Source organism: Streptomyces sp. NPDC101151, assembly GCF_044768335.1.
GTDB lineage: Bacteria > Actinomycetota > Actinomycetes > Streptomycetales > Streptomycetaceae > Streptomyces.
Genome location: NZ_JBIWPP010000021.1, coordinates 1 through 115,343, shown reverse-complemented (window position 1 = coordinate 115,343; position 115,343 = coordinate 1). Strand labels below are relative to the sequence as shown.

Here is a 115,343-nt window from a genome sequence, read left to right as displayed (position 1 = left end):
CGCATGCGCGACGGCGGCGGGCATCCTGTCGTCCCTGGCGTGACCTCGCACCGTCGGCAGAGGGCATGGCATGACTCCGTGGTCAGCCGGTGACCGGGTGGCTGTCCGCCGCTTTGCTCAGTGCCGCCGAAGCCCTGCCCACCACCGGGTCACCGTGCCCGAAGCAGGCCACGTCCGCGTCGAGCTGCGCCAAGCGGTGGAAGGAGTCCAGGAGCCGGGCCCGGTCGACGTTGAACACGCCCGGTATCACCGCCCCGTCGACCGGCGAGGCCGCCACGGTGTCGCCCGTGAACAGCACGCCCTGGTCCGGCAGGAACACCGCGATGCTGCCGTCGGTGTGCCCGGGGACGTGGACCACCCGCGCACCGCCGCCGAAGTCCAGCACATCACTGTCGGACACCGGTGTGACGCTCCGCGGGAGCACCGGCTCGCCCTGGGGAAGGTGCCGTGACACCTCCGCGTGGATCGGCACTTCCCAGTCCTCGAACCGCGGGGGCGGTCCCGGGCGTTCACCCCGGACGAACGGCGCGTCCAGGTGGTGGGCCAGCACCTCGGCCCCGCTGAGCGCGGCGAACTCGCCCGCTCCGCCCACGTGGTCCTCGTGGAAGTGCGTCAGCACGATCCGCCGTACGTCCCCGGGCGCGCGGCCCAGTGCCGTGATCGCGTCGGCGATCGCGCGGCCCGAGCCGATCGTCCCCGCGTCGATCAGCGTCGACTCCTCGCCGTCGTGCCAGAGGTAGGCCTGTCCGATGGAGAAGCGCAGGAGGTGGAGGCGGGGGAGCAGTTCGATGACGTCCATGCGCCGAACGTAGGCAGCGCCCCCGCCCGGGGGCGAGGGCGCTCTGCCGTCGGCAGAAGGGTTCAGCCCGCCGCGTAGTTGCGCAGGAACAGCGCCTCGGCGACCGAAAGACGCTCCAGTTCCTCGGGGGACACGCTCTCGTTGACCGCGTGGATCTGCGCCTCTGGCTCGCTCAGGCCGATCAGCAGGATCTCCGCCTGCGGGTAGAGACCGGCGAGGGTGTTGCACAGCGGGATGGAGCCGCCCTGGCCGGCGTACTGCATGGTCTCGCCCGGGTAGGCGACCGCCATCGCGTCGGCCATCGCCTGGTAGGCCGGGCTTGAGGTGTCGGCGCGGAACGCCTGGCCCTGGCCGATCTGCTCGGTGCTCACCCGGGCGCCCCACGGGGTGTGGGCCTCGACGTGGGCCTGGAGCAGCTTGGTGGCCTCGGCCGCGTCCACGCCCGGCGGCACCCGCAGGCTGATCAGGGCGCGTGCGCTCGACTGCACCGACGGGGTGGCGCCCACCACCGGCGGGCAGTCGATGCCGATCACGGTGACGGCCGGGCGGGCCCAGATCCGGTCGGCCACCGAGCCGTTGCCGATGAGACGGGCGCCGTCCAGCACCTTGGCGTCCTTGCGGAACTGCTCCTCGGTGTATTCGAGACCGTCCCACTGTGCCGTGGCGTCGAGCCCGTCGACCGAGGTCGAGCCGTCCTCGGTGCGCAGCGAGTCCAGGACGCGGATCAGCGCGGCCAGCGCGTCCGGGGCGGCACCGCCGAACTGGCCCGAGTGCAGGTTTCCGCCGAGGGTGTCGATCTGGACCCGGAGCAGGGTCATCCCGCGCAGCGTGGTGGTCACCGTCGGCAGGCCGACGCGGAAGTTGCCCGCGTCGCCGATGACGATCGTGTCCGCCTTCAGCAGCTCGGGGTGCTGCTCGGCGTACCGTTCCAGGCCGCCCGTGCCCTGTTCCTCGGAGCCCTCGACGATCACCTTGATGTGCACGGGGACGCCGCCGTTCGCCTTCAGCGCGCGCAGCGCGAGCAGGTGCATGATCGCACCGCCCTTGCAGTCGGCGGTCCCGCGGCCGTACCAGCGGCCGTCCCGCTCGGTCAGCTCGAACGGCGGGGTCGTCCAGCCGGCCTCGTCCAGCGGCGGCTGCACATCGTAGTGCGCATAGAGCAGAACCGTTTTGGCACCTTCGGGACCCGGCAGGTAGCCGTACACCGACTGCGTACCGTCAGGGGTGTCGAGGAGGGTCACGTCCACGAAGCCCTCGGCGCGCAGCGCGTCCGCGATCCAGTTCGCGGCGCCCTCGCTCTCGCTCTTCGGGAACTGTGCGAAGTCCGCCACCGACTTGAAGGCGACCAGTTCGGTCAGCTCCGCCTTCGCCCGGGGCAGCAGCGAGGCGATGGTCTCGGCGACCGGATTCGACGACATGGGCACGCTCCTCGTAGGTGCGACGTTGTACAGCTGGGTACACCGATCCTCCCACAGTGGCCTGCGACGATCGTCGCCGTAGGATGCGGGGGACAGGTAGCGGCAGCGGCTTGATCGGAGCAGTAGACCATCGTGAGCGGCGAGAACTCTTCGGCGGACGACGTGCAGCGGGTGTGGGACGTCGTCGTGGTGGGCGCGGGACCCGCGGGGGCCTCGGCGGCCTACGCGGCGGCGGTCGCGGGGCGGCGTGTGCTGTTGCTGGAGAAAGCCGAGCTGCCCCGCTACAAGACGTGCGGCGGCGGCATCATCGGCCCCTCGCGCGACGCGCTGCCGCCCGGTTTCGAACTGCCCTTCAAGGACCGCGTGCACGCGCTCACCTTCTCGAACAACGGGCGCTTCGCCCGTACCCGCCGCTCCCGGCAGATGCTGTTCGGGCTGATCAACCGGCCCGAGTTCGACCAGCAGCTGGTCGAGCACGCCCAGAAGGCGGGCGCCGAACTGCGCACGGGCGTCACGGTGCAGCGCGTCGAGCAGCACGGCTCGGCGGTGCCGGACCGGCGCACGGTCGCCGTGGTGCTCCAGGGCGGGGAGACGGTGCTGGCCCGCGCGGTCGTCGGCGCCGACGGCAGCGCGAGCCGCATAGGGGCGCACGTCGGAGTGAAGCTGGACCAGGTCGACCTCGGCCTGGAGGCGGAGATCCCGGTCCCGGAGACCGTTGCCGAGGACTGGAAGGGGCGGGTGCTCATCGACTGGGGCCCCCTGCCGGGCAGTTACGGCTGGGTCTTCCCGAAGGGCGACACGCTGACGGTCGGCGTGATCTCGGCGCGAGGCGAAGGCGCCGCCACCAAGCGGTACTTGGAGGACTTCGTCGCCCGGCTCGGGCTGGCCGGATTTGAACCGAGCATCTCCTCCGGGCACCTGACGCGCTGCCGCGCCGACGACTCGCCGCTCTCCCGCGGCCGGGTGCTGGTCTGCGGTGACGCGGCGGGGCTGCTGGAGCCGTGGACCCGCGAGGGCATCTCCTTCGCGCTGCGTTCGGGCCGGCTCGCGGGGGAGTGGGCGGTCCGGATCGCGGAGGCGCACGACGCCGTCGACGCCCGTCGCCAGGCCCTGAACTACGCGTTCGCGATCAAGGCGGGGCTCGGAGTGGAGATGAGTGTCGGCAAGCGGATGCTGGCCGCGTTCGAGCGCCGTCCCGGCATCTTCCACGCGGTCCTCACCGGGTTCCGCCCCGCCTGGAAGGCCTTCAAGGACATCACGCGGGGCTCGACGTCCCTGGGAGAGCTGGTCCGGTCCCACCCGTTCGCCCAGCGTGCCCTCCTCGCGCTGGACCGAGGTCCGGCCACGCCGGCCACGCCGGCCGAGGACGCCGTCACTTCGTGACGGTGATCCGGAAGACCGGGTGGTCGCCGGCCGCCGCGACGATCTCCTCGTCGGAGGACTTGGCCGTCACTCCCTGGAAGTACTGGTTGACCTCCCAGCCCCACTTCTCCAGGTAGGTCCGCAGGATCGGGAGCTTCTCCGCGTCGGGAAGCTCCACTGCGCGGAACGCGCGCACCTTCCGGCCCACGCGCAGCTCACCACCGCCCGCGGCGCGCATGTTGCGCACCCACTGCGAGTGGCCGCGCGCCGAGACGAGGTACTGCTCGCCCTCGTGGACGTGCGGGTTGACCGGGATGCGCTGCATCGCGCCGCTCTTGCGGCCGCGCACGGACATCTCGGCGGTGCCCGCGATGCTCAGTCCGTGCCGGGCGAGCCAGCCGATGACCGCGTTCATCCGGACGGTCAGCGGGCTGCCCTTGAGGTAGTAGGGCGAAGACGACGACATGGTGACCCCCACGATTTGGGAGAGCGGTGCTCTCGCTTGCCATCAGTGTGGGGGAGGCGGGCACTCCAGAGCAAGAGCGGTGCTCTCTTTTTTGTGCACCGCTTCGGTTTGTGTGCACCGCTCCGCCTCCGTGGCACACTGCTGGCATGAGCACCGCACAGGGCGCCCGCGCGCGGGCCAGGATCGAAGTGACCGCCGCCATCAAGGACGAGGCGCGCAGACAACTTGCGGCGGAGGGTGCGGCCAAGCTCTCGCTGCGGGCCGTCGCCCGCGAGCTCGGCATGGTCTCCTCGGCGCTCTACCGCTACTTCCCCAGCCGCGACGAGTTGCTGACCGCCCTGATCATCGACGCCTACGACTCCCTCGGCGAAGCGGCGGAGACCGCCCATGCGGCGGTGACCGAAGCGGACTTCGTGGCGCGCTGGGCAGCCGTGTGCGAGGCGGTGCGTGCGTGGGCCCTCGCCCATCCGCACGAGTACGCCCTGATCTACGGCTCGCCGGTGCCCGGCTATTCCGCCCCCGAGACCACCGTCCCGCCCGCCGCGCGCGTCGGTCTGCTCCTCATCGGTATCGTCCGCGACGCCCATCAGGGGCCCGGCCTCAGCGATCTCCCCCTGCCCGACGCGCTGCGCCCCGAGGCCCAGCGCATGGCGGCGGACTTCGCGCCCGACCTGCCTGCCGAGGCGGCGGTGGCGCTGGTGGCGGCCTGGTCCCAGCTGTTCGGGCTGGTCGGGTTCGAGCTGTTCGGGCAGTTCCACCGGATCGTGGAGGACCGGGAGGAGTTCTTTCGGCACGCGGCTGCCCGGCTCGCCCAGGGCGTGGGACTGGTCCGCTCCTGAGGCCCGGAGGGCGGGACCGGCTAGGGAGCGGGCGAAGACGCTGACGCAGTCGTATGAGCGGCAGGCGGGCACCACACCGGTGACGGGGATCAGGCCGCGGGTGGGTTTGATGCCGGTGATGCCGTGCAGTGCGGCAGGCAGACGCCCCGAGCCGGCGGTGTCTGTACCGAGGGCCGCGTCACGATGCCCAGGGCGACGGCCACCCCGGAGCCGGAGCTGGAGCCGCCGGAGATCCGGTCCGGCCGGGTGGCGTGCCGGACCGCCCCGTACGGGCTGCGCGTCCCCACCGGTCCGGTGGCGAACTGGTCCATGTTGGTCTTCCCGATGACGAGTGCGCCGGCGTCGGTGAGCCGCTGCACGGCAGTCGCGGACTCGGCGGGGGTGTAGGCGAAGGAAGGGCACGCGGCTGTGGTCGGCATGCCGGCGACGTCGATGTTGTCCTTGACGGCAACGATCAGGCCGGCCAGCGGCAGCCCGGCGGCGCTCGGGCGCTGGCACGCCTTGTCGATGGCAGCGGCGTGGGCCAGGGCCTCGTCCCGCCCGAGCAGAGTGACCCGTACTCTCCGGGCGGTCGGCGTCCTCGATGCACCGGTAGACGGCTTCGACTCGGTCGGTGACCGGCTTCGGGGCGGGAAGCCCGTCTTCGGCTGCGGTCGTGGTCGCGTTCCTGCAGCTGGTCCGATGGTTCCGAGGGTGGGGGTGGCCCTCAGACCGGGTCGACGGCGACGAGCGCCCGCAGCAGCTGGTCTGACGACGTAACTGCTCCAAAGACTCCGCCCTGCATGGTCACCATGGCAAGCGCCGCCTCGTGGTGCCCGCGGTCGGTGGCGCCCGTGCAGTCGGAGAGCACGAGGCACTCGTAGCCGCGGTCGTTCGCCTCGCGCATGGTCGTGTGGACGCACACATCGGTGGTGATGCCGGTCAGGACGAGGTGGTCGATACCTCGGGTGCGCAGGACGAGGTCGAGGTCGGTGGCGTAGAAGGCGCCCTTGCCCGGCTTGTCGATAACGGGTTCGCCCTTGAGCGGCGAGACCTCGGGGACGATCTCCCAGCCGGGTTCCCCACGTACCAGGATGCGGCCGCACGGGCCCAGGCTGCCGATTTCTGCACCCGCGCGCCGGGAGCGCCACCGCTTGTTCTCCGGCAGGTCGGACAGGTCTGGGCGGTGGCCCTCCCGGGTGTGCACGACCAGCATGCCCAGTTCGCGGGCCCGCGCCAGCAGGCGGGCGGTCGGGGCGAGCCCCGCGCGGGTCAGAGAGAGGTCGTAGCCCATGCGGTCGACGTATCCGCCGCAGCCGCAGAAGTCGACCTGCCAGTCGATGCACAGCACCGCGGTCCTGCGGAGGTCGATGTGCCCGCCATAGGGCCAGTCGTACGGGGTGGCCGCGACGGCGTCGGCGGTCGTGGCCACCGGCGGGTGCGTGGGAGGAGTCACTGCGGTGCTCATGTCGAGGTTCCTTGGGATCCGTGGGGAAGGGCCCGGGGGCGGGTGGGTGGGATCCGTCGCGGCGGCCGCGCCTCGCTGAGGAGGAGGACAAGGGCGGCGACGGCTATGCCGATGACCGCGGTGGACAGCCAGTCGGCGACGTCATGGGCCACGAGCGCACCGGCCGCTCCGGCGGCCCAGGCAGCGAAGGCTGCTGGCCGCCACGCGGCACTCCGTGCCGACGCGTCCACGTTCCGTGGCGTGATCCAGAGGGTCGACCGGAGCTGATCGACGATGAGGATCGTGCCGATGGGCGGGACGATGACGCCCAACAAGTTGAGCCACTCCTCAAAGTGGCTCCAGACACCGGCGACCGCCAGGAGCGCGCCGACGGTTCCGAGCAGCAGGGCGGTGGGGCGCATTCGGGTACCCGCCAGCTGGCTCCATGCGACGGCGCCGTTGTAGAGGCAGTGCGCGCAGACCGAGCCGAGGTTGATGAGGACGAAGGCGATGGCCAAAGGAACGAGCGCACCACCGTGGGAAGCGAGGATGCCGAGGAAGTCGCCCCCGGAGGAGGCCGGATCGTCGGCTCCGCCCATGGCGACGATCAGGCCGCCGATCACCAGGGCGACGGAGTTGCCCAAGGGGAAGGCAGACAGTGAGGCCAGGACGGCCGCCCGCCCGCTTCTCGACCAGCGGGTGAAATCAGCGGTCATCGTCCCAGAGTCGGCAAAGAGCGCCACCACGAGGGTGACCGCCGCGGCGAAGCCCATCGTCCCTGCCCCGTCACCCGGGTAGGTGGCAAACTTCGAGGCGCCGGGGCGGGATGTCACGAAGCAGACGGCGGTGATGCCGAGCACCAGGTAAAGCGGCGCGGCGATCACCCCGATCCAGGTCAGGGCGCGGATGCCCAGCAGGGTGACCGCAACGTACCCGGCGCCTGCGGCCAGTGACGTCCACATCGGGCTCCAGCCCGCGCTGTTCTTCAGCGTCTCTCCGGTCAGACCGGTCTGGAAGGCGAACCACCCGGTGACGATCGTGGCGAGGAACGCGGCGGGCACGACGTAGCCGCGCGAGCCGAAAGTGCGCCTGGCCATGAGCGCGAAGTTCTTGCCGCTACATCCGGCCAGGTAGCTCAGGAAGCCCACGTACAACGTGAGGATCAGGTTGCCGACAGCGATGGCGGCCATCCCGGACCAGAAGCCGAGCGAGCGGACGACCAGGCCGCCGAACACGGCACAGGTCAGGATCATCGGGAGGCCGAGCCACGCCGCGGACACCGACGCCAGGCTACGCCGCGCCGAGCGGGGCACTGGTTCGTTCTCGTACTCGCAGAAGTCGTTCCTGACGCCTGGCGTCTGTGGCGGAGCGGATGACTGGGACACAGCGACTCTCCCGGAAGACGGGCGACGGGTGCTTGAGGTCGCGTCCACGGAGCAGTGGAAAAGGGCTCGACGTGGAAGTTCCGTGGGTTCATGCTACGCGGCTTCCTGAAGGGTCGCGGCGATCTCACGTCACCTCCGAGCGCCGCGTGATCGTCTCCCGCGGGCACGGCGGTCGGGAACGGTCCACTCTCCTGAGCGGGGCGGCACATCCCCCTCGTTGTGGCAGAACCAACACGCGATGTTGCAGTGAGGAGTGAAGGAGATGCGGAGTTGCCCGCGTAGAGCGGCGAAGTTCTGCATAGCCGTGAAGTCGACGGCATCGGCTTCTACGGGCCTGGTCAGCCGCGCAGGGCCTCGTGGTGACGCGCGGACGCCGTGCCGATCACCTTCAGGCCGGCCGCGCGGGCGAGCTGGACCAGGACCGTGCCGACACCGCCGTTGGCGCCGTGGACGAGGACCGTTCCGCCGCTGCGCACCCGGGCCTTGCGGTGGAGCATCTGCCACGCGGTGATCCCGTTGACCATCAGGGTCTCCGCCTCCGCCGCGCCGATCCCGGCCGGCACCTCCACCGCGTCGGCCGCGTCGAGCACCACGTGACTGGCCCAGCCGCCGACCTTGACCAGCGCCCCCACCCGCTTGCCGGCGACGCCCGGCGCGACGCCGGTGCCGGTCGTGAGAACCGTGCCGACCAGGTCGTAGCCGCGCACGAACGGGAACGGCGGCTGGTCGTAGTAACGACCCCGGCGCATCTGCTGCTCCGCGAAGGACACGCCGGTGGCCTCCACCCGCACCACGATCTGCCCGGCACCGGGAAGCGGGATGCTCCCGTGCCGGAGCTGCAGCTCCTCCGGCTCGACCGTGCCCGGCCGGACGACCTCGACGAGTTCCTTGCTTTCCATGACGACCTCCGGGTACTTCGGCGGTCGGGACGACCTGATTCACCGAGCTGGTACGGGACGCCTACCGCAGCCTGGCGGACACCTTCCGCGCCACGGCCGACGCGGGCTCGGGGCCGCCCGGCCCGGCCCGGGCGCTGCGCCTCTGGGCACTGGAGGATCCCCAGCGGTACTTCCTCGTCCACGGCACACCGGTCCCCGGCTACCGGGCGCCGGACGACATCACCGCGATCGCCCAGGAGATCATGGCGGCCCTGCTCGACGTCTGCGAGGCCGAGGAACCCGGGACCGCGCAGCCCGACCAGTTCGAGACCCACCTGGCGGACCACCGCCGATGGGCGGGCGACCACCCCGCCCCCACGCCCGTCCTGCGCCGTGCCCTGGCCTTCTGGACCCGTCGGCACGGAGCCCTCTCCCTGGCCCTCGCCGGCCACTTGACGGACATGGGCTTCGACCCGGAGCTGCTGTTCACCGCCGAGGTGGACGGACTGACCGGCGGGCGCTGAGCACACGGGCGGTCGTACTCCCCGGGGAGTATCCGTGATCACCTCGCCCGGCTGACGTTCTCGCCTGCCGTCGGCGTCTAGCGTGGCGGGCATGGAAGAGCAGCGCCGACGCGGTCCCTCGCACTGGTGGCGGTACGGGCCTCCGTGGTGGCACCGCCCCGACGACCCGGAACCGCGCCCCGCCCGCCGGCCATGGCGCTCCACCGCGCTGGTCACCGTGTTCGTCCTCGTCGGCTCGAACTTCGCCGCGCACGCACAGCCCCATCGGGAGCAGCTCGACGGGTACGCGCGCGTGCTGCTGCTCGTGGCCTCGGTCCTGCTGCTGTGGCGGGACCGCCATCCGGTGGCCGTCGCCTTCGGCACGGCGACGGCGGCCCTGGTCTACCTGGGCGCGGGCTACCCCTACGGCCCGGTCTTCCTGACCGTCGCGGTCAGTTGCTTCAGTGCCGTCGTCGCCGGGCACCGCCGGGCCGCCTGGTCGGCCTTCGGCCTGCTCTGGGCGGGACACGCCCTGATCGCGCTGTGGCTCTACCGCTGGCTGCCGCCCCACGACGACAAGGCGGCGAGCGTGGGGCAGGAGATCGTCGTCGCCACCTGGGTGCTGGCCATCGTCGCGGTCTGCGAACTCGCCCGGGCGCGACGCGAACAGTGGGTACGGGAGCGCGCGGATCGCGCTGCGGCCGCCAAGCGCCGCGCCGACGAGGAGCGGCTGCGGATCGCCCGCGAGCTGCACGACGTGCTCGCGCACAGCATCTCCGTCATCAACGTCCAGGCGGGCGTGGGCCTCGCGCTGCTGGACAGCGACCCCGAGCAGGCGCGCGCGGCGCTCACGACCATCAAGGCCGCCAGCAAGGAGGCGCTCGGTGAGGTGCGCCAGGTCCTCGACACCCTGCGCGCACCCGGCGCCGCGCCGCGCGCCCCCGCGCCCGGCCTTGACCGGTTGCCGGAACTGGTCGAGCAGGCGGCGGCCGCCGGCCTGACCGTCGACGTCCAGGGCGAGGCTCCGCACCTGCCGCCCGGTGCCGGCCTCGCGGCCTTCCGCATCGTGCAGGAGGCGCTGACCAACGTCGTACGGCACTCCGGATCGCGGCACGCGCGCGTGCGGTTCGAGGACGACGGAGGTGAACTCCGGCTGCGGATCGACGACGACGGGCCCGCGACCGGAGCCGAGGCCGGCGGCAGCGGGAACGGGCTGGCCGGGATGCGTGAGCGGGCGGCCGCGCTGGGTGGCACCATCGAGGCGGGCCCGCGCCCCGACGGCGGCTTTCGGGTGCTCGCCGTACTGCCCTTGCACACCAGGGAGGACCAGTGATCCGCGTACTGCTCGCCGACGACCAGTCACTCGTGCGGGCCGGCTTCAAGGCGCTGCTCGACGCGCAGTCGGACATCGAGGTGGCCGGGGAGGCCGCGGACGGCGAGGAGGCCGTGCGCAGGGTGCGCGAACTACGGCCGGACGTTGTCCTGATGGACATCCGCATGCCCCACCTGGACGGCCTCGCCGCGACCCGGCGCATCACCGGGGACACGCAGCTGAGGGACGTGAAGGTGGTCATGCTCACCACCTTCGAACTCGACGAGTACGTCTTTGAAGCGATCCGCTCGGGCGCCTCCGGGTTCCTGGTGAAGGACACCGAGCCGGACGAACTCGTGCGGGCCGTACGGGCGGTGGTCGAGGGGGATGCGCTGCTGTCCCCGGGCGTCACCCGCCGTCTCATCGCAGAGTTCGCGGCCCGCTCCAAGGAGCCCGCGGCCGCCGGCTCCCTCGCCGGGCTCACCGAGCGGGAGCGGGAGGTGATGGCACTGGTCGGTATCGGCCTGTCCAACGAGGAGATCGCCCGCCGCCTGGTGGTCAGCCCCCTCACGGCCAAGACGCATGTGAGCCGGACGATGGTGAAGCTGGGCGCCCGGGACCGCGCCCAACTCGTCGTCCTCGCCTACGAGTCGGGATTGGTGCGACCTGGCTGGCTCGGCTGATTCTCCCGCCGGAAGCGGACCAGCACACTCACCACCCGGGCCAGGAAGAGCACCGGGGCGATCGTCAGGCCGAGCCGCAGCAGGGTGGTGTGGAGCAGATGCGGCAGATCGAAGAGCAGCGCGGGGCCGACGACGGCCCCGAACACCACGGCCGCCGCGAAGGCGGCGCTGACCAGTGCGTACCCGATCTCCACCGTGGCCGCGTCCCGCTCGGCCCTGGTGCGCCGTCCCCCGTATGCGTACATACCGCCAGTGTCACAGACGTGCGCCCGGCGGGGCAACCAACTCCCGCCGGGCGCACAGGTGGAGGCGTTCCCCCTAGTCACGGACCGCGACGCGCTCCGCTTCCGCCTCCTCCACGGTGGACTGTGCGACCACGAGCGACGGCTGGCTCCGACGGCTGCGCAGGCCGGTGAGGGTGATCAGCAGGCCGGCCGCAGCGATGCCCGTGACGACCATGAAGCCGGTCCGGTAGCTGTCCAGGACGCCCTGCGGGGTGGCGTGCGCCGGCGCCGCCGCGGTCACCACGGCCGTCACCACGGCCAGGAAGATCGCGCCGCCCACCTGCACCGACGTGTTGAGCAGCCCGGAGACCATGCCCTGCTCGTGGTCCTCCACCCCGTTGGTGGCCTGGATGTTGAGCGAGGGGAAGACCAGTGCGCAGGCCGCGCCGATCAGCAGCATCGACGGCAGGATGACGGCCGCGTACACCGGGTCCAGGTCGACGCGGAGGAACAGCGCGTACCCGACGACCATCAGGGCGAAGCCGGTCGCGATCAGTCGGGGGGTGCCGAACCGGTCGACGATCGCGCCGACCTTCGTCGAGGACACCGCCACCAGCGCACCCGCCGGCAGGAAGGCGAGCGCCGTGTGCAGTGCCGACCAGCCGAGCAGCGACTGCATGTACAGGGTCGTCAGGAACTGGAAGCCGACATACGAACCGAAGAAGGCCACCGCGCCGAGCTGGGCGCGGACCTGGCTGCCCGAGCGCAGCACCCCGAGCCGGACCAGCGGGCTCGGCGAGCGTCGCTCGACCAGGACGAACGCGGTCAGGAGGACGGCGGCGGCCAGGAAGGACAGCAGCGTACGGGCCGAGGCCCAGCCGGCCTCGGGCGCCTGGACGACGGTGAAGACCAGCAGCAGCATCGATGCGGTCCCTATGACGGCGCCCGGGATGTCGTAGCCCTCGTGGTTCTCCTCGCGATCGCTGCGCGGCAGCAGCTTGAGGCCGGCCGCGAGAGCGATCAGCGCGATGGGCGCCGGCAGCAGCATGGTGAAGCGCCAGCTGACTTCGGTGAGCAGACCCGACAGGACCAGGCCCATGGAGAATCCGGTGGCGGCGCAGGTGGTGTAGATGGAGAGCGCGCGGTTGCGCAACGGGCCCTCGGGGAACGTGGTCGTGATGATCGACAGGCCGGCCGGGGCCGTGAAGGCCGCGCTCAGGCCCTTGATGAAGCGGCTGGCGATCAGCAGCGGGCCCGAGTCGACGAGTCCGCCCAGCAGCGAGGCGAGCGCGAAGATGCCAAGGGCCACCAGGAACACCTGCCGCCGGCCGAGCAGGTCGGCGGTGCGGCCGCCGAGGAGGAGCAGCCCCCCGTATCCCAGGATGTAGCCGCTGACGATCCATTGCAGCGTCGACGTGGACAGATGGAGATCGGAGCCGATGGACGGCAGCGCGACGCCGACCATCGACACGTCGAGCGCGTCCAGGAACATCGCGGCGCACAGCACCAGCAGGGTGCCCCACAACCGGGGAGTCCAGCGACCCGCCGAGGACGGGGCCGCGGGGGTGGTGAGCGGAGAGGTCATGGAGAGGACACTACATGCACATACATTGAATGCAAACGCATTTAATTACGATGCAATAATCTAGTTTCTCTGCTACGGTGCGGCCATGGCGGCGAACAAGGCCGAGCAGGCGCTCGTGGAGCAGTGGCGGGGCATCCTCGCGCTGCATGCCCGCACCCAGTGCGAGCTGGACCGGGTCCTGCACGGACACGGCCTGTGCGCCAGCGACTTCGAGGTCCTCGACCTGCTCGCCGAGGGCGTGGCTGCGGACGGCGGTTGCGCCTACCGCGTCCAGGAGATCTCGGAGCGGGTCCACCTCAGCCAGAGCGCCCTGTCCCGGCTGATCGGCCGCCTGGAGAAGGACGGACTCGTCGAGCGGGCCATGTGCCCGGAGGACCGGCGCGGTGTCCGGGTGGTGCTCACCGACAGGGGGCGCGCGCTGCACGGCGAGGTGCGGCCGGTGCAACGCGCGGTGCTGTCCCGGATGCTGGCGGACTGACCGTCTGTCAGATGGCGGACCTCTCCCGCCACAGCGCCGCCAGTGTGCGGTCGCCGGTCACGTTCGGCACCGGCCCGCGGTTCCACAGGGCCAGGTACAACTGATCCGCGGGCCCAAACAGTTCGGCGTCCGCCTCGCCGGACGAGTCCCGCGAGGTCGCCGGCGGTTCCGCAGACAGCCGCACGGTCCACACCCCGTCCGCACCCGCGTCCGACGCCCGCACCCGCAGCACCTGCGGCTGCTCGGTGCGGACCCGGCTGCGGGACCGGGCGTGGAACCCGCGCAGCAGCTCGTCGATCCCGTCGGCCGCGAAGTCCGTGGCGACCGCGGACGTCGTGCCGCCCCGCGCCGCCTCGGCGTCGTAGCGGTGGACGGCCGTCTCGTGCGCCTGCCGCCGGGTCCAGAACGCCAGCGGCGACGGGCACGGCGCCGGGTGGAACGTCCAGCACTCCAGGTCGGCCGGCGCGGCCGCCAGGGTGTCCGTCAGCCGGCGGTGGCTCTCCCGGTACCAGGCCACCAGCTCGGCGCCGTCCAGGTCCGGGCCGTCGTCGAGGGGCCGCGGAACGGTGTGCCCGTCGGCGACGAGCGCGGTGGCCCACCGATGCACCGCGCCCGTGTGCCGCAGCAGGTCTTTGACCTGCCACTCCGGACAGGTGGGCACCTTGGCGTCGGTGCCCGCCCGCTCGGCGGCCGCGGCCAGCAACCGGCCCTCCCGGTCCAGGGTCTGAAGGAAGTCGGCAGTCTCCATGGGGCCGAGTCTGCCGGATGGAGCGGGCTCGAGGGCACTGCATTTCCACGCGAGTGGAAATGGTCCGCCCGGCGTGTCATGGTCGGCGCGTCCTGCCCGGCGCGTCATGGCCGGTGCGGGCTGGGCCTCCTGTCGCACGGCTGGTCTCTGGAGCGGTCGCCTGGAGCGGTCGTCCGGAGCAGTCACCTGGGGTGGTCGTCCGGAGCAGTCACCTCGGGTGGTTGTCCGCAGCGGTCGTCCGGAGCATCTGAAGGCCGCACCGGCGCGCCGGCCGGAACCGTCGTACACCGCGGGCTCGGGCTCTGGACCGCTCGCCCGCCCGCTGGTTGCACGGGTCCTGCGCAGTGTGGTTCCGCCCCGCGCGGCCCGACGCGGCGGCCCGCGAAGCCCTCGGTGATCTCCTCGCGGACGAGTCGGGCGGTCGGCGTGACGGCTCCACGGGAGATGCCGCCCCTCGCATCCTCCTGGGCGTGGATCAGGCGCTCATCACCCGCCGAGTCGTCACGCCGATGAGGGCGGCGACGGCGGCCAGTGCGGCAACGCTGGTGAGTGCGGTGGGCAGAGAGAACCAGTCGGCCATGAAACCGATCGCGGGCGGCCCGAGCAGCATGCCGCCGTACCCCAGGGTGGAGGCCACGGCGACCCCGGACGGCCCGGCCAGCGCGCCGGCCCGCTCCACGGCGACCGGAAACAGATTGGCCAGTCCGATCCCGGTGACGGCGAAGCCGATCAGTGCCGCCCACACGGACGGAGCGAGCGAGCCGAGCAGCATGCCGGCCGCCGCGACGGTGCCGCCGGCGATCACGGTCCGGGTGCGCCCGAGGCGCTCCAGCAGGGCCGTCCCGGTCAGTCGGCCGACGGTCATGGCGAGCGCGAAACACGCGTACCCGGCGGCGGCCGCCCCCGACGAGGCGGCCAGGTCCTGCTGCAGGTGCAGGGCGCCCCAGTCGGCCATGGCGCCTTCGCCGTAGGCGGTGCACAGGGCGATGAGCCCGAAGACGGCGACGAGCCCACGGACCCGGGCGTCCCGGCGGCGCGGGCCGTCCGCTTCCGGGCGGGGGCGGTCCGGCGGGACCGGCGGTTCGTGCCGCAGCAGAGCGCGTCCCGCGACAGCGGTGACCAACAGCCCGACGAGCGTCAGGCCGAGCAGGTGCCGGGTGGGGGAGAGGGTGCCCGCGACGAGTCCGCCCAGCCCCGCGCCGATCATCCCGCCGAGGCTGAATGCCGCGTGGAAACTGGGCATGACGGGCCTGCCCAACGCGGCCACCAGATCGACGGCGGCGCTGTTGAAGGCCACGTTGATACCGCCGTAGGCCGCCCCGAACAGGAGCAGTACGGCGCCCAGGGTCACGGCGGAGTGGGTGAGCGGGGGCAGGACGACGCTGAGGGAGAGCAGCACCGCGCACACCACGGTCACCTGATGGCTGCCGAAGCGGCGGCACAGGCGCCCGGTGAGCGTCATGGTCACGACGGCCCCGGCGGAGACCCCGAGCAGCGCGAGCCCCAGGGTGCTCGCGGAGGCGTGTGTCTGCTCCTTGATGTCGGGGATGCGGACCACCCAGCCGGCGAAGACGAAGCCGTCCAGGGCGAAGAATGCGGTGATCGCGATCCGGAGGCGAGTAAGGCTGTTGCCCGGCACGACGCTGTGCGTTCGGGTTTTGTTTATTTGCGGCACAAACTCAGGCTAGGGCGGGTCGGGGACGTGGAGCAAGGGAATTCCGGGAGGTGTCGACGGGCCGCGCCGGGGCTCACGCAGGGTGCCGCCGTGGGCGGGCGGCGTGGGCGGGCGGCGCCAGGAGCCGGCGTGCGTGGCGCGGGCGTCGGCAGGGCTCAGCGCACTCGCGCCGCACGTCGGCGCGTGTCCCGCAGCAGCACCGCCACCAATGCCCCCAGATCCGCAGCCCCCTCCGCGTCATCCGCGTACCGCGTCGTCTGCAAGGGCCCCACCTCGTCCAGCCGTACCCCCTCCCGCTCCAGTACATGGGCCAGGGCGAGCAGGGACAGGCGGGCGTTGCCGTCCGGGAACGGGTGGAAGAAGGCCACGTCCAAGTAGGCCCTGGCCGCGCGGGACGGCAGGGGCAGGGTGGGGTCGGTGGCCTGCCGGAGGCAGGTGGCGAAGTCCTGCCAGGTGTGCGGGGTGAGGCCGTAGCGCTCCCGGCCCCGCTTGGCGAAGGCGTCGCCGTCGCGGAAGGGCACCTCGGGTGACTCGAGCACGAGGCACTGCCAGGCGGCCAGCAGGGACGGGGTGAGCGGTGTGCGCCGGGCGGCGTCCGCGCGGGTGCGGGCGAGCGCGGTCAGCAGACGGTCCGCACGCTCGGGATCCCGGTGCCGGACCGGGCCGTCGTACCAGGCCCGGAGACCGTCGACGGACGGCCGGACCGGGCCCTCACCGTACGGCCGCCCGGCCACCGCCGCCGCCCAGTTCACCTGCTTCCTGACCCGGCACCACACCGCGAGTGCGTCAGTGGTCACGGTACGGCCGCTCCCCGGTGAGCCCCACGGCCAAGTCCTCGGCGACCGAGTCCACCAGGGTCTGTGCGGGACTGGTCCAGCTGGCGAACCGGCCGCCGATCGCCTCGTCCACCGCACGCGCGGCCTCCTGGGGTGACAGGCCGGCGGAGGAGAGGAACCACGTCAGTACGTGTGCGCACATGCCGTACCAGGCGCATTCGGTACTCGTGCGGTCCATCACGAGGGTGACAAGGCGTGTCGCCGCCCGCTCCAGATGCCAACTGCGGTCCTCGGGGCTCGCGTCGGGCGGCGGCGCGAGCCGGGTGAACCTCTCCGCCAGCTCCTCCAGCCAGGCGCGCCACTCCAGCAGGGAGGCCACGACCCGCTCGGCCGTGGGGCGAGGCTCGCTCACCGAATGGCTCACGCAGCACCAACTGGTGACCACTCCACCGCCGCCGCCCTCGCCGATCGACTTGTGCCAGCCGCAGGCCCACAGCCCGTAGCGGTCCGCCAGCAGGGCGGTGGCCTCGTCGACGAATCGGTATCCGGCCATGCCGTCGGCCTCCGCGGTCTCGGCGGTCGGCACTATCGGCACGATCAGTTCGGTGAGCCGGGCCTGTTCGTCCTCGTCCCAGGTGAAGGGGTGGTGTGCGGGGTCGGCGGCGGACCAGGAGAGCTGGTACCAGGAGAGCCTGGGGTTGCGGGACGTGAGGAGCCTCCGGCAGTGGACGAATGAGAACAGCCGCGCGAGTTTGTCACACGTGAGGTTGTTTGTCATACGGAATTCGGTACGTGAAAAATGCCCCTTGAAGCGCCTTTGACCAGCGCAGGCTTCCTGCTGTCGACCAGGCCCGACGGGGTCAACCAGACGTCGGGCGAAGCCTGTTCGTGGCGTGCTACTGCCCGAGTGCGTCCGATCCCGCTCCGGATACAGGCTGGTTAATGCTTGCTCACGAGCTGGTTGCGAGCGGGTGAGCAGGCCATGATGGGCCCATGACGTTGGCCTCGCGCGCACTCGCGCAACTGGCGACCTGGCCGGACCTGAGACAGGCTGTCCCGAGCTGCGGCCTGGGGCAGGCCGTACGTTCCGCCCAGGGCGAGATCGCCCACTTCCACTCCGACCGGGACGTGGATCTACGGCTGACCGACCGGGCCATCCGGCGGTTGGCCAAGGACCTGAAGCACACAGGCGCCATCCGGATCGTGCCGGGCTCGCAGTGGGTGACCCTCAGGCTCGACGCCACGAGCGACGTCGATCTGCTGCTGACCCTGGTGAGCGTGGCACTCCAGGCCCAGCAGTCCTGGTCCGACCCGGTCGACCGGGTGGTGTCCGGTTGCAACGACCAGCGTGGAGCGGGGTTCGTGAAGGCCGACCTCAGCGGTATCTGACGCCGCCCGCCGGGACGTCACACCGCCAGGACCCGGATGCCCGCCTCCTCGAAGCGGTGCACGGTGTCCTGCCCCACCGCCGTGTCGGTGACGAGCGTGTCCACCAGCTCCGCCGCACAGATACGGGCGAAGGCCCGCTGGCCGAGCTTGCTGGAGTCCGCGGCCACGACCACCCGTTCGGCGCGCTCGCACAGCAGGCGGTTGATCGCCGCCTCCGCCTCGTCGTGCGCCGCCGCGCCGTGCGTGACGTCGAACGCGACCACGCCGAGGACGGCCACATCGAGGGTGATCTGGCCGAGTACACCGTCGGCGAGCGGACCGATGAGTTCGTACGACTGCGGGCGCGCGACCCCGCCGGTCACCACGATCTTGAACTGGGGCCGTACCGCCAGCTCGTTGGCGATGTTGAGCGCGTTCGTGACGATGGTCAGGGCCGGCGAGCCGGAACCGAGGTCGCCGCGCACCGCGAGCGCGCGGGCCACCTCCGTGGTGGTCGTACCGCCGGTCAGTCCGACCGCCTCGCCCGGCGCCACGAGATCGGCCACCGCCTTGGCGATCCGCTGCTTCTCGGAGGCGCGGCGGGCCGTCTTGTAGCGCAGGGGCAGTTCGTACGACACCCCGTGCACCACCGCTCCGCCCCGGGTGCGCACCAGCATCTGCTGCTCGGCGAGCTGGTCGAAGTCCCGGCGGATGGTCGCCGCCGACACCTCCAGTTGGGCCGCCGCCTCCTCGACGTCCAGCCGACCGCGCTCGACGAGCAGTTCCAGCAGCGCCTTCCAGCGGGCGTCCCGGGACATCCGCAGCCTCCGTTCTCCGTCTTCCCGGCGACCCTAGCGCACCTCACTCTCAGCCAAATGCTTGATTGTGCTCGAAAACTCGCTATATCTTGCAGGAACAATCAGCAAGGGGAGGGTGTGGCATGAGCCATGTCGAGGACGAGCTGAACAGCCAGCCCGAGTGCTGGATACGGGCGGCCGAAGAGGCGGGGCGCCATGCCGACGCTCTGCCGGGGGCGGGGGAGCGGGTCGCGATCGTCGGGTGCGGAACGTCGTACTTCATGGCGCAGGCGGTGGCCGCCCTGCGCGAGGCGGCCGGGCAGGGGGAGACGGACGCCTTCGCCGCGTCCGAGTTCCCGCGCGGACGGTCGTACGACCGGGTCGTCGCCCTCACCCGCTCCGGCACCACCACCGAAGTGCTGGACCTGCTGGGGCAGTTGCGCGGGACCGCGCGGACCACGGCGGTCACCGCCGACCCCGCCACCCCTGTGGCGACGGCCGCGGACCATCTCGTCGTACTGGACTTCGCCGACGAACGCTCCGTCGTCCAGACCCGGTTCGCCACCACCGCACTCACCCTCCTGCGCGCCCACCTCGGCCTGCACGGCGACGCGGTCGTCGCCGACGCCCGCACCGCCCTCGCGACTGCCCTGCCCGAAGGGCTCGTGGACTGCACACAGTTCACCTTCCTGGGCCGCGGCTGGACCGTCGGTCTCGCCAACGAGGCCGGACTGAAGATGAGGGAGGCCTCACTGTCCTGGACCGAGGCCTACCCGGCGATGGAGTACCGACACGGGCCGATCAGCATCACCACCGAGGGCACCGCGACCTGGATGCTCGGCGAAGCGCCCGCCGGCCTCGCCGAACAGGTGGACGCCACCGGCGGACTGTGGATCGAGGGCACCCTCGACCCGCTCGCCGAACTCGTCCGCGTCCAGCGCCTCGCGGTCGCCGTCGCCGCCCGCCGCGCCCTCGACCCCGACCGGCCGCGCCATCTCACCCGCTCGGTGATCCTCGCCTCCTGACCCGCCGCCCCGGAAGGGAGACACGCCGTGCCCCTCGCGACCACCGGCGAGCTGATCACCCGTGCCGCCGAAGCACGCTTCGCCGTCGCCGCCTTCAACGTCATCACCCTGGAACACGTCGAGGCCGTCATCGCCGGCGCCGAGTCCACCGGCACGCCCGTGATCCTCCAAGTCAGCGAGAACGTCGTGAAGTTCCGCTACGGACGGCTCCTGCCGCTCGCCCGGGCGGCCGCCGCCGCCGCCGAACGCGCCGACGTGCCCGTCGCGTTGCACCTCGACCATGTGCAGAGCGACGACCTGCTGCGGCAGGCGCCCGATGCCGGGTTCAGCTCGGTGATGTACGACGCCGCCCGCCTGCCCTACGCCGAGAACCTGGCCTCGACGCGGGCCGCGGCCGACTGGGCCCACGCCCATGGCCTGTGGATCGAGGCCGAGTTGGGGCAGATCGGAGGCAAGGACGGCCGGCCCCCGCTGGACGCCCACGCACTCGGTGCCCGTACCGACCCCGACCAGGCGCGCGCCTTCGTCGACGGCACCGAGGTCGACGCACTCGCCGTGGCCATCGGCAGTGTCCACGCCATGACGACCCGCACCGCCGCCCTCGACCACGGTCTCCTCAAGCGGCTGTCCGCCGCACTCACCGTCCCGCTGGTCCTGCACGGCTCCTCCGGCGTGCCGGACGACGGCCTGGTCGCGGCGGTCGGGGGCGGCATCACCAAGGTCAACGTCGGCACCGCCCTCAACGCGGCCATGACCAGGGCGATCCGGGACTTCCTCGCCGCCCGTCCGGAGGCCGTCGACTCACGCAAGTACCTCAGCGTGGGCAGGGAGGCGATGGCCCGGGAGGTCGCGCGCCTCATCGGTGTCCTCGGCCCGTCGCCGACAGCGGCCCGCACATCGTGAGGCCGGATCGGGGCAGACCAGGGTGCGGTACCCGCTAGCTCTTCTTGACGGCCTTCAGCACCACGAACTTCGGGTCGCTCGCGACCAGTTGACTGTTGCCGAACAGCCGCCTGAGTTTGAGGTGGTACCCCAGGTGCCGGTTGCCGATCACCCACAGCTCACCGCCGGGGCGCAGCGCGCGCTTCGCCCCGGTGAACATCCGCCACGCCGTCGAGTCGGTGGTCGCCTGGTGGGAGTGGAAGGGCGGGTTGTTCAGTACGAGGTCCACACTGCCGGGCGCCACACCGGCCAGCCCGTCCCCGACACGGAACTCGGCGTGCCCGGGCACCCCGTTGGCCTTGTACGTCGCCTCCGCCGAGGCCACGGCCTGGAACGACTCGTCCACGAACAGCACTTCGGCCTGCGGGTCGGCCAGCGCCATCGCCGTACCGACGACGCCGTTGCCACAGCCGAGGTCCACCACACGCCCGGCGCCCGGGCCGGCCGGCAGGTGGTCCAGGAAGAACCGCGTGCCGATGTCGAGCCGGTCGGCGCAGAAGACACCCGCGTGGTTGACGACCGTACGCCCGGAGACCGCGCCGACGCCGTCCGGGAGGGCGTAGCTGTACGGCCACGGATTCACGGGCCGCTCCAGGGACGGGTCCGGGGTGCAGAAGATCAGCCGGGCCTTCTGCCGCGCCAGCGAGGTCCGGGTCGGCCCGAGGATCCGCTCGAACAGCTGCAGCGTGGAGGTGTGGATCTCCTTCACCATCCCGGTGCCGACGACCACCGTCCCCGCGTGCACGGCGGGAGCGAGCCTGAGCAGCTGGTCCTCCAGCAGCGCCAGGCTCTTCGGCACGCGTACGAGCAGCACGTCCACCCGCTCCGGCGGCGGGTCCTGGGTGGTCAGGAGGCGTACGGCACCGGGCTCGACCCCGGCCCGCGCCAGGTTCGCCCGCGTCGCCTCCTGGCTCAGGAAGGAGTCGGTGATCTGCATCGGCCGGTGTTGCGCGAGCGCCGTCACCAGCGCGCCCCAGCGGTCGCCGACCACCACGACCGCACCCGTGAGCGGCACCCCCTCCTCGGCCAGGTGCCGCAGCAGGTACGCGTCGGAGGCGTCCCAGGCACGCAGCCGGTCGCGGGGGTCCTCGGGGAAACGGGACAGCTCGAACTCGTCCCACGGCGTCGTCATACGGTCGTTCATCGTGCTCCAGGCTAGCCGAGCCGCAGCTCAGGGCGGGTCGGACGGGGCTCGGGCAGGATGGAGCGCATGGACGTGGAGCTGTTTCCGCGGGAGCGGACCGAGGTCGCGCCGGGCGCCGTGCACGTCCCGCACTGGCTGAACACCGAGCGGCAGCGCGCGCTGCTCAGCGCCTGCCGGCAGTGGGCGCGCCCCCCTGCCGGGCTGCGCACGGTCCGCACCCCCGGCGGTGGCACGATGACCGCCCGGCAGGTCTGCCTGGGCTGGCACTGGTATCCGTACGCCTACGCCCGCACGGTCGTCGACGGCGACGGCACCCCCGTGAAACCGTTCCCGGCCTGGCTGGGCGAGCTGGGCCGCGGCGCGGTGGCCGCCGCGCTCGGCCCCGAGACGGTCCCGGCCGAGCCGTACGACATCGCACTGATCAACTTCTACGACGGCGACGCCCGCATGGGGATGCACCGCGACGGCGACGAGAAGTCGCACGCGCCGGTGGTGTCGCTGAGCCTCGGCGACACGTGCGTCTTCCGCTTCGGCAACACGGAGAGCCGCACGAAGCCGTACACCGACCTGGAACTGCGCAGCGGGGACCTGTTCGTCTTCGGCGGGCCGTCCCGGCTCGCGTACCACGGCGTGCCGCGCGTGCACCCCGGTACGGCACCCCCGGAGCTGGGACTGGCCGGGCGGCTGAACATCACCCTGCGGGTGAGCGGGTGGTAGATCGCTGTGCAGGCCACGGCGACTGCGGATCATGGGAGACTCGCCCTCATGAGCGGCAAGGCGGACCCCCGGACGGCGGGGGAAGGGACCACCTCGAGGGCGCGGCTGGACCGGGGGCGCGGTGCGCTCGGGCCCGCGCTGGAGCTCGTGCACACCGGACGGGCGCCGACCCGGGCCGTGCTCACCGCCGAACTCGGGGTCACCCGGGCGACGGCCGGTGCGGTGGCCGCCGAGCTGGAGGCACTCGGGTTGATCCGGGTCGACGCCCGGCCGGGCGCGGCGGCCGGTTCCCAGGGGCGCCCTTCGCATCGGCTGGAGGTCGCCGAGGACGGTCCCGTGGCGCTGGCAGCGCAGGTCCACGCCGACGGCTTCCGGGCCGCGCTGGTGGGCCTCGGCGGGCGGATCGTCGCGACCGCGCCCGGCTGCGAGACCGTGGACGCCGACCCGGCGAAGGTACTGGGCTCCGTGGTCGAGGCCGGCGCCGACCTCCTCCGCACGACGGGCCGCCGCTGCGTGGGTGCGGGGCTGGCCGTCCCGTCGGCCGTCGCCGAACCCGAGGGACTGGCCCTCAACCCGCTCCATCTCGCCTGGCCGGTGGGCGCACCGGTCCGCCGGATCTTCGCGGAGTGCGTGCGCGCCGCGGGCATCACCGGCCCCGCCTTCGCGGGCAACGACGTGAACCTCGCGGCTCTCGCCGAACACCGGCACGGCGCCGGGCGGGGCGCGCGGGACCTGCTGTGCGTGGCCACCGGACACCGCGGCGTCGGCGGTGCGCTGGTCCTCGACGGCCGTCTGCACACGGGCAGTTCGGGCCTGGCCCTGGAGGTCGGTCACCTCACCGTCAACCCGGAGGGCCGCCCCTGCCACTGCGGCAGCCGGGGCTGCCTGGACGTCGAGGCCGACCCGCTCGCGCTGCTCATCGAGGCGGGCCGTGAACCCGGCCCCGAGGTCTCCCTGCTCCAGCAGGCCGACGACCTGTTGCGCACCCAGTACACCGACCCGGCCGTGCGCACCGCCGCCGAGGCCCTGATCGACCGCCTCGGCCTGGGCCTGGCCGGACTGGTCAACATCCTCAACCCCGACCGCATCATCCTCGGCGGCCTGCACCGCACCCTCCTCGACACCGACCCCGTGCGCCTGCGCGCGGTCGTCGCCGACCGCAGCCTGTGGGGCCAGAGCGGCGGCGTCCCCATCCTGCCCTGCACCCTGGACCACAACAGCCTGGTGGGCGCGGCGGAGTTGGCGTGGCAGCCGGTGCTCGACGATCCCCTGGGGGCGCTGGCCGGGGACGCCTGACGGGCAGACGTTGCCTGCCGCGGCACCAGATCTGTCGTCGAACTCCCGCCGTCCGCCCAGAGGGTGGGCCGCGCGCGGTGTCGGGCGGGAGGTCGACGACACGGTCCGGTCCGGCTCAGCGACGGATCCGCAGCTCCGGTGGAAGTGTCCTGGCAGCGGTGCGCGGCCGGGCCGGCACGAATCGGCGGGCAGGGGCTCCACCGTCAGGCGGTGACCCTGACCGGACCGGTCCGGACACGGGGCCTCAAGCAGACACCGGGGCGACGCGGCGGGGCCGGGCGACCAGTTCGCCACCGCAGTTGGGACAGATCTGCCCCATGGCCGCGCCGCACGCCACGCAGAACGTGCACTCGTACGAGCAGATGAGAGCGGCACCCTCCGGCGGCAGCTTCGCGGTCTCGCAGCGCTCGCAGCGCTCGCGCATCTCCAGGGCCATGGGCTTCGCGTCTCCTCGGGTCGGGTCGGTGACGTACGTCTCCCATCCTCCGGACGGCGACCCGTACCGGAACCGCTTCCAGGGACAGAGATCCACGGGATCGGGCCACGGCCCCGGCCACAGTGTCAGGGCCGCCGTTCCCGAGGCCCGGCCATGGTCTCAGGCCCGCCGTTCCCGATCACGGGCTCCGACCACGCACTACGGGCAACCCGTGCCTGGCCCTGGGTTCCGCGCCGCGGGTTCCGGGCCATTGCTCCGGCCGCCCGGGGCGACAGCCGGGTCACCGTTCGGGCAGGCGCCCCGCTCACGGCCAGTCCACCGCGAACGCCCTCCCCGGATGCTCCGTGAGGATACGGTCCACCAGCTCCGCACCCACCGCCTCCGCCAGCCGCGGCCGCACCCGGCGCAGCAGGTACGGCATCCCGGGCCCGCCGTCCACCGACCGTGCCCCGGCGACCACCGTGTCCCCGCCGAGCAGCAGCCGGTCCCCGTACCCGGCCTCCGCCAGGGCCCGCACAGCCTCCGGCATCCGCCAGTCGGTGGCGTGGTGCGCCCGGGACGGCCCGTCGAAGGCCAGCCAGCAGCCCGACGCGCCGGCCTGTCGCTGCACCACCGGGTCGGGGGAGCGGTTGAGGTGCCCGAGGATCACCCGGTGCCCGGGCACGCCCAACTCGCCGCACAGCAGGTCGAGTACGTCCAGCGCGCCGGTCCCCAGTTCCAGATGGACGGCGATCGGCGCGCCGGTGGCGTGGTGGGCCTCGGCCGCCGCGGTCATCGTCCAGCGGGTGTGCGCGTCGAGGGCGTGGAAACCTCCGGCCACCTTGATCAGACCGGCGCGTACCCCCGAGGTGCCGATGCCCTCGGTCAGCTCGGAGACGAACACCTCGGCGAGCCTGCCGCGCAGCCTGTCGAGCAACTCCGGTTCGTAGTGCGCCACTTGGTGCAGACCCGTCGCACAGACGAGGCGCACGCCGGTGGTCCGGGACAGTTCCGGAAGGTCCGCCGTCCGCCGGCCCATGCCGTGGGGCGTCCACTGCACGACGGCCCTTCCACCGGCCGCCCGGAATGCCGTCAGCTCGGCCCGCGCGGCGGACACGTCGTCCAGTTCCAGGCCCGGCAACTGCGGGCTGCGCAGGAAGAGATGGTCGTGCGCGTCGCAGACGCCCAGCTCCTCGGGGCGGATGTCGCCGAGGACCGTACGGACACGGCTCACCACTGCCGGCCACGAGGGAAGCGGGCCCGGCCGGGCGCGGACAGGTGCAGCACCTGGAAGAGGTCCCCGTCGGCCTTGGGCGCATCGTGCTCCCAGAGCGAGAAGTGCACCAGCTCCCAGCGGTGCGGGTCCACGGCCGCCGCCGCGAGCACGGCACCGTCCTCGGCCGCCAGCCGCTCCGTCTCGGCGACCGCCTCCCGCATCAGCGCCGCCAGTTCGGCCCCGTCCGGGACCGGCTGCCGCCGCCGTACCGCGAACGCGGCCGGGGAGTCCGCGACGGCGCCCTCCTCGAAGGCGAGCCCGGTCCACTGTCGCACCGCGGGCCGCCCGAAGTCGTCGACCAGACCCTGGAAGGCGCCGCCCCACAGGAACCGGTTCATGCCCTCGACCGTGTTCCACAGGTAGAACGGCGCGTACTGGCTGACCGGGGAGCCGTGGACGCCGCGCTCGCGCACCAGGTAGGCCTTGAGCCCGAGCCCGTCCCAGTCGTCGAGCAGGTGCCCGATGCGGGCGACCCGGGCGCGGATGATGCCCGTGTCGTAGTCGGCGGGGAGGGTCAGCTCGTACTGCATGGCGTGCATGGAACGGTCCCTTCACAGAAGCAGGCGCGAAAAGCCATGTCAGGTTGGGTAGTCGGCTGTGGACACGGGGGCGTCCCACTCGGTGGTGGTGCCGTCCTCGGAAGCCTCCACGACCGCGAGGTGGGTCATGAAGGTGCGCGGAGCGGCACCGTGCCAGTGCCACTCGCCCGGCTCGATCCACACCGTGTCGCCCGCGCGGATCTCCTCCAGGTCACCGCCCCTGCGCTGCACGAGCCCCTCGCCCTGCAGGACGTGCAGCACCTGGCCGTGCGGATGCCGGTGCCAGGCCGTGTGCGCGCCCGGCGCGAAGTGGACGTTGAAGAGTCGCAGCCGGGACGGGGCGGCGGGGGCGGCTATCTCGTCCAGCCACACCGCGCCGGTGAAGTTCTCCGCCGGCCCCCGCAGGCTTTCGGGACGCTGGCTGGTGATGTGCACGGAAATCGGTCCTCCAGTCAGGGAGTTCGGGGTGCGAGAAGGGAGAGCAGCCCGCGGACGCCGGTATCGAAGGCGGCGGGGGAGCCGGAGGCGCGCGCGAGGACGTAGCCGCCCTGCACGGTCGCGAGGACGGCCGCGCCGATCTCCTCGCCGTCCAGACCGGGCGCGAACTGCCCCTGCTGCTTGCCCTCTTCGACGATCCCGGCGATCCGCCCGCGGATCCACTCGATCGTCTCGTCCACCGGGGCGCGCAGCTCGTCGCTCGCGATCACGTCCGGATCCATGGTCAGCCGGCCGATGGGGCAGCCGCGCAGCACGTCGCGCTCGCGCAGCAGATACGCCTCGATGCGCTCGTACGGCGTGCCCGGTCCGCCGAGTGCCCGCTCGGCGGTGGCCCGCAGCTCCTCGGCGGTCCGCCCGATCGCCGCCAGGGCCAGATCCGGCTTGCCCTTGAAGTGGTGGTACATGCTGCCCTGGCCGGCTCCCGCACGCTCCAGGATCGCCTTGGGACTCGTACCCACGTAGCCGCGCTCCCACAGCAGCTCACGGGTGGACTCGATCAGTCGTTCCGAGGTGCTCATGAGATCACTGTACATACTAGTAGTTACAATCTGCCAGTCCACCAGCCCGGTCGACCGGCCCAGTTCGCCGGCACACTTCACCAGCCCGGTCCGCCGGCCCGATCCGCCGGGTCCGCAGGGAGCAGCCGAGCCTCCCCGGCCTACTCCCGGGGAGGTACACGCACTGCCGCCGGCCGCACGACGACCCGGACCCCCTGTCGGAGGGAGTCTCGTGACATCACCCGAAGACCCTGCCGACAAGGGAGATGAACCCGAGATGCAGACCCTCGCGAACTGGGACGGCGGACCCGGCCCATGGATCCTGTTCTTCCCGCTGATCTGGGCGGTCGTCGTGATCGGCACCGTCACCTTCCTGCGCCGCACCGTCTGGCGCGGACGCGGCGGACCCTGGCGGGCCATGGACGGCGGACGCCCGGCGGGCGACTCCCCGCTGGCCGTCCTCGGCCGCCGCTTCGCCTCCGGCGAGATCGACGAGGACGAGTACTGGCGCCGGCAGTCCGTCCTGGACGAGCAGTTCGGCCGTACCGGCAAGGGCGGTGCGGCATGACCACGGCGACGACCGCACTGCGCACGGCGGCCCGCGTGGTGGGCGCGGTGAAGGTGTACGGCGGTGGCGACACCGCCGTACACGCTCTCGACGGCGTGGACGTCGGCTTCCCGGCCGGCCGCTTCAGCGCGATCATGGGCCCCTCGGGCTCGGGCAAGTCCACCCTGATGCACTGCGCGGCCGGCCTCGACACCCTCACCTCGGGCACCGCCTACATCGGCGACACCGAGCTGGGCGCGCTGGACGACCGCCGTCTGACCCTGCTGCGCCGCGACCGCGTCGGCTTCGTCTTCCAGGCGTTCAACCTGGTGCCGACGCTGACCGTCGCGGAGAACATCACCCTGCCCCTGGACCTCGCCGGACGGCGCGGCGACCAGGAGTGGATCGACGCGCTCGTGGACGTCGTCGGACTGCGCGACCGGCTGCACCACCGGCCCTCCGAGCTGTCCGGCGGACAGCAGCAACGCGTCGCCGTGGCACGGGCGTTCGCCGGGCGCCCGGACGTCGTCTTCGCCGACGAACCGACCGGCAACCTCGACTCACGCTCGGGCGGCGAGGTCCTCGGACTCCTCGGCCGCGCCGTACGGCAGATGGGCCGAACGGTCGTCATGGTCACCCACGACCCGGTGGCCGCCGCCCATGCCGACGAGGTCCTCTTCCTCGCCGACGGGCGGCTGGTCGACCGGATGGAGTCCCCGACCGCCGACAAGGTCCTGGACCGTATGAAGGCCTTCGAGGTGCGGTCATGAACGCTTCGCTGCGGCTCAGTCTCACCTCGCTGCGCGCACACCGGCGGCGCTTCGCCGGCACCTTCCTCGCGGTGTTCCTCGGTGTCGCCTTCCTGGCCGGCACCCTGGTCATGGGCGACACGCTGCGCGCCAGCTTCGGCAGTATGTTCGGCGAGGCCACCAGCGGCACGGACGCCGTCGTACGCGGCGCCGACGCCATCACCACACCCGGGGAGGCCCAGGGCGTACGTCGGCCGGTCGACACCTCGCTGGTCGGGGTCGTCGAGCGGGTACCCGGCGTGGCGGCCGCCGCCCCCGACATCCAGGGCGCCGGTCAACTCGTGGGCACCGACGGCAAGCCCGTCGGCGGCCAGGGTCCGCCCACTCTCGCCGGCAACTGGATCACCGACCCGGAGCTCAACCCGTACCGGCTCGCCGAGGGCCGCGTCCCCGCGAAGTCCGGCGAGGTCGTGGTCAACCGGGGAGCCGCGAAGAAGGGCGGCCTGAAGATCGGTGACACCACCACCCTGCGCACCCCGGACCCGGTCAGGGTGACCATCGTCGGCCTCGCCACCTTCGGTGGCCAGGACGGCATGGCCCAGGTGACCTTCACCGGAATGACCCAGGCCGACGCCGAGAAGTACCTCACCGCGCGGCCCGGCCAGGCGGCGAGCATCCAGGTGCGGGCCGGCCCCGGGGTGAGCCAGCAGGAACTGGTCCGCCGGCTGACTCCCGTGCTTCCCACGGGGGTCGAAGCCATCACCGGCCAGCGGTCGGCGCAGGAGAACAACGACATGATCTCCAGCCAGTTCCTGACCCTCTTCACCACGTTCCTGCTCGTCTTCTCCGGCGTGGCCCTGCTGGTCGCCACCTTCTCCATCCACAACACCTTCGCGATCGTCATCGCCCAGCGCACCCGTGAGAACGCCCTGCTGCGCGCCCTCGGGGCCTCCCGTCGCCAGGTGACCGCCGCTGCCCTCGCCGAGGCCTGCGTCGTCGCCGTCATGGCCTCCGGCGCCGGGCTCGCGGGCGGCATCGGTATCGCCGCCGGGCTCCAGGCGCTCTTCCCGGCGATCGGATTCCCCTTCCCGGACGGCGACTTGGTGATCAAGACACTGTCGATGGCCCTGCCCCTCGCCGTGGGCATCGTGGTCTGCCTGGGCTCCGCACTGCTGCCCGCCGTACGCGCCGGCCGCACCGCCCCGCTGGCCGCGCTGCGCGAGACGGCCGTCGATGCCTCCGGCGCCTCCCGTTTCCGCGCGCTCGCCGGAACGGTTCTCGGCGTGGTGGCCCTCGCGGCGACCCTCATCGGAGTTCTCGTCTCACCGTCCCTCTGGTCGGCCGGACTCGGCGCGCTGCTCGCCCTGGTGTCCTTCGTGGTCCTGGGTCCCGTCGCCGCCACCACGGCCGTACGGCTCCTCGGCGGCCCTCTCGACCGGCTGCGCGGTGTCACGGGTGGCCTCGCCCGGCGCAACGCCCTGCGCAGCCCGAAGCGGACCGCCGCCACCGCGAGCGCGTTGATGATCGGCGTGGCCGTCGTGTCGCTGTTCACCGTGTTCGGTGCCTCCCTGAAAGCCACCATGGACCAGACGGTGTCCCGTTCGTTCGCGGGTGACGTCGCCGTAAGCACACCCTCGTTCGGGGCGGGCGGCAGCGGGCTCAGCCCTCGGCTCGCCCCGGCCCTGCAGCGGCTGCCCGAGGTGGACACCGCCGTGGGACTCGGCCGCGGGGTCGCCGAAGTGGACGGGGAGGGACGGGCGTTGACCGTGACGGACCCAATCGCGCTCGCCCGTACCTTCGACCTCGGCACGGTCGACGGATCCCTGCGCGACCTCGGCTCCGACGGCATCGCGTTGACCCGGGCGGAAGCCGAGCGCCGGGGCCTGCACACCGGCGACAGCACTCGGCTCACCTTCACCGACGGCAAGTCGGAGAACTTCACCGTCCGTGCCGTCTACGGACAGTCCGAACTCGCCGGTGACTACGTCATCACCCGCGCGGCCTGGGCACCGCACCGCACCCAGGACACCGACACGCTGATCGCCGTCTCGTTCGCGCGGGGCGTGAACGCCGACGCGGGCAAGGCGGCGGTGAAGAACCTGGCCGCCCGTTACGGCAACCCCGAGGTGCAGACCCGGGAGGAGTACGCGCAGTCCTCGGCCGGCGGGATCGACATGATGCTCACGCTCGTCTACGCCCTCCTCGCCCTCGCGGTGGTCATCGCCCTGCTGGGCATCGCCAACACGCTGACCCTCGCGCTCCACGAACGCACCAGGGAACTGGGCCTGCTCCGGGCCGTCGGCCAGACCCGGGCCCAACTGCGGGCGATGGTCCGCTGGGAGTCGGTCCTGGTCGCCGCCTTCGGCACGGTCGGTGGACTCGCCCTCGGCGCCTTCCTGGGCTGGGTGCTGGTCAAGGCCTCCGACGGCGCGAGCGACACCGCGTTCGCCTTCGCGCTCCCGCCGGCCCGGCTCGCCGTGGTCGTCCTGGTCGGCCTGACAGCAGGCGCTCTCGCGGGCCTGCGCCCGGCCCGCCGAGCGGCCCGCCTGGACGTGCTGCGGGCGATCGCCACCGAGTGAGGTGGCGGACGGGGCGCGGCGGACACGGCACCCGCGACCACCGGACCTGAGCGGGAAGCCGGCCGCCGCCTTCCCGCTCCACCGTCCCGCCCGGCTGCCGGACCTGAGTGTGCGACATCCCGCGAGTTCGCCCGAGCCCACGAGTCTCTTTGCCCGTGGCCAGGGGGTTGTTCCCTTCGGGTGCGGTGCTCTGCGATCTCGTGACGCAACTTCGGGATCATCGAGTGATTCTCACCTCGTCCGACCCCTGCGGGACCGGGTCCGGAGCGCGCTGGAGGACCTGTACCCGGGGCTGCGGCTGGTGACGATGCTGGGCTACGTCAGCGAGGTCACGTCCTACGAGGACATCGCGGCGCTGTGTGCCACGCCGGTCGGCACCGTGCGCAGCCGGCTCCACCAGGCGACGCGCGAAATGATCCGCGCCCCGAGTCGCCCTCACCGCAGAAGAGCCGGCGCGCAGCGCGGCCGGCGGGGTGCTCGGGCGGTGCCGCTGTCGAACGTCCGCTGCCGGGCCCGTCCGTCCGGGCTCGGCTCCGCTACGCCGCACGGGCTGCAGGTCATCGCGACACGCAGCCCGTACGTCGTACCGGCGAGGTCACCGCCCGGTCAGCCGGGAACGGCCGACCGGGCGGGAGCGGGCGTAGCGGCCGGGGCCCGGGCCACCACGGGGGCCGGAGCGGCCGCGACCGGTGCCGGTGCCGGCCGTACCTCGGTGAGCCGCGGGGCCGGCTGCTGCTCGGCCATACGGCGGGGCGTGCGGGCCGGCTGCCGGCGTGCCGTCGACGGTGCGGGCAGCGTGAACCACACGATCTTGCCGTTGTCGCCGTCCGGGCGCGCCCCCCAGCTCTCGCTCACCGCGGCCACCATCGCGAGGCCACGCCCGCAGGTGGCCAGCGGGGCGACGTCCGTCGCGTCCGCGACTTCGGCCACCACCGGAAGGCGGGGATCGTGGTCACGCACGGAGACCGTGAGCCGGTCGACCAGCAGTTCCAGTTCGACGATGCACGACTTGTCGGGCCGGGCGTGCCGGTGGACGTTGCTGAGCAACTCGGTCACACCGAGCGCGGCCCGGTCTATCAACGGGTCCAAATGCCAGTAGCGCAATTGTGCAGATACGATTCTGCGGACCTGGCCGATCCGCGACGGCAGGGCTTGGAGCTCCACCGTGCAGTGCCTGCTTGGGTGACTGATCACGGCTGCGACTCCCCGATGTGAGGTCCGGAGGGGACCGGAGGAACACGGAGAACAACGGATCCAGCAGGGTGCTTGCGTCCAAACGTCCGCCTGCTGTCGTGGCCGGCGGGCTGGTTCGCAGCGTTATCGCCGGTAAACCCAGAGTGACGTGAGACCAGCGTGACGCAGCGGATGCGCTCCCGCAACTCGCCGCGACCAGGCCCAGGTCAGCCGCCGCGTCCGGCCGCCCGCCGTACCGCCTCTATGAATCGCCGCGCCGCGGGCGGTCCCGGCTCGCCCGGAGCGGGGTCCTGCTCGCCCAGTGTCAGCAGGTACCGGTTGCCGTTGAGGTCCGCCAGCGCCCGGTCCTCAGCGGCGTACCACGGCTTGGAGGCCCGCACCGCCTGCACCGGCGCGCTGTCGATCTCGCTGCCGTAGCTGGTGAGCAACTCCAGCCTGCCGTCGTTGATCCGGACCTGTCCGGCCCGGGTGAGCGAGCGCAGCCGCTTGCCGATCCGCACGCCCGTGGCCGTGAACTCCGGCTCCGCCATCCTTCGCGCCCCCTTGTGCGTCGCTCGCCGGATCCGGCCCGTGCCCGGTCGTACCGCCGGGGCCGAACCGGCTCTGGCGATCCAGTGTGCGCCCCTGATCCAGTGTGCGCCCCTGTTCGGGACGATCGTCCCGTCCGGTGCAGTCTGCCCCGATGCCGCCTGGAGCACCAGTACGCACGGGGCGCGTGCGACGGGCGCCCGGAGCACTCGCGTCAATGCGCCCCCGAGCGCGTCGCACGGGTGTGCCCCAGCCCGTCTTTGGGTGGCTCAAAGATGCGTTTATGCAGGTGAGAAGCGGTGCGGAAGGTGCTTATGATCGAGGTGCCGGCCGCGCGAGGCGCCGTCGGTGCCCAGCGTAAGGAGCCCCGCCGTGAGCACCACCCCACAGACCCGGACCGGCACCACCCTCGACGTCGACCGCAGCGACTCCGCCTACCGCGACTGGCTGAAAGACGCCGTCCGCAAGGTGCAGGCCGACGCCAACCGCTCCGCGGACACGCACCTGCTGCGCTTCCCGCTGCCCGAGCAGTGGGGCATCGACCTGTACCTGAAGGACGAGTCGACACACCCCACCGGCAGCCTCAAGCACCGGCTCGCCCGATCCCTGTTCCTCTACGGCCTGTGCAATGGCTGGATCCGCCCGGGCCGCCCGGTGATCGAGGCGTCCAGCGGCTCGACGGCCGTCTCCGAGGCCTACTTCGCCAAGCTGATCGGCGTGCCCTTCATCGCGGTGATGCCCCGCACGACCAGCGCCGAGAAGTGCCGACTGATCGAGTTCCACGGCGGTCGGTGTCACTTCGTGGACGACTCCCGGAAGATGTACGAGGAGTCCGCCCGCCTCGCGGTGGAGACCGGCGGCCACTACATGGACCAGTTCACCTACGCCGAGCGGGCCACCGACTGGCGGGGCAACAACAACATCGCCGAATCCATCTTCCGTCAGCTGGAGTTGGAGCGGTTCCCGGAGCCCGCCTGGATCGTCGCCACGGCCGGCACCGGCGGCACCTCGGCGACCCTCGCGCGTTACGTCCACTACATGCAGTACGACACCCGCATCTGCGTCGCCGACCCGGACAACTCCTGCTTCTTCGAGGGCTGGACCACCGGCGATCCGGACGTCACCTGTGACTGTGGCTCCCGCATCGAGGGCATCGGCCGGCCGCGCATGGAGCCGAGCTTCGTGCCCGGCGCCGTCGACCGGATGATGAAGGTCCCGGACGCGGCGAGCGTGGCCGCCGTACGCGCCCTGGAGCGTGCCATCGGCCGCAAGGCGGGCGGCTCGACGGGCACCGGCCTGTGGAGCGCCCTGAAGATCATCTCCGAGATGGTGGCCGCGGGCCGCACGGGCAGCGTGGTCACCCTGCTGTGCGACCCCGGGGACCGCTACCTCGACAAGTACTACTCGGACACCTGGCTCGAGGAACAGGGCCTGGACATCGCCCCGTACGCGGCGGCGATCGACTCCCTGCTGGCTACGGGCGTGTGGCCGGACTGAGGCGTGACATGGGCCGGCGGTTCACGGGAGGAGCCCCAGCCGTCGGTCCAGCGCGCCGACCGCCTGCCGGAAGGCGTGCCCCGTCCCCGGGCGGGCGAGGCGGCACACCAGGCGGAACGCGGCCGTACCGTCGAGGGCGAAGATCATCCGGATCCGGGTCCCGGTGCCGGCCGGGGTGAGCTGCCACTCCTCGATCCAGGCGCGGGCCCCCGGAACGTTCGTCACGTCGACGCGGTAGGCGTACACCTCGGGTGCCTTCGCCACCAGAACCGACTCCTCGAAACGGGTGCCGCCCCGGAGCCGTACCTCGCGCCCGCCCTCGGTCGGCCGGACCGACGACACCGCCGAGAACCACTCCGGCCAGCCGGACACGTCGTCCGCGAGCGCGCGGAAGACCGCGTCCGGAGCGGCCGAGACGTCCCGGGTGAAGACGAGCCGTACGGGGGCGGTCTCGACGAAGTCGATCCCCACCGGGCGCAGACGGTGTGCCATGGCGACGAACCTCCTCATGAAGCCCCTTGGGAATGCAGGACGCTGCACCGGCAGACTAGCTGACGCTTCGTCAGATGTCCCCGTCGTCCTCCAGGTCTTCCGGTTCGCCCGCCACCACCAGCCGCCGCAGATGCTCCGAGATCTCCGTCCGCGCCTCCGTGGGCAGGCCCGCGTCCGTGACCAGCGTGTCCACCTGGTCCAGTGCGGCGAACGAACTGAGGCCCACCGTGCCCCACTTGGTGTGGTCGGCGACCACCACGACCCGGCGCGCCGACTGCACGAGGCGCCGGTTGGTCTCGGCCTCCGCGAGGTTCGGTGTGGACAGGCCCGCCTCGACCGATATCCCGTGCACGCCGAGGAAGAGCAGGTCGAAGTGGAGGGCGGCGATGGCCTGATCGGCCACCGGGCCCACCAGCGAGTCGGACGGGGTGCGCACCCCGCCGGTCAGCACCACCGTGGCCGCGCCCGGCCGCTGCCCCGAGGTGCGCTGCGCCGCGTGGAAGACATCGGCCACCCGCACCGAGTTCGTGACCACAGTCAGGTCGGACACCTCCAGCAGGTGCTGCGCGAGTGCGTAGGTCGTCGTACCGCCGGACAGGGCGATCGCCGTACCCGGAGTGACCAGCCGCGCGGCGGCACGCGCGATGTCCTCCTTGGCGGTCAGCTCCAGACCCGACTTGGCCTCGAAGCCCGGCTCGTGCGTGCTCGCCTCGACCACCGGGACCGCGCCGCCGTGCACCTTCTCCAGCACGCCCTGGCGGGCCAGCGCGTCGAGATCGCGGCGCACGGTCATGTCGGACACCCCGAGCTTGCGGGTCAGTTCGTTGACGCGAACACCGCCCCGGCGCCGGACCTCGTCCACGATCAGGGCGCGACGCTGCTCCGCGAGGAGGTTCTGATTCTCACTCACGTACGCTCCGGTCCTTTCGCCGCAATCCGTCCGACACGCCCGCCGCACCCGCTCCGACCTGGACGTTCCACCCGTGGTCGGTGTGCGGCCGTCCCATCTTTTCACGGGACGGCACCGGTTGCGCCACCACCTGTCACGACGCGCGCATGCCATTTTGGGCACATCCGGCATCACCTCTCGCGCCCGTCGTCACACGGATCGGGGAGATTCCGTGACGAGAGGTGTACGCCGCCCCGGAAAGGGAGAGCCTGTTGCGCGCACGGACACAGGCCTTGAGGCGCGTCACGGGGGAAGTGCGAGAACAGTGGAACGTGCACACGAACGCATCGCCGCGCGGGCGGCGGACGAACCCGCCGCGCAGGTCACACGGGCGGAGCCCGAGCTGGAACTCCTGGTGCACGGTGTCGGCGGCACCACCCCGGAGAAGATGCTCGGCGACCCGCGAACCGTCCGGATCACCGGCGACGACACGGCCGCCGTCTTCCGGCGGGCCGATCATGCCGAGGACGCTGCGGCCGGACCGGGGCAGGGGCCCGGGAACGAGCCGGTGCAGGAGGCGTACGTCTGGTGCAACCTCACCTCCGGCGACGCCAGCCGCGCGTTATGGCTCTTCCTGCTGCCCTTCATGGTGGTCAACCTCGCCCACTGGATGCGCCCCGCCGCCCGCGGCCGCACCCGCACCGTCCGCCTCTACGGCCTCCTCGTGCGGCTGGCCGCCCTCACCCTCACGGTGCTGCTGGTGTCCGCGGCCTGCGAGGTCGCCCTCGACCTGGTGGCCTGGCAGTGCGCGGGCGTCGCCGCCTGCGCCGACCGCCACTCCTGGCTGGGCTTCCTCTCACCCGCCGCCTCCGGTGACGCCTGGTGGAGCCTGCCCGGACGCCGGCTCGCCCTCGCCGCCCTGGTCCCGACCGCGCTCACCGCCCTGCTCTGGTACCTCTCGCACCGCACCTGGAGCGCGTACGAGTCCCACCGGCCGATGTCCCGGGACCCCGAGCCGGAGACCGACGACCGTGCCCTGGCCCGGCCCGGCTTCTGGTACGGCCGGCGCCTGGTCGCCCGGCTGCGCGCGGCCCACACCGCGGCGGGCCTGCTCACCGTCGCCGCGGCCGTCGTCACCCCCGCGGCCCGCTACGACCGCCGCCCCGGCGGCCCCGCGGCCCTGGACGCCCTCGGCTGGCTCCTGGCCGCGGCCCTGCTCGGATGCGCGGCCGCCGTGGTGGGCGTGGTCTGCCGCCGGGGCCGCAGCGAGAACAGCCTCGACCAGAAACTCGACCGCCACCTCGTACACCGCCTGCCGCTCGGTGCCCTCGGCCTGCTGCTGCTCACCCAGCTGTACGCCGGCTGGTCCCGGCCCGGCTGGCGCTCCGCCGGGCGGCTGCCGGGGGACGCGACCTTCGGCGCCCTCATGCTGGCCCAGGGGGCGCTCGTCGTCGTCCTCGCCGTCGTCGCCCACGACCTGTACCGCAGGCACCCGGACCCGCGCGCCGGCATGCGCGGGCTCGGCGGTCCGGCGGTCGCGCTGCTCGCCTGCGCGCTGGGCGGTGTGATGTCCGGCGGGGTCGCACAACGTGTCGCGGACTGGCTGGACGGCACCCGGGCCCTGCTCGACGGACCGCCGGTGCTGCTGACCTGGCAGGCCTCCGCGATCCCGCCCCTCGTCACGGTGCTGCTCGCCGTAGCCGCCCACCTGGCCCGGCGCACCGCGCGCCTCACCCGCACCGAACGCGCACACGTACGCCACGAGCACCCCGGCGAGCCCGAGGACCCCTCCCGTACCCACAGCATCGCCCAGGCGCGGGCCATGGCCACCCTCACCGACCGAACACCTCTGGTCGTCGCCGTGCTCTCCGCCACCACCCTGCTGCTGGGCTCCGCCGCGCTGGCCGGCGCCCTCGCCACCGGTCAGCCGCCCGAGGGAGCGGCCCGGCGGACGTACGACCTCGTCCAGGCCGTGGCCGAGACCTCGCAGGCGCTCGGCTCCTGGCTGGTCGGAGTCGGCTTCCTGCTGTTCGTCACCTGGGGCCGGCGCGCCTACAAGGACGCCTCCGCCCGGCGCACCATCGGCATCCTGTGGGACGTCGGCACCTTCTGGCCGCGCGCCGCCCACCCCTTCGCCCCGCCCTGCTACGCCGAGCGCGCGGTGCCGGACCTGACCTGGCGGATGGCGACCTGGACCCGCGGCACCGGCGGCCGGCTGGTCCTCTCCGGCCACTCCCAGGGCAGCGTCCTGGCCGCGGCCGCGGCCTGGCAGCTGACCCCGTCCGTACGCAAACGGGTCGCCCTGCTCACCTACGGCTCCCCGCTTGAACGCCTGTACGGCCGCTGGTTCCCGGCACACTTCGGCCCCCCGGCCCTGGCCGCCCTGCACGGCGACGTCGCCTGCTGGCGCAACCTGCACCGCCGCACCGACCCCATCGGCGGCCCCGTCCGCCTTCCCGGAGACTGCGGCCCGGAAGTCGACCATGAGCCTCTTCGCGACCCGCTCGCCTACGGCCGCACCCCCCAGCACCCCCTGCCGGCCCCGATCCTCGGCCACTCCGACTACCAGGCGGACCCGGCCTTCGCACAGGAGAGAGCCCGTCTGCTGGCCCGGCTGCACCCGGACCTCCCGGTGCAGCGCCCGGAACCGGGGGCGCCGATGGCGTGATCCCGCGCGCGCCGGGAGCCGGGTCCTCAGGTCAGTTCCGGCAGGTCCTCCGCGTACAGCAGGGTCAGGTCGTCGGTGCTCGGGTCCTCCAGCTGGGCGACGCGGCTCGCATGCCGTTCCACCATCGCCTCGAAGGTCTGACGCGCCGTACGGCCGTTTCCGAACGCGGGCCCCTTCGGGATCGCCGTGAAGTACTTCAGCAGCGCCTCCGCGGCGCCCGCCGCCAGCCGGTACTCGTGCTCGTCGGCCTGCTGCTCCACGATCCTGAGCAGCTCCTCGGGGCCGTAGTCGCTGAAGGTGATGGTCCGGGAGAAGCGGGACGCCACACCGGGGTTGACGGAAAGGAAGCGCTCCATCTCCGCGGTGTAGCCGGCGACGATCACCACCACCGCGTCACGGTGGTCCTCCATCAGCTTCACCAGTGTGTCGATGGCCTCCTTGCCGAAGTCCCGTCCGGCGTCCTCCGGGGACAGGGCGTAGGCCTCGTCGATGAACAGCACACCGCCGCGCGCCCGGTCGAACGCCTCCTGGGTGCGGATCGCGGTGGAACCGATGTGCTCGCCGACCAGGTCGACCCTGGACACCTCGACCAGGTGGCCCTGCTCCAGCACCCCGAGGGAGGCGAGGATCTCGCCGTACAGCCGGGCCACCGTCGTCTTGCCGGTGCCGGGGGAGCCGGTGAAGACCAGGTGCCGTTTGACCGAGGCCGCCTTCAGGCCCGCCTGCTGGCGGCGCCGGCCCACCTCGATCATGTCGGTCAGCGCCCGCACCTCGCGCTTGACGCTCTCCAGGCCCACCAGTGCGTCCAGCTCACCGAGCACGGCCTTCGACGTCCGGGACGGCTTCTCCGGCTCGGCCGCGGTGATGAGCGGCTCCTGTTCCGTGGTGCGCTGTCCGGGAATCGCACCGAGCAGCCCGGGGGAGGAGGACCCGGTCTGTGCGACCGTCTCGCGGACCGCCGGCGGCCGGAGGCTGCCGCTCTCGTCGCTGGTGCAGTCCTCCACGACGGGGCCCGTCCCGGCCCCCGCGTCCGGGCTCGCATCGGCGAACTCGTAACCGCCGCGCGCACACCGCTCCGTACGGCACTTCCTCAGCGTCGTGCGGCAGCCGTCGATGACATGGAAGCCGTAGCCGCCGCTGCCACTGACCCGGCAGTTCAGGAAGGTGCCCCGGCCGCCGGCGGACACGTAGAAACCGGCTTCGGCGGGAGAGTCGACCGTGCAGCGCTCGATGGTCGGGTCGGCGCCCTTGGTGACGATCACACCGGTCTGGGTGCCGTCCACGGTGCAGTTGCTGAGCGTCCCGCCGCTGCCGTGGTCGCGGAACCAGGCGCCGGTGGCCGCCTCCCGGATGCGGCAGTCGTCGAGCTGTGCGGTGGCGCCGTCGCTCACCGAGACGGCCGTGTTGCGCACCTGGGTCAGGTCGCTGTCCACGACGTCCGCGCGCGAGCCGCGGTCCAGTACGAACAGCGCGTCGGGCACGTCGTGCACCCGGCAGGAGTCGAGGACCACGGTGGCGCCGTCGCTCACCCACACCGCCGGGTAGTCGCCCGTGCTGTCGAAGATCTCGCACTGGTTGGCGTCCACCCGGGTGCCCGGGTCCCACACCGACAGGCCGTTGCGGCCGAACTGACGGACCGTGGTCCGGGTCAGGGTGAGCACCGAGCGGGAGCGCAGGTCGACCGCGTTCTCCGGGATGTCGTGGATCCGGCAGTCGGCGAGCGTGAGCACCGCGTCCGTGTCGAGCGTGACTCCGTCGGCCGTGGTGCGGTGCACATCGCAGTCGGTCAGGTGCGCCGTGGCCCGCTGGGTGACCTGCACCCCGGAGCCCCGGACCTCGTACACCTCGCAACCGACGGCCTCCAGCGCGGAGTTCTCGCCGGTCGCGGTGAGTCCGGTGCCGGAGACATGGTGCACCCGGCACCGCTCCAGGCGTGGGTGGCCGCCACCGCGGACCGCCACGCCCGCCTGCCCGGCCGCGATGACCTCGCACTCCTCGAACACCCCGCCGCCACCGTCGAGCACGGCGATGCCGATGCCGGCCGGGTTGTCGACGGTGCAGCGCCGTACGGTCGGGCGCGCCCCGCCCCGCACCTCGATGCCCGCGGCGGACCGCGTGACGATCCGCACGTCCGTCAGCTCGGGCGTGCCCTCCTCCACCAACAGGGCGGGCGCCGCCGCGTCCTGACCTTCCACATGCAGGTCCTGCACCGCGGCGGAGGCCCGCAGGGTCAGCGGCACACCGTCCACGGGCGCGATCCGCACCGAGCCCGGTGAGCCCTCCGGGCCGCGCAGTGTCACCGCCCGCTGGACGACGAGGTTCTCCCGGTAGGTGCCGGGGGCGATGGTGAGGACGTCACCGTCGGCGGCGGCCTCCAGGGCGGCGGCGAGCGAAGCGTACTCACCCGTGCGGCGCCGCCACCGCGATGTACCGGTGTGCGTCACCTGGACCGTGCCCTGTGCCATGGCGCTGCTGTGCCCCCACCTCGTCGTACTGATAGCTCGTTCGCCTTCGGGGCGCTCCAGCCGGTCGCGGGATCGTGACCGGCACGCCCCTGCGGTTCACTCGCGTGCGGGTTGATGCCGAATGCGAGTCGGCCGCTCCACCGTAGCGTGCGCGCGGGTGGTGGGTTGACCAGAGCCGGAAGGCCGTCAGCTGCCGGTGCCTGCCTTGCCCCAGTCCGGGCCCGCCCGGTCCCAGGCCTGGTCCCAACGCGTGTACCGGCGGCGGACCATGCGCCAGACGATCAGGCGCCTGCCCGTCTCGCCCAGGCCCGCGGTCAGCAGGGCCGCGCCGAAGCCGGCGAGCACGGCGTGCGTCGTCGCCGTGGGGGAGTCCAGCGGGCGGGTCGATATTCGGCCGTGCGGATCCGTCCAGAGCCTGAAGTGGTCGCCGTGGCGCGGCGACTTGAGGTTCGCCAGCGCCGGACCGTGCTGCCGGGTGCCGTCCGGGGCCGTCCACTCGGCGAGGACGCGGCTGCGGGCGTCGTGTGCGGCGCTGGTGTCGGGGTCGGTCTCCAGCGGGGCGCCGCCCAGCACGCGGACCACGGTGGCCGTGACGAGGTGACGGCTGTGCGCCTGCTCCCGCACGGAGCGCTGCAGGGAGTCCTGGGCCGCCGCCCCGACCAGGGAGCCGATCACGGGCGCGGCCACGGTGACCAGCACCACCGTCACGAGGGCCACCCAAGCCTCGGCCAGATCGGTCGTACGGCGCAGCGGATTGCGCCGCCAGCGCCACAGACCGCTGATTGCACGCACGTCCCCCACCCCCTTCCGCTCCGTCATAGCCCCCGGCGGAGTCGCTCACCCCGGGACAGGGCCAAGAGAGAGCGACATCACTCCTGGCCGTGACCCCTCACACTTTTCTCACGACGTCCCAACGACCGGGCGCCGCCACCGGGTTCCCCGGCCGCCGGGCCGATTCCCGGGCCGCCCGCGTGCCTTGAACCCGGCACGGCGTACCGGCCGGCGGACCGTGCCGGTCGGCGGGTCACTCCAGCAACCGCACCGGGTCCCCGACCCGGATCGTGCCGGCTGAGAGGGGCACGAGGTTCTGGCCGAAGAGCAGCTGCCCGCCGACCCTGCGGTGCCGCGCAAGGGTACGCAGGGGTTCACGGCCGCGTACGGCGGTGCCCTGGTCGGTCGTGGTGACCACGCAGCGTCCGCAGGCCCTGGCGACCCGGAAGACGACCTCGCCGATGGAGAGCCGCGACCAGGTGTCCTCGGCCCAGGCCTCGGTGCCCGCGACGACCACGTTCGGCCGGAAACGGTTCATGGGCAGTGGGCCCTCGGCGGCGCGATCGCCCTGGGCGATGAGGGAGTTCAGGGCGTCGAGCGAGGCGATGGTGGTGACCAGCAGGGGGTAGCCGTCGGCGAAGCTCACCGTCTCGCCCGGCAGCGCGTAATCGGGGTCCACGGGACGGCGGGTGGCCGGGTCGTCCATGTGCACCAGGCGTGTCTCGGCACCCAGATACGTGGAGCACCAGTCATGAGCGGCGTCGCAGGCCGCGACTGCCTCCACCTTCGTCCCGAAGACGTGTGCCGGGACCGTGGCCACCGGCTCCGGGACCGGGACGGTCAGTGGCTCCAGTCCGGGCGCGGACAGCCGAATGCCGCCACCGGCCATGGGCTCGGCGGCGGCCAGCGCGAGCCGCGGCTGCTCGCGCTGCGTGACGACCTTTCCCCCGTCGTCGATCAGTGCCCAGCGTCGGTCCCCGGCCAGGCCCCAGGGCTCCACCCCGGCTTCCCGGGGCGCTACACCCCGGAACGCCTTGACCGGATGGATGTGGATCGACTGCAGTTCCGCGTTCCCCATGACGCCATCGTGCCAGGTGGCACCGACAGCCGGGGGCGCCGGTCAGTAGCCGCGGTACTGCTGGTTGTTGTACGGGTCCTGGTAGGGAGCCGGCGCAGGACGCGGCGCGGCGGGGCGCATGGCCTCGTACCCCGTGCCGGCCCCCATCGGACGCTGCTGCGGGGCCTGCTGGCCGGGATAGCCGCGCGGGGCGCTCGCCTGCTGCGGGATGTACGCCGTGGGCGCCTGCTGCAGTGGGGCGGGCTGCTGGGCATGCGGATAGCCGTAGGCGGGGGCATGCGGGGAGGGTCCCGCCGGGAGGGCGGGCAGTGCCGACGGCAGCGCGGGCAGGCTGCTGCCCATGTCGTACGCGGCGGGGACCCGGATCGGGGCGATCTGCGGGGTGCCCCGCTCGGCCACGAGCGAGTCGTAGATCGGGGTGTCCGGGAAGGAGGCGGAGTAGTAGCCGCCGCCATAGGTGGAGCGGGGGGAGGTCATGGCACATAAGTTAAGCCCACGATGTGCTGGTTGGGGAGACCGATAAGAGGGTTGTTTTCTGTGCCGGCAGTGACTCGGGATCCCCAATCCGAGCGAACTTGGCAAAAATGGACGCGGTTCAACGTTCGGATCCTGTAAAGGGCAAGGTCCTGGCAGGTTACCGGCGGTTGACCGGGGATCTTTCTGTGCTGCTCGTGGGAGTTCGCTGCCCCCGGGAATAGGTTGGGCGGGTAGGGATGATCCCGGAGCCCGGGCACGTCCGGGACGCCGACACACGATGGGGGCGGACATGACAATGCCGAAAGGATCGAATGCGCCGGTGCCGACCACGGCCCTGCGCGTCGAATTGGGCTGGCGTTCCGGACCCGGCGTGCCCGACGCGGACGCCTCGGCGCTGCTGCTCGCAGCCGGGAAGGTCCGCTCGGACGGGGACTTCGTCTTCTACAACCAGCCCGCGCACCCCTCGGGCGCGGTCCGTCACGAGGGCAAGCGGACCGCCGGTGAGCGGGTCACCGACACCCTCCTGGTGGACCTCGCGCGCGTGGAGAGCGGGATCGAGCGGATCGTCCTCGCGGCCTCCGCCGACGGCGGGTCGTTCGGACAGGTCCCGGACCTCTACATCGAGGTGACCGACACCGCCGGCGGCGGTGGTCCGGTAGCCCGCTTCGACAGCCCCGGCGCGACCGTGGAAACCGCCTTCGTGCTCGGTGAGTTCTACCGCCGCCAGGGCAGCTGGAAGTTCCGCGCCGTCGGCCAGGGCTACAGCAGCGGACTCGAAGGTCTGGCGACGGACTTCGGTATCACCGTCGACGAACCGCAGCACGCCGCACCGCCGCTCACGCCCGCCGCACCGGCTGCCACGCCCGCCGCGCCGCCGGTCCCGCCTCCGGTGACCATGCCGCCGCCGACCACCGCTCCCGTTCCCCTGCCGCCGCCCCCGGCTGCCTCCGCGGCCGCACCGGTCCGCCTCTCCAAGGTCACCCTCACCAAGGCGGCTCCCTCCGTCTCCCTGGCCAAGCAGGGCGGAACCTCCGGAGCCATGCGGGTCAACCTCAACTGGCAGGTGCGCAAGCAGTTCCCCGGCTGGGGCGGCCGATGGGGCGCCGGCCAGGGCGACCTCGACCTCGACCTGTGTGCCCTGTACGAACTCGCCGACGGCCGCAAGGGCGTCGTCCAGGCACTCGGCAACGCCTTCGGGTCCCTGAACCGACCGCCGTACATCCATCTGGACGGCGACGACCGTACGGGCGCCGTGGCGAGCGGTGAGAACCTCACCGTCAACCTCGACCACAAACAGGACTTCCGGCGCATCCTGGTCTTCGTCACCATCTACGAAGGCGCCGGCTCCTTCGCCGACCTGCATGCCACGGTCACCCTCCAGCCCCAGCACGGCGCCCCGATCGACTTCTCACTGGACGAGTGCACGATCCCCTCCACGGTGTGCGCGCTCGCCCTGATCACCAACACGGGCAGTGACCTCGTCGTCCAGCGCGAGGCGCGGTACCTGGTCCCGGAGCGCGGTGTGAGCCCGCAGCGGACCATAGACCGTGCCTACGGGTGGGGCATGAACTGGACGCCCGGACGCAAGTAGCCGGGTCAGCCCTCGTCGGGCACGGCGTCGGGACGCGCGTACGTGCGGCCTTTCCAGGCCGCCCCGCGCCCCCGGTAGTGCTGCACGGCGGAGTCCACCGTCATGAGGAGGTAGAGGAACGCGGTGAAGGGCAGCAGCGGAGCGAGCCACGGCGGCTGCCCGTAGTAACGGAGCATCGGCAGGTACGTCCCGGTCATCACCGCCCACGCCGCCGCACCGGCGAGGGTCGTCGCCGTACTGCCCGTGACCGCGCCCGCCACCACGGCCGCGGGCGGCACCAGGTACACCAGGGCGAGCCCGGCCACGGTGCCGGTCAGCAGCAGCGGGTTGTGCCGCAGCTGGGCGTACGCGCTGCGCGAGACCATCCGCCACAGGTCGTGCAGCCGCGGATAGGGACGCACGCTGTCCACCCGGTCGGCCAGCCCCAGCCAGATGTGACCGCCGGTGCCCTTCACCGCGCGCGCGAGGGCGACGTCGTCGATGACGGCGTGCCGGATGCCGTCCGGGATCCGTGCCCGCTCGGCCGCGTCCGCGCGCAGCAGGACACAGCCGCCCGCCGCTGCCGCGGTCCGCGACCCCTGCCGGCCGATCCGGCGGAAGGGATACAGCTGCGCGAAGAAGTAGACGAACGCCGGGACCACGAGCCGCTCCCACAGGCTCTCCACCCTCAGCCGCGCCATCTGCGACACCACGTCGAAGCCCCCGCTGCCGGCCGCCGCCACCAGCTCACGCAGGCTGTCCGGCGCGTGTGCGATGTCGGCGTCCGTCAGGAGCAGATATTCGGGGGCACGCGCGCGGGCGAGACCGATACCGTGCCGCACCGCCCACAGCTTGCCCGTCCAGCCCGCGGGCGGTTCGCCGGGGGAGTCCACCGTGAGCGGCAGCCCGCCGTGCCGCCGCGACAGCTCGCGGGCCAGCTCTCCGGTGCCGTCCGTGCTGCCGTCGTCCACGAGGAAGATCTCCGCCCGCCCCGGATAGTCCTGCGCGAGCAGCGGCGGCAGGCTCGCGGACAGCACCGCGGCCTCGTCACGAGCGGGGACCACCACGCAGACCGACGGCCACGCGGCAGGTTCCCGGCGCGGGGGAAGCCGGACGTCCGTGCGCCAGAAGAAGCCCTGGCACAGCAGCAGCCAGCACCAGGCGGCGAGGGATACGACGGTGGTCCACACGATCGCGCTCACGGGCGCAGTCTGCCCCACCGGACCGGCCCGCAAGGTCGCATCGTCTATCGTGGCCGGGTGAAGATCGCGCTCATGGACTCCGGAATCGGCCTCCTGGCGGCCACCGCCGCGGTACGGCACCTGCGGCCCGACGCGGATCTCGTCCTTTCCCTGGACCCCGACGGTATGCCCTGGGGGCCGCGCACGACCGAGGACCTCACCCGCCGTGCCCTGGCCGTCGCCGAGGCCGCCGCGGCCCGCCGGCCCGACGTGCTGATCGTCGGCTGCAACACGGCCACCGTGCACGCGCTGCCCGCCCTGCGCGCCCTCCTGGAACCGGGCATCCCGGTGATCGGTACGGTCCCGGCGATCAAGCCGGCCGCCGCCGGTGGCGGCCCCGTCGCCATCTGGGCGACGCCCGCCACCACCGGCAGCCCCTACCAGCGCGGTCTCATCGACAACTTCGCCGGCGGCGTCCGGGTCACCGAGGTGCCCTGCTGGGGACTCGCCGAGGCCGTGGAACACGCGGACGAGGCGGCCATCGACGCGGCGGTCGCCGCCGCGGCCGCGCTGACCCCGGAAGACGTAACGACCGTCGTCCTGGGCTGCACCCATTACGAGCTGGTGGCGGAACGTATCCGCGCCGCCGTCCAGCGGCCCGGTGAAGCGCCGCTCGTGCTGCACGGCTCCGCCGGAGCCGTGGCCGCCCAGGCTCTGCGCCGCCTCGGCGAGCAGCCCGCCACCGAGGCCCCGGCCGAGGGCGCGCTGACGGTATTGCTGAGCGGACGCGAAGGTGCGCTGCCGCCCGCCGCGCTGCACTACGCCGAAGGACGGCTGCTGCCGGCCACCGAGCCGCTCGCCGACAGTCGCTGACCCGGAGCGCCTGCCGCCTCCGCTGTGCCACCTGGAGCAGTTACGCTCCGCGAGCCGGTACCCGCGCAGCGAAACCTGAGTAATCTCATAGGCATGAGGGAGCACCGCGACGCCGAGGACACCTCGCACCCCGACGTCTGGACCGGGCGTGCCACCAACCGGGTGCAGTGGCTGCTGGCGCTGGTCGGCGCCGCCTGCATGGCGCTCGGTATCGAGCTGGCCGTGGACTCGGCCTGGACCTCCGGCGTCGCCCCGCTGGTGATGTCCGTCGTGGGCTGCATCGCCGCCGGCCTGCTGGTCCTCTTCGGCACGCTCGCCTTCGTGCATGTCGACCTCAAGCTCGACAAGGAGTGCGTCGAGGTGCGCTGCGGTCACATCGGCGTGCCGCGCCGCCGCATCCCGCTCTCAGAGGTCGCGGGCGCCGACTTCACCGCGCATGTCACCCCGCGTCACTGGGGCGGCTGGGGCTACCGCTGGCGCCCCGAGAAAGGCACCGCGGTCGTCGTCCGCCGCGGCGAGGGCATCGTGCTGCGCCTCTGGGACGGCCACACCTTCACGATCACCGTGGACAACGCGGAGTCGGCGGTGCAGGCCATCAGGGCACGGCTGCGGACGATCACACCGGGCACCATGCTCTGAGACGGGCGAACCGGCAGATTCTTCCGGGACGGCAGCCTGTTCCAAGTCGGCCGCTGTTCTTGCGCTGTGCCGCGCGCCCCGGTCCCGGCCGGCGCCGGAACCCCGCGTCGCCATGTCCTACGGCTCGGTGCTGTCGCCGGTCCACGGTCGTGCCGTCGCCCATCCCGCCAGGAGTCCCGCCCCTGCTGTCACCGTGGTGAAGCTGAGCGCGTTGCCGACGGCGGCGATGGTGGCAAGTGCGGTCAGGGCGGCGCCTGCCGTGAGGGCGATCGGCGTGGAGCGCGGCGTGCGCCACAGGGCGTGCAGGGCCCAGCCGAACGCGGCCGCCAACAGGAGCACGCCGACCAGGCCCTGCTCGGCCGCCTGCTGGAGCGGGGCCGAGTGCGGTCTGTCGTCGGACAGCACGGCCGGGGACGAGGTGCCGCTCAGCTCGCCGAAGCGGCCGGGGCCGACGCCGACGCCCGCCTCCCGGCGGGCCAGCCGCAGCGCGTCCTGCCACAGCTGGACCCGGTGCGGTGTCAACCGGCTCTCCAGCGCCTCGGCCGGACCGCCGGGCAGCACGCCCGCCGCAATCGCCCAGATCGTGCCCGCCACCAGGGCGGCCCCGAGGGCCAGGCCGACGATGCCGGTGCCCCGGTGGGGCATCGAGTCCGCGGCGAGCGAGCACAGCAGTACGGCGGCGCTCGCCGCGCAGCCGGTGGCCGAGCCCATGGCGGCCCCGGTCAGCGCGATCCCGGCGGCCAGCAGCCGCAGCCCGAGGCGCAGCGCGACCGAGCGCGTGGCCCAGGCGGCGCAGCACGCCGCGCCGGTGGCCAGCGCCAGCAGGGCGGCGGTGGCCCCGGCGTGCCCGAGCGGAGCGGTGTACCGCGGGCCGGTCGAGAGATCGGGCATGACCACGGCCAGTACGAGCCCGGTCGCCGCTCCGGCGCAGGGCGCGGCCACCGGAAGCAGCGACCCGGAGATCCGGCCCGCGGCATAGCCGGCGACCACGGCGAGCACCGCGAGCAGCACGCCCTCCGGCCGCCCGTCATGGGCCGCCGCCGTGATCAGTGACCATGCGGCGCATGCTCCGAGCAGGGCCATGCCCGCCCCGTCAGAAACGTTTCGTCTGGTGCTGTAAGAGTCCGCACCGGCCGCGGACCTCGTCCCCGTCGACCCCACCCGTCGCCCCTCGTACCCCGGTCCCCCGACCTGTGGCAGGCCCCGGCCGCACGCACCGGGGTGTCCGGCCGCACCGCTGAGGCTGGGCACACCGTAACGGGTGAATGCCGATTTGGGGACGAGTTGCGCAGGAGCGCCGTGATTCCGGTGCCACGCAGGTGGGGCGACCACCCAGACAGCCCGTGCTGTCGGCATCAAGGTCAACCGCCGTACACTCCCCGGGTGACCGTCACCGCAACTTCCGTGGGCCAGTCCGGCCAGCTCCAGCCGTCCCCCGCGCCGACCGCGCGCCGCCGGCTGCTGCGTCTGGTCCCGGCCGCCGCCTCCGCGCTCTGTGGAGTGCTGCTCTACGTCAGCTTCCCGCCGCGCACCGTGTGGTGGCTGGCCCTGCCCGCCTTCGCCGGCTTCGCCTGGCTGATGCGCGGCCGCAGCTGGAAGGCGGCCTTCGGTCTCGGCTACCTCTTCGGGCTCGGTTTCCTGCTCCCGCTGCTGGTGTGGACCGGCGTGGAGGTCGGTCCCGGCCCCTGGCTCGCGCTCGTCGCCATCGAGGCGGTGTTCGTCGCCCTCGCCGGCGTCGGTGTCGCCGCGGTGGCCAAACTGCCGGCCTGGCCGGTGTGGGCGGCCGCCGTCTGGATCGCCGGAGAAGCGGCACGCGCGCGTATGCCGTTCCGCGGCTTCCCCTGGGGCAAGATCGCGTTCGGACAGGCGGACGGCGTCTTCCTGCCGCTCGCCGCCGTGGGGGGCACTCCGGTGCTCGGCTTCGCGGTCGTCCTGTGCGGGTTCGGCCTGTACGAGGTGGGGCGCCTGATCGCCGACGGGCGCCGCACCCGGACCCTCCGGCGCGGGGCCGCGGCCGCCGCGTTGCTGAGCGTGGCCGTCCCGGTGGCGGGAGCGGTGGCCGCCAGGCCCCTCGTCAGCGACAAGGCGGAGGACGGCACCGCGACCGTCGCGGTCATCCAGGGCAATGTGCCCCGTTCGGGGCTGGAGTTCAGCGCCCAGCGGCGGGCCGTCCTCGACTACCACGCGCGGGAGACCCTCAAGCTCGCCGCCGACATCAAGGCGGGCAAGGCCGCCAAGCCCGACTACGTGCTGTGGCCGGAGAACTCCTCCGACATCGACCCCTTCACCAACCCCGACGCGGCCGCCGTCATCAACGGCGCCGCCAAGGCGCTCGGGGTGCCCATCTCGGTCGGCGGAGTCGTCGAGAAGGACGGCCGGCTGCTCAACGAGCAGATCCTGTGGGACCCGGTCAAGGGACCGACCCAGATCTACGACAAGCGGCAGGTCCAGCCGTTCGGCGAGTACCTCCCGCTGCGCGGGCTCGTCGGTGCCATCAACAAGGACTGGACCAGCATGGTCCGCCAGGACTTCAGCAGGGGCAGCAAGCCGGGCGTGTTCGACTTCGACGGCGCCAAGGTCGGCCTCGCCACCTGCTACGAGGCCGCCTTCGACTGGGCCGTGCGGGACACCGTCACACACGGCGCGGAGATGATCTCCGTGCCGAGCAACAACGCCACCTTCGACCGCAGCGAGATGACCTACCAGCAGCTCGCCATGTCCCGCATCCGGGCCGTCGAGCACAGCCGGACCGTGACCGTCCCGGTGACCAGCGGCGTCAGCGCGATCATCATGCCCGACGGGAAGATCACCAAGAAGACCGGCATGTTCGTGCCCGCCTACCTCGTCCAGAAGGTCCCGCTGCGCACATCCGAGACGCCCGCGACCCGGCTCGGCATCCTGCCGGAGATGGCCTTGCTGCTGGTCGCCGCGGGCGGGCTCGGCTGGGCGATCGGTTCCGGGGTACGGGCGCGGCGCACGGGCGACGCCCAGCCGCACGCCCGGCGACGCCCGAGCAATCCGCAGGACTGATGGAACCGGCCCGTTAGGGTCGGTTCCATGGCTACTCCTGACTTCATCCGCACCATCAGGGCCTCCGCGGGCCATCAACTGCTGTGGCTCCCCGGGGTCAGTGCCGTTGTCTTCGACGACCACGGCAGAGTCCTGCTGGGGCAGCGCGCGGACAACCACAAGTGGACGGTGGTCTCCGGTATCCCGGATCCCGGTGAGCAGCCGGCCGACGCCGCCGTGCGTGAGGTCCAGGAAGAGACCGCCGTACGGTGCGTGGCCGAGCGGGTCGTCATGGTGAAGGCCGGGGACCGGGTGACGTTCGACAACGGCGACATCTGCCAGTTCATGGACATCACCTTCCGCTGCCGGGCCATCGGCGGCGAGGCGCGCGTCAACGACGACGAGTCGCTGGACGTCGGCTGGTTCGACGTGGACGGACTGCCGACGATGGACGAACGCCAGGTGTTCCGGATCAAGCAGGCCCTGTCCGATGAACCCACATGGTTCCAGCCCACGAGTCTTGAATGAAGTATGGGGCGTGACCACATGTGGCTGGGAGGAGGCGCTGCTTAGGGTCGATGCATGACCCAGTCCAGCGGCCTGCCCGGCCCCCATGCCCCCTCGCTCGACCTCGGCGGCCGTACCGCCCTCGTCACCGGCGCCGCCGGCGGCATCGGCGGCGCCTGTGCGCTGCGGCTGGCGGCCGCTGGAGCCAAGGTGAGAGCCGTCGACCGGGACGCTGCGGGCCTGGACGCGCTGGCCGAGCGGGCCCGGGACCTGGCGGGCACGGTCGAACCGCAGGTCCTGGACCTCACCGACCTGGACGCCGCCGAACACACCGCGGCCGGCACCGACGTCCTGGTCAACAATGCCGGGCTGCAGCTGGTGCGCCCGATCGAGGAGTTTCCGCCCGACGTCTTCCACACGGTACTGACCGTGATGCTGGAGGCGCCGTTCCGGCTCATCAGAGGCGCCCTCCCCCATATGTACGCGCAGGGCTGGGGCCGGATCGTCAATGTGTCCTCCGTCCATGGACTGCGCGCCTCGGCCTACAAGTCCGCCTATGTGGCCGCCAAACACGGTCTCGAAGGCCTGTCCAAGACCGCCGCCCTGGAGGGCGCACCCCATGGCGTCACCTCGAACTGTGTGAACCCTGCCTATGTGCGCACCCCACTGGTCGAGCAGCAGATCGCCGATCAGGCTCAGGCGCACGGCATCCCCGAGGAGCGCGTGCTGTCCGAGGTGCTGCTGAAGGACAGCGCCGTACGCCGGCTCATCGAACCCGAGGAGGTCGCCGAGGCCGTGGCCTACCTGTGCAGCCCGCAGGCATCCTTCGTCACCGGCACCTCACTGGTGCTCGACGGCGGATGGACGGCCCACTGAGCGGGCCGGCGGCGTCGGGCCCCGGAGTTTTCCAGGCCTGACGGGCCGGGCGGCGGGCGGCGGCGGCCGATACGGAATCCTTTGACTCCTCCCCCTCGTGAATGGAACGAGAGGGATTCCTGGCTCACTCAGCCTGACCCCCAGCAGGGGAAAGGCTTACAAGATCGGCACCAGCCGGGTCGAGACCAGCCCGGACGAGCATCACGCGGGCGGAGTTCTTGTCTCGTGGCGAGACGGCTCCGCAAGCAGTGCACATACAGGTTCTCGCGGAGAGGGGGAGCGCGTGCTTGGCTCTCGCTCCCCAGTGCGCGCAGTCCATCGCGGTGTGCGCGGGGTGAACACGGTGCACGGTGCGCCCATGCTTGCGGGCCATGTCGAGCAGCGCCGTCCTGGTCATGCCGATCGCGGCAGCGGCGGCCTTACGGGCCATGGCGGACTTCGAGAGGAACTTCGGCCGGAAGTCCCCTACCGCGATGCGGCCGAAGTCCCGAACCACACGCTTGGGCCACGTGCGGCCGGTGTCCTGACGCTGCCGGGCGATCTTCATCGATCCCTTCGCCGCCTTGCGGGCCTTGCGGTATCCGGCCGATACGTCTGCCGGGCGAGCCCGGCCACGTCAGTGGCTATCGCAGATGCCGTCATGGTCAGCAAACTGACAACCCGCACTGACAACGGAGGAAGCACGGGCCACAGCAGATGCGCGGCGGACTCCGCCGCTACGTGGTGGCCGCCCTGGGGGCCTGTTCCTCCCGGGGCCGAAGCCCGGGCACTCCTCAGAGAAATCCGGTGACCATGTCTCGCGATTCCGTCCAAGCCGGGCGCCCCGTCATCGGGCATTCCGCCGGCACGCCCTCCGGCAGCGCGGAGGCGGCGTACCTCGACCTGCTGGCCCGTGGTGCCTCCGTGGAGGCGTACGAGGAGCCAGTGCTGCTCGCCCGCGCCCAGGGAGCGCCGGCCGACCGGATCGCCGCGCTGGAGCGCGCCAAGCTCCTCGCCCTGCGGGTGCGCTCGGAGCTGGAAGGGCGCCGACGGCGCGAGGCGGAACTGTCGGCGCTCTTCGAGACCGCCCACGACCTGGCCGGCCTCAGGGATGTCGACGCCGTCCTCCAGGCCATCGTGCAGCGCGCCCGCTCCCTGCTCGGCACGGACATCGCCTACCTCAGCCTGAACGACCCGGCGCGCGGCGACACCTACATGCGCGTGACGGAGGGCTCGGTCTCCGCCCGTTTCCAGCAGCTGCGCCTCGGGATGGGCGAGGGGCTCGGCGGACTGGTCGCCCAGACCGCACGGCCGTACGTCACCGACGACTACTTCAAGGACGGCCGCTTCCAGCACACCCTCACCATCGACGCCGGTGTCCGCGACGAGGGCCTGGTCGCCATCCTCGGCGTCCCGCTGATGCTCGGCCCGCACGTCATCGGCGTCCTCTTCGCCGCCGACCGGCGGGCCCGTGTCTTCGAACGCGAGCAGATCGCCCTGCTCGGCTCCTTCGCCGCGCTCGCCGCGGCCGCCATCGACACCGCCAACATGCTCACCGAGACACGCTCGGCCCTGGCTGGACTGGAGCGGGCCAACGAGATCATCCGGGACCGCAGCGGCGTCATCGAGCGCGCCTCCGACGTGCACGACCGGCTCGCCGAACTCGTCCTGCGCGGCGGCGGAGTCCACGACGTGGCCGCGGCCGTCTCCCAAGTCCTCGCCGGAACCGTCGAGTTCACCGAAGCCCGTACGGCGCCGGCCGGGGCGCTGGAGGCGTCCCGCGCCGAGGGACACGCGGTACGGCACGGAAGCCACTGGATCGCCGCGGTGGCCGCCGGCGGCGAACTCCTCGGCGCGCTGGTACTGCGCGGCCACCCCGACCTGGACCCGGTCGACCAGCGCACCCTGGAACGCGCGGCCATGGTCACCTCGCTCCTTCTGCTGGCCCGCCGCTCCGCCGCCGAGGCCGAACAGCGCGTACGGGGCGAGCTGCTTGACGACCTCCTGGACGCCCGCGACCGGGACCCGCGCCTGCTGCGCGAGCGCGCCGCCCGCCTGCGTGCCGACCTGGACGCCACCCACGTCGTCCTCGCGGCCCGGCTGGACGGCCCGGCGGCCGACGCCGACGAGGAAGCCGCCGCCCGACGCCGCCTGTGGTCCGCCGCCTCCCACCTCGCCGCCACCCGGCAGGGCCTGGCCGCCGCCCGCGACGGCGGCACGGTCCTGCTGCTCCCGCTCGCCACCGGCGACACCACCACGGACCTGGCCCGCCGCACCGCCCGCGATCTCGGCACCGCCGTCCACCAGCCCGTCACCGTGGGCGCCTCCGCCCCCGTCACCGACCTCGCCGCCCACCCCGACAGCGTGGCCGCCGCCTACACCGAGGGCCGGCGCTGCCTGGACGCGCTGCGTCTGCTGGGCCGAGACGGAGACGGCGCGGCGGCCGAGGACTTCGGCTTCCTCGGCCTGCTCCTCGCGGGCGAACGGGACATCGGCGCCTTCGTCGACCGCACCATCGGCCCGGTCGTGGCCTACGACGAGCGCCGCGGCACCGAACTGCTGCGCACCCTGGACGCGTACTTCGCCTGTGGGATGAGCCCGGCCCGTACCCGGGAAGAACTCCATGTGCACGTGAACACGGTCGCCCAACGGCTGGAGCGCGTGGGCCGCCTCCTGGGCGATGACTGGCAGACCCCGGCCCGCACCCTGGAGATCCAACTCGCCCTGCGCCTGCACCGGTTGGCGGCACCCGGACGGCACTGACCGGCCCCGTGCGAGGGCCGGTCCTGGACGGGACGACGTCGCGCCGTTCAGACGGTGCGCGCCTCGGCCGCCCGGCCGGCGGCGGTGCGCTCGTCGTCCCCGGCCTCCACGTCGGCCAGATCCCGGTGCCGTGTCTCCCGGGCCACGCCCACGGCGATCAGTGTCAGCACGGCCGCCGCGATCACGTACAGGGCGATCGGCGTGGAACTGTCGTAGTCCGCGAGCAGCGCGGTGGCGATGAGCGGGGCGGGCGCACCGGCCGCCACCGAGGCGAACTGGGCACCGATGGAGGCGCCGGAGTAGCGCATCCGGGTCGCGAACATCTCGGCGAAGAAGGCTGCCTGGGGCGCGTACATGGCACCGTGCAGCACCAGCCCGACGGTCACGGCGAGAACCAGGTACCCGAACGAACCGGTGTCGACGAGGGAGAAGAACGGGAACATCCACAGACCGATGCCGGCCGCGCCGAACAGGTACACGGGCCGACGTCCGACCCGGTCGGAGAGCGCGCCCCAAGCCGGGATCACGGCGAAGTGCACTGCGGAGCCGATGAGGACCGCGTTGAGCGCGGTCTGCTTCGAGACACCGGCGGACGTGGTGGCGTAGACGAGGATGAACGCGGTGATGACGTAGTAGCTGACGTTCTCCGCCATACGGGCACCCATGGCGACGAGCACGTCCCGCCAGTGATGCCGCAGCACGGAGACGAGCGGCAGCTTCTCCGCCTCGTCGGCCCGCCGGGACTTGGACTCGGCCCGCTCCAACGCCTCCTTGAATACGGGCGATTCATCGACAGAGAGACGAATCCACAGACCGACCATCACCAGCACACCGGAGAGCAGGAACGGAATCCGCCACCCCCAGGTGCCGAAGGCGTCGTCCGAGAGCACGGCGGTGAGCAGCGACAGCACACCGGTGGCCAGCAACTGCCCCGCCGGCGCCCCCGTCTGCGGCCACGCGGCCCAGAAACCACGCCGCCGGGCGTCCCCGTGCTCGGACACCAGCAGCACGGCGCCGCCCCACTCGCCACCCAGCGCGAACCCCTGCACCAGCCGCAGCATGGTCAGCAGCATGGGCGCGGCGGCGCCGACAGTCGCGTGCGTCGGCAGCAGCCCGATGGCGAAGGTCGCTCCGCCCATCAGCAACAGGCTCAGCACCAGCAGCTTCTTGCGCCCAAGCCGGTCACCGTAGTGCCCGAACACGAGCGCCCCCAGCGGACGCGCGGCGAACCCGACGGCGTACGTCAGAAACGACAGCAGCGTCCCGACGAGCGGATCGGAGTCCGGAAAGAACAACTTGTTGAACACCAGCGCGGCAGCGGAGCCGTACAGAAAGAAGTCGTACCACTCGATGGTGGTGCCGATGAGGCTGGCGGCGACGATGCGGGGGAGGCTGGACGGGGCTGGTGGAGCGGTCGCTGGGGAGGACATCGGCACCACTTCCTGGCGTTCGACGGGGACGTTTGCGTGTCGCCGCACCGTAGGAACGTGCAGGTCAGAGGCGTATGTGTTGGGACACCATAGTTCTGGGTGCCGGAGTGCGCGCTCACACCATGGAGGCGGGTCTGATGCAGGTTCGGGTGACAGGTTCGGTCACGCGGCCTGGAGGTCCGGTGTGGTCATGACGGTCTCGAATTCGACGGGTGTGAGCCGACCGGGTGCGGCTTGTCTGCGGCGCCGGTGGTAGGTCCTCTCGATCCAGAACACGATCGCGATCCGCAGTTCTTAGTAGCCCACGATCCTGTTGCTGAAGACATCCTTGATCGCGCAGAGGTACAGCTTGCCCTGGCCGGTGGCGTGTTCGGTGATGTCGGCGGGCCACAGCCGGTTCGGGCCGGTCGCGGTGAAGTTGCGGCTCACGAGATCGTCGTGGCCCGGCGGGCCGGCCTTCTTGCCCCGGCCACGCCTCTTCCCGAAGACACTCCACCAGCGATTGTCCCGGCAGATCCGCCACGCGGTGCGCTCGGCCATGCCGGCCCCGGCACCACGCGCTTCATCGGCCAGGAACCGGTAGCCGAACTCCGGGTCGTCGCGGTGGGCGTCGAACAGCGCGTTCGCGCGATATGCCTCCTCCAGCACGGCGTCGGCAACCGGCTTGCCCAGCCAGCGGTAGTAGGGCTGTCTGGCGAGCTTGAGCACCCGACACGTCACCGTGACCGGCACCCCGTCCACGGCCGGCTCTTTCACGAGCGGGTAGATCCTTTTCCCGGCAGATGCGCCTGCGACAGATAGGCCGCGGCCCGGCGCAGGACTTCGTCCTCCTGTTCCAGCAGCTTGATCCGCCGACGTGCTTCCCGCAGTTCCGCGCTCTCCTGGCTGGTCACCCCGGGCTTGGCCCCGTTGTCGACATCCGCCCGGCGCATCCATTTCCACAACGTCATCGGGTGGACCCTTTCCACCCGCCCTACAGGGCAAGCCAGTTCAGATGTTCCGTTGTCGGCGCGCCGGCGGACCGGTGAGGGCTCACACGGCGCCGACGCGTCCACGGCCCGTCGGCCTCACCTGGATCCATGCCACCCCGGTGTAGCCCTTGGTTTCGACGTGTATCTCGGCCCGCTCGAAGCCGTTCCCCGACAGTCCTTCGTAACCGATGGCCACAAGATCCTTGTAGAGCGTGTCGGAGAAGGCGACCGCCAGATGGGAGGAGGGGTTGTCGGCGAGCCTGCGGCGGACGGGACCGGAGTCGAGGACGCGGAAGAGGGCTACCACCGTCGACCCCGCGTAGCCGCTGTCCGCCTCGTGCACGATGCCCTGGTGCAGGCTGGCCCGCATGCGGACCTCGCGGGCGACGGCGGGGCCCCGGTCCGGCTCCGTGCCAGGAGGCAGGTGGGCGGCGGCTGCGGCATTGGCGGTTGCCAGACCCGCGGCGAGTCCGTCCAGCAGCTTGGGGACGACCCTGACCTCGTCGATGCCGGGCTCCAGCACGAGCAGATAGCCGTCTCCCTGAGCCTGGCGGCCACAGCGCTGCCAGTCGACGCCTGCCCTTGCGCAGGCGGCCCGCAGGGTCCGCAGCAGGACACGCTGCAGCCGGACCATGTCGGCGTTGTCGCGGGCGCTGTACTTCTCGATGTCGACGGCGAGGCAGAGCCGCCGCAGCCCCGGGGGCAGTTCCTCGCCGTCGGCGGAAGCGCCGTCGCCATCGCTGTGGATCTCCCTGCCGGTCTCGCCGTCGCCGTCCGGCATGGCGCCGTCCTCGTATCCTGCGAGCGCCCATGACCCGGGGAGTGCCCCGTGGGGCGCGAGCGGTGCGGCGGCCGGCCAGGCGTCGGCGAGCCTCAGGCGGAACCGTGTGTCCTGCGGACTCGCCGCCTCTCTGCGCACGAAGGCCCCGCCCAGCACCGATTGCACAGTCACCGTGGTCAGGCTCAGCCGGCCGGACACTTCCTCCGCCGTCGCCGGTACGCGGACGACGGCCTGGACCCAGCGGCCGTCTGGGCGCAGAGCGCCGCCCCGACCCGGGGCACGGAAGGTCCAGCGGAGCCGGTCCTGGCCGAGCCCGAACGCGACGATCTCCGTTCCGTCGGCAGCGGTCGTGCCGGGCGCCGGCTGCAGGGCCAGGGCGTGTGTCCCGTCGTCGAACCGCACACCCAGGGTTACCTGCTGATATCCGCGGCCGCCCGGCAGTTCCTCCAGGTCGAAGGGGAAGCACAGAAGCATGTCGCGGTGCACTTCAGCCTCGCCCCCGCCCCCACCGCCGGCCCCGGGCAGGACGTAGCCGAGGGGTCGCCCCAGGGAGGCACTGGCGACGCGGTCGTGCACGGGGTGCCCTCCCCCCTTGGCCACCACGCTGTCGAAGGCGATCAGGTCCGTGGTCGCCAGTACGTCGTCGTGGTCGCCGTGCGCTGTGTCCCGGTGTCCTGCGTCCGGGTGCGCCACGTCCCGTTGCCCTGCCTCACGGTGCCCTGTGTCCTGGTGCCCCGAGTCGTGCCGGTCTCCTCGATCGTGCTGCTTCTCCGAGTCCTGCTCGCGGTCCCCCATGTCCCGTTCCCCCTCGATGTCCTGTGCCATGGCCGGCCGTTCCGTCCTGTCGCACGTCCCGGCCGCGGTGCCACTCAGTCGTCCACTCAGTCGTCCGGTTCCGTCAACCGTGCCGCCCGGCGCAGTCCGGCCGGGGAGACGACGGTGATGCGGCTGTAGCCGACCTGGATGATTTCCTGCTCGGCCAGCGCGCCCAGCACGTGGTGGACCCGTCGTTCCTTCGCCCCGACCAGTCCGGCGATCTCCGCCTGGGTGAGCCGCGGCCCGATCAGGAACCGGCCGCGCGACGGCTGCCCGTAGTCCTCGACCAGATCGACGAGCACCCTGGCGACCCGCGTCGCCACCGGGCAACCGCTGAAGTCGCCGCGGCGCCGCACCGACCACCGGTTCTTGCGCACGAGCATCCGGCTGACCGCCAGCGCGGCCACAGGACGACGGTCGAGGCAGCCGAGGAAGTCCCGCTGTCCGATGCGCCGGGCCGTCGCCCGGCCGGCGGCCGTGACCGTGGCCGAGCGTGGTCTGTTGTCGAAGGCCGCGAACTCTCCCACGAGGTCCCCGCCGATCCGTACGGCCAGCAGCGCTGTGTCCCCGTCCTCCGTGAGAGCGGTTACCTTGGTGACACCGCTGAGCAGCAACAGGACGAACGTCTCGTGCAACCCTTCGGTCAGCAGCGTCTCGCCGGGCTCGTACGACCGCAGGGTCCCCAGGGAGAGCAGGGTTTTGACGGACTCCGACGAGCCGGCCAGCTCTGCCAGAAAGGTGCCGTGCGGCCAGCGCTCGGCGGACTCCGTGCTTTGCGTGTACGTGCCCGGCATCACAGCACCTCTCCGGCTTCTCGGGCTTCTCCGGCACTTGTGACGTACGGCATCGTAGTCGCCGCGCAAGGACGAACGGCCGCTTTTCCGACGGAGGTTGACGCCGTCCCACGGGATTCCGCACTGCTGCGGGGACGTGGTCTTCGTGCTTGCTGCACGGGGGACAGCGCGGGGACCCGGCGGCCGTCGGCGGCCACCGGGCCCCCGCCACTCGTTCCTCTTCGGGCCTCGTCCGTGCAGGAGTTCACGCCCGCGCCACCGGAAGGAGCCGGAGATCGGCGTTGCCCAGCAGGCTGAAGCCCGCCCAATCCTCCGGCCGTAGGTGACGTCGCCTGGTGTCGCACACGGCCAGGCGCAGGGCCTCTCCCGTGGTCGTCCCCGTGACGAGGTGCCGGTGGAACGCGGTCATGAGATCGGCCGTCGCCCTGTCGTCCACGGGCCACAGGGCAACCACCACGGATTCCACCCCGGCGGCCAGGAAGGTACGGGCCAGGCCGAGGTTTCCCTCCGGTGAAGGCTTGCCCCAGCCGGTCTCACAGGCACTGAGTACGACGAGCGGGCAGCCTGTGAGGTCGAGCGGCTCGATGTGGTCGGCCCGCAGGTACGAGCCGTCCGCGCCGTCCCCGTACTTCCCGCGGGCCGGATCGGGCGTGCCGCTCGGGGCGAGGCAGAGCGCGCCCGGGATCCGAAGGACTTCCTCACCGGCGAGGGCGTGTGTCGCGAAGTGCGCGAACCGGGCCCGCGGCAGCCGGGCGAGCACGGCCTCGTGGGTGGCTTCCGCGCCGAGGAGCGCGCGGGCTCCGTAGAGGGCGGCGACGTCCCGGGCCTCGCGTTCGGCCGCGGGCAGGGCCCGCAGGACGGGCGCGGGCAGCCCGGGTATGAGAGGTTGCGTCGGCGGGTCGGGGTTTCCCACCACCAGGGCCTTGGACGCGGGTACTTCGACGGGCCGGCTGCGCGCGGTGGCCCGAGGGCCTTGCCGGGCGGAGGGCGCCACCGCCACGGTGAACCGGTCCACCAGTGGGGTGGTGTCCTTCAAGGGCAGCGCGTTGAACGGCAGGTGGTGCAGGAACCCGTCGGGTACGACCACCAGCAGCCGCGTCCCGGCTGCCGTCAGGTCGTCCTCGACCGGCCGCAGGAACGCGTCGGCGAGCAGGCGCAGTTGCGCGTCGGTGATCCGGCGGGAGTCTCGCTCGGCGAGCGGGCTGCTGTCGCGGGTGCTTGCGTCCGGAACCACAGTGCCCTGGGACAGGGCCCGCAGAAGCCGCTTCTCGGGAGGCTCGGCGGCGGTGGCCCTGTCCGTACCGCCGCCGGAGTGGGCCGCGTCGGCAGCGACGGCGCTCGGCATCGCGGCGCGCACAGTGGCAAGGTCGACCTCGTGATGCCTTCGTGTTCCGTCGGGTGCTATCACCCAGATGTAGGCGGTGGCGGCGTTGCTGCGGACGCTGGGGCGGGCGGGCCCGAGCAGGCTGTACACGAGCGTGACCGTGTTGTTGCGGGCGGCCTGCTCGGACAGGTGTTGCGCGGTCCTGGGCGCCGTACGCGGCCCAGGGCTCGTGGCGGGGCCGGGGGAGCGTCCCGCGAGGAGCCGCTGTTCCAGCAGCAGGCCGCGGACCCGTTCCGCCGCCTCCAGCGCGCCGTCGGTGTCGCCGCGGGCGACCCGGCAACGCTGGAGGGCCCGGTACACCTGGGCCTGTTCACCGAGCAGGTCGATGTGCTCGAGCTCGTCGCGGGCGGTGGCGCGTACCTGTTCCCAGAGCGTGACCGCCTCCAGCAATCGGCGGTCGGCCTCGGCGTGCTCTCCGCGCACCTGCAGCATGGTCCCCAGGGTCAGCAGGGCGGAGGCGGCCATGTGCGGCCCCTGGCCGGCCTTCCGCGCGGCGTCCACGGCTCGCTCCGCCCAGGCGAGCGCCTCTTCCATGCTGTCCACCAGTGCATGGGCGCCGGCGATGTTGGCGGCGGAGGAGACGATGAGGAGGGCGTCGCCGCGCTCGACCGCCTCCGCGTGGTTGCGGCGCAGCAGATCGATCGCCTCGGCCGCCTTCTGCGGTTCGTCGCAGGAGAGCAGGCAGGTCGCGAGCCGTTCACGGGACTGCGCCAGTACCGCGACGTCCTGCCGGCCGACCGGGCCGGACAGCAGTGTGAGGGCCTCGCGTGCGTACGCGACCGCTTCCTCACCACGCAGTTCGCGCCGCAGCACGAGGGCCCGGAAGCCGAGGGCGGAGGTCAGCACCGTGGTGCGTTCTCTTCGGGTCGACGCCCGCGCCAGCCGTTCGGCCTCGGCCGCGCAGTCGCGGGCGGTGGCGTTGTCGCCCACCGTCGCGGCGGCGACACCCAGGCTCACCAGTTCCTGGGCCACCTCCAGCCCGTTTCCGCCGGCCCGTGCGGTCTCGACGGCGCGGGCGAAGGCAGTCAGGGCACCGCCGACCTGTCCCCGGAGGATCAGCGCCTGGCCCAGCCGGTGGAAGGCCTCGGCGGCGAAGTCGGCGTCCTTCCCGGCGGCCATGTCGTAGACCCGGCGGGCGACTTCCTCCCCGCCGGTGAGATCACCGGTGCGGTAGAGGGATTCGGCCAGGGCCAGCAGGGCTCTGATCCGCGTCCTGCGTACCAGAGGGGTGTTGAGCACCGTGCCGTTCAGGAGGGCGAGGCTGCGCCTGCTGCAGTCTTCCTGCTCGGAGTAGCGGCCGAGCCGGCCGGCCATGCCCGCGGCATCCTGCCAGCAGGCGGCGGCGAGCACCCGCTGGGGGTAGGCGCGGGCGGCTTCGCGGTACAGGCCGTACGCTTCGGCCCACCGCTGCTGCCTGGCGCTGCGGTCCGCCTGGATCCGGCGCACCGTCGGGGGCAGGTGAATCATGGGCGCCTGTCTTCCGGCTCCGGTAGCGCGTCCGCGTGCACGGTATGTACGCGGTAGTGGAACTCCTCGCCCACCTCCAGCATCTGGTCGCGGGTGCCCTCCCAGACGTCCTGCAGCAGCGCGCTCAGGGTGGGATCGGCGGTGTGCACGGACCGTTCGCGCGACGCCAGACCGCTGAGGTCCATCGCGCGGTCGCCGACGAGGACGTGGATGGTCTCCGGCCGTGGACCCAGCTTGGGTACGTCGTGCGGCCAGTAGATCGTGACGGGCCGGGTGGTGCGCGTGCCGTGGTGCTCGGCGCCATGGGGTTCCAGACGGTAGCCGCTGGGCTGGTCGTTGGTCACCAGAGTGGTGCGGCCGCTCAGTCCGACACCGATCACCCAGAAGCACAGTGGGGCGCCGGAACGGTTGTTGACCGTGACCCGGTATTGGTCGCCGTGGTGGAGCCGCTCGCCGACCGCGTGCAGTTCGCGCCAGTGCCCGCGCGTGGGGGGCTGCCGGACCTCGATCAGGACGTCCAGGCCCGCCTCCAGGCGGCTCGGTCCCTTCGGGTCGCCAAGACGCCGTACGCGTTCACCCCGGGCGAGCTCCTCCAGTAGAGCGATCAGCCCGGACGGACCGGCGTGGGCCGTTTCGGACAGGTCCCGGAAGGGCAGCCCCTCCGCGTTCAGGACCTCGCAGGTTCCGTCGTGTACGCGAACGGTGGCGAAGGCCTCCTGAGCGTCGTCGGTCTCCGCCAGCCGTGGGCAGCGGGCCAGTTCCTTGCGCAGCGCGTCGGCGAAGAGGCCTTCGGCGTCGATGAGGACCCGGCGGCGGTCGTGGACGCGTACGGCGAGCGCGTGGGCGCCGGGGGGCAGCATTGCGGTGCGCAGGTCGCCGGCAGCAGGGCTCGAAAGGGCAGACGGCGCTGGGCGCAGGAGAGCGTCGCCGGCCTTCATCTCGTCCACGGTCGCGGGTATGGAGGTCCCGGCGCCGCCGTGCCGCGTGCCACTGCCGGGGAACACCATGCTGACCTGGTCCGCGACGCCGAGACCGAAGACGGCGCCGCCCGGTACGGTGAACCGGCCGTCGCATCGCACCAGCGGGAGCCGTTCGGGCTCGGCGGGCTCGTCGAGGGAGAACGGCAACCGCCCGGACGGCCCACCCGCCTCGGGCCACTGGCGTACCTGTTGCTGTTTGATGCGGTCGCGGATGCGGGCGATCAGCACCGACCAGGGCACACGGGGGTGCGTGTGCGGGCGCAGGAACTCGGCCAGGGCCGCGGTGAAGACGCCCTGCCGTCCCTTGCCTGACACGAGTTCGGCCTCGTACGCCGAACCGTGCTGCAGACATGCCGTCAACCGGACGACGCCGGGGACGAGCGGGTCCCCGGGCCGGGCGAGTCGAGCCGCGCGGGTGAGTCCCGCGTCCTGGTCGACGGTGGGCAGCTCGACCGACTTCAGGGCCCACCGCCCGGACTCGTACGCCGCCTCCCGCACGGCGCCGCCAGAGTGGCAGGAGTCGAGGATCACGGTGAGATTCGGCGTCTGCTCCCTCAGCGCCCGGACGGCGGCGGTGAGTTCCTCGGCCAGATAACCGCGGAAGTCGGTGGGGGTGCTGTCACCCATGTCGACGGGGACGAGGTACTGCAGCTCACCCAGGAGCGCCCCGTGCCCCGAGTAGTACACCACCACGCCGTCACCCGGCCGGGTGTTCGCCCGGAGCCGGTTCATCTCCTCGGTGATGCCCCCGTACGTGGCGTCGTCTTCCACGCACCTCCGCAGGCCGGTGAAGCCGCGGGCACCGAGCACGTCCGCCATCACCTCCACGTCGGCGTGCACACCGGTCAAGCCGTAGGTCTGGGCGCCGATCAGCAGCGCTCGCAACGTCATCTCAAACCCCCACGTGGATGAAGGGCGCCCAGTGATACGGATGCCGGTCGTCTGCGTCCGTGCACAGCGTGTCGCTGTCCCTGGCCGCATCCGAGGAGCGGGCCCAGGAGGGCTGTCCGGGGCGGGTCCCGGCCCGGAGGACCAGCGTGTCGAACTCCTCGTCCCGTTCGGCGCGGGACAGGTCGCGCACCGCCCGCTGGGCGCGTGCCAGCGCCGAGCCGACGAAGACAGCGGGGTCCTCGAGGAGGTACCGGTAGGTCCTGGTCATGACCAGGCAGCCCGTACGGTCGTGGACCGGCCACAGTGAGACGACGGCATGCCGGGCTCCCGTGATCAGGGCGGCGCGGGTCAGTCCCAGGACGTCGCCGCCCGCGGTGGCGGTGCCCCGGCCGGTGTCGCAGGCGGAGAGCACGAGCAGCTGCGGCTCGTGGGCGGCACGCAGGAGGTCCGCGATGCCGAGGACATCGTCACCGGCGAGGGGCAGCCGACTGCGGTTGGGGGCGAGTTCGTCGACGAGACCATGGGTGGCGAGATGGAGCACCTGGCAGTCGGAGGCGGCCTCCAGCACCCGGTTCCGGGTTGCCTCCGTCGCGGTCAGGAGCCGGTGGCGGGGCAGCAGCCGGGCGAGTTCCGCGGTCTCGGCGACGGTGCCCGGCAGTGTCCGCAGCCCGAGCCGGGGGTCGGTGGCGGGACCGCCGACCAGCAGCGCGTGCAGCTTCGACCACGGCCTGTCCGGCGTGCGGCGCAGGCGGGTGACCAGAGAGGCCGAAGGAAGGTAGGACACCTCGTGGGTGGCGCCGAGGACGTCCCCGTCCCAGGGAAGGGCGTGAAAGGGCAGCAGCGAGAGCATGGCCGGGGGCACCACCAGCACGCGCCTGTGGTCGCGCAGGAGCGCGGCGAAGGGGCGCAGCAGCAGTTCGGCCAGTTCCCGTCCGTCGGCTTCGCCGCCGCGCCCGCCACCCGCCGCCGAGCACCAGCTGTGAAACCGGCGCACGGCCGCCACCATGGACTGCGCCCACCGGGTCTGGCGGTCGCTCACCAGTGTTCGCCGGGTCATCGCCCAACCGACCAGGGTGTTGTCGAAGGAGTGGTAAGTGAGGAGGACGGTGTCGGAGGGCAGGGCCTCGGCCACGGATGCGGCGTCCGGCAGCGCGCCCTTGCCCGATGCGGTGAGCGCGGCTGGGACGAGCTTGCGCACCTGCGTCTCGGCGGCGTCCAGGACGCGCTCGGCCTCCTGGATGCGCACGCGTCGGTCTTCCCGGGGTGCCCGGTCCGTGCGGGCCCGGGCCCTGGCTGCGCCGACCGCTGCCGCGGTTGCGTCGGATGCGTGATGTGTGCGCGCGCCGGGGGCCGCCGGGACGTGCTCCGCAGGACGCCCCCGGGTGGGGAGACCGCCGACGTCCGGTGCCGGCCGGGGCCCGAGCGGGAACGCCCGGGCGCCCAGGGCGGCCGCGTGGTCCTCGAACTCCGCGGACCAGTGGACCTCCGCGACCAGCCACTCCCTGACGGCGGTGCGGGCGGCCCGGTCCGTGCCGGCGGTGTCGAGGGCGTGGAGCGTGTGCAGGAATCCGGCCCGGCCGCGCTCCGCCTGGGCGAAGGCGGCGGCCGCCGCGTCGGGGCCGCCGAGGCAGAGGGACGAGAGCACTGCGACGTGGTACAGGCCGGCGACCACCGGGTCGTCGGCGAAGGAAGCACGCAGTGCGTCGCGGGCCAGCCTGACCTGGTGCGCCTCATAGGCGTCGAGCCCCTGTCCGGCGTGGCCGGCGGCCTGGTCGTACAGTCCCCGGGCCAGGGCCAGGTCCGCCCGGATCGCCGCCTGTTCCCAGGGGTGCCTCTGGTCCGCGGCGCCGGGGGTGGAGCCGGCGTCGATGAACGGCACGTGAGCAGCGGCGCGTTCGGGGCGGTGCAGTCGCAGCCAGAGAGCGGCTGCCTGGACGGCGGAGAGGCGTGGTTCGACCGCCGTCATCTCAGCCCTGGCCCGGTGCCATTCACGCAGGTCGACGTGGGCCGCGCAGCGCAGTACACGTCGGAACGTCTCGTCCGGGATCTGCTCGGCCGCGTCCAGGGCCCGCCGTGCCAGGAGGTCGGCCTCTCCCTCCAGGCCGGCCGCACGGGACCGCCGAGAGCGGAACAGTGTCTCCTGTGCGGCGCAGGATGCGAGGTCTGAGGCGAGCACGTCGAGGACCTCGCTCACGGGCTCGACGTCGGCCAGGAAGTCGGTGCCGATACGCAGCGCGAGCTCGATGCGGGCGCGGGAGGCCGCCATCACATCGGGGTCGCGAAGCGCGGACGCCTGATCGTGGAGGATCTTGGCGGCCTGTATGAGGCCCAGGCAGTCCGCGAGGCTGGGCGGCTCGCCCCGTTCGCCGCTGCGCAGAACGCGCTGCAGGTGGTCCTGCTGCTCCAGGTCGGTCAGCACAATGCCCGCCAGGCGGTGCCTGGCCCGCACGTAGACGCCCGGGGCGGGGACACTCGCCATGCCCGCCGGCCGTGCGTTCGCCGCGTCGTCCCGCTCGGGTCCCGGGCAGAGCCGCTCAGCGAGAAGGGCGGCCCTCCTGGCGCGGACGACGTCCCCCTGTCCGCTCCAGAACTCGGAGCGATTCAGGACGAGTTGTCGCAGACCTCGCAGCCAGGACGTGCTGCCTGCCGTCGTGGCCCAGGCGACGGCGGCCTCGGTCTCCGCCTCGGCCGCCCGGTCGGCTCGCCCCCGGGACGTGGCGCCTGCCTGGATCAGGTCGAGCGCCTGATGGACACGGAGCAGCGCGGTACATGCGCCGTCACCGGCCGCCACCGCCAGTGCCCTCGCCCGCTCGACGGTTTCCCTGCACGCGTCCAGGCTGCCGCGGAGGCGCTCGACATGGGCGAGGCGCAGAAGCGCCGCGGCACGGCCGCGCCGCGAGAGCACGGCCCGGTACGCCGCGTCGGCCCGCTGGTAGTGCTCCTGTGCCCGCATCAGCGCCCGTGCGTCTGGCGCGGCGGCCTGGAGAGCGCACTGCTCGGCGGTTCCCGGTGTGCCCAGCTCCCAGTCACCGGCGAGCAGCGCGTCCAGTCCGGCGGTTGCGTGGCTTCGGGAGGCGAACTGCCGCCCGTGCCGCAGCAGCGGCTGGGCCGCCTGCGGGTCGCCGGCGCGGACACGGAGGTCCGCGGCGAGCAGCAGATGGCAGGCTGCGGCCTCCTCGTGGTGGGAGGCGGCGATCTCTTCGTACAGGCTGTCGAACCAGGCGAGCGGCTCCCTGAGCCCGGCCGAGAGGTCCTGATGGTCCCAGTCGGCACGCGCCCCGTACGCGGCGGCTCGCTCCTGGGCCGCCAACGCGCACATGGCGTGCCCCAGGGTCGTACGGGAGGAGAGGAGCACGGGGGTGACGCGTCCCGCGAGGTGCGCGCAGAGCCTCAGTCCCGGGTCGGTGACCGACGCGACGGCGGCCTCGATTCCCGTTCGGGCGGCGAACTGCGCCTGCTGGGCGACGGGTGGAAGGTGCGTCGGCGAGCCGCCCGGATGCCACGTGCCGTCCATGGCGATCGCCGCGGTCCGCAGTGCCCGCGAGAGCGGGGACAGACAGGATGACCCGAGGCCGGAGGCGTCCGGTGGCCGCTCGTCGAGGAGGATCAGTGCCGCTTTGGGCTCTCCGGCGGCCAGTGCGGCCGCCGGGGCGAGCCAGGGCCCCAGCCGTGCGGCGGCCGTCGCCCCCGACGGTACGCCGGGCGGGGCGGCGCTGGGATCGGTTCCCCGTTGCTCGACGAGCAGGAGTCCCGTCAGCCGTGCGAGATTCTCCCCGTCCGTTCCGGTCCCGTCGGCGTCGTTCTCCGTAGGTGTGGTCATGGCTCTCCCTCCCCTGCGTGCCGTCTCCGGGGAACGCCAGGTTGACGACCGTAGCCGCCAAGTCGCGGTCAGGAATATGACCGTGGGTTCAACTGGCCGCCCCTGACACATATCGATCGGCAGAACGGTCAAACAGCGACACTTTGAAAAGCAATTCAAAAGTCGAGCGACTTCCTTTCTGGCAGAAGCGTTCACGCCTGTCACCTGCGGACTCTTCTTCCTCACGGAGTCCCCATCTTCGGGCAGCGGCGCACAACACTGGATACCGCACGCCCCCGAAACCAATTCCGCAATACGACTGGTTGTGTGCCGCTGTTCAATGGCATATTTCAGACCGGTTCCAGGCAGGGCTGGGGGGAGCAGCATGGGGCGGCTGGAGACATGGGGGAGGTCACGGGCGCGCCGGCGCAGGCACAACGCCCTGGCCGACGAGGGGAGCGCCACACCCAGCCCCACGCATCACGAACCCGAGCGCCTGGCCGCCGAACTGCGTCTTCTGGCCGGCCACCCGCGCTGCGCGGCGCACGCGGCGGCCCTGGCCCGGCTCGCGGACGCGGTGCAGTCGAGCAGCGAGGACGAACTGCGTCCGTGGGCGGGCGGCGGACTGGTCACCGCGTACTGCGGACCCGACGCCCTCTCTGTTCCGCCCTCGGCCGAGGGCGCCCGAGGGCGACGGCTTCTGTCCGCGCTGCCTTCCGTGCTCGTCTTCGCCCCACTGCTGGTCACCTGGGCGGGGCTCGGAGCCGCGGCCTACGCATACCAGCGGATGCGGGACTCGGGAGCCACCGGGCAGGACGGGACAGGGCCGTCCGGCTCGTTCCTGACTCTGTGGCAGCAGGGCTTCGACGGCCACCTCTGGCCCGTCCTGCGCTTCGACACGATGGTCGTCTACACCGTCGTCGCTCTGCTGGCGCTGATGGGTACGACCGTTCTGGGCCGCCTCAGGGAAGCGGCGGAGGAGGCCGAGCGGCAGCGGCTCGTCTCCCGCCTCTCCGCGGCACTCGTCCAGGTCGAGGCACTGGCCGTGCGCACTGTCCACGCCTCCCCCGCGCGTTTCGCCGAGGAGCTCCAGGGCGCGGCCTCGGGCCTCCGGGATCTGCTGTGCGAGGCGACTCGTGTCCACGAGCGCGCACGACACCTGCTGAAGGGGGCCAGTACGGCCGCGGAGCAGCATCTGGCGGCCGTCAAGGCCCTGGAGTCGGCCGTAGCCGAACTGAGGGCCGGCACCACGGACGTCCGGACGTCCGTCGGCTCGGCCACTCGGGCAGCCGACGAGGTCGCGGCCGGTACCCGTCGGCTGGCCGAGGAACTGGCCAGGTCGGGCTCCGCGATGGCGGAGGGCGTGGACAAGGCGGGCCGGCTCGTCGCGGAGCGGATAGGTTCTGCCGGCGAGTTGGCCGCCGTACGGATCGGTTCCGCCGGGGAGCTGACTGCCGAACGGATCGACCGCGCCGCGCTCGAGGCACAGGAGCGGGACCAGGCGGCCGGCGAACGCGCCGCGGAGTGGATGCGTCAAGCCGTACGGGAAGTGACAGCAGCTCTCGCCGCCGTGCGGGCCTCCACGGCCGACTCCACCCAGGTCCTCGCCGCCACGCTGGACGGTCTTCACGGCACGCTGACGGGCCTTCCGGCGGCCCTCGAAAGGGCGGCGACCGAGGGCGCCGAACACATCGGCGACGCCTACGACCTGGCGGTGGCGGCCCTGGCCGTCTCCCTGCGCGATGAGGTCCGCACGGTCACGGCCGAACTGGCCGCCCGTATCGCGGAGATGCGGGAAGCGGCCCTCGCCCACCGGGGGGACCAGAGCGAGGCACGGGACCGGCTGTTGAAGACCGTCGAGCAGGTGCACGGCGCCCTGCGGGTTCTCGTGGACGCGCTGCCCAGGACCTCTTCCACCGGGCCGGCAGCGCAGGCGCTTTCCGCACCGCAGGAACCACATGGTCCCTCCCGACCGCAGGCGCCGCCCGCGGCCTCCGCACAGCAGCCGTCGCCGGCGCCCTCCAGCCCACAGGCGCGACCCATGCCTTCTGCGCGGGCGTCCGCACCGCCGACGGTCTCCCTGAGCCGTCCGGTGCCCGCCGACGACCCGCGGATCTCCGAGCCGGCCGCAGAGGTCGACCGATGAGGCCGCCGAGGACGACGGGGGCGCAGGCGGCAGGATGGCTCTTCGCCGATCTGCTGCTGGTCATGGTGGTCGTCGCCCTGGGCGGTGAGACGATGGACCGGGCCGACCCGCCCCATCCCTGCGCCATGGCAGGCCCCAGCTGCACACCGTCGCCGTCCGGACCGACGCTCCCCGGTCCCTCCACCTCCGCACCGACCGGTCCGCCGCCGAGCGGCGGACTGGACCCCCACACCCGATCGATCACGGTGCGCACGGACCCCGAGGCGCTCATGGGCGGCTCAGCCCGTGCCGCCGCGAGCGTCCGTGAACAAGTGGCCCGCCGGATACGGCAGTTCCGGGGCAAGCGGGCGGCCTTCGTGATGGTCTTCGGCAACGCCGGCCGGTTCCCGGGCGGCGCGGTCGACACCGGGACCAGTACGGCCTTCGCCGAAGCCGTCGCCCGGCTCCTGCCCTCCGCCGCGCCGGAGTTCTTTCCGCAGTACCACAAAGAGATCATTCGCGGCTACCACAACACCGACCCCGGCATCCCGTCCGGCACCGCGGAGATCGAGTTGTTCTTCCTTCTGCACTGACCCGCCGTCAGGCCGCCTGATCGATACACCGACTCGCGGCCGACCGTCAGACCGGCCCACCGACAAACCGACTCGTCGTCAAACCACCCGCTCACCGCACTCACCGCGGAGTCGCCGTGTCCCACACATCCGCCTCAGCCGCCACAAGTCCAGCGGCTTCGCCCACCGCTCTGGCCGATGTGCGGCGATACGCCAAAGACGCCCAGGCCATGCTCCAGGATCAGGAGATACCCGACACCCCGGAGTGCCACGCCGCCCGTGCGCGCGTCGCAGAGACCGCCCAGGAACTGCTGGACCGGGTCGATTCACCGGTCACCATCGGCGTTGTCGGGGAGTACAGCGTCGGCAAGTCCCTGCTCCTGGGCACGCTCCTCGGCTGTCCCGATCTGCTGCCGGTCGAGGAGCGCCCCACGACCGGCAACATCACCGTGCTGTCTCTGACCGCGGGCGAGTCCGGCAGCCCGACGCGGGCAGCGGACACCACCGAGATCCGCTATCTGAGCGAAGCCCAGCTCAGCCGCTGTGTCGAGGACATCCTCTCCACGCTCGTCACCAAACTCGACCGCAGACACCCTGAATTGGGCGCCGGCGTCGCACTCGCGGGGTACGACCCGGTGACCGATCCGCGCGGCTGGGCGCCGTTCGACAGCTGGTACCCCTGCCTGTGGCCGACGCCCGCCGGCGCGTCCCCGGCCCCGGTGCCACCCGAGCTCATCGACGACGCCCATCGGGACACGGTGGTGGAACTGTGCCGGATTCGGGACGCCCTGCTCAGTCAGCGTGGCCGGTACAGCGTGCTGGGTCACCGGGCCCTCGTCGCCCGGAAGATCGTGAACGAGGCACTGAAACTGCCCCCTGCCAAGGTCACTCCCAAGACGCCGCCCAAGTTCACCCTTCAGCCCTTCAACAGTGAGAACATCGAGAGCGACAAGGACGCGCTCAGCCGCAGCTTCCCGCTGATCGAGCGCGTGGTGCAGAAGGTCACCGTCTCGCCGGACCACTGGGCCCTCGGCCGTCTGCTGGCCGAACACCCCGTCCAGCTTCTCGACTTCCCCGGCATCGGCGCCGCCGGCTCGTACGGCAGGGACAAGTCCCTGAGCCGGCGCGCCCTGGTCGACGTGCACACGATCCTGCTGGTCGTGCTGTCCTCCCGCCCCGAGTCCAAGGGCGCCTCGGAGTTCTGGGACATGCTGCTGGAGGACGGCCGCAGTGCCGATGCCCTGGGGCAGGCGGCGCTGATCGCCGCCAACGTCTTCGACCGGACGCACCTTCCGTCTCTCGCGGCCCTCCCCGGCACCGCTCTGCCCGTGCCCGATCTGCTGCGGCACGCCGACGAGCTCAATGGAATCCACGTCTACGGCAGCAAGTTCGTCCGGGGACGCCAGGACGGCATCGTGGTGACCTCGGCGGTACCCGCGATCCGTGCCTATGAGCTTTCATACACCCGTCTCTCCGACGAAACCCGCGAGCGGGTACGTGCTGCCATGGGCAAGCTGCCCCCGCCCGGAGAACGCCCGTGGGAGCCGATCGCGGCCCGTCTGGAGAGCACCGACCCCGGCAACCCGTGGACGCCGCGCCTGCGCGCATACGACAAGGACGGCGGGATCGACCACCTGCGCCACGCGATCGAGGACCACGTACGCAGGAACGGCGTGGGCCAGAAGCTGGAGCGCGCCGAACGTTCTCGGCGGAAGCTGGACGCCGCGCTGCTCACGCTGCGACGCCAGGTGTACCGCGCCGCAGCGGGCGGGAACGCCGCATACCGCGAGATCGCGGAGACCTTCGCCGAGCTGCGCTTTCTGCTGGACAAACGGGTACGCCCGGCGTTGCACGCCCTGCGGCGCCCCGACCGGCTCGACGGGGGTGGCTTCGAGGCGCCGATATACGGCGACGGCGAGGGCGCCTCGGCGCCGGCCGCGCCACCAGGTCTCGCGGAGACGGCGGCTGCCGTGCACCGGGCCGTTTTTCAGTGGAAGGAGTGGCACCATCTGCTGGAACGGGCCGACCGGGACCCGCAGCACCTGGTCACCAAGAGCGGGCCGCCCACGTCCGAGTCCGACATGCGTATCGACTATCCGGGCTTCGGTGACGCAACAGGTGCCGACGGGGCCGTGGGGGACGAGGATCCGGCGGAGGACTCCTCCGATGCCTTCGTCGAGCATTTCCAGCACACCGTCGAAGAGTGGGGGAGCAACGGCCGAGAGGCGCTACGCGAGTGGTGCCAGGACTGGGCCGCGCACTGGCAGCAGGAGTTCGCACCGCTGCGCGAGTGGTTCGCGGACCCCGGGACGAGCCGGCTGCTGATCGAGCTGTACTCCCGGCGCCGTGGCGGAACGGCGAAGGCCCGACGCCAGCTGGGCGACCTGTGGACCTGTCTCAACCCCGGGAAGGCCATCGAAAGGATCACGCCCGCGCTGGACCACCGGGAGCGGGACAAGGGGGAGCTGGCGGGTCGCTTCCCGGCCCGGCCGCACCACGCCCTGGCCTGGCACCACCTGATGCGGGACCTGGAGGAGCACATCGAGGAGCGGGAACGGCACCCGCTGCGGATCATCGAGCTGCGCCAGCACACGGCTGTCGCCGCGGCCCGCACCGTCACCGACCTCCTGGACGAACTCCTCGGCGTGGTCACGGACAAGCTCGTTCCGCTGTACGACCTGGCGTCGGCGGCGCTGCTCGACGAGAGCGACATCGTGCCGCCCCGGCAGGAGCCGCCGGACGACAGCCACGGCAGCCCGTCCCACGGGCCGTCCGGTGACTCGCCGGACGACCACGAGGGCGGCGCCCAGCCCGACCACGACGAGCAGCCGATCGACCGTCTCATCAGTACCTGGAGCGTCGACTGACCATGAGCACACTGGAGATCACCTTCCGCGTCCCCGACCCGGCCGGGACCTCGGCCGGCGCACCGGCCCCCGGCAGTGTCGTCGCGCTCGGCCGCCGGCACTTCCGCGTCTACGCCGACCAGTCCGGCTTCCCGCTGCCGGAGGTGCAGGTGGAGCGCGAACCCGGCAGTCCCGGCTATGTCACCGTCCATCTGCCACCGCGCGTCGAGGTCCGTGCCGAGCCCGGCGTGCTCATCCCGGCGCAGCTGGCCCACGCCCTGGAATCCGTCTGGGTGCCCCAGGACTACACCGCTGCGAGTGTCGACGGGCCCCGCATCCTCTCCCTGGACTCCCGGTTGCCGGTGAGTCTGGTGTACGGCGATCCGCGCACGGCCGACGTCTTCGGCTCCGGCCACCCCACGGAGGTGCGCGTCGACGTCCACTGGTCTCTCGAGTACACGGGTTCGGTCGGTGCCGACACCGCATCGAGCAGCGTCGCCCTGGAGTTCGCCCCGCTAGGTGAGCAGCCGCCTCCTGCGGCCCACGGTGGGTTCTGGGCGGGATGCGGCCTCGCATCCGAGGATGAGGACGAGTTCCTGAGACTGCGTCCGCCGCAGCCCACCGGGGAGAACCTCCAGCAGTTCGTCGCGGTCGACCTCGGTTCCACCGCGTCGACCGCGACGCTGTGGGACCTCGGCGCCATCACCCAACGGTTGGTGGATCCCGACCAGACGGCGGCCTTGGCCCAGCTGTTGGGTGAACTCCTGAGCCCGCCCGTGGACGCCCCTCCCGAGTGGCGCACGGCCGTGGAGTCGATCATGGCCGGAGAGCTGGCGCTGAGCCGCCGGGGCGGGTTGCGGATCACGGGGCGGCAGGCCCTGTCCCGGCTGGATGACGCCGATGTCGTGGACGCGCTGATGGTGAGGGTGGAGCAGAGCCTGCACCAGGGCGGACGGACGACGTTGCGGGACTGGCTGGTGCCCCACCTGTTCGAGGGCTACGCCCGCGTCATGAACACCCCGGCGCTCGATCGGCACAAGCTGCGGCCTGTGGACTACCCCGACGTCAACGGCGAGCGCACCAGAGCACCGGCGAGCGCGCTGATCGAGCGGGCGCCGGTGGGCGACGGCGGACTTCCGCCGGGGCTGATACCGGGTTCGGACGGGTCCGCTGCCACCGTCGACGCCACGCGGCCCGGGGATCGGCGCTTCGCACTGCCCGGTGAGTCCCAGGACGAGAACCGCCCCGAGGTCACCATGATCACCGGCATCAAGCGATCCGTGCTCCAGCAGCAGCCGCCGGCCGTCAACGGCTCCGACATGAGCGCCGTCCATCTCGCCCAGCACCTGTATCTGCGTCTGGTGGAACGGGCCGAGGAGCTCGTGCACCGCCGGCCGGGCCGCGAACGCCCCACCGTACGCACCGCAGTGATCACCTACCCCACGACCATCCTCCCGGAGATCAAACAGCGGCTGGAGAAGCTCGTACGCTCCGGTCTCGGCATTCCGCAGGTGGTCATGGACTACGACGAGGGGCTGGCCGCCTGCCTGTTCTTCGTCATGCGGGAGCTTTCCGACAACCAGAACCTCGGCCTGGAAGCTCTGCGTTCGCAGTCGCGTCATGTCAGTGACGACCCGCCGACCTGGCACCGCATTCTGCTGGCCATCGACATCGGCGGCTGCACGACCGACATCGCCCTGCTGCGGCTCGCCCTGGTGGACACCACGCCGTCCCTGACGCAGGAACAGGAGTTCGTCTCCGGCCGCGACTACCGGCTCGAACCGCAACTCCTCGGCTCCACCGGGCACGGGCAGCTGGGCGGGGACCTACTGACGCTCCAGGTCTTCTACTGGATCAAGGCGTGCCTGGTGGACCAGCTGAGGACCGGGCCGGCGTCCTCCGCCACGGGCTCGGGGGTATTCGGCGACCGCGAGGAGCGCCCGCTTTCCACCAGGGTCGCCGAGCAGGCCTCCGAGATGCTCAGGACGATCGTCGCCCCGGACGTGAGGCAGGCCCTCGACCACTTCCTGCCGACCCGCTGGGACGGCATCCAGGACGAGGATGAGCGCACCCGCCGACGGGACCGGTTCGATCTGCTGTGGCGGCTGGCCGAGTCGAAGAAGCGCAGTCTCGGTGGGGGCGAGGACGACAGTGCGTCACCGGACGCCACCATCGAGGAGGAGCACGTCCTGCAGATCCTCAACTCCGGCTCCCACCGGCTCGGCACCGCCAAGGAGGTCGCTCTCGACCCGGCCGAATTCCGTACGCTGCTCGAACCGGTGCTTCGGCGGGCCGCGGAGATGGGCGCGGATCTCGTCCGTACGGTCTTCACCCGGATCCACGAGGACAACGCCAAGCGGATCGCCAAGGGCTTGAAACCGCATCCCGAACCCGTCCTGGACCAGGTGGTGCTGTCCGGGCGCAGCAGCGCCCTGGAGCAGGTGGGGCAGACCGTGGTCAGCGTTCTCACCCAGGCCGACGCCGGTTCCCAGGTGCGACTCGGCTGGAATCCCACCGCGCTGTCCGTCGAGAAGGGTTCCGTCGCCAAACAGGCGACGTCGATCGGCGCCGCCTGGGCGCATTCCACGCAGGCGCTCGCGGGCCAGCTGGCGATGAGGAACCGGTTGTCCGGCACCGACCCGGTGATTCGCCTGAGCGAGCTGGACATCCGGACGCAGGGCCTCTTCTCCAGCCTGCCCGGCGATTTCGGTACCGTCGCGGCGGGCGAGGCCAGGGTTCTCACCGTGCTGCGGGCAGGGACGCCGTTCGCCGAGCTCGACGCGCGGGGCCGCCGTGGTGTCCGTACCGGCTGGAAGCCGCTGACGGAGGTGGTGATGCTGCACCGAGCCACGTCCTCGAAGGACCACATCCAGTGGGGCAGCTTCAACCTGGTGCTGTCCGCCGGTGCGGACTCGCTGCCCGAGCCACTGGACGAGGTGTGGCGCAGGAAGGACGGCACCGGTGTCAACTACCAGCTGGAGATGGACCAGGAGCTGTTCCCGTACATCCTGCTGTGCCGGGGCATGCCCCATCTGCTGGTGACGGGCCAGTTCCTGGAGTTGGACGGCGCCCGGCAGGGCCTGTCCTTCGACGCCGGGCTGCACACGTTCTCGCTGCCGGGCAGCATCTGTGTGTCGCTGGGCGAACCGCACACGGGCAGGCCGGAGCTGGTGGAGGTGTTCCCGGCGCCCCGGTCCGAGGCGACGTATCTGGAGGAGTTCTTCCACGACTCCACCGACTCGGAACAGCAGTCGGTGCCCGGCCGGGCGGTGATCCTCGACGCACCACCTGTGCACGGTGGGTACCACTTCTATCTGGTACGCGAGGGGACGGGCGAACCGGAGGACCTCGGCCGGCTCCCCGCCCCGGGTCTCGCCGACCACTGGGCCACCCTGGACGCCCACGGACGGCTGCGGGTCCATCGCGGCGCCGTTCCGTATCTGCCCGCCGAGACCCTGCGGGAGGTGGAGCAGCGCCCCGGCCGGGTACTGCGCCGGCCTATGAGCAGCGGCCTGACGGAGTTCAACGAGTACTGGGACCCCTCGACCGGGAGGCATTGATGGAGGAGACCACCGCCGCCTCGGCCGATCCGCCCACGGGGCGGCCCGCCGTCGTAGAGCGATGGAACGCGTTCGCGAAGGCCATGGCCGACGTCTTGGAGTCAGGGCCGTCGGCGAGCCGGAGCAAGGTGCTGTACGCCCTTGACGCGTGCTTCTGGGAACTGAACAAGGTGGCTTGTCACTCCGAGCCGTACAACGGGGAGGCAGAGGAGACCGCCGTCCGCGTGGGCAAGGCGCGTGACGCCCTCAGCTCGGCCATCAGGGCGGCACGGGAGACGGCCGTGCCGGTGGCGGCCGAGGGTGCAGCGGCGGCCGGAAGTGAGCCCGAACACGACAGGGCGATCGGAGCCGGGAAGACCGCCGTCACCCCGTCCGACGGGGACACAGCGGCGGACGCCGAGCATGAACCGGCTACTGAGCCGGAGCCGCTTCCCACGACCGGACCAGAACCAGGGCCAGAGCCGAGAACAGAACCGGACCCCGAGCCGGAACCAGGGCCAGACCCTGAGCCCGAACCCGAACCCGAACCCGAACCCGAACCAGAACCCGAACCAGAACCCGAGCCCGAGCCCGCAGCCCGGTTGGGGGAGCGGCTGGACGCGCTGTGTTCTGCGCTCGGCGGCAAACACACCAGGCATCTCAGCGGATGGCGGCACGCCCGGCCCAAGAACCGTCCGCAGGCGGCAGTCCCTCAGCAGGCCGGCGCGGTCTGGACGGCGCTGCACATGGCCCTCCTCCGGCTGCCCGACGCCGACCGCCGCCTTTGGCAGGAGAAGGCGGCGCAGGCCGCGCAGGAGTGCCTCGGCGGACCGCCGCCCGGCTGGGAGGACCCGGCCGTCATCGTGCCCGCCCTGCACGCCCCCGAAGGTCCCGGTGAACCCGACGGACCCGGCGGCATCGCCCCGGAGATCACCGTGCCCCTGGATCTCAGCGACGCCGATGCCCTGAAGCAGGCCGCGGCAGCCGCGCCCCTCGAGGTTCTCAAGGCAGTCGATGTCATCGACGTCGGTTCCGTCCGGCCCGATGACCTCCGGCTGTTGTGGGCCGCGCGGGCGGGGCAGGCTCTGCTGCTCGCGAGGATCGACCCCGAACTGCAAGCCGTCAGCTATCCCCGCAACTACCCCCGCACCAGTCGCGTCCCGCTTGCCGAGGAGAGGCATCAGAAGGAGTTCCGGACCACGCTGCTGACCAATCTGACGAGCGCCGCGCACGCTCACGGGGACAAGCGCGATGGGAAGACCCAGTTGGGCGCTGCCCGCCAACTCGACTCTGTGCTCGGCGGATTGCTGCACAGCCCCACTGCCGCCCCAGGCAGCTGGTGGTGGCGGTGGCGCAAGGAGGTGGCGCTCATCCTCGAACCGCTGGCCCATGCCGTCGACTACGAAGTCGTCTTCGACCAGACCTCGGAATGGCAGAAGACCGACCTCGACAACTGCACCGAGACCGCCTTCAACCTCGCCGGCGCGAGGGAACCGGACGAGCGCCTGGTGCAGTGGGTGTTCCTGACGCCCCTGCGCCGAATCGATGTGTCCGAGCTGCGGACTGCGTATCCCGGCCGGGTGGTACGGCGGCCCGACCGGCCGGCCGGCACATGACGGGCCGTGCCGTGACAGCGGTGGAGCAGGTCTGGGGCCGTGCGGGCAACGGACCCTGGTGGGTGCGGGCGTGTGGGGTGCTGGGCGCGTCCGGGTTGGGCCGTGCCGCGGGGCTGTCACCACACTTCGCCGCCGACGCGGCGATGCTCGGGGGAGAACCGGGCGGCGGGCGACGGGTTCCCGTGCGGATCGTGGTGGCTCGTACAGAGCCCGGCCTGGTTCCGCTGCTGACCGGGGTGCGCATCGCCGATTCGCCGTTCGCCACGGACCTCCTTCCGGTCCCCGTCGTCCACTGCGCCGTCGACCGGCCCGAGCTGCGGCTGCCGCCCGGTCAGGCGGCGGCGCTCGACCGGCTCGCCCGCCTCCTGATCACCCACCGGACACAGCCGCCGCAGGCGGTGCTCCATGCCGCCCCGCGCACGGCGGCATGGCTCCGCATCCGCGTGTCCCAGGCGCCCGCCGGCCCTCTCTTCGGCACCGGCTGCGCAGGCACCGATGCGGTCGCGCGTGCGCTGCGCCGCTGCCATGACCTCACCGCCGCTGCTCCCGTGTCGCCGACTCTGGACGCGGCGGTGGCCGCACTGCTCCGCGAGCACGCGGTGATCAGCGCGCAGATGCGTGCCGCCCCCCTGCCCTGGCCCGCGCCGACAGCCCCTGCGGACGCCGGTGAGCCGCAGGACCGCCGTCGTCCCGCAGCGCGCCACCCAGCGGCCCCCGGGAGGCTCACGCCCCCTGAGCCAGGGCGCGACGTCCTGCACCTGGAGGTCGTCGACCTTCCCGTCGCCTCTGCGGACAGGACCGGCCCGCAGAGCGCGCGGGCACTGCGCCGGGCGGCCCTGGAGCTGCTGCACGCCGCACACCTCGTCCTGGCTGTCGTTCCGGCGGCCGAGCTCGGCGGGGATGTGGCACCCTCGCCGGCCGTCGCCGTGCTCAGCCGGCTGCTGGACCGTGTTCGGCGGGCACCCCACCCGCCGGCAGTGGTGCTCGTCGCGACGGTGGCCGGGCTGAGCGGGCCCGACGGTTTGGCCGATCTGGGCAGCTGGCTGCGACGCCGCGGCGGACGGACCCTCGGGTCTGCGGCCGAAGGGCTGCCCGTACGGGCGCTGGCCCTGGCCGAGGCCGGACGGGCGGTGGGGCTGCTGGATGGGTCGGCGCGACGGGCCGGGTACGCCGTGCGGCAGGCCGAGGCGGACTGTGCGGCCTCGGGGCTGACGGTGCTGTGCGACGACGTACTGCGGCCGCTGATCCAGGAGGCGCCCAGCCGCGTCCCCGAGCTCACCGCTCAGCGTGTGCGGGCCGCGTGCCGCGACATCCGACTCGACTGCCTCGATCTGACGGCCCGCCAGGAACATGCCGCCGCCCTGACGGTGATGCCCCCCGCAGGGCAGGCGGCCGTCAGCGGCGTAGCGCGCCCACGCGGGGGAGCACGCGCGGGCACGGCAGCCGTGGCAGCCGGTGTTCACCAGGAGCGCGACGGCCGCGAACTGTGGGACCGCCTCGAAGCCCTCGCCGTCTCCGCACTCGCGGAACGGACCGTGCGGCGGTCGGTCGCGGAAGGAGCAGAGCCCCGTGGAGACTGAACCGCTCGCCCTGGATGTGCTGTACGTGCTGTTGCTGGCGTCCGTCGTTCTCTGTGGGGCGCTCGGCCTCGCGTTGCGCCGTGCGTCACGTCGCCACAGCGTCGCAGCACCGACGAACCCGTCTCATGAGCTGGTCGCAACCGAGGTGGACCGGACCGGTAGGCAGCACGAAATGCAGCTCAACGCAGTTCTCGCGGAACGGGACCAGGCCCTCGCGGCCAACCAGCACCTGTACTCCCAGCTCATTGAGCTGCAGGGCAGCATGGAGGCACGCATGGAGGCCGAGGTGGACGGACGGCTGGCGGCTGCCCTGGAGGCGAGGTTGGAAGCCGCTGTGGAAGCGCGGGTGGCCGCCGTACTGGAGACGAAGGTGGAGACCGGTGTGGCGGCCCGGCTCGCGGAGGCGTCGGCGAAGGCTCTGGCTCGGTTCGCACCTCGTGACACCGGCCAGGTGCAGGAACCGCCGGGCGCGCCACCGCAGTCGCCGGCCGTACCGCACCAATTGCCCCTCGGCCGCGACTGCGCGGCCGACAGCACTGTCGACGGTGCCGACCTCGGCCCCCTGATCGTGCGGGCCGCCTCCGTGCGGGGACCCCGGCAGCGCGAGGACGGTGAACACCGGCGGGACGCCGTCATGGTGAGGCTGGTCGAGGAGATTCCCTCACCGACCCTGCTCAGCGTGGTGGCGGCCGGAGCGCCGCGCGGGCTCTGGTCGCAGTCGGCCGCGCAGCGGGCCTGCCGCAGCCTCGCCGCGCAGCTGGGTCACTACGGTGAGCGTCTCGGCGGTGTGCTCGATCGCGGCCGTGATCCGGATCCGCACACCGCCACGCCTCCGGCCGGGCACGCCGCGGTGGGGGACGAGGCAGAAGACGGTGAGCTGGGCGGTCTGCTGCGCGCCGCCGTGCAGGGTGTCGGGCACTCCATCCGTCTGGTGGCACGTGACGAGGGGGGTGCTACGGGCGTCGGTGCCGACGCCGCCAAGACGGAGGCCGACGTCGGGGTGGACGTCGCGCTGACGGCACTGCTGTCCGAGCTCGGTGATCATCAGCGGCGTCGGCACGTGGCGTTCGGTATCGGCGACACCTGTGTCCTGCGGCTCAGGAACGGCGTGTGGGAGACAGTCTTCGCCGGGGTGCGCGAGGCACGGCTTCCCACCGGCGTGGGTGAGTTGCGCTGCGCACGGTTCGAGACACGCCCGAACGATCTAGTGGCCGTGTGCACCGCTTCGGTGGCGGAGCTGCTGCTCCGTGAGGATCTCGGCGAGTGGTTCGCGCTGCGGTGGGCGCGCGGCCGTCCACATCTGACGGAGTTCTTCTCCGACGTCAACGTCCGGGTGAGGTGTACGGGCGGGGACCGGTCGGTGGTCTGCCTCTGGGACTTCGGCGAAGCCCGCCGAGCCCCGGAACCCGCCTGAGCCGCCGTTTTCCGCGGAGATCCGTCCTGGGTCGGTGCGGGCGATCGTGACGCGACACGGTCCGCTGCCCGTGCTGGTTCCGTGCTGGCTTGGTCCGCCCTCAGCTACGGCGAGGTGGGCAGGTGCGGGGAGCGGAGCACGAGCAGGGTGATCTCGCTGGGGGCGAACACGCGGAACGGCGGGCCCCAGAAGCCGGTGCCGCGGCTGGTGTAGAGGAGGGTGCGGGTGCCGTGGTGGCTGAGGCCGGCGAGGGCGGGCTGGTCGATGCGGACCAGGTGGTGGAAGGGCCAGATCTGGCCGCCGTGGGTGTGGCCGGAGAGTTGGAGGTCGATGCCGTGGGCCGCCGCCCGGTCGACGAACTTGGGCTGGTGTGCCAGGAGCAGGACGGGCAGGTCGGGGTCGGCGCCGTTCAAGGCTCCGGCGAGATGGGCGCGGTGGCCCGCCAGGCCGGAGGACTCGGCGGTGACGTCATCCACGCCGGCGACCACGAGGGTGTCGCCTCCGCGTTCGAGCAGCAGATGGCGGTTGCGCAGCGGCTCCCAGCCCAGCTCGTCCATCAGGTCGACCCAGCCCTGGGCCTCGCTGTAGTACTCGTGGTTGCCGGTGACGTATACACGGGCCCGGGTTGCGCGCACGGTTCCGAGTGGGGCGGCCTGGGCACGGCGGCGTTCGGCCGTGCCGTCCGCGATGTCGCCGGTGTGGCAGACCAGGTCGGCTTCCAGAGCGTTCACCGTCTCGCATACCCGCGCCGACCAGCGAGCGCGATCGAGCGGGCCGTAGTGGGTGTCGGTGATGAGGACGACGCGAATGCTGTCCAACCCGGCGCCCAAACGCGGGAGTTGCACGTCGAGTCGGCGCACGCGTGGTACGCGGCGGGCCTCGGCGTATCCCCAGCCGAGTAGTACGGCGGTTACGCCGAGGACGGCCCAAGTGACGATTCGGGCCCGGTCCTGGCTCTCGCCGACGCCGGCCACGGCCAGGGCGAGCCGCAACAGGACGCCGAGCAGAACGGACCAGGTGAACAGGACCCAACTGGTGCCCAGCAGGGTGTCCCCGACGATCGCCGCCCGGTCCTGCTGGCGCCGGCCGTGGCCGCGCACCATCGCGAGCGGCATCCCGACGAGGCCGAGGGCGAACAGGGCGGTGCCGGCGAGCGTGATGGGCAGCGGCCAGTGCTGGCCGCTGTGCAGGAGCACCCAGCAGGGCACGGCCCACAGCAGGACGGGGGCGATCAGAGGGATGTAGCGCATCAGGCGGTGCAGCCGGCTCTGCCGCGGAGCTTGCGCTTCGCTGTCGGCGGGTCGGGTGTCGCTGGTGTCGGTCACGCTTCCCCTCTCTGGCCAGGCTGGCCGTCTCGCGCACTGTATCCGGTCGCCCTCGGGCCGGCCGGACCGGCGTTCATGGGCGGCGGCCCCTTGGGGCGGGCTCGGGCCACGACCGCCCCGACCACCGGCTGGGGGCGGCGTGCGGAATGGGCATCAAGCTGTTCGGAGTTGCCGGCCCCTTGCTGCAGGACGACCGACGAGACACTGACGTGAGCCAACAGCACATTCCTTCCCCACCAGGAGATCATGTCGCGTGATCGCCGAACAGTGCGAGGCAGACGGCACCAACCTGCGCAGGGCCAACGCCGTCGGCGGTCTCGTGATCGTGACCAGCGCCCGGTATCCCCGGTGGCGGTCCCAAGGTCACGCCGCCCGAGGACGACGCCCGCTCGGGCAAAGCCTGCACCGCCGAAGGCCCAGCACCTCAGGGGACCGCGCAGTGAGCAGCGACATCACTCCTGTGCGTGACCCGGTCAGCAGGCCATCCCGGCGCGGCATGACGGTCGAGGCGGAGGACCGTGTCCCGTGCGGCCGGGTCCTTGCGGTGGGTCCTGGCATGGCGTGTGAGTCGGATGGTCTTCAGCATGGGGGCATTCCCCCGGGGCCGACGGCGTGCCGGTGCTTGGCGGGCCGGTGCCAGACGTCAGGGAACAGCGATGAAATCGCGCTGACACCGGACGCCGTCACGGCTCATCTCCGCCGGTGGGCCTGGGTGAGGCACCTTTGCAGACGGGCGTGGCGGAACTGGTAGACCGCACCGGCCTGGCGCAGGACGCCACGCCGGTAGGCGTCGTCGAGGACGGTGGCGACGGCCCAGGGGAGGCGCCGGTCAGCGGCAGCCGGATGCGCGAGTACACACCGTTGCCCCCAGGCGGTCAGGCTCCTCCCGGCGTCCGAGGGACGTGACCGGCGGCCACACGCAACCCACCGAACCCAGCAGGAGACAGCCATGGCCGACAGCTGCCGATACCGGTGCGGTGAGTGCGGGCACCGCACCGCCTGGGGGAGCGAATCCCAGGGGGCGGAGGCGATCGAGGCGCACTACGGCCGAAGCCATCCGGATGTCGTTTCCGGCGGGATGGTCGAGTTCCGCAAGGGATCGTCTTCCGGCTGCTCCGGATGTTTGATCGCCCTGGGCATCCTGGTCCTCGTCCTGATCATCGCCTCCCGGCACTGATCGCGCTGACCGCACGGTCGACGGCCTCCTGGCGCCGGGCCATGCCGTAGGCCGACCACGGCACCCGATGTGCTGGGTAGCGGCCGGCGCCTGACACCACCTGTGTCGTCACCCGCGGTCACACTCTCCTGGCCCGCGGTGTGAGGGCGGCGCAACTGAACTTCCCACCCGGTCTAACAGGTCGGAAACCGGCCGCTACGGCGGTCGGACTACCTTCGTGAGCATGAGGGTGTGGACGCCAGTACGGTCGGCGCTCAGCGGGCTTGGCGCAACCGGCAAGGGCGGTTTAGGCAACAGCGGTTTAGTCAAGGGCAGTTCGAGGCGCCGCCGAAGGGGCCGTACGTCTCCCGGCCGTCGGCCGATGCCTGGCTGGCGCAGCGTCAGGGGCCGTGTGGCGTTGGTCATCACGGTCCCGATCTGCCTGCTGCTGGCGGTGGCCGGTCTCGCCGTGCACGGCCGCGCCGTGGCCCTCGACGATGCCCGGACGACCCTTTCCGAGGTTGACCTCAGTCTTCGAATCCAGGCCCTGGTACACCAGCTGCAACGCGAACGCGGCCTGACCAACGGTTTGTTGGGAGGTGAGGAGGAGTTCCGCCCACCGCTCGCCGTTACTCGCAAGCGCGTTGACACGGCGCTGCGCGGAATGCGCGGCGAAAGCGCCGTCGAGGATGTCATCCAGCGGCACTTGCAGCGCCTTGCCGACATCCGGGCCGCCACCGACACGGACACCGCAGACCGGGCCGGGACCTTGACCTTCTACACCACGGCCGTCGAAGCCCTCAACGCCGTCGACCCGGTGGCCGCAACCGCGACTGGCGCGAACCGTCAACTGCGTGGTGATCTGGGGGCGTTGCGGGAGCTGGCTGCGGCCAAGGAGTCAGTCGCTCTGGAACGCGGCTTCCTCAACGGCGTGTTCGCCGAAGGCGGCTTTCACGGCCGCGAGTACCTCACGTTCACCGAGGTGCGTGCCACGCGCGTCGCCGCCCTCGCCCGTTTCCGTCAGGTCGCCACCGCACCCCAGCGGGCGGCTCTGAAGAATGCGTTCGGCACCGAGGACGCCGAACGCGCCACCGGCTACGAGAACCGTGCGGAAGGCGCCGCCGACGGCTCCGCGCTGCACGCCGACGCCGGCGCCTGGTGGGATGCGATGACCGTACTCGTCGACGATCTGTACGCCGTCCAGCAGTCGGTCGGTGACGACGCGAGGGACCGGGCCGGCCGGCTCGGCGACAACGCCGAGATCGGCCTCGCCGTCCATCTCGTCGCAGGAGCACTCGTGGCGGCCCTCGTCGCGGGCCTCGCCGCCTTTGCCTCCCGTTCCCTCACGCGCCCCCTCGGCGCGCTCGCCGCGTCCGCCCACGACGTGGCGCGGCACCGACTTCCCGCAGCCGTCGCCCGTATCCAGCAGTCCCCGCAGGACCATGCTGAGCTCCTCCCGCCGGCGGATGCGCCGGACAACCCCGACCCACGGCTGCTGGGCGGCGCGGCGGAGATCGCCGAAGTCGCAGCGTCCCTGCAGCAGGTGGAACACACAGCCCTCCGGCTGGCCGCCCAGCAGGCCGGCCTGCGCCGTAACACGACCGAATCGCTCGCCAATCTGGGCCGCCGCAACCAGAACCTCGTGCGCCGTCAGCTCAGCCTCATCACCCGCCTGGAACGGCAGGAACTCGACCCGGACGCCCTCGCCGAGCTCTTCGAACTCGACCACCTCGCCACCCGTATGCGGCGCAACGCCGAGAGCCTTCTGGTCCTGGCCGGGCAGAATCCGCCGCAGCCCACGGCAGCGCCCGCCGACTGCCTGGAAGTCGTCCAGTCCGCCGTCGCCGAGGTGGAGCAGTACCGGCGGGTCCTGATCGCCACCGTGGAACCGGCGCGGGTGCGCGGACACGCCGTCGCCGATGTCGCCCACCTGCTTGCCGAACTCATCGAGAACGGGCTGACTTTCTCGCCCCCGACCGAACCGGTCGAGGTGCACGGCTGGTACGACACCGAGGACGACATGTACTGCTTCGCTGTGGTCGACCACGGCATCGGCATGTCCGAAGCCGACAGGGAACGTGCCAACGCCCGCCTCTCCGACGCCGGCGAGGAGGCTTTCCTCGCCGCGCCCACTCGGTTCCTCGGCCACCTCGTCGTCGGCCGACTCGCCCAACGCCTCGGCGAGGGTGCCCAAGTCCACCTCTTCGACACCACCGGCGGCGGCCTGTCCGCACTCCTTGCCCTCCCCGGGCGCCTGCTCGCTCCCGTGGAGGGCCCCTCCGCCTCACCCCCGCCCGCCAGGCCCGCTGTCTCCTCCCTGCTCAACGGCTTCCGAGCAGGTGTCGCCCGTGCCGAGGCCCGAAGCACACAAGGAGCGTCATCGTGACCACCGCCATCCAGAATTTCGGCTGGCTCATCTCGGAGTTCGTACGCACCGCCGACGGCGTCACCGATGCCGTCGCCGTCTCCTCCGACGGTCTGCTCATGGCCGCCTCGGACAGCCTTGGCCGAGATCGCGCCGACCACCTCGCCGCCGTCGTCTCCGGCATCACCAGCCTCGCCCAGAACGCGGCCACGACACACGGCTTCCGCGGCATGAAGCTCGTCATGATCGAAATGCTCGGGGGCTTCCTCATAGTGGGTCGCATCCGCGACGGCAGCTGCCTCGGCGTCCTCGCCGCCGAGGGTTGCGACGTCGGCCTGGTCGGCTATGAGATGGCCGTCCTCGCCGACCGCGCCGGACAGCTGCTGACCCCGCAGTTGGTACGCGAACTCCACTCCGCTCACCTGGCCGCCGGATAGTCGAGGCATGCCCAGCGCGTCCTGGCGGGTCGGGCGCCGTCTGCACGCCGGCCGCGTAGACGGCACCGGCCACGGTCATCATGACCGTGGCCGAGATGGCGATCCATGCCACTGCGCCCTTGCCGGCCTTGGTCGTCGGGTCCTCGACCCACCGGTAGTAGTCCCGGGCGATCGTGCCTCGCACGGGAGCCAGTATGAGCGGGAACATGACCAGGACCGTCGCGTAGAGACAGAGGGTCTCGGGCAGCGTGTTTGGTGCGCCGTGTCGTGCAGTTCGTCGACCGCGTCGAGCAGTGCCGCATGGCGGGGCGACCACGCGGCTCGGCTGCGGTGTCGACGCCGGTGCTGGCAGTGGAGCTGTTCCGGGCTGAGTCCCGCCTGCTGGGCGAGGGGCGCCGCATATGTGCCCCCTTCGTAGGCGCAGCTGGTGCGTGCGGCCTGACGGCGAGGGCGCGGCCCTCCTAGGGAGGGTCCCTGAGTGAACGCGCACTCCGCGCGCGCCGTCTCCTCTGGTACGGGTGCGGGTGCCCGGGCGCCGCGGGCACCCGGAGCACGAGCGGCGGACGAGGGGGAGGACGGCATGCGCATTCTGGTCGTGGAGGACGAGGAGATGCTCGCCGACGCGATCGCGCAGGGGCTGCGGCAGGAGGCGTTCGCGGTGGACGTCGTACACGACGGAGAGGCGGCTCTGGAACGCCTGGCCGTCAACGCGTACGACGTGATGGTGCTCGACCGCGACCTGCCCAGGCTCCACGGCGACGAGGTGTGCCGGCGCACCGTCACCTCCGGCACCGACGTGCGGATCCTGATGCTGACCGTGTCGACGACCATCGCCGAGAAGGTCGCCGGGCTCACCATCGGCGCCGACGACTACCTTGCCAAACCCTTCGCCTTCGCCGAACTGGTCGCCCGCATCCGTGCACTGGGCCGCCGTGCCCGGCCCCCACAGCCGCCGGTACTGGAGCGCTCGGGCATCCGGCTCGATCCGCATCTGCGGGAGACGTATCGGGACGGTCGTCCCGTGGCCCTGTCACGAAAGGAGTTCGCGGTGCTGGAGGAATTGCTCCGCGCGGCCGGTGCTCCGGTATCGGCGGAGATGCTGCTGGAACGCGTCTGGGACGAGAACATCGACCCGTTCACCACGATCGTCCGCGTCACCGTCCGCGGGCTCCGCCGCAAACTGGGCGAACCGCAGGTCGTGGAGACCGTCACCGGTGTGGGATACCGCGTCCGATGAGCGCACCCAGTCCGCGGACGGACCCCGCCGCACGACCCAGGTCCTCGTGGCGCGGGAGTCTGCGGCTACGGCTGACCGCGGTGTTCGGCCTGCTGTTCTTCGTCGCCGCCGCGGCCGTTCTCGCAGGGGCCGTCATTTTGGTGCGCAACAGCATGCAGTACAGCCTGGACATCGTCTTTTCACCCGACCACGCCTCCGACAGCGACTCGGGTACCAAGAGCATCATCATGGACTCGATGCGCAGGAACCTGCTGACCAAGGGCGGTCTGACCGTCCTGGCGGTGGGTGTGCTCGCCACGACGGCCGGCTGGCTCGTGTCCGGACGGCTGCTGCGCCCCCTGCACCGGATCACTTCCACCGCCGAGCGCATCGCCGGGCAAACCCTCCACCGGCGCATCGCCCTCGACCTTCCTCCGGGCGAGGTGAAGCGGCTGGCCGACGCCTTCGACCAGATGCTCGACCGGCTCGATGGCGCCTTCGCGGGCCAGGAACGCTTCATCGCCAACGCGGCTCACGAGCTGAAGACTCCGCTGGTCATCAACCGGACCCTGGTCGAGGTCGCCCTGAACCAGCAGGACGTGCCGCCCGAAACCCAGCAACTGGGTGTCAATCTCCTCGCCGTCAACGCCCGTCACGAACGCCTCATCGATGCCCTGCTCACGCTCGCCCGTGCCGGGGACGCGCTGACCGACCGCGTTCCGCTGGACCTGGCGGACATCTGTCTGGCCGTCATCGAGGCGGCCGAACCGGATGCGGTACGGGAAGAGGTGCGCATGACACACCGGCTCGCTCCCGCGTCCACTGTCGGCGACCCGATCCTGCTGGAGCAGATGATCCGCAACCTGGTGGAGAACGCGGTGCGCCACAACCGGCGCGGCGGTCACCTGGAGGTCACCACACGTCACAGCGCGCGGGGATCGCAGGTCGAGGTGACCAACACCGGGGCGGTCATCTCCGCGCATGAGATCCCCGTGCTGTTCGAGCCCTTCCGCCGCCTCACCGACCGGATCGGATCGGCGCGCGGCAGCGGTCTGGGCCTGTCCATCGTCCGGGCCGTGGCGCAGACCCACGGCGGCGATGTGGCCGCTGTGCCGCGCCCCGGCGGAGGGCTCACCGTGTGCGTGACGCTGCCGGCCCGAGAGGGCCATGCCGGGACGAGGCGGCCGTGAGAGCCGACGCTCACGCCCGGTTCACATCGGGGTCGGTGCAATGGCCCCATGAGGCACCGTCGTTCACCCAAGGAACATCCGTGGCGTACCGCTGTCCTGTCCGTCGTCGTGCTGGGAGCGGTCGTCGTCGCCTGCCCGTACGTCGTGGCCGGGATCGACCACAGCCGAGGGCTGGGCGTCGCGTCACCCGGCGGCCGGGGCACCGCCGCACCAAGCGGCGAGGTGCCGGGACACGGCAGAGGTACGTTCACCCGGGCCACCGGCAACTCGGCCGTGTCGGGCGACGGCAAGCCGCTGCGCTACACCGTGGACGTCGAGGACGGCACCGGCCAGCACCCGCAGGCCTTCGCCAGGGAGGTCGACCGCATCCTGGCCGACCCGCGCGGCTGGACCGCGAACGGTACCGCGTTCCAGCGCGTCGACCGGCCGCCCTACGACTTCAAGGTTCACCTTGCCTCTCCTGCCACGACGGACCGGCTCTGCGCCCGCTTCGGCCTGGACACCGGCGGTGAGGTCAACTGCCAGGGCGGAACCGATGTCGTGGTCAACCTCAAGCGCTGGCTGCTGCTGAGCCCCTACTACAGGGGCCGATCCGCGATCTATCACGCGCTGATCGTCAACCACGAAGTCGGCCATCGTCTCGGCCACGGCCACCAGCGGTGTCCCGGCCCGGGCAAGCCGGCGCCCGTGATGATGCAGCAGATCAAGGGACTGCACGGCTGCACGCCCAACGCCTGGCCGTTCGACCGCTCAGGCCGGCCCGTCGAAGGCCCCGCCGCCCCCTGAGCCATGACGCCGACCCGCACCGGCTCCCACGCCGCCCACCCTGAAGGACCCTCCATGATCGAAGCAGTTCTGCATGCCACCCCTCTGTTCTGGCCCGGGGCGCTGCTCTCCGTCCTGGCCGCGCTGCTGTGCCGCCAACGTCTCGGTCAACGGCTCGGTGTCGCCCCGTCCACCGCCTTTCTCCTGGTGCTCTCACTCGGCGGCATCGTCACGCTCACCCTGCTTCCGGACCTCGACGCCCACTACCTGGACAACCTTCGCTACGCGGACCCGGCCTGGCAGACAAGCTGGCACGTTCCCCGACCCGCCGAACTGGCCACCATCAACCAACAGAGCCTGAATGTCGCGCTGTTCGTCCCGCTGGGCGTGGCCGTCGCACAGATCCGCCCGAGGACACGTGCTGTGCTGACGGCAGCGGCAGCCGCCGCGCTGCCGTTCGGTGTCGAGGCCACTCAATACGCCGTCCCGTGGCTGCTGCGAGCCGCCGACGACCAGGACATCGCAAGCAATCTGCTCGGCCTTGCGCTCGGAACGACCGCACTCGTCCTGCCGTGTCCCCGCAACCGCAGCGGACGGAGCGGGGAGACCCGGCAGTCATACCGTGAGCGCGCTGCTCGCTGTCGCGCGTCCGGACAGGCAGCTACTCCTGTCCGGGGACGGCCATCTCCCCAAGGAGCGACCAGTCGTCCTGCGGAACTGTCGCATTCACGATGCGCGGCGTCTCGGCCAGATGGGGCGGCAGCGTCTGCTGCGCAGCCTTGAAGTGCGCGGACTGCACATGCCTGGCGCCGGCCTCGTCGTCGCGGAAGGCCTCGACCAGGACGTACTCCGTCGCGTCCGTCACGCTGCGCGACCAGTCGAACCACAGGCAGCCGGGCTCGGCGCGCGTGGCCCGGGTGAAGTCGGCGGTGATCTCGGGCCAGCGGTCGGCGTGCTCGGGACGGACTCGGAACTTGGCGGTAATGAAGATCACGGGATTCCTTCGCTGACGTCTGTGCGTTCGGCACCGAACGGGCGGTGCGTACGGCCGATCGTACGATCCCGGTCTGCTGTCGCCGGCTCGCCGACCCCACGACAACGGACGCGTCGCGGCATTGCGGCGCACGGCCGCGGCGCCCCACGCGCCGCTGCAGGCCCCTGATGGGCGGCCCGCTCCGATGGAGCGGGCAGGTCGCGCGGGCATGCCCGACGGATCGTTACGACCGGAGTACCGACTGACCGTCCGCGTAGGGAAGGACCTTGGCGCGCGGCAGCCGCACGAGGACCTCCTCGCCGAGCGGAACTCCCTCCTCCCGCGGCGTCGTGGCCCGGGGGAGGTGCCCGGCGACCTCGACCTCGAGCACGCGCCGAGCGCCGTGGTCGCCCACGTCTCGCAGCCGGCCGGGGAAGGTGTCGGGGCCGGGGGTGGGTGACGACCGCGATGAAGGCGCGGCCTCGTGAGTGCCCCTTCAGGACCTTCTGGCGCTGGTCATCTGGTCCGCAGCATGAGGGCGAAACGGGTGTTGTCGCCGTAGACACCGGTCTCATCGCCGTGGATCCCGTACCGCTTCTGAAACAGGGTCACTGCCGCTCGGACCTCCGTGTCGTAGCGGCCGTCGATCGGGCCACCGTCGTATATGCCGGGTATCTGCAGGAGACGTACCTGCAACTCGTAGATGCCATGGCCGCTGTCGCCCTGGCGCAGGACGCCCGTGCCAGGGATTTCGGGGAGCGGCGGGTCTGGAGTGCCGGGCCGCGGGCGGTTCCTCTGCCCCGCAGTCGGGAGAGAGGGATCCGTCGGCGTGGGAGTCGCCGGCAGCGTGGATTCCATGTGCCGGGGAGGCGAAGAGGAGGTCGCAGGGTCGGAGTTGTGGTCGGTCAGCAGCCAAGTGGCGAGGATCAACCCGCTCGCCGCGCCCAGCCCGAAGACTCCGGTGATCCGCACGTCACTGCGGCTGGTGAATCGTCGCCGTCTGCCACCGGTCTTCCTCCCGTGTGCGCGGGTGGATGGCGCGGACCCCTTTGAGGGCCCGGTGTCCAGCTGGTCGAAGGGGACGGCCGGGCAGTGGGGGACGTTCGGCCGAGCGGTGCCCGGCCGGGGGCTCCTGTGCGGCTCGCCTTCCTGCTGGGGAGCCGGAGTTGGGAAAGCCGCGGCTGGCGCCACAACGTCCGGACCCTGTCCACCGGCCGTCGGCGGCTTTCCCGTCGACGGGGGAGGGACGGCCTCCAGATCTCCGGGCAGCCCCGGCGGCTCCGCTACGACAGCCTGCGGGGTGTTCTGGCGCGCGCCGCCGGTCTGCAGCGATTCAGTGGCGGTCGGGCGGTCGGGCCCCGCACCCTCTGGTTGTGTGCCTGACGACCCACGTCCCACCGGCAGTGCCCGGCCGGGTGCGGAGGAAGCCGGGGTTGGGGACGGGGACGAGGCCGGCTGGGGAAAGCGGGCATCCTCGGCCGGGTGACCGTGCCGGCTCTGGGGCCGAGGCGGGCCTGCGACGTGTTCCTGGTTGTCGTCGCGCAGGAGGTCGGCACGTGCGGCATCCAAAGCGTCCAGCACGGCTTGGAAGGAGTCCCTGGTCTCTTGCGCGATGTCAGGGCCTGAGCCGGGAGTCCGCTCAGGGTCGGCGTCGTTTCGACCCACCGAGTCCTCCTCAGCCTTCTTGATTCTGACGGTCCACTTCTTTCCTCAGCAGCGGTCAGGTCCCGGGTGTCGGGTGGTGATCACTGCGAGGGCCTCCGCGCAGGGCGCCCGGGTGGCCGGTTTCCCTTCTTCTTCTCAGGAAGGCAATACGTAGGCCCTACGGCCTTGTCTTCATCCTGCGGCCGGTATGTAACCCACGCCTCATTCAAAGCCCAGGCGGTGCTCCGGCCGTACACCCCGTTCTGCAGAGCCCCTAGTCCGCCGAACTGTGAACCGATCACCGCGTCCGCGCCTGTGACACGCCGTGCTGGAGCTGACCGGAAAGACGGTCGGACACCGCCTGGAGCGCCGGCGCCGGCGTGCTGCGTGACCAGGGTGGTGTTCCGAAGCGCCGACGCTGATGCGACCGTGTCGCCGCGCCGGCACCGGCAGCCTGACGCAGCTCACCTGGTTGCCCGTGAGTGCTCAATTCCGGGTCCGCCTGGCCGCCCCGCCCCAGGGCATCGCAGGAGCGAAGAGATGCGCGCAGGGTACGTCGGTCGAGCGGAGGGAAGTGAGCAGCACTCGGGCCGGATCGAACCGCGACCGTTCGGCTCGTACGCCGAGGCTGCCGCGCCGTCGCGGTCATCAACGCCCTTGCCAGCAGAGTTACATACCCCACTTTCCGGCCTTCGGGTGAGCACTCATTCGCTGCGACTCGTTGACCCCGGTAACCGGTGACCCACCTGCGGACCGGTGAGTGAGGTTCACACATGGCAATGATCGGCTCCCGACAAACCGAGCGGCGTCTCACCGCCGCTGACTGCTGCCCGGACCGGGTGCACCTGTGCTCCCGTCGACTCAAGTACTGAGAACGGTCGCTACATGGACTACTGCATCCCGTGCAGCCGCACGCTCAACGGCGCCGTAACCTGCCCGGAGTGTGGGGCGTACGACCCCGGCATGGCGCAGCTGAGCGATCGGAGAGACGGCGCTCCGGCCGTCGAGGCCGCGATGCCGCAGGTCCGCTCGAGCGGGGGACCGAGCCCCTCCGGGGCGCCCCTTCCTGGTCTGCCGACTGCCTCGCAAGACCTGTCGGCCGACCAGTACGACCGTCCGGCGCGGCTGAAGAAGTATGCTGTCCGGTCTCTTGCCGCAGCCGCCTTCACCCTCCTCGGAGGCCTGGCCACCGCATCGGTGCTCCCCCAGTCGACGGCCCCACGAGCAGCCTCGATCCCGGAACAGCCATCCCCCGAAGAGCCCGGGGTCCGCGTTCCCGATGCACAGGCCTCACCGGAGCGTGTGACCACGCACCCGGCCCGAAAGGGCGTCCGGGACCGAAAGGGTGACGGGATCCGGCGCCTTCTGCCAACGGCGACTCGCAGCACGTCACCGGTCTCTCGGCCTCCCGCCACCACCAGTGCGCCGCCACCGGTGAAGGCGAAGCCGACCCCCCGAGCCTCCAGCGGCCGCGGCCCCAGCTCGCCCTCGCAGACGGCAACCCCTTCCGCGAGGCCCCCCTCCGCCAGTCCTTCCGTCAGTCCTTCCCGCAGCATCAGCGCCTCTCCCACCAGTTAGTCGCTCACCGAGCAGCAATGGGGAAGCCGGTGGCTGAGACACCGGCAGGGCTCCCCGGCACAGAAACCTCCACCTGGTCCGCGCATGGCATATACGTGGTGATGCCGGCCCGGCCAGGGTCGCCTTTCGCAGTGGTCCCGGCCCAGGCCGTGTCGGGGTTCGCCGTAGACCCGGCTCAGCCGCTGGGCGGGGCCCTGCGGGTGCGGCGCGTGAGCGGGCTGTCGAGCCTGTTGGCAGCAGCGGCCGCCTGGATGCCCCCGGTGCCTGCGCGGAAGGACGGCGAGGGGTCTGCCACCGGGACGGTGGTAATCCGCGGGGTGAGCCGCGTCGCATCGGAGCGCGCGGCGCTTGCTATGCAACTCGTTGCATAGCAAGATTGACGTCATGGCGCTCGAACACGCGATCCTGGTGTCGCTCCTGGAGAAGCCCGGATCCGGCTATGAGCTCGCCCGGCGTTTCGAACGGTCCATCGGCTACTTCTGGAGCGCGACCCACCAACAGATCTATCGCGTGCTCAAGCGCATGGAGAACGACGGTTGGGTCGATGTCCGGGACGTCCCGCAGCAGGGCCGGCCGGACAAGAAGGAGTACTCCGTCGCCGACCTAGGCCGGGCCGCGCTGTCCTCCTGGTTGCACGATCCGATCGAGCCGGAGAGCGTCCGTCACGACCTGGCCGTGAAGATCCGGGGCGCCGCCTTCGACGACCCGACCGCCCTGATCCGCGAAGTGGAGCGGCACCGGCAGGTGCACCGCGACCGACTGGCGCACTATCTCGCAGGAGAGGCGCGGGACTTCACGGGACCCGAGGCACACACAGCCGGTCCGGAGACTCCGTTCGACGCGGAGCGAGAACTCCAGCACGTCGTACTGCGCGGAGGCATCGCGTACGAGCGGATGATGATCGACTGGCTGGACGACGTGCTCGCCACGCTGGCCCGGTTCGGTCCTGGCCGCTGATCGCCGCCGATGCCCCCGATCCGGCCCGTCCGGCCGTAAGACCTCACGATTCCCGACCGTCCACCAGCCGAAAGGCGTCCCACCATGGCTGACCAGCTGCTGTTCAACCCGCGCAGCTACGACCCCGCGCACTTCGACCCCGAGACGCGCCGCTTGCTGCGAGCCACCGTCGACTGGTTCGAGGAGCGCGGGAAGCGGCGGCTGATAGAGGACTACCGGACCCGCGCGTGGCTCGGTGACTTCCTCTCTTTCGCCGCGAAGGAGAACCTGTTCGCCACCTTCCTGACGCCGTCGTCTGCCGCGGGGGAGGGCGAGCCGGACAAGCGGTGGGACACCGCCCGGATCGCCGCGCTCAACGAGATCCTCGGCTTCTACGGCCTGGACTACTGGTACGCCTGGCAGGTGACGATCCTCGGCCTCGGCCCGGTCTGGCAGAGCGACAACACCGCCGCCCGAGCCCGCGCCGCGGAACTCCTCACCCAGGGAGAGGTGTTCGCGTTCGGCCTGTCCGAGAAGGCCCACGGCGCCGACATCTACTCCACCGACATGCTGCTCGAGCCCGACGGCAACGGCGGCTTCAACGCCACCGGCTCCAAGTACTACATAGGCAACGGCAACGCCGCCGGACTCGTCTCCGTCTTCGGCCGTCGCACCGACGTCGAGGGCCCCGACGGCTACGTGTTCTTCGCCGCAGGCAGCCGTCACCCTGCCTACCACCTGGTCAAGAACGTCGTCGACTCCTCGAAGTTCGTCAGCGAGTTCCGCCTGGAGGACTATCCCGTAGCCGCCGAGGACGTTCTGCACACCGGCCGCGCCGCCTTCGACGCCGCCCTCAACACCGTCAACGTCGGCAAGTTCAACCTGTGCACCGCCTCGATCGGCATCTGCGAGCACGCGATGTACGAGGCCGTCACCCACGCCCACAACCGCATCCTGTACGGCCGCCCGGTCACCGCCTTCCCGCACGTGCGGCGCGAGCTGACCGACGCGTACGTCAGGCTCGTCGGCATGAAGCTGTTCAGCGACCGCGCCGTCGACTACTTCCGCTCCGCCGGCCCGGACGACCGCCGCTACCTGCTCTTCAACCCGATGACGAAGATGAAGGTGACCACGGAGGGCGAGAAGGTCATCGACCTGATGTGGGACGTGATCGCGGCCAAGGGCTTCGAGAAGGACAACTACTTCGCCCAGGCGGCCGTGGAGATCCGCGGCCTGCCGAAGCTGGAGGGCACGGTCCACGTCAACCTGGCGCTGATCCTGAAGTTCATGCGCAACCACCTCCTCGACCCGGTCGAGTACCCCGGCGTGCCGGCCCGCCTCGACGCGGCCGACGACGACTTCCTGTTCCGTCAGGGACCGGCCCGCGGCCTCGGCTCGGTGCGCTTCCACGACTGGCGACCCGCCTTCGAGGCGTACGCGCACCTGCCCAACGTGACCCGCCTGCGCGAACAGGCCGACGCACTCTGTGCGTTCGTCGCAACGGCCGCCCCCGACGCGGAGCAGAGCCGCGACCTCGACCTCCTTCTCTCGGTCGGTCAGCTCTTCTCCCTCGTCGTGCACGGGCAGCTCGTCCTGGAGCAGGCGGCCTTGACCGGACTCGACGAGGACGTGCTCGACGAACTCTTCGCCGTCCTCGTGCGGGACTTCTCCGCGCACGCCGTCGAACTGCACGGCAAGGACTCGGCGACCGAACAGCAGCAGGAGTGGGCGCTGAGTTCGGTCCGGCGGCCGGCCGTCGACGAGGCGCGCACGGAGCGGGTCTGGCAGCAGGTCGAGGCGCTGTCCGGCACCTACGAGATGGCCCCGTAGACGCGCCGCAGGCACCTCCGGCGGCCGGCCCGCAGGGGCCCGGCCGCCGGTCGGTCAGGAAGAGCTGGGGCTGCCGCTGCCGTGGTCAGACCGGCGGCAGCGGCTCGACATCGAGCACACGGTCCGGCAGAGCGCTTTCGCACGCCTCGTGGTCCGGATAGACGCACAGGGCCCGGCCGTCCACCCGCAGGACGGGGGAGGTCCACGTCTCCGTGGCCCCTGGCACGAGCACCTGTGTGGTGGCCCGCTCGACGTCGTGGACGACCAGCGACAGGATGTTCCAGGCCAGGTTTCCCATCGCCAGACCCTGCTGCGGGTGGTTCTCCGGACCCGCGGCCTGGACCACGTAGAACCGCTTGCTCGCCCAGTACCCGGAATGCTCCAGCGAGAGCCCTTCCGCAATGCGGACACCGTCGATCCAGACCATGCAGTGGTCCGACGGGTTCTGGATGTGCACCGCGCGGTGCCGGTCGTCGGAGGTGAACGCCACGTCGATCCCGTACGTGCTCCAGCAGTCCGTGAAACCACTGCATGCGCCAGGGACCGGACCGGTGCGATTCCAGACGTCGCCCGTCCCACCGTCGGCCGGGTCCTGGCTGCACGTCTTCGGGTCTCGGCAGGGCCTGTCGATACGGCGTGTGCATCCGATGCCCATGGCCGCCACGTCCCGGGGCGAGGCCATGGACAGAAGTTCGGCAAGACGGTCACGGTAGCGTTCAGGGCCGACGAGGGCCAGGAAGTCGTCTCCTTCGTCCCTCCACCACACCAGCAGGTCGATCCCCACCTGGGAACGACGCAACCAGTCCTGCCACTCCTCGCCCCAGGCCCCCCAGTGGTGGGCCCATTGATGCGCCTTCACATTCCCCGGAGTCGCCTCTCGTTGCGGCTCGGCCTCCTGCGTATCACCGGGTTCCGGCCGTCTGACCTTTTTCCTGGGCCATCGCCACGTCACAGTCACACCCCGCTTCCCCCGCGACGGCGGCCGGACAGTGCGACAGCGGCAGCCGGCCGGCGAACCCGACGATGGTAAGGGGATTCTCAGAGGCACTGGCGGAATATTTCGAGTGCCGGAGCGCACGCACCACACCGTCTGCCTGGCACTTGGGCCTTCATCGCCCACGAGTGCGCCACGGGAGTGCCAGGGGGCATCTGCAGCTCCCTGGGGACCGCGCACGGTGCGGATCGGACTTGCTGCAGAGGGCACACGGCACGCTGGTGACGCGCCCCAGGCCCCGCCGGCGGGTACGGCAGACTCGATCGTGTCCTTCCCGCCGGCTCCGTTCCACCGCCCTCACCCGGCGCTTCAGCCTGCGCCCATGGTGACGTGGCCAGGCTGACCCGGTGCGACCTTGCCGACATCGGCGACGGCCTGACGGTCTCGCCCCTGTTCGGGCCGCAGGGGCGTCAGCGGGCGGGATGGCGCCCCTCGTCGTCGGGAGCGGGGTGCTCGGTGAGCAGGTCCTCGGCCGGGCCGCGCAGCAGGACCGGTGCGTCGGCGCTGGGGGTGCCTTGGGCGGGGGCGGTTCCGGTGGTCACCGGCGCTGGTCTGCCCGGTCTGCCGAGGCGGAGTTCTTCGCCTCGGGGCTCTTCGCCCGGGTCTCTTCGTCCCGCCTTGCGAGCAGGCCGGCGACGGGCGGGGCGACGAACCGGTCGACCACGACTTCGCCTTCGGCCTGGCGGTCGTCCTCGACGACGCAGCCGCCGCGGTCCAGGCCGTCTCGCGGTGGACGACCGGCTTTCCAGGCGCCCTGTCCCACGCGGGCGGGACCACCGAGCTCAGAGCCCGGCGACTTTGGCGTTTGCCGACAGCTCGTAGACCAGGGTGACCGTGCGGCGGCTGCCGGGTGGGAGGGCGACGTCCCAGCGGGCGATGCCTTCGGCGTCGACCACGTCGGGCGCCGGGGAACAGGCTTCTTTGCGCAGCCGGACATGTACCGCCGAGACCTCTGAGACCGGGATCCGTTCCCGGAGGACGATCACCCGTTCGCCGTGCGCACCGGGAGGCGAGAACCGGGACAGGTGCAGGCGGACCGTGCGCGTGACCACGGTCCGCTGGGTGATTCCGGCTGTGTCGTGGGACTCCTCGGTCTCCCTGACCACCCGGTGGTCGTCCGAGCTGCCGAAGGCCAGCTCGACGGGTGCGCCGGGGGCGGTGAAGTGCAGCGTGCCGCGGCCGCTGAAGCCGCTGTCGTGGACCAGGTCCACGGGCCCCGTGAGCAACGCGTGGCCGGACAGGTTGTCGAACCGCACCACCTGGGTGACCAGCGGTGACAGCTCCGGTGAGCAGGCGTACTCGCTGTCGGCGGCCGTGGTGAAGGAGGACAGCGGCACCCGGTGGGCGCGGCCGTCCGCGGGCACGGAGGCCGGTGCGGGGGAGCGAAGCACCCGCGCCTGGCCACCGTCGTCCACCCCTGGCAGGCCGAGCACCGGGGACGGGCCGAGGTCCCCGATCTCCTCCTCGCGCAGCTCGACGTCGACCGTGCGGCGCTCCGCGGCGGAGCGGTCCTTGAGCGTCAGCCGGTCCTCCACCAGCCGTGGGGGATCGGTGGCCAGCGCCGACCGGGCCGTGGACAGCGTCAGCGGTACGTCCGACCAGTCCTCGCCGGTGCGCTGCCAGACCATCGCGTCGGTCTCCAGTGTCAGGGAGGCCCCGTCGAGCACGGCCCGGTAGGCGGGCCGCCACAGCGCACACGGGGTGAGGTGGCTCAGGCGCAGCCCGGCCGGCCCGGCGACCGCGGACTCCACGGTCAGCTCGATATGGCCGACCAGCTCGGCGGGCTCCTCCTCGAAGAGGTCCATGGCCCGCTGGGCTTCCCCGAGTTCGACAGCGAGGGCGGTCAGCCGGGCCTCCACGGTGCGGAGTTGCTCGCCGTACGAGTCGCGGCTGCCGTCCATCCGGTCCAGTTCGCGGGCCCAGCGGGGCCCTTCGGTCTCCCCGGAGCCGGCGCCTTCGCCGATCTCCCGCAGCAGATCGGCGGTGAGGGGGCCGAGCAGGTCGAGGCGGGCGAGCAGCCGATCGCGTCGCTGCCCCAAGGCGAGCCGCTCCTCTTCGAGGGCGTGCACGCGGTGGCGCAGGGCGGAGTCGTCGTCGGCGGACGGCAGCGGGCCGCGGGGTGTCCAGTCGCGGACGATCCGCACGTCGAGCACGGTCGCCGGGTGATCGGCGATCAGCTCGGCATGGAGGGTACGGTCGACGGCCAGGGCGCTGACCGGCCCGAGCCGCAGCCGCTGGACCCCGGCCGCGAGGTCGAGCACGGTGGCGCGCTCGATGTGGGCGCGATCCTCCAGGCAGGTGACGGCGGTGACGGGGAGGGCGATCGGCTTCGGTGCCTCGGACATGGGTGTGTCAGCTCCTGCGGTTGCCGCCGGTCAGGGCCTTGCCGGCCGGGATGCGGATCTCGTAGCCACCATCGAGGGCGGCGGTGCCGCCGGCGGGCAGGTCGACCCGCCAGACGCGGGTGCCCGGGGCATGGTGCTCCGGCCCCGCTCCATCCTCGGGTGCTGTCCAGTCGGCCCGTTCCTCGATCCGGACGTCCGGTTCGGAGGTGACGGGCACCCGCTCGTGGACCTCGACGGTCACGGGCCTCGCGAGCCGGTTGGCCAGCTCCACATGGACGCGGTGATCGAGCACGGTGGTGTTGTTGCGCAGGCCCGAGGTCGACTCGTGCAGGTTCGTACGGCGGGTGACCCGGATGCCCTCGGCCGGTCCGAGCCCCACCCGGCGGACACCGCCGGGGGCGAGCGTGGGCAGGGCGGCGGTCAGCAGGTAGTCGTCGTCGACGGTGACCTCCACAGGCCCGGCCAGCAGCGCTTGGTCGGTGGCGTTGGAGAGCGCCAAGGTCGCGTACACGGTCTGCTCCACGGAAGGCACGCAGAGGTACTCGGTGCGCAGACCGACCGGGATCTCGGCGATGGTGACGGTGTGCCAGGTGCCGTCCGACGGGATGTCGGCACGGGCGGTGGCATCGAAGCGGTGGTCGAAGGAACCCGACGACTCCCGGGGACGCACGGCGTGTCCGGGCAGCGGCAGCGTGGCCACGGCTTCGGCGCGGCGGCGGTATTCGGCTGCGACCGGGTCGAAGGGAGAGCCGGGAAACAGGCGGCCTCTGCGACCGCCCTGCTCGTCGGGGCCGCACAGGACGAGCGCGGCGTAATCCAGCTCGGCACCGCTCGGCTGCGGCGGACCGGCCGTCGGCGTCGGAGGCGGTGGCGGTGGGGGCGCAGTATGGCCAGGAGCCGCAGGTGCCATGGCGGTGGCGGGGGGCGCGAAGGACCTGGCGCCGGTCCGCGGGCCGCCGCCCGGTTGCGACCGGACCGGCTGCGCGAAGTGCGGCAACCCGCCGCCGAAGACCTCCGGGGAGGCGCCGCCCGCGCTGCCGGGTGCGGGGAGCGCAGCGGGCGGCCCGCCGTAGCCCTGTGGCGCCGGTGGCGGTGGCGGACCGGGTGCGGGGCCGCCGGCGACAGCCACGGGCCCGGAGCCGGCCCCGAGAGCTACGGGCGCGGCGGTCGTGGCAGGGCGCGTGCCTGCCACGTCGTACCCTGCGAACAGGTCGGAGAGCCCTGCCGGGGGCTCACGCCAGCCAGAAGGCGTGGGGGCGGGCTGACGGCGTCCGATCCGGACCGAGCGGAGTCTCGGCAGGTCGGTGCGGCGCTGCAGGTCGGCGGTGGCCAGGGCGATGCGCACGCCGGTCCAGTCCTCGCCGGTGCGCTGGGCGACCGAGGCGCGCAGCACCAGACGGCCACTGCCGTCGCCCTGACGGTGGACGAGACGGTAGGCGGGCACCCAGACGGCGCCCGGCACCCCGTACTCCAGCTCGACCTCCACGTCACCGGTGCCGTCGAGGGTCAGGACCGCGCAGACCGTGGTCTCCACATGCGCTGACGGTGCGTCGGTGGAGGCGCGGGCGAGTCTGTCCGTGGCGACGGTGAGCTCGTGCTCGACGTTACGCAGTGCCTCCTCCAGCTCGACGAGGCGGGTGTGCAGTCCGGTCAGCCGCTCGTCGACGAAGTCGGCGAGCTCCAGCCACGCGTCGACCGGGGTGCGGCGGTGCGGGTCCTCGCGCCTGCGAGGCGGCGGGACCGGCCGCAGGGCCCTGACCTCCTCGATCAGGCTCAGCTGCCGGTCCCGGCGCCCTTGCCCCGCCGCGTACTCGTCGCGCAGCCGCTCGACCTCGCGCTGCAACTCGTCGGGCGTGCCGGTGCCGAGCGGCTCGGCCTCCACCTCCACCCTGGCCTCGGTGACGCGCACCCCCGGGGCGCGCAGGACGCGGGCCCGCAGCGAGCCCGGGTCCAGCGAGCGGGGCAGTCCCGTCACCCGCACCCGGCCGTCCGGCGGCACGCTGCCCCGGGCCAGGCGGCGGCAGATGGCGCCCTGCGCGTACACCACGACCGAATCGAGGGAAGACCCCCACCTCTGTGCTGTCTCAACCGTCATGTGCTCCGCCCCCGCCGCGTTTGTGCCGAGTGAAGCCTACGGCCCGGCCGGTTCCCGCAAGCCCGGCATCGTGATGCCGGTGAAACGCCGGAGCGTTCGCGCGTAGGTTTCACCGTTCCATGGCTGCCGCCCCACGGGTCCGTCGGCGGCTTCGGTCCGGGGTACGGCGCATGGAGCCGTGAGCCCGTCTCGTGCGCGGAACAGGCGCACTTGTCCAGCGAAAAATTTCGCTCGCTCAACGCGGTAATGATCTGCGGGTCGTTGCCGTCGAACGCCGCGAGCAACTCGGTAGCGCTGAGGTACGCGCGTGGGAGGCCAGAGACCCGGAACTCACGGACAGGGCCCGGCCTGCCGCCGGCACGTTGCCGTGGGTTCGGCTCGCCCGGAGGCGCTACTCGGGACCGACTTGGTCCAGTACGGTGCGAGCGCTCCCTGGCGGTACGGTGCAGGGCTCACGCTGAGTTCGCCGGCGAAGGGGCGGTCGAGGACGAAGACCAGGAGCAGGCTGAACCCGATGAGGGCGGCGACGGAGGCGGCGAAGAGGATCTGGATCCGCAGTTTGCGCATGCCGTACAGGAAGGTGAGCGGGATCAGGACGGTGGCGCCACCGAAGGCCAGGACCTGCAGCAGTGGGGGCAGTTGCTGTTCGGCCATGGTCAGCCGGGCCCGGCGCTGGGAGGCGACGTCGTTGACGTGGTCCACGGCCTGCTCGTAGAAGACCTGTTCGCGAGTGGCCTTCGGCTCGTATGTCTGGAGCACGTCGTAGACGGACTGGAGTCGGCCGGCGGTGGCGTCGTAGCTCGGCTGCCCCGCGCGCATCCGCGGCCACTGCTGCTCCACGACCGCGTGAACGTAGTCGCCGAGTGCGGCGTCGAGGCGGGCGCGGACCGGCGGTGGGAAGGCAGCGGCATCGCGGGCGATGAGCGAGACGTCGGTGGCCTCGGTCGCGACGACGGTCTGCGTGCTCTCCAGCTGGGTCCAGAGGGTGACGATGACGAAGGCCAGGATGATCCCGTAGATCGCGCCGAACATCCCCAGTGTCACTCCGACCATGTCGTTGTGCTCGCCCCTGGCCAGCGACGGGTATCTGCGGCGGAGCAGCACGCTGCCGGCAACGGCCACGACGACGGTTCCGCCAACGGTGACCACGGCCAGGGTGAAGGTGCTGAAATGATTGAGCAGCCAGAGCAACATGGGCGGAGAGTCTAGGGACGCGACGCTCACCGGAGACGGGCTCGGCCTCCGGGCGGGAACACGGGCCGAGGGCGGCGCGACCCTGCCCTACGAAGCCCACCGGCGTCTTGCGGTGCTCGCCCGACACCCCCCGCAGTCCACACGATCGAGCGCAAGGGCGAGTGTCCCGTCGCCCGGTGAACCGCCTTACGGCGGTAGCTCACGATCCTCTCGAGGGGCCGGCTGCGATCGCCGCCCCATGGCCGGGGGCATGCGGCGGTGCCGAGGGGGTCGGCGGCGGAGCCGGTGGTCGTCCGGGCCGCACTCCTGCGTCGTGGTCTCGAAGCGTTCCTCTGATGGCCCACCGGCTGCCCGCGACGCGGACGACACATCAGAGCCAGGGCAGGACACCTCAGGCGGTTGCCGCGTCGAGGAGTTCCAGCACATGCCGGTAGGGGCGGCCGGTGGCGCGGGTCATGCCCATCTCGCAGGTGCGGTTGCAGGAGGCGTACGCGTCGTACGTCCTCGCCGTGATCTCGGCGGCCTGGGCGGCGGTGGCGCTTGCGGTGATCTCCGGATGGAGCAGGCCACGGTCGCCGGCGAACGCGCAGCAGCCCCAGGAGTCGGGCACGGTGACCTCGTCGCTCACGGCCGCGGCCACGGTGCGCAGCGCGTCGTCGATGCCCAGGTGCACGGTGGAACAGGTGGGATGCAGGGCGAGGCTGCCGACGCGGCGGGGCTCGGGCAGGGCGGGCAGCAGCTGCTCCGCGGTGAAGGCGACGCTGTCGACGAAGCGCAGGGCGGCGAAGCGTGCGCGGTCGGACTCCGGAAGGGCACCGGGCAGTTGCTCCAGGCCGTGCGTGCACGAGGAGGCGTCGCACACGACAGGCAGTCGGCCCTGATCACTGGCCTCCCACAGCACGTCCAGCGTACGGGCGGCCATGGTGCGGTGTCCGGCCGAGTATCCCTTGGACTGCCAGGGCGTACCGCAGCACAGCCCCTCCGACCGGCCGGGCACGACAACGGGCACGCCCGCCCGGTCGCACAACCGCAGGAAGGCGGCCGCCGCCCCGCCGGAGGCACCCTCCGGGGCGAAGACGCTGCCGATGCAGGCGGCGAAGAACACCGCCTGTGCCCCGGCGGGCCGCCGGGGTGCGGGGCGGGCCGGGCCGCCGCGCGGGACGTCGTCGGCCCAGGCGGGGACCAGCTCCCCCGCACCGAGCCGGCGGGCCGCGCCGGTGGCGGCTCGCAGTACCGGGGTGGGCATCGCGTGAGCGGTGTTCAACGCGGCGCGCACCCCCTTGACCGCGGTTCCCCAGTGCCTCGCCGCCGCGTTCCCGGCACGCTGCGCCCCGGCGCCGTGGCGCTCGGCGCGCAGGCGCTTCATGACCGCGCCGGTGTCGATGGTCACCGGGCAGGCGGTCACGCAGAGGCTGTCGGCGGCGCAGCTGTCGACAGCCGCGTAGGCATAGTCGGCCTCCAGCGCGCGGCGGCGTTCTTCGTCTCCAGAGGAGGTGGCCAGCGCGATCTCGCGCCGCAGGGCGATACGCTGACGGGGCGTCGTGGTGGCGTCCGCGGTGGGGCAGACGGGCTCGCAGTAGCCGCATTCGACGCACGCGTCGACGGCGGGATCGACCTCGGGGACGCTCTTGAGGCTGCGCAGGTGCGCGGCCGCGTCGTCTTCCAGGAGCACGCCCGGGTTGAGGACACCGTGCGGGTCGCACAGGCGCTTCAGTTCGCGCATGACGTCGTACAGCTCCTCGCCGTACTGGCGGTGGACGAAGGGGGCCATGGCACGGCCGGTGCCGTGCTCGGCCTTCAGCGTGCCTCCGGCGTTCAGGACGAGGTCGACCATGGCGTCGGTGAACCGGGCGTAGCGCTCGATCTCCGGGGCGGAGTCGAAGTCCTGGGTGAGCATGAAGTGGAGGTTGCCGTCGCGGGCGTGTCCGAAGATCACTGCATCGTGGTAGCCGTGCCGGTCGAAGAGGCCGGTGAGGCCCTCGCAGGTGCGGGTCAGGCGCTCCATCGGCACCGCGATGTCCTCCAGCAGGGCGGTGGTGCCGGGCCGGCGCGCCCCCGCGACCGCCGTGTACAGACCCTTGCGCAGATGCCACAGGCGGGCTCTGACGCGCGGGTCGCGGACGAGCGTGGCTCCGGTGACGGCGGGCAGGCGGTCGAGAACCGGCTGCGCGGCGGCCACTGTGTCCTCCAGCGCCTCGACGGTGTCCTCGGCGAACTCGACCAGCAGGGCGGCGTGCCGCTCCACGCGCAGGCCACGCAGGTCTGCCGGCGGATCCGCGGATTGCTGCGCCACGCGCAGCGAGGCGGCGTCCAGGAGTTCCGCGGTCCGGGCCCCGGCGGCCAGCAGCGCGGGGAGCGCGTCGGTGGCCTCGGCGAGGCCGGTCAGCACCAGCAGGCCGGTGGCGGTGTGCGGCAGGAGGGGGACGGTGCGGAAGACGGCCTCTGAGACGAAGCCGAGGGTTCCCTCGCTGCCGATCATGAGGTGGGCGAGGATGTCGGCGGGCTCGCTGTGGTCCAGGAACGAGTTGAGACCGTAGCCCATGGTGTTCTTCATCGAGAACAGCCGCTCGATGGTGGCGCGGGAGCCGGCCGAGGCACGGATGCGGTCGCGCAACCGGACGAGTCCGGCGTGCAGTTGGGGCTCGTGGGCGCGCAGCGCCTGGTCCGCGTCGCGGGCCGCTGTGTCGACGACGGTGCCCGAGGGCAGCACGAACTGCAGGGACTCCATGGTTCGGTAGGCGTTGTCCCGGGTGCCGCAGTTCATGCCGCTGGAGTTGTTGGCGACAAGGCCGCCGATGGTGCAGGCGGACTCGCTGGCCGGGTCGGGGCCGAGCCTGCGCCCGTACCGGGCCAGACGCGCGTTGGCCTGACGTACCGTCAGCCCTGGTTGCAGGCGGATGCGCAGGCCGTCGTCGAGGACCTCTGCGGTGCGCCAGTGGCTGCGGACGTCCACCAGGACGCCCTCGCCGCCCGCCTGCCCGGACAGGCTGGTGCCGCCCGAGCGCAGCGTGAGCGGGAGCCCGGCCGCGCGGGCGCCGGCCATCAGGGCGCCCACCTCGGCCGCCGACGCGGCGCGCACGAGGGCCTGCGGGGTGAACAGGTACGGCGAGGCGTCGTGGGCGGCGGCGACCCTGCGGGGCAGGTCGGTGGTCACCCGGGCCGGGTCTGTGACACACGGGGCCAGGAGCTCGGCCAGGCCTGCGGACCGCTCGAGTTTCATCGGGGCCGTGGCGGATGTGTCCGCGGTGGGGCTCATGGTCCTCGCTCCTGGGCGGGTGTCAGTGGGAGGGTCGGACGACGCGCAGCAGGCGCGGCGGCTGCGCGACGGGTTCGGGCAGGCGCAGCGGCGCCCGGCCCGGGGTGATGCTGCCCAGCAGCGTGGCCCGGCGAGCGCCGGTGCCCGACGGCAGGGTCCCGGGCAGCCCGTGGGCCGTGAGGAAGCCGAGGACCGCGAAGGCCAGGGCCTCCTTGGCATCGGAGGGCAGGCCCAGTTCGTCACTGGGCCGCAGCGGCACGCCGGGCAGTTCCTCGGCGATCATGCGCATGAGCACAGGGTTGCGGGTGCCGCCACCGGAGACGACGAGTCCGGTGACCCCGTGGGCGCGGCAGGCGTCGGCCACTGTGACGGCGGTGAGCCGGGCCAGCGTGGCCACGACGTCATCGGGCTCGGCTGCGGGCACCGCCTCCAGTGCCCGCTGCAGGTAGGGCAGATGGAAGTGCTCCTTGCCGGTGCTCTTCGGGGCCGGCCTGCGGTAGTAGGGGTCGTCCAGCAGGGCGCGCAGCAGTCCGGGGACGGTCCGGCCGGCGGCGGCCCGGCGTCCGTCCTGGTCGTAGGTGGCGGCGCCGCCGGTGAAGTGCCGTACGGCCGCGTCCATCAGGGCGTTGGCGGGGCCGGTGTCGAAGGCCAGCGGGTCGGCGCCGGGCGCCAGGACGGTGACGTTGGCGATGCCGCCGAGGTTGAGCGCGGCCGGTGTGCCGGGGAGGGCACGCAACAGCAGGGTGTCGATCATGCCGACCAGCGGGGCGCCCTGCCCGCCCGCAGCCACGTCCCTGCTGCGCAGGTCGGAGACGACCGGGAGGCCGGTGGCCTCGGCGATCCAGGCGGGCTGGCCGAGTTGGAGGGTGCCGCGCACGATGCCGTCCTCCACCCAGTGATGCATGGTCTGGCCGTGCGAGACCACAAGGTCGGCCGTGCCGTCGCACAGCTCTCGCAGCGCCCGTTCGGCGGCGCCGGCGAAGGCCTGACCGACGCCGGTGTCCAGGGCGCAGAGCGCCTGCGTGGTCGTCGCGGCCGGTGGCAGGGTGGCTGCGATCAGGTCCAGCAGGTCGTCCGGGTAGGGGACGGAGAGGTGTGCGAGGGGCCGCATGAGCAGTGTGTCGCCGTCCAGGGAGAGGTCCGCGGCGGCTGCCTCGATGGCGTCGTACGAGGTGCCCGACATCAGGCCGATCACGCGCACGGTGCCTCCCGGCGTGCGTTCGGCCGTGCGGGGGTGGTCGGCGGCGTCTGCGGCATGGCTTCTCCCTGGGTGTGTCGGGCGGGCGGGGCGGGTGCGGGGCCGCGGAAGCGACCCCGCACCGGATGGAGTGTGCGCGTCACTCGCGGCCGGAGGCCGCAGCGACGCGGTCGGGGCCGGAACCCGTCTCGCCGTCGCCCTCCGGGGTCGCGACCACCTCGGGGGCGCGATGGAACAGGCTCATCAGCCCGCCGACGGCCAGAGTGACCAGGACACCGATGGGCACGAGCCACTGGGCGGCGATGGCGGTGGGCACGGTGGCGCCGGCCACGGTCACGTCGATCTTGACGCTGCGCACGATGTACGTCATCACACCGATCGTCACCAGGAAGGCGACGACGGAGTCGATCTCGTTGGCGCGCCGTACGAGACGGCCGAGCAGGAAGGCGCCGAGCAGCGCACCGTAGGTGTAGCCCGCGATCGTCAGACCCGTCAGATAGACGTTGCCCGTACTGGTGCTGAAGGCGCAGGCGAAGACAGCCATCAGCACCGCCCACACCAGCGTCATCAGCCGGGCGAGCTTGAGGAGGAACTCCTCGGAGGGCGTGGTGCGGAAGAAGCTGTGGATGATGTCGGCGACCGTCGAGTTCGACATGGAGTTCAGCGCCGAGGACAGCGAGCCCATCGCGGCGCCGAGGATGCCCGCCACGAGCAGTCCGGAGATCACCACGGGAAGCCCGTGCAGGATGAAGTGCGGGTAGAGGTTGTCGGAGCTGGCCAGGCCCAGTGCCTTGAAGTCCTTGCCCTGGTTGTACGACCACAGCAGCGCGCCGACGAGGGAGAAGGCGGCGAACTGGACGGTGACGAAGACGCCGGAGGCGATCATGGCCTTCTGGCCGTCGCGCAGGGAGCGGGTGGTCAGGATGCGTTGCACGATCAGCTGGTCGGAGCCGTGGCTGGCCATGGCGAAGATGGCGCCGCCGATGATCGCGGTGGGCAGGGCGAACGGGCTGGTGAGGATGTGCGCCAGGTCGAAGTTGGTGTCGAAGAGCTTGAAGTGGCCCGAGTGCAGTGCGCGCGAGAAGCCGTCGGCGCCGACGTGGCCGGAGAGCACGGCGATGGCGAGGATCGCACCGCCCAGGTAGAGGCCCATCTGGATGGCGTCAGTCCAGATGACGGCCTTGATGCCACCGAGGTAGGTGTAGACGACGGTGATCAGCGTCAGCACGATGATGATGGCGCGGAAGCTCGCGTGCACACCGAACTCGTCCAGCAGCAGCTTGATCGGGATCGCGGAGGCGAACAGCCGGACGCCCTCGGCCAGGAGCCGGGTGAAGACGAACGTCACCGAGGCCAGCCCCTGCAGCCTGAGCCCGAATCTGCTGCCCAGGTACTGGTAGGCACTGACGAAGCCGCCGCGCTTGTACAGGGGGATCAGTACGGTGGCCACCACGACGCGGCCGATGACGTAACCGAGGGCCAGTTCGACGTTCCCGAAGCCCTGCCCGCTGTACGCGCCGCCGGGCACGCTGATGACGGTGAGCACGCTGGTCTCGGTGGCCACCACGGAGAACGAGACGGTCCACCACGGCATGTGGCTTTCGCCGACGAAGTAGTCCTTCGCCGTCTTCTGGCGACCGGCCAGGCGCAGTCCGATCACGGCGATCGCCACCAGATAGACGACGATCACCACGAGGTCGAGTTGGCGCACGCTCTCTCCTAACCAATGGCCGGCGGGGTCACCGGCGGGGTGGGAACGGTGAAAAAGGGGGCCGCCCGGCGTACGCGGACGACGTGTGGTTCGTGTGGTGCGAGGGCGTCCAGCGCCAGCAGGCGTGCACCGTCCAGCGGGTTCCCGAGCGGGGATCGAAGGCGGAGGGGGCGCGGGAAGCCGTGCAGCGCCGACCGCACTGGCCCGAGGAGCGGTTCACCGAGGCCGGTGAGTCCGCCGGTGACGGTGACGGACAGGGCGTCACCGGCGATCCGGCGGGCGGCGGCCAGCACGGCCTCGCCGAGCACGGTGGCAGCGTCCCGGACGATCGTCGAGGCCGCGGCGTCTCCCGCTGCTGCCAGGCGCGCGACGTCCGGGGCGAAGGACGCGGCGGTGCGGGCGGGGTTGCCGTCGCGGCCGACGGCCAGGGGCAGCCGGTCCGGATCGCCGAAACGCTCGACGGCGGCGGACAGCAGTGCGGTGTCCGGGCCACGTCCGTCGTGGGCTCGCAGTGCGGCCCGCAGTCCGGCGGCGCCGATCCAGGCGCCACTGCCCTCGTCGCCGAGCCAGGGGCCCCACCCGTCGACGCGAGCGTACGAGCCGTCGTCCCCGATGCCGATGGCGACGGAGCCGGTGCCGATCGCGAGGACCACACCGGTGTCACCGCCGAGGGCACCGGCGTGGGCGGTGACGGCGTCGCTGGTGACGGCCACCTCCTCCGTGGGCAGGTCCTCCAGGAGCAGACCCGCCAGGGCGCGAGCCGCCTCCGGTGCGGAGGCCGCCCCCGCCGCGCCCACGCAGACTGCCGCCGGACGCGGCGAGGGCTCCCGTTCGAGGAGGGGGAGGACGGCGGCGAGCACGGCGGCACGGGCCGTCGCCACTCCGTTGCCGGCGGCGAGCCCGGGGGCCCCGGGCACCTCGCGGATCTCCTGGGGGCCACCGTCGTCGCCGTTCCACAACACGGCACGGCAGCCGGTCTTGCCCAGATCCACGGCCACTGCTGCTGTCATACGGCGCGCCTTCGTGTCATCAGGGTTTCGTCGCTCTGTCGCTCTGTCGCTCTGTCGCTCTGTCGGTCGCTTGGTCGGTCGGTCACGGAACGGCCGGAGGGCCGGTGACCGGACGGTCGCGGTTCAGCGAGTATCGGAACGATGGCTTCCAGATGTCAATAAGTAACGTCACGTAGTTCCTCACGTAACTTTTTGACGAGTGGCCGGGCCCATGGTTACCGTGTCGCCACCTACTCAGGAGGATCGGCAGATGGCCCGCAGGGAACCACCTCGCACGCCGGCCCAGCCCGCGGAGGACACCTCCGCCGCCGGGACTCTGGCGCGCATCCGCGCGACGCTGTCGTCCTTCGCCCCGTCGGAGCGACGTGTGGCCGAGGCCGTCCTGGCGGATCCGGCGCAGGCGGCGGAGCTGTCGATCAGCGCCCTTGCCAAGCGGGCCGACACCTCGGTGGCGACGGTGATGCGCTTCTGCCGGGCGATAGAGATCACCAACTACCCGCAGCTGCGCCTGGCGCTGGCCGCGGCCGCGGCACGCGAGCACGCCCTCAGCGGCGACCGCCCGGCACCCGGCACCGACATCAGTGCCACCGACACCCTGGGCGAGATCGTCAGCAAGATCATCTACAACGAGGTGCGCGCCCTGGAGGACACCGGGGCCGGAGCAGATGTCGAAGCGCTGGGCCGGGCCGTGGACGCCGTGGCGGGAGCCTGCAGAATCGACATCTTCGGCGTCGGCGCCAGCGCCTTCGTCGGCCAGGACCTGCACCAGAAACTGCACCGCATCGGCCGCGTGGCGTTCATCTGGACCGACCGGCACGCCGCACTCACCGCTGCCGCCCTCCTCGGCCCCGGAGACGTCGCCCTGGCCATCTCGCACTCCGGAGAGACCGAGGACACCGTCGAGCCCCTCCAGGCCGCCGCGGAACACGGCGCCACCACGATCGCTCTGACCAACGCCCCGCGCTCGACCCTCGCGGAGAGCGCGGACGTCGTGCTGACGACCTGCGCCCGGGAGACTCCCTTCCGCTCCGGCGCGACCGTCAGCCGCATCGCCCAACTGGCGCTCATCGACTGCCTGTTCGTCGGCGTCGCACAACGGTCCTACGAGGCCACGACCGCGGCGCTGGACAAGACCTACGGTGCGGTCCAGCGCCGCAGGCGTCACCAGGCGCAGCGCCGTGCACCGGCCGACGACTGACCGCCCGCCCCTGACCTTCCCCCTTCCCCAGCACCATCCCCGAGCACCACCCCGAAAGGACGACCGCGCCGTGGACCTCAGCACACTCGGCACCGAGACCCGCAACGAGCGGACCGCTGATCTGGACCGCATGCCGGTCACCGAACTGCTCTCGGTCATGAACGACGAGGACCAGACCGTCGCCGTCGCGGTACGCGACGCCCTCCCGGAGATCGGGGCCGCCGTCGAGGCGATCACTGAGTCGCTGCGGCGGGGCGGACGGCTGATCTACATCGGCGCCGGCACCAGCGGCCGTATCGGCCTGCTCGACGCCGTCGAGTGCCCGCCGACTTTCGGCACCGCACCCGAACAGGTCGTGGGACTGCTCTCCGGCGGGCCGGGCGCCTTCGCCATGGCGGTCGAGGGTGCGGAGGACGAACCCAGCAGGGCGGCCGCCGACCTCGACGAGATCGGCCTGAACGAACTGGACACGGTCGTCGGGCTCGCCGCCAGCGGCCGTACCCCCTACGTCGTCGGCGGCCTGCAGCACGCAGCGGCCAAGGGCGCCACCACGGTGACGATCGCCTGCAACCGCGACGCGGTCGTGAGCCGCTACGCCGACATCCCGATCGAGATCCCCACCGGCCCCGAGGCGCTCACGGGGTCGACGCGCCTCAAGGCCGGCACCGCCGAGAAGATGGTCTGCAACATGCTCTCCACCGCCTCGATGGTGCGCCTGGGCAAGGCCTACGGAAACCTCATGGTCGACGTCAAGGCCAGCAACGACAAGCTCGTCGACCGAGCCCGCCGCATCGTCGTCCAGGCCACCGGCACCGACCCCGACACCGCCGCCGAGGCCCTGCGGGCCGCCGACGGCCACGCCAAGACCGCCATCGTGATGCTCCTCGCCCACTGCACGGCCGAAGAGGCTGCCCGACGCCTGTCCGAGGCCCACGGCGACACACGGACGGCCGTCGGTCGCCTCTGAGGAGGCCGTGCCGCGACTTCTGCCCCGAGGCACTCTGCCGCGACCTGGTGTGCGGCAGTGACGCCCCCGCACATCTGGCACGCATCCCTGAGAACCCCGACGCCCCCGAGGGCGTCCTGCACCTCGGCTGCCTGCTCGACCTTGTCACGAAGTCCGACAGAGCCCCGTCGAGGTGGCAGTTCGCCGCTACCGCTACCGCTACCGCTACCGCCGCCGGCAACGCCACCTACTTGCCTCTCGCATCACGGCACGGAGAGCGGACGGCCTGCCTGGCGTCCGGGGCTCCTCGGAGTCGCGCGCCACCGTGCAGGCCGTCCCCGCTGTGGTCCTGGGACGTTGCGCCTGCCGGTGCTGCCGGTGCTGCCGGTGCTGCCGGTGCTGCCGGTGCTGCCGGTGCTGCCGGTGCTGCCGGTGCTGCCGGTGCTGCCGGTGCTGCCGGTGCTGCAGGTCAGGGCGTCGGAGGCGGTGCCCCGTACCGGACCGGGACGCCGGCCTGCGCCGCGCGGTCGGTGATCGTGGGCGTGGCGCGTTCGGCGATGGTGAGTGACGGGTTGACGGTGAGGGAGGTGGGCACCGCGGAGCCGTCGGTGACGAAGATGCCGGGATGGCCGCGGCGTTCATTGCTGTCGGTGAGGGCGCTGGTGTCGGGGCTGTCGCCCATCCGGGCTGAACCGATGGGATGGGCGGTCACGCTCCCGGCGACGTCCGTGCTCCAGGGCCGGACGCGGGCCAGGCCGTCCTTTTCGAGGATGTCCCGCAGCGCGGTGTCCGCCTGCTGCCAGCCGTCGAGTGTGCGGGCGGTGGGGTGGTAGGCCATGGTGCCCAGGCCGAGCCCGGGAGCCAGGCGGGTGAAGCTGCCGGTGAGCGGCGGGACCAGACCGAATGTGCCTTCGTTGTCGGCCTCGGTCATCGCGAGCAGCGTGAGCCAGGACCTCCAGCGAGAGCGGAGGTCACGTGCGGGGATGCCGAACCAGTGGGGTGGGCCGGCGGCCTGGGCGAGCACATTGGTGACGGAGGGGAAGTAGATCTGCTGGAGCATGAAACGGCTGTACTCGGGGGCTGTCGCGTCCAGGTAGTCGTACGTCGCCGCCGTGATGGGGCGGCCGATCGGCAGCCCTTCGTAGGGAACGCCGTCCGGGCGGGACGGGCCGAGCAGCGAGCGCACCTTGGTCTCGTCCACGTCGGCGACGCTGACGCGGTCGCCGTTTCCGGAAAAGTACCGTCATACGGCGGAGGGGATGCCGCCGAGCGGCAGGACCGAGCGCTGGAGGATTCGCCAGGACTTCGGCCGGGGTATCTCGTGCTGGGCGAGGTAGTTCTGGAAGGCGGTCGGCCGACGGGGCGTGGGTGCTTCCTCGGTCGGCGGCAGTCCGCTGAGGCGCTCGATGTTGACGGCGATGGCCGTCAGGACGTGCTGGATGTGGGCCTTTCCCTGTCCTCGGTAGCGGCAGCGGCGCATGCCGTGTCCGTGGGCGAACTCGTTGACCGTGCCCTCCACTCCGGAGCGGACCGCGTAGCGGGTCTTCCACTCGGGCGTCTGCTGCTCGGTGCGGACGCGGAGTTGCAGGTCGCGGAGTTCTCGTGGGGGAAAACCCACGGTGCGGGTGCTTTCGCGGGAGGTGGTGCACTGGGCGCGGGCCGGGCAGGGGTGGCACAGGCTCTTGGTGAACCGTGCCACGATCAGCGGGGCCGCGGTGGGTGAGGAGGTCGGGTAGGGGCCGTGCCAGCCCTGGCTGACCTGCCCCTGGGGGCAGGTGACCTGTCGGCGGTCGTAGTCGATGTGGAAGTCGTCCCGGGCGAAGCCCTCGCCTCGGCGGTGTTGGCGGGTGGGGTTGCCCCGGAGTGGCCCGGAGACGGTGACCTGGTGATCACGTGCGGCTTGTTCCAGGTGGGGCAGGGAGGTGTAGCCGGCGTCGACCAGGTGCTCGGCGGGCAGCAGTCCGCGACGGAGCAGGCGGGTGTGGATGCCGGGCAGGACCTGGCTGTCGTGGGTGGTGGCCGCGGTGGTGGCCACGTCCGTGATCACGTTGGGGCTGTCGGGAGCACAGGTCTCGGTCAGGTGAGCGGAGAACCCCTTCCAGCTGATGATGTGTCCGTGCCGTGCGTAGCGGGCCGAGGTGTCGTAGGGAGAGACGATCGTCCGGGACGAGGGCGGCAGCCCGGACCCGCCTTCCGTTTCGGCGGTGCGCCAGCGCAGGTGTCCTGCGGCGTCACGGTGGTAGTTCTGCACCATGATCTGGCGCAGGACCTGGCAGTGAGACGCGGGACTTGCTCACCGGAACGCGGGCGCAGGGACAACGGGCACCTCGACAGCTGCATCGGTCAACGGAACTACCCGAGCATGCCCCTTGACCCCGCTGCCGCACCGCGAAACTCCAAGATCCCCGACAGAGTCAAGTCCTACGAACCCTTCACCGCCCCGCTCGACCTCCTCGGCATCCCCCGATGACCAACGGAAGCGGACGGCTTCGGTCATGTTGGTGGCGGCGGTGGCGCGTAGCCGGTTGAGGGCGGTGTTGCGCAGGGTGGCCATGTTCTCGGGGCCGTGGCCGG

92 protein-coding genes and 5 pseudogenes are annotated in these 115,343 nt (G+C 72.0%); 41 read left to right on the top strand and 56 right to left on the bottom strand.

Annotated features, from left to right (window positions below; genetic code table 11):
* Positions 1 to 82: 82 nt before the first annotated feature.
* On the bottom strand, positions 83 to 799 hold the full coding sequence (locus ACIRU3_RS31265; protein WP_404063233.1) for an MBL fold metallo-hydrolase: 717 nt from the start codon (positions 797 to 799) through the stop codon (positions 83 to 85).
* A 62-nt stretch (positions 800 to 861) separates the two neighbouring features.
* Complete coding sequence (locus tag ACIRU3_RS31260; RefSeq protein ID WP_404063230.1) at positions 862 to 2,217, bottom strand: dipeptidase; 1,356 nt, start codon at positions 2,215 to 2,217, stop codon at positions 862 to 864.
* 132 nt (positions 2,218 to 2,349) lie between these two features.
* On the opposite strand from ACIRU3_RS31260, the gene ACIRU3_RS31255 reads away from it, so the two are divergent.
* Positions 2,350 to 3,600: a geranylgeranyl reductase family protein gene (locus tag ACIRU3_RS31255; protein WP_404063227.1), complete on the top strand. Its 1,251-nt coding sequence runs from the start codon at positions 2,350 to 2,352 to the stop codon at positions 3,598 to 3,600.
* Here ACIRU3_RS31255 and ACIRU3_RS31250 read toward each other — a convergent pair.
* Positions 3,590 to 4,045 (bottom strand): nitroreductase family deazaflavin-dependent oxidoreductase, encoded by a 456-nt coding sequence (locus tag ACIRU3_RS31250; protein WP_404063224.1) that lies wholly within the window; start codon positions 4,043 to 4,045, stop codon positions 3,590 to 3,592. The two genes, ACIRU3_RS31255 and ACIRU3_RS31250, sit on opposite strands and share 11 nt — an antisense overlap.
* Positions 4,046 to 4,191: 146 nt before the next feature.
* On the opposite strand from ACIRU3_RS31250, the gene ACIRU3_RS31245 reads away from it, so the two are divergent.
* Positions 4,192 to 4,884, top strand: a complete 693-nt coding sequence (locus ACIRU3_RS31245) for a TetR/AcrR family transcriptional regulator (RefSeq protein ID WP_404063221.1) — start codon at positions 4,192 to 4,194, stop codon at positions 4,882 to 4,884.
* Positions 4,885 to 5,123: 239 nt separating this feature from the next.
* Here the strand turns inward: ACIRU3_RS31245 and ACIRU3_RS31240 are convergent.
* From ACIRU3_RS31240 to ACIRU3_RS31225, 4 genes and pseudogenes are all read right to left on the bottom strand, one after another.
* Positions 5,124 to 5,393 (bottom strand): annotated as a pseudogene (locus tag ACIRU3_RS31240) (amidase family protein); the annotation flags it as partial.
* 197 nt (positions 5,394 to 5,590) lie between these two features.
* Positions 5,591 to 6,331 carry a cysteine hydrolase family protein gene (locus ACIRU3_RS31235; RefSeq protein ID WP_404063218.1) on the bottom strand — a complete coding sequence of 247 codons (741 nt, stop codon included), beginning with the start codon at positions 6,329 to 6,331 and terminating at the stop codon, positions 5,591 to 5,593.
* Positions 6,328 to 7,623 carry a purine-cytosine permease family protein gene (locus tag ACIRU3_RS31230; protein ID WP_404063338.1) on the bottom strand — a complete coding sequence of 432 codons (1,296 nt, stop codon included), beginning with the start codon at positions 7,621 to 7,623 and terminating at the stop codon, positions 6,328 to 6,330. Before ACIRU3_RS31230 ends, ACIRU3_RS31235 begins: the two co-directional genes overlap by 4 nt.
* A gap of 416 nt (positions 7,624 to 8,039) precedes the next feature.
* Positions 8,040 to 8,594: pseudogene (locus ACIRU3_RS31225) on the bottom strand (alcohol dehydrogenase catalytic domain-containing protein); the annotation flags it as partial.
* Between the two features lie 47 nt (positions 8,595 to 8,641).
* Between ACIRU3_RS31225 and ACIRU3_RS31220 the strand changes: the two are divergent.
* From ACIRU3_RS31220 to ACIRU3_RS31210, 3 genes are all read left to right on the top strand, one after another.
* Positions 8,642 to 9,097, top strand: a complete 456-nt coding sequence (locus ACIRU3_RS31220) for a TetR-like C-terminal domain-containing protein (RefSeq protein ID WP_404063335.1) — start codon at positions 8,642 to 8,644, stop codon at positions 9,095 to 9,097.
* Positions 9,098 to 9,188: 91 nt separating this feature from the next.
* Entirely contained in the window at positions 9,189 to 10,409 is a 1,221-nt protein-coding gene (locus ACIRU3_RS31215; RefSeq protein ID WP_404063216.1) for a sensor histidine kinase, read from the top strand.
* Complete coding sequence (locus ACIRU3_RS31210) at positions 10,406 to 11,071, top strand: response regulator (protein ID WP_404063213.1); 666 nt, start codon at positions 10,406 to 10,408, stop codon at positions 11,069 to 11,071. Before ACIRU3_RS31215 ends, ACIRU3_RS31210 begins: the two co-directional genes overlap by 4 nt.
* Here the strand turns inward: ACIRU3_RS31210 and ACIRU3_RS31205 are convergent.
* Positions 11,032 to 11,316 (bottom strand): DUF6332 family protein, encoded by a 285-nt coding sequence (locus tag ACIRU3_RS31205; protein ID WP_404063210.1) that lies wholly within the window; start codon positions 11,314 to 11,316, stop codon positions 11,032 to 11,034. The genes ACIRU3_RS31210 and ACIRU3_RS31205 overlap by 40 nt on opposite strands.
* Positions 11,317 to 11,389: 73 nt before the next feature.
* Positions 11,390 to 12,880: an MFS transporter gene (locus ACIRU3_RS31200; RefSeq protein ID WP_404063207.1), complete on the bottom strand. Its 1,491-nt coding sequence runs from the start codon at positions 12,878 to 12,880 to the stop codon at positions 11,390 to 11,392.
* 85 nt (positions 12,881 to 12,965) lie between these two features.
* Between ACIRU3_RS31200 and ACIRU3_RS31195 the strand changes: the two genes are divergently transcribed.
* Positions 12,966 to 13,358, top strand: coding sequence for a MarR family winged helix-turn-helix transcriptional regulator (locus tag ACIRU3_RS31195; RefSeq protein ID WP_404063204.1), 393 nt, complete (start codon positions 12,966 to 12,968; stop codon positions 13,356 to 13,358).
* A 7-nt stretch (positions 13,359 to 13,365) separates the two neighbouring features.
* Here the strand turns inward: ACIRU3_RS31195 and ACIRU3_RS31190 are convergent, their stop codons facing one another.
* From ACIRU3_RS31190 to ACIRU3_RS31175, 4 genes are all read right to left on the bottom strand, one after another.
* Positions 13,366 to 14,106, bottom strand: a complete 741-nt coding sequence (locus ACIRU3_RS31190) for a maleylpyruvate isomerase family mycothiol-dependent enzyme (RefSeq protein ID WP_404063201.1) — start codon at positions 14,104 to 14,106, stop codon at positions 13,366 to 13,368.
* 475 nt (positions 14,107 to 14,581) lie between these two features.
* Positions 14,582 to 15,745, bottom strand: a complete 1,164-nt coding sequence (locus tag ACIRU3_RS31185; protein WP_404063198.1) for an MFS transporter — start codon at positions 15,743 to 15,745, stop codon at positions 14,582 to 14,584.
* 191 nt (positions 15,746 to 15,936) lie between these two features.
* Complete coding sequence (locus tag ACIRU3_RS31180; RefSeq protein ID WP_404063195.1) at positions 15,937 to 16,578, bottom strand: Fic family protein; 642 nt, start codon at positions 16,576 to 16,578, stop codon at positions 15,937 to 15,939.
* The gene (locus ACIRU3_RS31175; RefSeq protein WP_404063192.1) at positions 16,568 to 17,335 is read right to left on the bottom strand and encodes a hypothetical protein; all 768 of its coding nucleotides are present in this window, start codon (positions 17,333 to 17,335) and stop codon (positions 16,568 to 16,570) included. The genes ACIRU3_RS31180 and ACIRU3_RS31175 overlap by 11 nt, the downstream gene beginning before the upstream one ends.
* 215 nt (positions 17,336 to 17,550) lie before the next feature.
* Here ACIRU3_RS31175 and ACIRU3_RS31170 point away from each other — a divergent pair, with 215 nt between their 5' ends.
* Positions 17,551 to 17,946 (top strand): luciferase family protein, encoded by a 396-nt coding sequence (locus tag ACIRU3_RS31170; protein ID WP_404063189.1) that lies wholly within the window; start codon positions 17,551 to 17,553, stop codon positions 17,944 to 17,946.
* 17 nt (positions 17,947 to 17,963) lie between these two features.
* On the opposite strand, the gene ACIRU3_RS31165 is transcribed toward ACIRU3_RS31170, so the two are convergent.
* Positions 17,964 to 18,743, bottom strand: a complete 780-nt coding sequence (locus ACIRU3_RS31165; protein ID WP_404063186.1) for a DeoR/GlpR family DNA-binding transcription regulator — start codon at positions 18,741 to 18,743, stop codon at positions 17,964 to 17,966.
* Between the two features lie 122 nt (positions 18,744 to 18,865).
* Here ACIRU3_RS31165 and ACIRU3_RS31160 point away from each other — a divergent pair, with 122 nt between their 5' ends.
* The gene (locus tag ACIRU3_RS31160) at positions 18,866 to 19,747 is read left to right on the top strand and encodes an SIS domain-containing protein (RefSeq protein WP_404063183.1); all 882 of its coding nucleotides are present in this window, start codon (positions 18,866 to 18,868) and stop codon (positions 19,745 to 19,747) included.
* A gap of 27 nt (positions 19,748 to 19,774) precedes the next feature.
* A complete protein-coding gene (locus tag ACIRU3_RS31155; protein ID WP_404063180.1) occupies positions 19,775 to 20,650 on the top strand; it encodes a class II fructose-bisphosphate aldolase in 876 nt (291 codons plus the stop codon).
* A 34-nt stretch (positions 20,651 to 20,684) separates the two neighbouring features.
* Here the strand turns inward: ACIRU3_RS31155 and ACIRU3_RS31150 are convergent, their stop codons facing one another.
* Positions 20,685 to 21,821, bottom strand: a complete 1,137-nt coding sequence (locus tag ACIRU3_RS31150) for a methyltransferase (RefSeq protein ID WP_404063332.1) — start codon at positions 21,819 to 21,821, stop codon at positions 20,685 to 20,687.
* Between the two features lie 78 nt (positions 21,822 to 21,899).
* Here ACIRU3_RS31150 and ACIRU3_RS31145 point away from each other — a divergent pair, with 78 nt between their 5' ends.
* Positions 21,900 to 22,550 carry an alpha-ketoglutarate-dependent dioxygenase AlkB family protein gene (locus tag ACIRU3_RS31145; protein ID WP_404063177.1) on the top strand — a complete coding sequence of 217 codons (651 nt, stop codon included), beginning with the start codon at positions 21,900 to 21,902 and terminating at the stop codon, positions 22,548 to 22,550.
* 48 nt (positions 22,551 to 22,598) lie between these two features.
* Positions 22,599 to 23,846, top strand: coding sequence for an ROK family protein (locus tag ACIRU3_RS31140; protein ID WP_404063175.1), 1,248 nt, complete (start codon positions 22,599 to 22,601; stop codon positions 23,844 to 23,846).
* A 244-nt stretch (positions 23,847 to 24,090) separates the two neighbouring features.
* On the opposite strand, the gene ACIRU3_RS31135 is transcribed toward ACIRU3_RS31140, so the two are convergent.
* The 5 genes from ACIRU3_RS31135 to ACIRU3_RS31115 form a co-directional block, all read right to left on the bottom strand.
* A complete protein-coding gene (locus tag ACIRU3_RS31135; protein ID WP_404063172.1) occupies positions 24,091 to 24,282 on the bottom strand; it encodes a DUF1272 domain-containing protein in 192 nt (63 codons plus the stop codon).
* A 304-nt stretch (positions 24,283 to 24,586) separates the two neighbouring features.
* On the bottom strand, positions 24,587 to 25,495 hold the full coding sequence (locus ACIRU3_RS31130; protein ID WP_404063170.1) for a phosphotriesterase: 909 nt from the start codon (positions 25,493 to 25,495) through the stop codon (positions 24,587 to 24,589).
* Positions 25,492 to 26,076, bottom strand: a complete 585-nt coding sequence (locus tag ACIRU3_RS31125) for a DUF4865 family protein (RefSeq protein ID WP_404063168.1) — start codon at positions 26,074 to 26,076, stop codon at positions 25,492 to 25,494. Before ACIRU3_RS31125 ends, ACIRU3_RS31130 begins: the two co-directional genes overlap by 4 nt.
* Before the next feature lie 39 nt (positions 26,077 to 26,115).
* Entirely contained in the window at positions 26,116 to 26,511 is a 396-nt protein-coding gene (locus tag ACIRU3_RS31120) for a cupin domain-containing protein (protein WP_404063166.1), read from the bottom strand.
* 17 nt (positions 26,512 to 26,528) lie between these two features.
* Complete coding sequence (locus ACIRU3_RS31115) at positions 26,529 to 27,092, bottom strand: TetR/AcrR family transcriptional regulator (RefSeq protein ID WP_404063163.1); 564 nt, start codon at positions 27,090 to 27,092, stop codon at positions 26,529 to 26,531.
* A gap of 256 nt (positions 27,093 to 27,348) precedes the next feature.
* Here ACIRU3_RS31115 and ACIRU3_RS31110 point away from each other — a divergent pair, with 256 nt between their 5' ends.
* The 3 genes from ACIRU3_RS31110 to ACIRU3_RS31100 are packed head-to-tail and all read left to right on the top strand — an operon-like array spanning position 27,349 to position 30,946.
* Positions 27,349 to 27,639, top strand: a complete 291-nt coding sequence (locus tag ACIRU3_RS31110; RefSeq protein ID WP_404063329.1) for an SHOCT domain-containing protein — start codon at positions 27,349 to 27,351, stop codon at positions 27,637 to 27,639.
* Positions 27,636 to 28,388, top strand: a complete 753-nt coding sequence (locus ACIRU3_RS31105; RefSeq protein ID WP_404063160.1) for an ABC transporter ATP-binding protein — start codon at positions 27,636 to 27,638, stop codon at positions 28,386 to 28,388. Before ACIRU3_RS31110 ends, ACIRU3_RS31105 begins: the two co-directional genes overlap by 4 nt.
* Positions 28,385 to 30,946 carry an ABC transporter permease gene (locus ACIRU3_RS31100; protein ID WP_404063158.1) on the top strand — a complete coding sequence of 854 codons (2,562 nt, stop codon included), beginning with the start codon at positions 28,385 to 28,387 and terminating at the stop codon, positions 30,944 to 30,946. Before ACIRU3_RS31105 ends, ACIRU3_RS31100 begins: the two co-directional genes overlap by 4 nt.
* A 606-nt stretch (positions 30,947 to 31,552) precedes the next feature.
* Here ACIRU3_RS31100 and ACIRU3_RS31095 read toward each other — a convergent pair.
* Positions 31,553 to 32,140: an ATP-binding protein gene (locus ACIRU3_RS31095; protein ID WP_404063155.1), complete on the bottom strand. Its 588-nt coding sequence runs from the start codon at positions 32,138 to 32,140 to the stop codon at positions 31,553 to 31,555.
* Positions 32,141 to 32,346: 206 nt separating this feature from the next.
* Positions 32,347 to 32,670 (bottom strand): hypothetical protein, encoded by a 324-nt coding sequence (locus ACIRU3_RS31090; protein WP_404063153.1) that lies wholly within the window; start codon positions 32,668 to 32,670, stop codon positions 32,347 to 32,349.
* A gap of 370 nt (positions 32,671 to 33,040) precedes the next feature.
* On the opposite strand from ACIRU3_RS31090, the gene ACIRU3_RS31085 reads away from it, so the two are divergent.
* Positions 33,041 to 34,165, top strand: coding sequence for a PLP-dependent cysteine synthase family protein (locus tag ACIRU3_RS31085; RefSeq protein ID WP_404063151.1), 1,125 nt, complete (start codon positions 33,041 to 33,043; stop codon positions 34,163 to 34,165).
* A gap of 21 nt (positions 34,166 to 34,186) precedes the next feature.
* On the opposite strand, the gene ACIRU3_RS31080 is transcribed toward ACIRU3_RS31085, so the two are convergent.
* Together ACIRU3_RS31080 and ACIRU3_RS31075 are read right to left on the bottom strand one after the other, a co-directional pair.
* Positions 34,187 to 34,657 (bottom strand): SRPBCC family protein, encoded by a 471-nt coding sequence (locus ACIRU3_RS31080; RefSeq protein WP_404063148.1) that lies wholly within the window; start codon positions 34,655 to 34,657, stop codon positions 34,187 to 34,189.
* A gap of 70 nt (positions 34,658 to 34,727) precedes the next feature.
* Positions 34,728 to 35,567, bottom strand: a complete 840-nt coding sequence (locus tag ACIRU3_RS31075; RefSeq protein WP_404063145.1) for a DeoR/GlpR family DNA-binding transcription regulator — start codon at positions 35,565 to 35,567, stop codon at positions 34,728 to 34,730.
* 304 nt (positions 35,568 to 35,871) lie between these two features.
* Here ACIRU3_RS31075 and ACIRU3_RS31070 point away from each other — a divergent pair, with 304 nt between their 5' ends.
* Positions 35,872 to 38,214: a hypothetical protein gene (locus tag ACIRU3_RS31070; protein WP_404063142.1), complete on the top strand. Its 2,343-nt coding sequence runs from the start codon at positions 35,872 to 35,874 to the stop codon at positions 38,212 to 38,214.
* A 26-nt stretch (positions 38,215 to 38,240) separates the two neighbouring features.
* Here ACIRU3_RS31070 and ACIRU3_RS31065 read toward each other — a convergent pair whose 3' ends face one another.
* The 4 genes from ACIRU3_RS31065 to ACIRU3_RS31050 all read right to left on the bottom strand — a co-directional run bounded on the left by ACIRU3_RS31065 (position 38,241) and on the right by ACIRU3_RS31050 (position 43,005).
* Entirely contained in the window at positions 38,241 to 40,679 is a 2,439-nt protein-coding gene (locus tag ACIRU3_RS31065; RefSeq protein ID WP_404063139.1) for a right-handed parallel beta-helix repeat-containing protein, read from the bottom strand.
* Positions 40,680 to 40,865: 186 nt separating this feature from the next.
* Positions 40,866 to 41,471 (bottom strand): hypothetical protein, encoded by a 606-nt coding sequence (locus ACIRU3_RS31060; protein ID WP_404063136.1) that lies wholly within the window; start codon positions 41,469 to 41,471, stop codon positions 40,866 to 40,868.
* A 232-nt stretch (positions 41,472 to 41,703) separates the two neighbouring features.
* On the bottom strand, positions 41,704 to 42,528 hold the full coding sequence (locus tag ACIRU3_RS31055; RefSeq protein ID WP_404063133.1) for an MOSC domain-containing protein: 825 nt from the start codon (positions 42,526 to 42,528) through the stop codon (positions 41,704 to 41,706).
* A gap of 42 nt (positions 42,529 to 42,570) precedes the next feature.
* Positions 42,571 to 43,005: a DUF6643 family protein gene (locus tag ACIRU3_RS31050; RefSeq protein WP_404063130.1), complete on the bottom strand. Its 435-nt coding sequence runs from the start codon at positions 43,003 to 43,005 to the stop codon at positions 42,571 to 42,573.
* Positions 43,006 to 43,300: 295 nt separating this feature from the next.
* On the opposite strand from ACIRU3_RS31050, the gene ACIRU3_RS31045 reads away from it, so the two are divergent.
* Positions 43,301 to 44,596, top strand: a complete 1,296-nt coding sequence (locus ACIRU3_RS31045) for a TerD family protein (RefSeq protein ID WP_404063326.1) — start codon at positions 43,301 to 43,303, stop codon at positions 44,594 to 44,596.
* A gap of 5 nt (positions 44,597 to 44,601) precedes the next feature.
* Here ACIRU3_RS31045 and ACIRU3_RS31040 read toward each other — a convergent pair whose 3' ends face one another.
* Entirely contained in the window at positions 44,602 to 45,777 is a 1,176-nt protein-coding gene (locus tag ACIRU3_RS31040; RefSeq protein WP_404063128.1) for a glycosyltransferase, read from the bottom strand.
* 57 nt (positions 45,778 to 45,834) lie between these two features.
* Between ACIRU3_RS31040 and ACIRU3_RS31035 the strand changes: the two genes are divergently transcribed.
* Together ACIRU3_RS31035 and ACIRU3_RS31030 are read left to right on the top strand one after the other, a co-directional pair.
* Positions 45,835 to 46,629 carry a glutamate racemase gene (locus tag ACIRU3_RS31035; protein WP_404063125.1) on the top strand — a complete coding sequence of 265 codons (795 nt, stop codon included), beginning with the start codon at positions 45,835 to 45,837 and terminating at the stop codon, positions 46,627 to 46,629.
* A gap of 93 nt (positions 46,630 to 46,722) precedes the next feature.
* The gene (locus tag ACIRU3_RS31030; RefSeq protein ID WP_404063122.1) at positions 46,723 to 47,268 is read left to right on the top strand and encodes a hypothetical protein; all 546 of its coding nucleotides are present in this window, start codon (positions 46,723 to 46,725) and stop codon (positions 47,266 to 47,268) included.
* A gap of 117 nt (positions 47,269 to 47,385) precedes the next feature.
* On the opposite strand, the gene ACIRU3_RS31025 is transcribed toward ACIRU3_RS31030, so the two are convergent.
* A complete protein-coding gene (locus ACIRU3_RS31025; protein WP_404063120.1) occupies positions 47,386 to 48,351 on the bottom strand; it encodes an O-antigen ligase family protein in 966 nt (321 codons plus the stop codon).
* Positions 48,352 to 48,651: 300 nt separating this feature from the next.
* Here ACIRU3_RS31025 and lnt point away from each other — a divergent pair, with 300 nt between their 5' ends.
* The 3 genes from lnt to ACIRU3_RS31010 are packed head-to-tail and all read left to right on the top strand — an operon-like array spanning position 48,652 to position 51,660.
* Entirely contained in the window at positions 48,652 to 50,298 is a 1,647-nt protein-coding gene (gene lnt / locus ACIRU3_RS31020) for an apolipoprotein N-acyltransferase (RefSeq protein ID WP_404063117.1), read from the top strand.
* 27 nt (positions 50,299 to 50,325) lie between these two features.
* Complete coding sequence (locus ACIRU3_RS31015) at positions 50,326 to 50,805, top strand: NUDIX hydrolase (protein ID WP_404063115.1); 480 nt, start codon at positions 50,326 to 50,328, stop codon at positions 50,803 to 50,805.
* A 54-nt stretch (positions 50,806 to 50,859) separates the two neighbouring features.
* Entirely contained in the window at positions 50,860 to 51,660 is an 801-nt protein-coding gene (locus tag ACIRU3_RS31010; protein ID WP_404063112.1) for a 3-hydroxybutyrate dehydrogenase, read from the top strand.
* 124 nt (positions 51,661 to 51,784) lie between these two features.
* Here ACIRU3_RS31010 and ACIRU3_RS31005 read toward each other — a convergent pair.
* Positions 51,785 to 52,249: pseudogene (locus ACIRU3_RS31005) on the bottom strand (zinc ribbon domain-containing protein); the annotation flags it as partial.
* Positions 52,250 to 52,452: 203 nt separating this feature from the next.
* Between ACIRU3_RS31005 and ACIRU3_RS31000 the strand changes: the two are divergent.
* Entirely contained in the window at positions 52,453 to 54,402 is a 1,950-nt protein-coding gene (locus tag ACIRU3_RS31000; protein WP_404063109.1) for a helix-turn-helix domain-containing protein, read from the top strand.
* A 47-nt stretch (positions 54,403 to 54,449) separates the two neighbouring features.
* Here ACIRU3_RS31000 and ACIRU3_RS30995 read toward each other — a convergent pair whose 3' ends face one another.
* The 8 genes from ACIRU3_RS30995 to ACIRU3_RS30960 form a co-directional block, all read right to left on the bottom strand.
* Positions 54,450 to 55,832 (bottom strand): MFS transporter, encoded by a 1,383-nt coding sequence (locus tag ACIRU3_RS30995; RefSeq protein WP_404063107.1) that lies wholly within the window; start codon positions 55,830 to 55,832, stop codon positions 54,450 to 54,452.
* 294 nt (positions 55,833 to 56,126) lie between these two features.
* A complete protein-coding gene (locus ACIRU3_RS30990) occupies positions 56,127 to 56,588 on the bottom strand; it encodes a hypothetical protein (protein WP_404063105.1) in 462 nt (153 codons plus the stop codon).
* The gene (locus ACIRU3_RS30985) at positions 56,585 to 56,782 is read right to left on the bottom strand and encodes a hypothetical protein (protein WP_404063103.1); all 198 of its coding nucleotides are present in this window, start codon (positions 56,780 to 56,782) and stop codon (positions 56,585 to 56,587) included. Before ACIRU3_RS30985 ends, ACIRU3_RS30990 begins: the two co-directional genes overlap by 4 nt.
* A gap of 82 nt (positions 56,783 to 56,864) precedes the next feature.
* Positions 56,865 to 58,409, bottom strand: coding sequence for a hypothetical protein (locus ACIRU3_RS30980; protein ID WP_404063100.1), 1,545 nt, complete (start codon positions 58,407 to 58,409; stop codon positions 56,865 to 56,867).
* A gap of 56 nt (positions 58,410 to 58,465) precedes the next feature.
* Positions 58,466 to 59,194, bottom strand: coding sequence for a Crp/Fnr family transcriptional regulator (locus ACIRU3_RS30975; protein ID WP_404063098.1), 729 nt, complete (start codon positions 59,192 to 59,194; stop codon positions 58,466 to 58,468).
* A gap of 244 nt (positions 59,195 to 59,438) precedes the next feature.
* Positions 59,439 to 62,045, bottom strand: a complete 2,607-nt coding sequence (locus tag ACIRU3_RS30970; RefSeq protein WP_404063095.1) for a CHAT domain-containing protein — start codon at positions 62,043 to 62,045, stop codon at positions 59,439 to 59,441.
* The gene (locus tag ACIRU3_RS30965; RefSeq protein WP_404063093.1) at positions 62,042 to 63,916 is read right to left on the bottom strand and encodes a caspase family protein; all 1,875 of its coding nucleotides are present in this window, start codon (positions 63,914 to 63,916) and stop codon (positions 62,042 to 62,044) included. The genes ACIRU3_RS30970 and ACIRU3_RS30965 overlap by 4 nt, the downstream gene beginning before the upstream one ends.
* A gap of 1 nt (position 63,917) precedes the next feature.
* Positions 63,918 to 67,736 (bottom strand): CHAT domain-containing protein, encoded by a 3,819-nt coding sequence (locus ACIRU3_RS30960; protein ID WP_404063090.1) that lies wholly within the window; start codon positions 67,734 to 67,736, stop codon positions 63,918 to 63,920.
* A gap of 364 nt (positions 67,737 to 68,100) precedes the next feature.
* Here ACIRU3_RS30960 and ACIRU3_RS30955 point away from each other — a divergent pair, with 364 nt between their 5' ends.
* The 7 genes from ACIRU3_RS30955 (at position 68,101) to ACIRU3_RS30925 (ending at position 81,407) form a co-directional block, all read left to right on the top strand.
* Positions 68,101 to 69,861 (top strand): hypothetical protein, encoded by a 1,761-nt coding sequence (locus tag ACIRU3_RS30955; RefSeq protein ID WP_404063087.1) that lies wholly within the window; start codon positions 68,101 to 68,103, stop codon positions 69,859 to 69,861.
* Positions 69,858 to 70,433 (top strand): hypothetical protein, encoded by a 576-nt coding sequence (locus tag ACIRU3_RS30950; protein ID WP_404063085.1) that lies wholly within the window; start codon positions 69,858 to 69,860, stop codon positions 70,431 to 70,433. Before ACIRU3_RS30955 ends, ACIRU3_RS30950 begins: the two co-directional genes overlap by 4 nt.
* A 209-nt stretch (positions 70,434 to 70,642) precedes the next feature.
* On the top strand, positions 70,643 to 73,279 hold the full coding sequence (locus tag ACIRU3_RS30945) for a hypothetical protein (RefSeq protein WP_404063082.1): 2,637 nt from the start codon (positions 70,643 to 70,645) through the stop codon (positions 73,277 to 73,279).
* Between the two features lie 2 nt (positions 73,280 to 73,281).
* Entirely contained in the window at positions 73,282 to 76,818 is a 3,537-nt protein-coding gene (locus ACIRU3_RS30940) for a hypothetical protein (RefSeq protein WP_404063080.1), read from the top strand.
* The gene (locus tag ACIRU3_RS30935) at positions 76,818 to 78,413 is read left to right on the top strand and encodes a hypothetical protein (protein WP_404063077.1); all 1,596 of its coding nucleotides are present in this window, start codon (positions 76,818 to 76,820) and stop codon (positions 78,411 to 78,413) included. Before ACIRU3_RS30940 ends, ACIRU3_RS30935 begins: the two co-directional genes overlap by 1 nt.
* Before the next feature lie 20 nt (positions 78,414 to 78,433).
* Positions 78,434 to 79,993, top strand: coding sequence for a hypothetical protein (locus tag ACIRU3_RS30930; RefSeq protein WP_404063074.1), 1,560 nt, complete (start codon positions 78,434 to 78,436; stop codon positions 79,991 to 79,993).
* Entirely contained in the window at positions 79,983 to 81,407 is a 1,425-nt protein-coding gene (locus ACIRU3_RS30925; RefSeq protein ID WP_404063072.1) for a hypothetical protein, read from the top strand. The genes ACIRU3_RS30930 and ACIRU3_RS30925 overlap by 11 nt, the downstream gene beginning before the upstream one ends.
* Positions 81,408 to 81,511: 104 nt before the next feature.
* On the opposite strand, the gene ACIRU3_RS30920 is transcribed toward ACIRU3_RS30925, so the two are convergent.
* Positions 81,512 to 82,732, bottom strand: coding sequence for a metallophosphoesterase (locus ACIRU3_RS30920; RefSeq protein WP_404063069.1), 1,221 nt, complete (start codon positions 82,730 to 82,732; stop codon positions 81,512 to 81,514).
* A 949-nt stretch (positions 82,733 to 83,681) separates the two neighbouring features.
* On the opposite strand from ACIRU3_RS30920, the gene ACIRU3_RS30915 reads away from it, so the two are divergent.
* The 7 genes and pseudogenes from ACIRU3_RS30915 to ACIRU3_RS30885 all read left to right on the top strand — a co-directional run.
* Positions 83,682 to 83,909, top strand: coding sequence for a hypothetical protein (locus tag ACIRU3_RS30915; protein WP_404063067.1), 228 nt, complete (start codon positions 83,682 to 83,684; stop codon positions 83,907 to 83,909).
* A 391-nt stretch (positions 83,910 to 84,300) separates the two neighbouring features.
* Positions 84,301 to 86,274: a nitrate- and nitrite sensing domain-containing protein gene (locus tag ACIRU3_RS30910; protein ID WP_404063064.1), complete on the top strand. Its 1,974-nt coding sequence runs from the start codon at positions 84,301 to 84,303 to the stop codon at positions 86,272 to 86,274.
* Positions 86,271 to 86,690 (top strand): roadblock/LC7 domain-containing protein, encoded by a 420-nt coding sequence (locus tag ACIRU3_RS30905; protein ID WP_404063061.1) that lies wholly within the window; start codon positions 86,271 to 86,273, stop codon positions 86,688 to 86,690. Before ACIRU3_RS30910 ends, ACIRU3_RS30905 begins: the two co-directional genes overlap by 4 nt.
* A gap of 580 nt (positions 86,691 to 87,270) precedes the next feature.
* The gene (locus ACIRU3_RS30900) at positions 87,271 to 87,927 is read left to right on the top strand and encodes a response regulator transcription factor (RefSeq protein WP_404063058.1); all 657 of its coding nucleotides are present in this window, start codon (positions 87,271 to 87,273) and stop codon (positions 87,925 to 87,927) included.
* Positions 87,924 to 89,096, top strand: a complete 1,173-nt coding sequence (locus ACIRU3_RS30895) for a sensor histidine kinase (protein WP_404063055.1) — start codon at positions 87,924 to 87,926, stop codon at positions 89,094 to 89,096. Before ACIRU3_RS30900 ends, ACIRU3_RS30895 begins: the two co-directional genes overlap by 4 nt.
* 48 nt (positions 89,097 to 89,144) lie before the next feature.
* On the top strand, positions 89,145 to 89,882 hold the full coding sequence (locus tag ACIRU3_RS30890) for a DUF3152 domain-containing protein (protein WP_404063053.1): 738 nt from the start codon (positions 89,145 to 89,147) through the stop codon (positions 89,880 to 89,882).
* Between the two features lie 3 nt (positions 89,883 to 89,885).
* Positions 89,886 to 90,413 (top strand): annotated as a pseudogene (locus ACIRU3_RS30885) (VanZ family protein); the annotation flags it as partial.
* Positions 90,414 to 90,522: 109 nt separating this feature from the next.
* Here the strand turns inward: ACIRU3_RS30885 and ACIRU3_RS30880 are convergent.
* From ACIRU3_RS30880 to ACIRU3_RS30870, 3 genes are all read right to left on the bottom strand, one after another.
* On the bottom strand, positions 90,523 to 90,855 hold the full coding sequence (locus ACIRU3_RS30880; protein WP_404063051.1) for a putative quinol monooxygenase: 333 nt from the start codon (positions 90,853 to 90,855) through the stop codon (positions 90,523 to 90,525).
* A gap of 223 nt (positions 90,856 to 91,078) precedes the next feature.
* Positions 91,079 to 91,225 carry a hypothetical protein gene (locus ACIRU3_RS30875; protein ID WP_404063049.1) on the bottom strand — a complete coding sequence of 49 codons (147 nt, stop codon included), beginning with the start codon at positions 91,223 to 91,225 and terminating at the stop codon, positions 91,079 to 91,081.
* Positions 91,226 to 91,350: 125 nt separating this feature from the next.
* Positions 91,351 to 91,806, bottom strand: a complete 456-nt coding sequence (locus ACIRU3_RS30870; RefSeq protein ID WP_404063046.1) for a peptidoglycan-binding protein — start codon at positions 91,804 to 91,806, stop codon at positions 91,351 to 91,353.
* A 2,634-nt stretch (positions 91,807 to 94,440) separates the two neighbouring features.
* Here ACIRU3_RS30870 and ACIRU3_RS30865 point away from each other — a divergent pair.
* Entirely contained in the window at positions 94,441 to 95,013 is a 573-nt protein-coding gene (locus tag ACIRU3_RS30865) for a PadR family transcriptional regulator (protein WP_404063043.1), read from the top strand.
* Between the two features lie 84 nt (positions 95,014 to 95,097).
* On the top strand, positions 95,098 to 96,822 hold the full coding sequence (locus ACIRU3_RS30860) for an acyl-CoA dehydrogenase family protein (protein WP_404063040.1): 1,725 nt from the start codon (positions 95,098 to 95,100) through the stop codon (positions 96,820 to 96,822).
* Between the two features lie 85 nt (positions 96,823 to 96,907).
* On the opposite strand, the gene ACIRU3_RS30855 is transcribed toward ACIRU3_RS30860, so the two are convergent.
* From ACIRU3_RS30855 to ACIRU3_RS30810, 10 genes are all read right to left on the bottom strand, one after another.
* Positions 96,908 to 97,681, bottom strand: coding sequence for a hypothetical protein (locus ACIRU3_RS30855; protein WP_404063036.1), 774 nt, complete (start codon positions 97,679 to 97,681; stop codon positions 96,908 to 96,910).
* Positions 97,682 to 98,226: 545 nt separating this feature from the next.
* Positions 98,227 to 98,358 carry a hypothetical protein gene (locus tag ACIRU3_RS30850; RefSeq protein WP_404063033.1) on the bottom strand — a complete coding sequence of 44 codons (132 nt, stop codon included), beginning with the start codon at positions 98,356 to 98,358 and terminating at the stop codon, positions 98,227 to 98,229.
* Positions 98,355 to 98,579, bottom strand: a complete 225-nt coding sequence (locus tag ACIRU3_RS30845) for a hypothetical protein (protein WP_404063031.1) — start codon at positions 98,577 to 98,579, stop codon at positions 98,355 to 98,357. The genes ACIRU3_RS30850 and ACIRU3_RS30845 overlap by 4 nt, the downstream gene beginning before the upstream one ends.
* 19 nt (positions 98,580 to 98,598) lie before the next feature.
* Entirely contained in the window at positions 98,599 to 100,161 is a 1,563-nt protein-coding gene (locus tag ACIRU3_RS30840) for a DUF4139 domain-containing protein (RefSeq protein ID WP_404063028.1), read from the bottom strand.
* A 7-nt stretch (positions 100,162 to 100,168) separates the two neighbouring features.
* On the bottom strand, positions 100,169 to 102,256 hold the full coding sequence (locus ACIRU3_RS30835) for a DUF4139 domain-containing protein (protein ID WP_404063025.1): 2,088 nt from the start codon (positions 102,254 to 102,256) through the stop codon (positions 100,169 to 100,171).
* 330 nt (positions 102,257 to 102,586) lie between these two features.
* Positions 102,587 to 103,450: a DUF4239 domain-containing protein gene (locus ACIRU3_RS30830; protein WP_404063023.1), complete on the bottom strand. Its 864-nt coding sequence runs from the start codon at positions 103,448 to 103,450 to the stop codon at positions 102,587 to 102,589.
* 391 nt (positions 103,451 to 103,841) lie between these two features.
* Positions 103,842 to 106,706, bottom strand: coding sequence for an FAD-binding and (Fe-S)-binding domain-containing protein (locus ACIRU3_RS30825; protein WP_404063020.1), 2,865 nt, complete (start codon positions 106,704 to 106,706; stop codon positions 103,842 to 103,844).
* A gap of 22 nt (positions 106,707 to 106,728) precedes the next feature.
* Entirely contained in the window at positions 106,729 to 107,907 is a 1,179-nt protein-coding gene (locus ACIRU3_RS30820; RefSeq protein WP_404063017.1) for an anhydro-N-acetylmuramic acid kinase, read from the bottom strand.
* A gap of 136 nt (positions 107,908 to 108,043) precedes the next feature.
* Entirely contained in the window at positions 108,044 to 109,615 is a 1,572-nt protein-coding gene (locus ACIRU3_RS30815) for a sodium:solute symporter (RefSeq protein WP_404063014.1), read from the bottom strand.
* 8 nt (positions 109,616 to 109,623) lie between these two features.
* Positions 109,624 to 110,625: an N-acetylglucosamine kinase gene (locus tag ACIRU3_RS30810; protein ID WP_404063011.1), complete on the bottom strand. Its 1,002-nt coding sequence runs from the start codon at positions 110,623 to 110,625 to the stop codon at positions 109,624 to 109,626.
* A 250-nt stretch (positions 110,626 to 110,875) separates the two neighbouring features.
* On the opposite strand from ACIRU3_RS30810, the gene ACIRU3_RS30805 reads away from it, so the two are divergent.
* Together ACIRU3_RS30805 and murQ are read left to right on the top strand one after the other, a co-directional pair.
* Positions 110,876 to 111,823, top strand: coding sequence for a MurR/RpiR family transcriptional regulator (locus ACIRU3_RS30805; RefSeq protein WP_404063009.1), 948 nt, complete (start codon positions 110,876 to 110,878; stop codon positions 111,821 to 111,823).
* Positions 111,824 to 111,893: 70 nt separating this feature from the next.
* Positions 111,894 to 112,790 (top strand): N-acetylmuramic acid 6-phosphate etherase, encoded by an 897-nt coding sequence (murQ, locus tag ACIRU3_RS30800; RefSeq protein WP_404063006.1) that lies wholly within the window; start codon positions 111,894 to 111,896, stop codon positions 112,788 to 112,790.
* Between the two features lie 448 nt (positions 112,791 to 113,238).
* Here murQ and ACIRU3_RS30795 read toward each other — a convergent pair whose 3' ends face one another.
* From ACIRU3_RS30795 to ACIRU3_RS30785, 3 genes and pseudogenes are all read right to left on the bottom strand, one after another.
* Positions 113,239 to 113,970 (bottom strand): GMC oxidoreductase, encoded by a 732-nt coding sequence (locus tag ACIRU3_RS30795; RefSeq protein WP_404063003.1) that lies wholly within the window; start codon positions 113,968 to 113,970, stop codon positions 113,239 to 113,241.
* Positions 113,971 to 114,012: 42 nt separating this feature from the next.
* Positions 114,013 to 115,023 (bottom strand): transposase, encoded by a 1,011-nt coding sequence (locus ACIRU3_RS30790; protein WP_404063000.1) that lies wholly within the window; start codon positions 115,021 to 115,023, stop codon positions 114,013 to 114,015.
* Between the two features lie 39 nt (positions 115,024 to 115,062).
* A pseudogene (locus tag ACIRU3_RS30785) lies at positions 115,063 to 115,343 on the bottom strand (hypothetical protein); the annotation flags it as partial.

Coding starts and splice junctions, on each gene's coding strand:
- ACIRU3_RS31265 (WP_404063233.1), bottom strand. CDS start 799: ATGGACGTCATCGAACTGCTCCCCCGCCTCCACCTCCTGCGCTTCTCC.
- ACIRU3_RS31260 (WP_404063230.1), bottom strand. CDS start 2,217: ATGTCGTCGAATCCGGTCGCCGAGACCATCGCCTCGCTGCTGCCCCGG.
- ACIRU3_RS31250 (WP_404063224.1), bottom strand. CDS start 4,045: ATGTCGTCGTCTTCGCCCTACTACCTCAAGGGCAGCCCGCTGACCGTC.
- ACIRU3_RS31245 (WP_404063221.1), top strand. CDS start 4,192: ATGAGCACCGCACAGGGCGCCCGCGCGCGGGCCAGGATCGAAGTGACC.
- ACIRU3_RS31235 (WP_404063218.1), bottom strand. CDS start 6,331: ATGAGCACCGCAGTGACTCCTCCCACGCACCCGCCGGTGGCCACGACC.
- ACIRU3_RS31215 (WP_404063216.1), top strand. CDS start 9,189: ATGGAAGAGCAGCGCCGACGCGGTCCCTCGCACTGGTGGCGGTACGGG.
- ACIRU3_RS31205 (WP_404063210.1), bottom strand. CDS start 11,316: ATGTACGCATACGGGGGACGGCGCACCAGGGCCGAGCGGGACGCGGCC.
- ACIRU3_RS31200 (WP_404063207.1), bottom strand. CDS start 12,880: ATGACCTCTCCGCTCACCACCCCCGCGGCCCCGTCCTCGGCGGGTCGC.
- ACIRU3_RS31195 (WP_404063204.1), top strand. CDS start 12,966: ATGGCGGCGAACAAGGCCGAGCAGGCGCTCGTGGAGCAGTGGCGGGGC.
- ACIRU3_RS31190 (WP_404063201.1), bottom strand. CDS start 14,106: ATGGAGACTGCCGACTTCCTTCAGACCCTGGACCGGGAGGGCCGGTTG.
- ACIRU3_RS31175 (WP_404063192.1), bottom strand. CDS start 17,335: ATGACAAACAACCTCACGTGTGACAAACTCGCGCGGCTGTTCTCATTC.
- ACIRU3_RS31170 (WP_404063189.1), top strand. CDS start 17,551: ATGACGTTGGCCTCGCGCGCACTCGCGCAACTGGCGACCTGGCCGGAC.
- ACIRU3_RS31165 (WP_404063186.1), bottom strand. CDS start 18,743: ATGTCCCGGGACGCCCGCTGGAAGGCGCTGCTGGAACTGCTCGTCGAG.
- ACIRU3_RS31160 (WP_404063183.1), top strand. CDS start 18,866: ATGAGCCATGTCGAGGACGAGCTGAACAGCCAGCCCGAGTGCTGGATA.
- ACIRU3_RS31150 (WP_404063332.1), bottom strand. CDS start 21,821: ATGACGACGCCGTGGGACGAGTTCGAGCTGTCCCGTTTCCCCGAGGAC.
- ACIRU3_RS31145 (WP_404063177.1), top strand. CDS start 21,900: ATGGACGTGGAGCTGTTTCCGCGGGAGCGGACCGAGGTCGCGCCGGGC.
- ACIRU3_RS31140 (WP_404063175.1), top strand. CDS start 22,599: ATGAGCGGCAAGGCGGACCCCCGGACGGCGGGGGAAGGGACCACCTCG.
- ACIRU3_RS31135 (WP_404063172.1), bottom strand. CDS start 24,282: ATGGCCCTGGAGATGCGCGAGCGCTGCGAGCGCTGCGAGACCGCGAAG.
- ACIRU3_RS31125 (WP_404063168.1), bottom strand. CDS start 26,076: ATGCACGCCATGCAGTACGAGCTGACCCTCCCCGCCGACTACGACACG.
- ACIRU3_RS31115 (WP_404063163.1), bottom strand. CDS start 27,092: ATGAGCACCTCGGAACGACTGATCGAGTCCACCCGTGAGCTGCTGTGG.
- ACIRU3_RS31110 (WP_404063329.1), top strand. CDS start 27,349: ATGCAGACCCTCGCGAACTGGGACGGCGGACCCGGCCCATGGATCCTG.
- ACIRU3_RS31105 (WP_404063160.1), top strand. CDS start 27,636: ATGACCACGGCGACGACCGCACTGCGCACGGCGGCCCGCGTGGTGGGC.
- ACIRU3_RS31100 (WP_404063158.1), top strand. CDS start 28,385: ATGAACGCTTCGCTGCGGCTCAGTCTCACCTCGCTGCGCGCACACCGG.
- ACIRU3_RS31090 (WP_404063153.1), bottom strand. CDS start 32,670: ATGGCGGAGCCGGAGTTCACGGCCACGGGCGTGCGGATCGGCAAGCGG.
- ACIRU3_RS31080 (WP_404063148.1), bottom strand. CDS start 34,657: ATGGCACACCGTCTGCGCCCGGTGGGGATCGACTTCGTCGAGACCGCC.
- ACIRU3_RS31065 (WP_404063139.1), bottom strand. CDS start 40,679: ATGGCACAGGGCACGGTCCAGGTGACGCACACCGGTACATCGCGGTGG.
- ACIRU3_RS31055 (WP_404063133.1), bottom strand. CDS start 42,528: ATGGGGAACGCGGAACTGCAGTCGATCCACATCCATCCGGTCAAGGCG.
- ACIRU3_RS31050 (WP_404063130.1), bottom strand. CDS start 43,005: ATGACCTCCCCCCGCTCCACCTATGGCGGCGGCTACTACTCCGCCTCC.
- ACIRU3_RS31045 (WP_404063326.1), top strand. CDS start 43,301: ATGCCGAAAGGATCGAATGCGCCGGTGCCGACCACGGCCCTGCGCGTC.
- ACIRU3_RS31030 (WP_404063122.1), top strand. CDS start 46,723: ATGAGGGAGCACCGCGACGCCGAGGACACCTCGCACCCCGACGTCTGG.
- ACIRU3_RS31025 (WP_404063120.1), bottom strand. CDS start 48,351: ATGGCCCTGCTCGGAGCATGCGCCGCATGGTCACTGATCACGGCGGCG.
- ACIRU3_RS31015 (WP_404063115.1), top strand. CDS start 50,326: ATGGCTACTCCTGACTTCATCCGCACCATCAGGGCCTCCGCGGGCCAT.
- ACIRU3_RS31010 (WP_404063112.1), top strand. CDS start 50,860: ATGACCCAGTCCAGCGGCCTGCCCGGCCCCCATGCCCCCTCGCTCGAC.
- ACIRU3_RS31000 (WP_404063109.1), top strand. CDS start 52,453: ATGTCTCGCGATTCCGTCCAAGCCGGGCGCCCCGTCATCGGGCATTCC.
- ACIRU3_RS30995 (WP_404063107.1), bottom strand. CDS start 55,832: ATGTCCTCCCCAGCGACCGCTCCACCAGCCCCGTCCAGCCTCCCCCGC.
- ACIRU3_RS30985 (WP_404063103.1), bottom strand. CDS start 56,782: ATGACGTTGTGGAAATGGATGCGCCGGGCGGATGTCGACAACGGGGCC.
- ACIRU3_RS30980 (WP_404063100.1), bottom strand. CDS start 58,409: ATGGCACAGGACATCGAGGGGGAACGGGACATGGGGGACCGCGAGCAG.
- ACIRU3_RS30975 (WP_404063098.1), bottom strand. CDS start 59,194: ATGCCGGGCACGTACACGCAAAGCACGGAGTCCGCCGAGCGCTGGCCG.
- ACIRU3_RS30970 (WP_404063095.1), bottom strand. CDS start 62,045: ATGATTCACCTGCCCCCGACGGTGCGCCGGATCCAGGCGGACCGCAGC.
- ACIRU3_RS30965 (WP_404063093.1), bottom strand. CDS start 63,916: ATGACGTTGCGAGCGCTGCTGATCGGCGCCCAGACCTACGGCTTGACC.
- ACIRU3_RS30960 (WP_404063090.1), bottom strand. CDS start 67,736: ATGACCACACCTACGGAGAACGACGCCGACGGGACCGGAACGGACGGG.
- ACIRU3_RS30955 (WP_404063087.1), top strand. CDS start 68,101: ATGGGGCGGCTGGAGACATGGGGGAGGTCACGGGCGCGCCGGCGCAGG.
- ACIRU3_RS30950 (WP_404063085.1), top strand. CDS start 69,858: ATGAGGCCGCCGAGGACGACGGGGGCGCAGGCGGCAGGATGGCTCTTC.
- ACIRU3_RS30945 (WP_404063082.1), top strand. CDS start 70,643: ATGCTCCAGGATCAGGAGATACCCGACACCCCGGAGTGCCACGCCGCC.
- ACIRU3_RS30940 (WP_404063080.1), top strand. CDS start 73,282: ATGAGCACACTGGAGATCACCTTCCGCGTCCCCGACCCGGCCGGGACC.
- ACIRU3_RS30935 (WP_404063077.1), top strand. CDS start 76,818: ATGGAGGAGACCACCGCCGCCTCGGCCGATCCGCCCACGGGGCGGCCC.
- ACIRU3_RS30915 (WP_404063067.1), top strand. CDS start 83,682: ATGGCCGACAGCTGCCGATACCGGTGCGGTGAGTGCGGGCACCGCACC.
- ACIRU3_RS30900 (WP_404063058.1), top strand. CDS start 87,271: ATGCGCATTCTGGTCGTGGAGGACGAGGAGATGCTCGCCGACGCGATC.
- ACIRU3_RS30895 (WP_404063055.1), top strand. CDS start 87,924: ATGAGCGCACCCAGTCCGCGGACGGACCCCGCCGCACGACCCAGGTCC.
- ACIRU3_RS30890 (WP_404063053.1), top strand. CDS start 89,145: ATGAGGCACCGTCGTTCACCCAAGGAACATCCGTGGCGTACCGCTGTC.
- ACIRU3_RS30865 (WP_404063043.1), top strand. CDS start 94,441: ATGGCGCTCGAACACGCGATCCTGGTGTCGCTCCTGGAGAAGCCCGGA.
- ACIRU3_RS30860 (WP_404063040.1), top strand. CDS start 95,098: ATGGCTGACCAGCTGCTGTTCAACCCGCGCAGCTACGACCCCGCGCAC.
- ACIRU3_RS30840 (WP_404063028.1), bottom strand. CDS start 100,161: ATGTCCGAGGCACCGAAGCCGATCGCCCTCCCCGTCACCGCCGTCACC.
- ACIRU3_RS30835 (WP_404063025.1), bottom strand. CDS start 102,256: ATGACGGTTGAGACAGCACAGAGGTGGGGGTCTTCCCTCGATTCGGTC.
- ACIRU3_RS30830 (WP_404063023.1), bottom strand. CDS start 103,450: ATGTTGCTCTGGCTGCTCAATCATTTCAGCACCTTCACCCTGGCCGTG.
- ACIRU3_RS30825 (WP_404063020.1), bottom strand. CDS start 106,706: ATGAGCCCCACCGCGGACACATCCGCCACGGCCCCGATGAAACTCGAG.
- ACIRU3_RS30810 (WP_404063011.1), bottom strand. CDS start 110,625: ATGACAGCAGCAGTGGCCGTGGATCTGGGCAAGACCGGCTGCCGTGCC.
- ACIRU3_RS30805 (WP_404063009.1), top strand. CDS start 110,876: ATGGCCCGCAGGGAACCACCTCGCACGCCGGCCCAGCCCGCGGAGGAC.
- ACIRU3_RS30790 (WP_404063000.1), bottom strand. CDS start 115,023: ATGGTGCAGAACTACCACCGTGACGCCGCAGGACACCTGCGCTGGCGC.